Raw genomic sequence first — 115343 nt, 5'->3', positions numbered from 1 at the left:
GTCCGGGTCTCGTCGGCGTGATAGCCGTCGAGCAACGCGCCGAAATCGATCTTGAGCAGGTCGCCCGGCTGGACGGCCCGGTCGGTCGGCCGGTGGTGCGGGACGGCCGAGTTCGGACCAGCGGCCACGATGGTGTCGAACGACGGCCCGTCGGCCCCGCACTCGTTGAGCAACCACTCCAGCCGCCGCGCGATGGCCCGTTCGGTGAGGCCGGCACGAAGCTGCGGCAGCAGACGGCCGAGCGCCTCGTCGGTGATCCGGCACGCGTGCCGCAGTGCGGCGATCTCCTCGTAGTCCTTGACGATCCGCAGTTCTTCGACGACGTCGGTGGTGGGCACGAGGACCGGCCCGGTACGCGGCAGGGCGGCGTACCCGGCGACGGTGACATGCCCCGCCTCGAACGCGAGCCGCTCGACGCCCTGGTCGGTGGCCGCGGCGACCAGGGCCACCGGGCCGTCCCGCGTCACCAGCAGCGGTACCGCCGGGCACTGCTGCGAGGCCTGCACGACATAGCGGGAGTCGGTCGCCAGGGTGACGTCCGCCGCGGTGACCAGCAGGGAAGCGTTGCTGCCGGTGAACCCGGTGAGGTACCGGACGTTGACCGGCGAGGTGACCAGGAACGCGTCGGCTCCTTGCGCGTCGGTGGCGAGCCAGTCCCGCAGGCGCCGCAGCCGGGTCGGGAAAGCCGTGGTCATGGCCGCAGCGTACGGAGGCAGCTAGGCGCCGCGGGCACACCTGGCGTGCCGACGGTGCACCGGCAAACGCGCTCGCGCGGCGATGCGCTCAAGGGAGTGCCATGGCATGTCGACGCCAACGGCGTGCCACCGACCAGCCTGCCCAGTCAACTCTCGCGTACCTGGCACGGCCGAACCGGCGCCTGGTTCGGTGGCGCTTCGTTGTTCCGCGCCGTTGCGAAGGCCGCGGACCGCTGGCCGTGGCTCGTCGTGCTGCTCACCACCGTCACTGCTGCGCTGCTCAACTCGGACCTTGCTATGGGAGCAACGGACTGGAACATCTTCGCCGGTCCAGGGCGCGGCTTCTGGATCGGCGATGCGGGGGCGCTGCTCAGTGACCCAGTGGTGCAAGCCGGACCGCTGACGCTCATCGGAGTGGGCCTCATCGACATTCTCATCCAGGTCGATGAGCCGTGGCACAACGCCTTGAGCGTCATCGTGTGCTGCACGCTGTCCTGCGCGGGCCTGATCATTCTCGTGCGCGTTGTGACCCGCGGCGCGGGGGCGCTCCAACGCGGTGCCCTGGTTATCGGCGCCGTCGGCCTGGCGGTGACGTGGACCTTCTTGCGAGGCAACAACGGACATCCGACCCATGTCTTGCTCCCGATCCTGTGGTTCTTGGCGGCGCGCGCCCTGCAGCGTGGCATGGGTGGCCGCGCAGGCTGCTATCTCGGTATCGCCCTTGGCCTGGACACGTGGGGCATCTTCGGTGCTGGCCTGGTGCTGGCCAGCGACCGGCCACGCACCGGGCTGCGCGCCTGCGCTGCAGGCGTCGGCGTGGCGGCCCTGTGCTGGGTTCCCTTCGCGCTGTCCGGGCCAGTGCGTTCCTTCGACCTGGCATGGGCCGCGTCGCCCGGTTCGCTGCCGGGACTCCTCTTCGAGGATGTGACGGTCCCCTGGTCGTACCGGCTGTGGCAGGGTCTGCTGTGTGTCATCGTAGGAGCGCTAGCAGCGATCTGGCTCCGTCGATCTCCCGACCTATGCTGGGTGTTTCCCCTCGTCGTCGTCGGCGCACGGCTGGTGACTGATCCGATCTTCTTTGCCTACTATCGAACTCCGCTCCAGCTGATGGCGTTGGTAGGGACCTGCGCCCTGATCAGCAGGCGCGACAAGCGATGGATCTGGGCGGCACTCACGTGCTATCTGGCAGCGCTCACGATTCCTGCCGGACTGTTCATCTCCCAAGCGCCAGTGATGATCTGCATCGTCGTCCTCGCCTGGGTGCTGCGCAGCCAGCCGCCCCACGGGCCGGCTCAGGCCGCCGACACGATTCCGCCCGGCGTCGCCGGAACGTACCGACCGGTGGCACCCGGCGGCCTCAGTTCGCTGCGCTGACCTCGTCGTAGGCGGCAACCAGCAGGCTCGGATCGGGGCCTTCCAGCAGTGCCGGCGCGCCGATGCGGTCGAGCACGATGAACCGCAGCAGGTCACCGCGCGTCTTCTTGTCCACCTTCATCGCCTCAAGCAGGGCCGGCCAGCGGCCCGGCTGATAGCTGACCGGAAGACCCACGGCCGCAAGGACATCCCGGTGTCGGTCGACGTCGCGATCCGACAGCCGGCCGGCCAGCCGGGCGAGTTCGGCCACGTACACCATGCCCACCGCGACGGCGGCGCCGTGACGCCAGCGGTACCGCTCGACGCGTTCGATCGCATGACCGAACGTGTGGCCGTAGTTCAGGACCTCCCGGCCCGCGGCGCCGGCTCCGGTCTCCCGGAAGTCGCTCGCCACGACAGCGGCCTTCACCGCAATCGACCGCTCGATGAGTTCCCGGGTGTGCGGACCGTCCAGCCGGGTCGCACCACCGGGGTCGGCATCGACCAGGTCGAGGATCCGCGGATCGGCGATGAAGCCGCATTTGACGACCTCGGCGAGGCCGGACACGAAATCGTTGTGAGGCAGCGACTCCAGCGTGGCCAGGTCACAGATGACGCCGGCCGGTTCGTGGAACGAACCGACGAGATTCTTGCCCTCGGCGGTGTTGATGCCGGTCTTGCCGCCGACGGCGGCGTCGACCATGCCGAGCAGGGTGGTCGGCAACTGGACAACTCTTACGCCCCGAAGCCAGGTGGCCGCGACGAAGCCGGCGAGGTCGGTGGTGGCTCCCCCGCCGACACCGACGATCGCGTCACTGCGAGTGAAACCCGCCTGGCCGAGCACCCCCCAGCAGAACGCTGCGACCTCGGCGGTCTTGGCCTCCTCGGCGTCGGGGGTCTCGATCGCGATCGCCGCGTAGCCCGACGCGACCAGGTCCTCGCGGACCGCCTCACCGGTCGCCCGCAGCGCCCGGGGGTGCACGACGGCCACGCGATGTACTTTGTCGCCCAAGAGCTTTGGGAGCTCGCCGAGCAGGCCGGCGCCCACGAGCACGTCGTACGGCGCGGCACCGCGAACCGTGATCCGGGTCGTCGCGGTCATCGCCGTACCGCAGGGTCCAGGGCGGCAACGGCCGCGTCGACGACCTCGTCGGGCGTCCGGCCGTCGGTGTCGACGACGGCAGTGGCGACCTCGGCGTACCACGCCGAACGCTCAGCCAGCATCGAACCCAGTTGCGCGCGAACGTTTCCCAGCAGCAGGGGTCGTGCGGTGTTCATCCCCACCCGCGACGCAGCATCGGCCAACGACACCCGCAACCACAGCACCTGCTGGCCGGCCAGTTGCCGGCGAGTGTCCGGGTGCAGTACGGCGCCGCCGCCAAGCGCCAACACACCATCGTGGTCGGTCAATGCCGCGGCGACAGCCTGGTGCTCCAATTCCCGGAACGCCGGTTCGCCCTGCTGTACGAAGATTTCCGCGATCGTTCGGTGCGCCAACGCCTCCACGTCGGCGTCGGTGTCCCGGAAGCTCACCCCCCAGCGGTCGGCCAGGGCACGCCCGACGGTCGTCTTGCCGGCGCCGGGAGCCCCGACGAGGACGACCAGAGGTCTCATGACGGATCCGGCGGCGGTCAGCGGACCGTGAGGTGGTCGAGGTACGACGCGACGTTACGACGGGTCTCCGCCACCGAGTCGCCACCGAACTTCTCCGTCACTGCGTCGGCCAGCACCAACGCCACCATGGCCTCGGCGACCACGCCCGCAGCGGGAACGGCACACACGTCCGACCGCTGGTGGTGGGCCTGGGTCGGCTCGCCGGTCGCGACATCGACGGTGCGCAGGGCGCGCGGAATAGTGGATATCGGCTTCATCGCGGCACGGACCCGCAGCAGTTCGCCGGTGCTCATGCCTCCTTCGACCCCACCGCTGCGACCGGACGTCCGCCGCAGTCCGCCGTCACCCGGCACGATCTCGTCCTGGGCCTTCGAGCCACGGGTCCGGGCCAACTCGAACCCGTCGCCGAGTTCGACGCCCTTGATGGCTTGGATACCCATCAGCGCGCCGGCCAGCCGGGAGTCCAGGCGACGGTCCCAGTGCACGTGCGAACCCAGGCCGGGCGGCAGGCCGTGGACCACGACCTCGACAACTCCGCCGAGCGTGTCGCCCTCGTCGTGCGCGGCGTCGACTTCGGCCTGCATCGCCGCACTGGCCACCGGATCCAGACAGCGAACCGGGTCGGCGTCGAGCGTGGCGACGTCGGTTGCCAGCGGAATCCGTTCGGAGGCCGAGCGGACGGTGCCGAGCTCGACGACGTGGCTGACGACCTCGACGTCGGCCGCTTGCCGGAGGAAGGCCCGGGCCACCACTCCCAGCGCGACCCGAGCCGCTGTCTCACGAGCACTCGCGCGCTCCAGCACCGGCCGGGCCTCGTCGAAGCCGTACTTCTGCATGCCCGCCAAGTCAGCGTGTCCGGGGCGAGGACGGGTCAGCGCCGCGTTGCGGGCGAGGCCGGCCAGCACCTGCGGATCGACCGGGTCCGGAGCCATGACCTGCTCCCACTTCGGCCACTCGCTGTTGGCGACGCGCACCGCCACCGGGCCGCCCATTGTCAGACCGTGCCGGACGCCCCCGAGAAACTCGACCTCGTCGCGCTCGAACGCCATGCGCGCGCCACGGCCGGCGCCGAGCCGGCGGCGGGCGAGGTGTTCGGCCAGCTCGGCGGTCGTGACGGCAATACCCGCCGGCAGCCCCTCGACGATCCCGACGAGGGCCGGGCCGTGGGACTCCCCCGCGGTCAGCCAGCGCACCATGGGCGTCATCCTGTCACGGTCGCGGTGCGTCACCTGCCGAGGCGGCCGCCGGGTCGATCAGCCGACGACGGTGCTGCTCCCGGTGCACAGCGCGATGTTCTGATCGCCGTACAGGAACCCTGCGCACCCGCCCGGGAAGACGGCGTACATCTGGAAGGACTTGGCGAAGGTCTGACCGGCCTTGACGTCGTAGCGCTTGCCGTTGACCTTGGCGACGGCGGTCTGCTCCGCCTGGTTGGCAGACACCAGTTGCAGTGTCGTGGCCGTGGCCGCTGAGGCCGTCGGGGCCGCGGCTCCCGACGTGGTCGTCCCCGCGGTGGGAGCGGTCGTCGCGCCGGCCGTCGTCCCCGACGTCGGCGCCGCGGTCGTCGCGCGGGACGCACCCGGCAGCGGCCCGAACGGGTTCTTGTTCGTGACCTGCTGCAAGGTGGCGGTGGGCGTCGGCGCCGCCGTCGCGCTCGGCTTCGCCGACACGGTCGTGCGAGGCGCCGGTACCGGGCCCAGGTCCTCCTCACCGCCGCCGGAACTGGTGAGCAGGTACACCCCCAGCCCGGCCAGCACGACGACCGCGAGTAGGGCGACGACGAGCAGCGGGCGACGGTTCTTCGCTTCCTGCTGCGCGCCGGGCGGAAGAGTCTGTTGCGACATCGGTGCCCCTCAGGAGGCCGCGGCCGGAGCCGGGCTGGCCGTGGCAACGGACTGCAAGCCCGGCGCCATGAAGACGTTGCTGTCCAGCTGCAGGCTCAGTGAGCCGGAACCCGAACTCGCCGATCCTGTACTGGCCGATCCCGAGCCGGCCGAGTTGGAACCTCCCGAGCCGCCAGCGCAGGAGCCCTTTACGCCCAGCGTCATGCTGGTGATGAGCATGGCTCGCTGCATGGTCTCGAGCCGGCTCAGGAACAGCTTCGCGTTGGCGAAGGAACCAGTGGCGCACAGCGTGATCGGGATGGCCGACACGCTCGACGTGGCTGGCGCCGGCGCGCTCGCCGCGTTCGGCGTCGCGGCCGGGCTGGCGGTCGCGGCTGGATCGCTCGACGACGGTGCCGGGGCACCGGTGGCAGCGGCCGTCGGATTGGTGACCGGGATCGGCGGGCTGGGTGCGAGGGAGAGAATCTCCACCCCGGTCCCGGCCGCGAGATCGGAGAAGGTGCGAACCAGGCTGGGTAGGTCGGCGGTCGGCGGCATCTGCTGCCCCATGGTTGCCAGCTTCGCCTGCTGCGCAGGCAATCCTGCCTGCTGTGCCTTCAGCTGGGCGATCTGGGTTTGCAATGCGGCGTTGGCCTGGTCGACATCGGCAGCCTGCGCGGTCAGCTCGTCGGCAGAAGAACTCTGCGGCGCGACGACCACGAAGTAGCCGGCGATCAGGACGAGAACAGCCACGATGGCGCCCGCGGCAAGCCAGGTGCGAGGTCGGTTCAGCATGGTTCAGCTCCCCGTCTTCGTGCCGTCGTACCGGTGCGACAGCGCCGCCTCGGTCAGGTTCGCCGTCGACCCGTACTTCCAGACACTCAACCCGGACGCGGCGTCCGTAGTGAAGGCGGCCTGGGAGAAGAAGACATCCGACATCGTCGGGAGCTTGCCGAGCCCGTCCAGCCAGTCGGCGATCGTGTTCAACGTCGTGGCGTCCACCTGGAACGTCACCGCGCCGACCGACGGCACTGTGGGTGCCTGGTTGCCCGTAGCGGCCGGGGCAGCCGCCGTACCGACCGGCGGCTTCGCCAGCGTCGCGGTCATGCTGGTGATCGACGACGTCGGTGGCGTGACATAGGTCAGGTCGTTCAGGACGCTGGACCACCGCACGTCCTGGCCCATGGCCAAGGTGAGCTGCGCCTGCGCATCCGCCACGGCGGCGTACGTCGCGGGGACGGCGGCGTAGGTGCGGGCCTGGCTCTTCAGCTGACTGTTGGTCGCCTGGGAGGCGTCGAGGGTCGTCTGCGCGTCAGCCACCGCGCCGTTGCCCATCACGTAGCCGGCCCCGACGACCACGACCGCCAGCGCCACGGTGCCACCAGCGATCAGCTTGGCCCGCCGCAGATTGGTGCGGCGCTGATAGCCCGGCGGCAGCAGGTTGACCCTGGGATGCACGCCCGTCCGCACCCCGACTGCGGTCGAGGTCTCGGTGGCGCTCATGACGCCGCCCCGAGGGCCAGTCCGACCGGCACGACGGCCAGCGGCTCGACGAAGCCGAGCTGATCGGCGTCCAGGCCGGTCCGGCCGAGCTTGAGGTGGGCGAACAGTCCGGCCTGCTCGACCGGGGCATTCACGACCTGGGCGAGTGCCTCGCGCAGGCCCGGAAGCAGTGCGCCACCACCGCTGACCAGCACCCGGTCCAGCGGCCCGGAGCCCGTCGTGGCCAGGTAGTACGACAGCGAGCCGCGAATCTCGTCGATGAGCGAATGCGCTGCGGCAGACATAGTGCGCGACACCGCGACGGCGTCCAGATCGTCCGGAGGCGGCTCGGCGAGGCCGAGCGAGCGCTTCCATTGCTCACCGTCGGAGTAGCCCATGCCCATCCGTTCCACGAGCGCCTCGGTGACGTCGTCGCCGCCCATGAGCAGGATCCGCACGAACCGCGGCACACCGCCTTCGTGGATGACGATGTTGGTCACGTCGGCCCCGATGTCGACGATGACCTCCGGCCGGCTCTGCAGCCCGAGGTGGTCGGCACCGGACACCGCGCGCAGCACGGCGAAGGAGGTCAGGTCGACGCCGGTGGGCGACAGGCCGGCGGCGATCACCGCCTCGACGCTGGTGGCGACCATGTCGGCCGCGACCGCGACGAGCAGCCCGGTACGGATCCGCGCCCCGGCCTGGTCCGTCCCTTCGGCGAGCGTGACGAAGTCGAGGACCGCCTGGTCCACCGGCATCGGAACCAGATCGGCGACCAGCAGCGGCAGGGATTCCCGCAGTTCTGATTCGGCGAGCCAGGGCAACTCGACCTGACGGACCACGACGCGCTGGTTGGCCACGCCGAGCACGACTCGCTTGCTGCGGAAGCGCACCTTGCTCCACAACGAGCGCAGCGCCGCAGTGACCGCCGCGGGATCCATCACTTCGCCGTCGTGGACGGCGCCGGCCGGCAACGGCACCTGTCCGAACCGCTCGAGGGTGACCGAGCCGCGGCTGAGCGACACCTCGGCGGCGCGCACGCTCGTCGTCCCGATATCGAGACCGATCGCGGTGTGTCGGGGCACGGGGTACTCCTTGCGGTCGGGTCGGGCGCGTCGCGCCGGCTCTTGTCAGTCGTGGTGCAGTCAGGCGGGCTGTGGTCATCCGCCGTTCCGTGTGCTGGATCGGCACGCACCGTGGGCTTCTTGAGCCGTCAGAGTGGTTCGACCTCACCGCGCGTCAACGACGCAGTACGGCGCCAGCTCGGTCAGCGGTTCGACCCGCTGTCAGCGGCCGAGCACTCCCCCGACGTACCAGTCGGTGAGAACCGGCGCGATGAGGATCGCGACCAGAGCGCCCAGCAGCATGAACGGGCCGAACGGCAACGCAGATTTCCGTCCCGCCCGGCCGGTGACCATCAGCACGATTCCGACCACGCCGCCCAGCACGAAACCGAAGAAGGCCCCCACGACCAACTCAGCCCACCCCAGCCAGCCGAGGAACAGACCCAGCACACCGGCGAGTTTCACGTCGCCCCAGCCCATCCCGGCCGGGTAGATGAACGCGAGCGCGAAGTAGAAGCCGTAGAGGGCGGCGGCGCCCAACCAGGCACGCAGGTAGGCCGACCAGTCGCCGTCAGCGATCGCGGGCACCAGCAGCAGGAGTCCACCCACCAGGTACGACGGCAGCACGATCGCGTCCGGCAATCGCCGGACGTCGAGGTCGATGACCGCCAGCGCCGTCCCGGCCGCCGCCAGATAGAGGAATGCCGGCAATGCCCAGCTGGCGCCGAAGTGCCAGGCCAGCAACCCGAACAGCGCGCCGGTCCCCAACTCCACCAAGGGATACCGCCAGCCGATCACCGTCCCGCAGTCCCGGCACCGCCCACGTAGCAGCAGCCACGACACGACCGGAATGTTGTCCCGGCCCCGAACGCGATGCCCGCAACCGGGGCAGTGCGACCCCGGCCTGACCACGCTCTCGCCCCGCGGCACCCGCCAGATCACGACGTTGAGGAAGGAACCGACGAGCAGGCCCAGCAGCGTGCACGCGACGATCAGGCCCGGGTGCACGGGCGCAGACTAGTAGCCGCGCACCCGGGGAGTCGCGCCGATCAGCCCGTGGTCTCCCGGGTGTTGCGATTCGCCGCATCCACGAGGTTCGGCGGTGCGTTCCACTTCTGCGCCAGCGAGCCGTCGCAGGTGCCGACGCGGACCGTCGACCACTGACTGAGCGAGATGTTGGTGGTGTAGGCCGGATAGCCGCTCGGTCCGGTACCCAGGCAGCGGCCGTTGCTGTCGACGATGGTGTAGCTGGTGGCGTAGTTCCCCGTGTCGCCGTTCTTGGTCCACTGCTGACTGGCCTGCCCGTTGCAGGTCGGCGTGGTCACGAAGTAGTTGGCGGCATTGGTACTGGTCTGGACGCAGTAGTTCGTCCCACTGAGCGTGACATACATCGGCCCGCTTGAACCGGTGCTCGGCCACGTCAGGTACTGGTTCCAGGTGACCTGCGCCCCGGGGGTCGGATCCTGCTTACAGGGCCACACGATCATGAACTGTGAGCTTGTCGACTGGTTCGTCACGTCGAAGCAGCGACCGAACTCCTGGTAGTTGACCAGCTGGTGCGTGCCGTTGCCGGCTGCCGCCGTACCTACCTTCGCCTCGGGCTTCCAGGTGTTCTTGCGGTTGTACGTTGCACCGCAGACCTGGCTCATCACCAGAGGCGAGCCGGCACTGTTCTCGGTCTGCTCGTCGATGCAGTAGTTGGACAGCCCGGTCCGCGCCGCGTTCTCGGCACGGAACTGCGCCACGTCGTTGAAACTCCACTGGTACCGGCCGTCGGTCACGCTACCGAGTGGGCATGGCCGGAAGGTCACGTACTTCGGATCGCTGACGGTGTAGTCGCCGTACACGCACATGCCGCCGACACCACTGGTCGTCTGGGTTGTCGTCAACACCAGGGTGTAGTTGGTCTGGTAGGAGAACAACTGCGTGGCGGACCCCGGGGCGCACGCCTCGACGTAGAGCCTGGCCCCGTTCGCGGGGGCGTTCGAGTGGGCGTCGAAGCACAGGTCGATGCTTGACGCATTCCCGTCCGGGTACGAGTGGATCAGTCCGCCGGAGACGTTCTGGTTCGTCAGCCGGAAGTTGTAGATGGTCTCGAGACTACGGTCTCCCGCCGCGACCCCCTGGGCGCCGACGTTGGCGCCGTCGCCAGCGGACTCCAAGAGTGCGAACGAGGGCACGACCGGAGGACCGGCGCCGGGCGTGCATGACAGGGCGTTGGTCGTCCGCCAGGCTGCGGTCTGACCGGACGGGTCGTCGCTGTAGTAGCGGATCGTGACGGTGTAGGTGAGGTTCGCGCTTCCGGCGACGTTGCCGGTCAGTGGACCACACGGCAGATCCGCCCGGTCACCGACGAGCTTCGTCGCGTCGGCCGGGTCCACCATGCTGGCTGCCCGGATCTGGCCCATCGCGACGTCCAGCCCGGACTCGGCCGCCGCCAGCGTCTGTGTCGTCTTGCGATTCAGCTGGGTCGGCAGCGACTGGGCGAGCACCATCCCGAGCAGCAGCGTGCTCAGCGCCGCAGCAACGAGGATGCAGAACATCACCAGGATGAGGGCGGCGCCGTCGTCGTTCCGGCGATGCAGCCGTGCGGCCAGACGTGCGACAGAAAGTCGTGTCAGCGTTCGGTTGGTCGTCATGGGCGTCCCACCTGAGTACAGACCTGGTTGTCACTCACGCCGTTGCCATCGTTGTCGGCATTGGAACTCGTCGAGATCGAGGTGTTCCGAGCGACGAAGGTGCTCTTCAGTTGCGTGTCCTGGCTGCCCCGCCCGGACAGCAGCCACACCGTGAGGCGCTGCTTGGTGTACGTGGCGTCGGCGGGCAGCAGCACGAAGGGTGGCTGGGTCGCAGGGTCGTTGGTGATTCGCGAGGCGACGGTGGTCCAGGCGGTCGGAGTCACGGTCGCACCGCTGGTGTCGTTCACCCAGGTGCGGGTCTCGAGCAGATCGGTCGTCCCGCTGACGCGCCACTGGGTGCACGTGGGCTGCACACCGGGAGCGGTGGCATCGATGAGGTACTCCAGATACCACGTCTGCCCGCCGACCAGCACCGGCCGGTTCACTCCGGACGAATAGCGCAGTTGCCGGTCGAAGGCGTTCATCGCCCGCTGCAGCTCCGCGGTGGCGTTGACATCGTCCTGGACCGCCACAGTGTCCTTCGTCATCGTGACGACCGCGGCACCGAACACCGCGAGTAGCACACTGAAGATGCCCATCGCGACGATGAGCTCGACCAAGCTAAAGCCGGCGTCGGACTCGTGGCGCTTCCGCCGCCGGAGGTGGCGGATCACGTCGTCACCGAGATCGTGACGGTCGCGGTGTTGGACGTCCGGCCCCAGATGTCGGTGAGACGGTAGGTCACCGTCACGTTGCCCCTGAAGGTGCCCGACGAGGTGTACCGGATGACACCGCCACTCTGCACAGAGGCGGTGCCCTGTGAGGTGCTGGTGCCCTGGCGCACCGGGCCGCTGACGATCGTGACGGTAACGGCGGTGGCGTACGTGTCGTTGGTCAGCACGCTGACGTTGACGACGTTGCCGTTGCGCTTCACCGTCGCCGTGTCGTTGACCGCGGTCGGCACGGCCGGCTGAGCGACGTTGATCTGATCGGTCACCGTGCTGGAGGTCTGGCCGTACGGATCCGTCAGACGGTAGGCGAAGGTCGTCGAGCCGTAGAAGTTGGTCGCCGGGGTGAACGTCACGGTTCCGTTGGCGTTGAGCACGACGGTGCCCTGCGCCGCGGACGGCACCTGCGTCAGCGTCACCGTCAACGGCGTGGCGCCGGTGTCGTTGCCGAGGATGCTGAACGTGGACGGCGTGTTGAACGAGCCGGTGAGCGTCTCGGCCACGGCGACCGGCGGCCCGTAGACCGTGAACGTCACCGTCGCGGTGTTGGAAACCTGGCCGAACGGGTCGGTGACGCGGTACGTGAACGAACTGGTCCCCGTCCAGCTGTTCTTCGCGGTGAAGGTCGTGGTCCCGGTCCCGCTGCTCGCTGAGAGTGTGCCGTAGGCGCTGTTGGGCGCCGACACGATCGACCAGGTGAGTGGACCGGTCCCGGTGTCGTTGGACAGGAAGTCGACCGTGGTCGACCCGTTGCGGGCCAGCGAGATCGTGCTGTTGCCCGCTGTCGGCGCGGTCGGCAGCGTCACGGTGACCGACACGGTGGCCGTGTTGGACGTCTGGCCGAACGCATCCGTCACCCGGTAGGTGAAGCTCGCCGTGTAGGGGGCCACGTTCGTCGCCGGAGTGTAGGTAATGGAACCGCTGGCACCGACAACCGCGCTACCGCTCGCCGGTGGCGTGACGATGCTCGTCGTCAGCGTCCCGGTCCCCGAGTCGTTGCCCTGCACCGGGACGACGACCGAGGCATTGCCCGGCGTCGTCGCGGCGTCGTTCGCGGCCACCGGGGCCGGCGGGGGACTCACCGTGATCAGTACGGTCGCATCGTTCGAGCGGACACCGAGGGTGTTGCTGACGTTGTAGGTGAATGAGTCCGTGCCGACGTAATTGGTCGCCGGCGTGTAGTTGATCGTGCCGTCCGGTCGCACGCTGACCGTCCCGTGGGATGGAGACGTCGCGACGACCACGCTGGTGATATCCAGCGATCCGGTGTCGTTGCCGAGCACGTCGATGTTGACCAGCGTGTTGTACGGCGTCGTCGCCGCGTCGTCGGTGGCGACCGGCACGGCCTGGTTGGTGTTGAAGGTCTTGTCGCTGCTGGGGTCGATGAGCGACGACACGACGTACTGGCAGGGCCCACCCGAGCACGCCGTTGCAGTCCCCCAGGTGACCGAGACGATGACGCGGAACATGAGGACCGAGCCAGCTGGCGCTCCCGCGGTCGGCACACACGCGGTCGACGCAGTGCCGGCGGCTCGCATGCAGGTCCCGAGGTAGGTCTGCGCGGTGAACGTGGTCGTCCCGACGAGCACCGTGCTGGACAGCGGGACAGTCGGCGTGGAGCCGCTGGTGGCAGTCGGGTCCCAGACGTTGTCCGTCTGCCCCAATGGCGTAAGGAGGGCCGTACCCGTCGCGGCGTTCCACTGGGTAGTCACTGCGGTAGAGAACCGGCCGCGAACGATCGCGCTATTGCCTGCGGCTCCGCCGTCCGGAATTCGCGGCGAGACGGTCCGAGCATTCTCCAGTACCTGGTTGGCCACCGACGTCGCCGCCTGACGATCGGAGTTCCCGTCGGCGGTCGCCATAGCCCGGATGAACAACGTCAGCAGCGAGGTGGAGAGCAGGCTCAGAATGGCCAGGGCGACGATGACCTCGATGAGAGTGAAGCCCGCATCAGGGCGGACGCGGCGGCGTAGAACCATTCCGCCGACCAGCCGCCTGATTGCCACGGTGCTCCTCCCTCAAGGTCGAGTTCCATCTCGGCTCAAATGTGGGGTAGCTGAAGGTCCACCCCTGGGCGATTCCCGGCCGAAGGCCCGCCGACACCATTGGTCGACGGGCCCTCGTTCCGTGAGACAGCTGCCGCTAGACAGCTCAGCTGGTCGTCGAGTATCCGGACGGGCACGCCGTCGACGTCGACGCCTGCAAGCCACCGGCATCGCTCACCCAGACCCAGGCCTGAGTTGCGCCGGTGTTGCTGCCGACCGCGCAGAAGGCGGTGTGCGTGGCATTGGTCGTCACCGTGACGGAGTTGCCCGGCGACAGGGTGACAGCCTGGCCGATTGTGATGGTGCCGGTCGCAGCGGCGACAGGCAGGTAGGTGGCGTTCTTGTCGACGGCGTACGTCTCCTCCTGGTTGGCCACCGTCCGCAGGTCCGACTTGATCGAAGCGTCGACGCCCTTCTTCCGCTGGTTCAGGAAGACCGGGATCGCGATGGCGGCGAGGATGCCGATAATGATGATGACCACGAGGAGCTCGATGAGGGTAAAGCCCTCTTCGCGCTTCTCCATGGAGTTGCGCAGGCGGCGCATCATGTCTGGTGACCTCCGAGATGATGACGATGATCAGGCCGCCCCGTGTGGAACGAGCCTTCGTGCAAGGACAGTTCGGTTATCGGCCGAAGATCGCGGCACTTGAGGCGCCAAGCGAACCAACTGCGCCGTTCGGGCGAATCGCCCTCAGAAGCCGGCGCAATCGGTGACGGTCGCGGGTTGCAGCCCCCCAGCATTGGACTTGTAGACCTGTGGCTGCGTGGCAGACGGATTGGACCCGACGGCACAGAAGGCGCCCGAGTTGGCGCCCGAGCCCACCACAACAGTGACGCTGTTCCCCGGCGACAACCCCACCTGCGAGCCGATCGTGATGGCGGACCCCGACGACGTCTGCGCCAAGTACATCTTGTTGTCGATGAAGTAGCCCTCCTCCGCCTGGGCTACGCTGCGCAAGTCTGACTGCAGGGACGCATCGACGGACCGCTTGCGCTGGTTGAGGAAGACCGGGATCGCGATAGCAGCGAGAATCCCGAGGATCACGATCACGACGAGGATCTCGATCAGCGAGAATCCCGCATCGCGCCGGCTTGCCGAATGCGCCCTCTGCACCGGTACCTCCATCGTCGAGCGACGCGATGGCGTCACAGAGACAGTGATCGGCTACCGGCAGTGATTCCTTGAGCGTTCGGCCCCCTGCCAGCCGATCGCGGCCACGCTCAGTTGATGAGGTCGAAGATCTTGAAGATCGGCATGTAGAGCGCGATGATCATCGAACCGATGATGCCGCCGAGGACGGCGATCATCAGCGGTTCGATGAGCGAGGTCAGCGCCTCGGTGGTCGCCTCGACCTCCTGGTCGTAGAACTCCGAGATCTTGTACAGCATCGTGTCGAGGCTCCCGGTGTCCTCACCGACGGCCATCATCTGCACGATCATCGGGGGGAATACCGGGTGCCGGGACAGTGGCCGGGTCAACGACTCGCCCGACCGGACGCTCTCCTGCACCTCACGGACCGCCCGTGCGACCACGACGTTGCCGGAGGTGTCCGCCACGATGTCCAGCGACTGCAGGATCGGGACACCCGACCGCATCATCGTGCCGAGGTTGCGGGTGAAACGCGACAGCGCGATCTTCTGGAACAACGTGCCGAAGATCGGCAGCTTGAGCTTCAGCGGGTCGACCACGTTGCGGGCCCGGTCGGTGCGCTTGACCTTCTTCCAGACGATCACTCCGACGATGAGCAGCACGATGATCACCGGCAGGAGCAGTTTGAGCATGTCCGACAGGAAGACCAGGACTCGCGTCGGCGCCGGCAGTTCACCGCCGAGCGTCTTGAACATGTCGGCGAACGTCGGCACGATGAAGATCAACATGCCGACGACGGCGATGATCGCGATGACGAAGACGACGACCGGGTAGGTCATCGCGCTCTTCACCTTCCCGCGCAACCGGACGTCGGCCTCGAAGTTGGTGGCCAGCTGCAGCATGACGCCGTCGAGGAAGCCGCCGACCTCGCCGGCACGCACCATGTTGACCATGAGCGCCGGGAACACCTTGGGATGCTTGGCCAGGGCGGCCGACAGCGAGGTGCCGCCCTCGACCTCGCCGCGCACGACGCCCAGGACGCGGGCGAGTTCCTTGTTCGGGGTCTGGTCCTCCAGGATCGTCAGCGCGCGCAGCAGCGACAGGCCCGACGACAGCATCGTGGCGAACTGCCGCAGCATGACCGCGAGGTCCTTGAGCTTGACCCGCTTGCCCATCCCGGGGATGGACAACTCCATGTCCATCCCCTTGCCGGCCTCGGTGATCGACACCGGGGCGTAGCCCATGCTGCGCAGCTTCTGGGCGACTGCGGTGGGCGAGTCGGCGTCGATCTTGCCCTTGATGATGTGTCCGGTCCGGTCGCGGACGGCGTACTCGAACGTCGAGGTCGTGGCGGTGGCCATCTCGGTCGCTCCTTCAGGCTCGGCCGAGCAGGCGGTTGAAGTCCTCGAGGTGGTGACACTTCTCGACCCCGACCTCGTAGCTGATCCAGCCGGTCCGGACGAGTTCTGCCAGGTGCTGGTCGAGGGTGTGCATCCCGTGTTTCGCACCGGCCTGCATGGCCGAATAGATCTGGTGGGTCTTGCCTTCCCGGACCAGATTGCGAATCGCGGGCGTCGCGACCAGGACCTCGGTGGCCACCACTCGGCCCGAGCCGTCGGCGGTCTTGCACAACGTCTGGCAGACCACACCCTGCAGCGAGGCCGCCAGTTGCTGGCGTACCTGCGCCTGCTGGTGCGGCGGGAACACGTCGATGATCCGGTCGATGGTCTGCGCGGCATCCTGCGTGTGCAGCGTCGCATAGACCAGGTGGCCGGTCTCGGCCGCAGTCAGGGCGACCTGGATCGTCTCGAGGTCCCGCATCTCCCCGACGAGGATGATGTCGGGGTCCTGCCGCAGCACGTGCTTGAGCGCCTGGGCGAACGAGTGCGTGTCCTCGCCCACCTCCCGCTGGTTCACCAGGCACGCCTTGTGGCGATGCAGGAACTCGATCGGGTCCTCGACGGTCATGATGTGGTCGTGCCGGGTCCGGTTGGCCACGTCGAGAAGCGCCGCCAGCGTCGTCGACTTGCCCGACCCGGTCGGCCCGGTGACCAGGACGAAGCCGCGCGGCAGCGAGGCGAACGTCGACACCACCGGCGGTATGCCGAGCTCGTCCAACGTCTTGATCTCCGCCGGGATCAATCGGAACGCCGCACCGACGGACTCCCGCTGCAGGTACATGTTGACGCGAAACCGCGCCCGACCCGGCAGGGTGTACGAGAAGTCGAGTTCGCGTTCCTCCTCGAAGCGTTCCCGCTGGGACTGAGTCACCGCGGCATACATGAGGCGCTGCAGCACCGGTGAAGTGAGGACCGGGAATTCCTCCAGCGGGACCAGCGCGCCGTGGATCCGGACCGTGGGACGAGCGCCGTTGGTCAGGTGCAGGTCGGACGCCTTCGCCGCGATCATCCGCTCGAGCACGGTCGACAACGACAGGTCGTCGGCCCGCAGGACCTCCTCGGTCGTCGCCCGTCCGTAGTCGCCGGCCGCCGGCTGCGCCAAGCCGATCCCGGACGCCGCGGCAGCAGGTGCCGGGCCGGGCAGCGAGCCCCACGACTCGCCGGCCGGGGCGACCGGCGCCGCCGGCGACGGCACGAAACCACTGCTCTCCACGGTGACTCCTCGCTCGGTGTCCGGATCGGACGTCGAGGAGGTCATCGGCTGCCGCAGTGGGCCCCTTGAGCCCGGACCGCAGACCGTCGTGGCGGGGCGGCGGTCAGACGACGACGCGCAGGATTTCCTCCAGCGACGTCGTGCCAGCGAGAACCTTGGCGATCCCGTCGGCCCGCAGCGGCGTCATGCCCGCCGACCGGGCGGCGGCGCCGATGACCGTGGCCGCGGCACGGTCGACGGTGAGTCGCTCGATCTCCTCCGAGACCACCATGACCTCGTGCAGCGCGAGCCGGCCGCGATATCCGGTCCGGGCGCAGTGCTGACAGCCGACAGCGCGGTACAGGGTCGGCAGCGGCCGGCCGTCCTCCCAGGGAATCCGCGCCGACTGCAGGGTCTCCGGCAGCGGTTGGTAGGGCTCCTTGCACTTGCTGCACAGCCGGCGCGCAAGCCGTTGCGCCAGCACACAATCCAGTGCCGAGCCGACGAGGAACGGCTCGATGCCCATCTCGGTGAGTCGGGTGATGGCCGACGGAGCGTCGTTGGTGTGCAGCGTGGTGAGGACGAGGTGGCCGGTCAACGCAGCCTCGATAGCGATCTGCGCCGTCTCGTGGTCGCGGATCTCACCGATCAGCACGATGTCGGGATCGGATCGCAGGATCGAGCGCAACGCGGAGGCGAACGTGAGACCCGCTTTCACGTTGACCTGCACCTGGTTCACCCCGGGTAGCCGGTATTCGACCGGGTCCTCGACGGTGATGATGTTGACTTCGGGCCGGTTGATGATGTTGAGGGTGGCGTACAGCGTGGTGCTCTTCCCCGAACCGGTGGGCCCGGTCACCAGGATCATTCCGTACGGCTTCTGGAAACTCTCGGAATACCGGTCGTAGTTCTGGTCGGAGAAACCGAGGTCGGACAGATCCAGCCGCGCGGTGGTGTTGTCCAGGATCCGCATGACGACCTTCTCGCCCCACACGGTGGGCAGCGTCGCCACCCGCAGGTCGATCTTGCGTCCGTTCGTGGTCACCGACAGCCGGCCGTCCTGGGGTACCCGGCGCTCGGCGATGTTGATCTCGGCCATGATCTTCAGCCGGCTGATCACCCCGGACTGGATCGACTTCGGCGACCGCATGACCTCGTGCAGTACCCCGTCGATGCGATAGCGGACCGCGAGGTCGTCCTCGGCAGGCTCGAGGTGGATGTCCGAGGCGCCGTCCTGGATTGCCTGGGTGATCAACAGATTGACGAACCGGACGATCGGCGCGTCCTCGACGATCTCCTTGACCTGACTGAGGTCGTCGTCGGCCTCGGCGGTGTCGATCGCCGAGGTGAGGTCCTCGATCTCGGAGTCGGAACGGAAGACCCGATCGATCGCGGCCTGCACGTCGCTGCGGGTGGCCACGACGGGACGCACGTCCATCCCCGTCATCGAACGGAAGTCGTCGACGGCGAAGACGTTGGCCGGGTCGGCCATGGCCACGACGAGCTTGTCGTCCTCGATGGCGATCGGCAGCGCCAGGTGACGGCGGCAGACCACGCCGGACACCCGGGCCAGGGCGGCGTGGTCGATCATCGTCTCGGTGAGGTCGACGAAGCGCATCCCGATCTGCGCGGCCAGTGCCGCGACCAGCTGGGACTCCGTGAGGATGCCCCGCTCGACCAGCACCCGGCCCAGACTGCGCCCGACCCGCTGGTGCTCCTCGTAGGCGACGTCCAGCTGCGCCCGGTTGACCAGCCGGGCGTCGAGCAGGATGTCGCCGAGCTGCTTCATCCTTGCCGACCTCCCATCGCCCACCCGGTCCGCGGGCCTGACCGACCCTCACGGTGACGTCGGCACTGACGAGCGCCCGCTGTAGCGCGGGGCCGATCGCGCGTCAGCGCGGCGGCGTCGGATCGGTGGCGGCCAGCAGCCGGGCTGCGGCGGTCCGGATGTCCTCGGTGGACGGGTCCGTGTCCGGAAGCACGACCTGCGCGCCGTCGGCGAACACGAGGCCCACCCGATCCACGGGGGGTGGCTCGTCGGACACCGGCTGCTCGGCGGGCGGTGACTCAGGGGTAGGCGGCTCGGAGGTCCGACGCTCGGGGGCCGGCTCCTCGGAGATCGGCGGCTTCGGACTCGGCTGCTGGAGCGTCGGACGCTCGGAGATCGGTCGCTCGAGAGTCGGCGGCTCGGAGGTCGGTCGTGAGCCACTGGGCGCAGGAGGGGCGGGCGGCCCGGCCAGCGGATGGTCGGACGTCTGCGGGCGAACGAGCGCGGCGGCGGTACGCCGTACCGCATGCCGACCGCCGCGAGGACCGCGGCGACCGAAGGCGGCGGACAGCCGGGCCAGGACGGACCGCAGCACGGATCAGGCCCGGACTGCGGCGGTCTCGAGATCCTCCAGGACGGCGTACAGCAACGACAGCAGGACGCCCTTCACCGACTCCTTGTCGGTGGCGTCGCACGGAATCACCGCGATCTGCGGCCCGATGTCGAGGATGGCCCGGATCCGGGCGTCGGACGTCGCGTCCAGGTCGGTCGCGCGGTTGAGCGCGACGACGTACGGCACCGACGCCATCCGCCGGAACGAGTCCAGGATCGCCGCGGCCTCGCCGAGTGACTCCGGCCGCGCGGCGTCGACGAGGACGACGTACCCGAGCATGCCCTCGCCGAGGATCTCCCACATGAAGTCGAACCGTTGCTGGCCTGGCGTACCGAAGAGGTAGAGGACCAGATCGCGGTCGATCGTGATGCGACCGAAGTCCATCGCGACCGTGGTCTCCGCCTTCTCCGCGGTGGCGCCCTCGCTGAGGCTGCGTTCGGTCGACAGGACCGTGATCTCGCTGATGGTGCGGATGAGGGTGGTCTTGCCCGCGCCGAAGGGGCCCGTCACCACGACCTTGACGGCCTGGCCACCGTGTCGGCGGCGGGTGCGCGCGCTCACGTCACAACCCCCGGACCCCGGCGATGAGCCGCAGCAGGAGGCTGCGGTTGACGTTGGGATCGCGCCCGATGAGGGATTCCAGGGCGGGCGCGACCGCGGACGTGCCCACGATAGGTCCGGCACCGGCGACCCTGCGGTCATCGGACTCCGGCGTGTCGGTCCGCGCGGTCACCCGCGTCGCGGTGACGGGCTGACGCGCGGGAAGGTCCACGGCCGGCTGACGCGCGGGGACGTCCACGGCCGGCTCGCGGCTGGGGACGTGCGCGGCCGGCGACTCCGGCGGTACGACGCCGAGCCCGGGCCGCTCGCCCACCGGCTCGGTCAGGTCCGGGCGAGCCGGCTGCGGTCCGGCCACCTCCGACCGGGCCGCCGGCGACAGGGGCGTCTCCGGTGGGGCGACGTCAGGTGCCGCCGTCGGCCGAGCGGCGACCGCTGGTTGCCCCACCGGCAACCTCGGCGGCTCGGCAGCTGTGGCGGGTTCTTCCAACGGGCGCAGCAGTGCCATGCGCTGCTCGAGTTCGGCGACATGGTCGACTGCACCGGGCTCGCAGACCGCAACCAGCCCGCGGCGGACCAGGCCGGCCAGCACGCTGGCCATGGCGAACTGACCGGCGCCGGTGAGGTCGACCAGTTCGCGAACGCGCCGGCGGCCGTCGACCAACGCCAGGGCGGCCCATTCCTCCCGGCTGAGCGATGGATTCTCGGCCAGGGCCGGGACGACGGCGAGCACCGTGTCCGGGCCGGGAATGAGCGCGGCGGCCTCGGCCCACGCCGCCTCCCGCTCAGCAGCCCGGGCGAGCACGTCGGCACAGCCGAGCGTGAGTCCGACGTCGTCGACGTCAACGGCGTCGAGGTCGACGTCGAAACTGCCTGCCCGCCAACGGAGCAGCTCGAAGACCGCGTCGACGACCTGCTCGCCGGCGGTCGCCACCACGACGTCGGCACCGATGGCACCGGTCTCGACCAGGGTGCTGACCACACCTCGCCGCTGCGCCTGAGCCAACTCGACCGCCGCGGCCAGCGCCGCGGCGTCGATCTGCCCGGTGCCGACCAGGCGGCGCGCGAGGGCCTGCTGCCCCGCGTCGGAGGTCGCGCCGGTGATGCTGCCGTCGCGAAGCCGGACCAGCCCGTGGGTCGTCCGACCGCTGCGTGACCGCCGGTGCAGGTGCAGGGTGCCTGTCTTGCCGGTGCCCGCCAACAGCCCGAGGACGTCAGCGAGGCCGAAGGCGTCCAGGGATCCTTGCAACGTCACGGGGTGCTCCTCCTCTCGGGCCAGTCGGCTCGCTGGCGGTCAGTTCCTGGGCGTCGCGATAGCGGTCAGTTCCAGCTGTCCGCGGCGGAGTTGTACGACGGCCACGCCGGCGCGGGGGACGTCGGTTCGTCGGAGGTAGTCAGCCCGACCACCCAGGGGCTGGCGGTCAACGGGTCGGCGACCGGCCGACCCGTTGACGGGTCGCGCCGGTCATCGGCGGAGCCATGCTGCTCATCGTGGCGGTGCTGCTCAGCGGGGCTGTAGTCCCCGGCAGCGCTGCGGTGCTCGGCGGCGATGCCGGCGTCGGCGTCGGCGTCGGCGTCACGATCGGTGCTTCCGCCACCGTCGTCGGTTCTGCCGAGATCGGCGTGGCTCGGCGGTGCCGCAGGCACCACCGAGCCGTCGGCCGTGGACGACGGCCAGCCCGGCGGAAGGGTGATCTCCAGGTCAGACTCGGGCGGCTCCGGGGAGAGCCCACCGTGGCCGGGCCGGTCGGCCGTGTCCGGCTCCGCGCCGGCGTCGTCGACCACAGCTGCCAGTACCGCGTCGTCGGCCGATGCTGCGAGCAGGTCAGCCCCTGCCGGCTGCTCGGCCCCCGGCAGGTCGGCCGAGACGGGCGGGGCGGGCACGGCGTCGGCGGCGGGGGCACTGGGAGCGAAGATCGGGCCGGCCGTGTCGTCGCGGAGGATCACGGCGACCGCGGCGGCGGCCCGCCGTACCTCGTAGAGCATCAGGCCGGCCTTGGCACCGCGCGCAGCGACGGCGACCAGGACGGCCTCGTCCTCGGCGGAGACCAGGAAGACGGTTCCTTCCGCGCCTTCGATCCAGACCTGCGACAGGTCGCCGCGACCGAGGCCTTCGGCCGCTTTCTCTCCCAACGACAACAGCGCAGCGCTCATCGCTGCCAGCCGGGACTCGTCCAGTTGCGGCGGCAGGGCCGACGCCATGGCCAGGCCGTCGTACGAGACGACCGCGGCGGCCTCCAGTTCAGGAGCCTGTACCAGCAGGTCGGCCAAGGCGCGGTCGAGTCGGGCCGCGCGGCCCCCGGTGGTGGTCACGTCGGCCACGGTCGCATCAGGCGCCGTCGCGTCGGGCGCAGTCACGTCGGTCATCGGTCACCTTCGGCAGGGCACGGGGGTACGAGCCCCCAGTGCACCCCATCGGCCCCAGGTCAGTCCACCTTGAACGGCAAGGCAAGCGAACGGCAATGCCACCGAACCGCGCTGGTACACCCGACGGGCAGCGCCACCGACGAGCGCGCCATCGACGAGCCCGTCAGCCGCCGAGCGCGGCGTGCAAGGCAGCCCGCATCGCCTCGACCGGACCGGCGACGCCGGTCATCAGGCGCACCTGGTCGACGGCCTGCCACAGCAGCAGGTCGCCGCCCCCGGCGACAAGCCCGCCGTGGGTGTGCCAGGCGGCGGCGAGCGCCGTCGGCCACGGGTGGTAGACGACGTCGAGCAGTGACCCTGCCGCGGCCGGCACCGAGCCGGCGAGTTCGTCCGCCGCTCCGGCGGGGGTGGTCGCCACGACGACATCGGCCAGCAGGCCCTCGGCGGCGTGCTGCCATCGCGCCGCGGAGACCGTCAGGCCGACCGCGGCGCCGACCGCGACCAGCTCCTCGCCCGCCTCCGGCCGCCGGGTGTAGGCGACGACCTCGCCGCAGCCCAGTTGCGCCAGCGCCGCCACGGCGGACCGGGCGGTCGCGCCCCCGCCGAGCACCGCCGCAGTCCCCGGCCGGGCGGGCGCCCCCGCCTCGCGGAGTGCGGCGACGATGCCCGCGACGTCGGTGTTGTCGCCGCGGCGACGGCCGTCGTCCCAGGTGACGGTGTTGACCGACCGCACCGTCGCGGCGAGCTCGGAGATGTCGTCGAGTTCGGCGAGGACGGCCTCCTTCAGCGGCATCGTGAGCGACAGCCCCGCCCAGGAGGAATCCAGACCGGACAGGAACTGCGGCAACTGCTGCGGCGTGACCTCGATCGCGTCGTACCGCCAGGGCAGTCCGAGTTCGCGGTACGCGGCCCGGTGTAGCACCGGCGACAGGCTGTGGGCGATCGGCGAGCCGAGCACAGCCGCCCGCCGCGGCGGCGGCGCCGTCACGAGCCGGTGTTGGCGCGGTACTCCTGCTTGAACGCCAGGAACTCGTCGTAGTTGGCGGTGAACTTCGTCTCGCCGGTCTTCGGATCGACGGTGACGAAGTACAGCCAGTTGCCCTGGGCGGGTTCCAGCGCCGCCTCGATGGCCTCGGCACCCGGCGAGTTGATCGGGCCGGGTGGCAGGCCCCGGTGGACGTAGGTGTTGTACGGCGACGCGGTCCTCAACTGGTCCGCGGACAGCTGCAGGTCGGTGGTGCCCAGGGCGTAGTTCACCGTGGAGTCCAGCTGCAGCGGCATGCCCTTGGCCAGCCGGTTGTAGATGACACGGGCCACTTTCGGGTAGTCGCCGACGACCCCCTCGCCCTGCACCAGTGACGCCACGATCAGGGCCTCGTACGGCGTTACCCCGCGAGCAGCCGCGCCGGCGACGAGGCCGGTCTCGGCGGCGGCCTGGCCGAACCGGCGTACCAGCGTGGCGACCACAGCGGTTGCGTCGGCCCCGGGGGCCAGTTCGTACGTGGCGGGGAAGAGGAAGCCCTCCGGGTTGCTGCCGGCCCAGCTCGGCAGGCCGATCTTCGCCGGGTTCCGCAACGCCGCGGTGAGGTCGGACTCCGCCAGGCCGGTCGCCTTGGCCGCCGCGGTGACCGACTGGGACAGCCGCAGCCCCTCGGGCAGGACCAGCTTGTCGATGTCGCGCGAGGCCGGGTCGAGCATCGCCGCGACGGCCGCCGTGCCGGACATGCCGAGCCGCAGGTTGTACGCCCCCGGGGCGATCCCCCCCGACTTCGGTTCGGCGTCCGCGGCGTCCACGAAGGCGTCGGCCGTCTTGACCACACCGGCCGCCGCCAGGGCCTCGCCCATCTTCCGCAGCGAACTGCCCTTGGCGATCTCGACGGTGACCGGGCCATCGCCGTCACCGGTGAAGTCGCCGGAGGAGCCCCCCATCGCCCGGACCGCGACCACCGCCGCGACGACGATCACCACGACGACGACGATGCCGGCGACCAGGGTCGCGCGGCCGCCACCACGGCCGTTGCCTCGACCGCCGGACCGCTCGTCGGAGGTCATCGACAGCCCGAGCTGGCTCATCTCACCTCTGCAGGATCGTGCCGGGTGGCGCTCCGGTGGCGCGCTCGGCGTCCAGGGCGTGCTGCACGATGATGGCAGCCGCCGTCTGATCGACCAACGTACGGCGGCGACGGGAGTTCCGTCCGGCGGCGCGCAGGTCGCGGTGCGCCTGCGTCGTGGTGAACCGTTCGTCCACCAGCCGGACGGGGACGGGTGAGACCAGGACGGCGAGTTCCTCGGCGTACTGCCGCGCCAGCCCGGCCGCGGCCCCCTCCCGGCCATCGAGCCCGATAGGCAACCCGACCAGCACCTCGAGCGCGTCGCAGTCGGTGACCAGCGCGGCCAGCGCGGCCAGGTCGCCGCTCCCCCGCTGCAAGGTCGTCTCGGGTACGGCGAGCGTGCCGGCAGGGTCGCTGCGGGCCACCCCGACACGGACCGAGCCGACATCGACGCCGAGCCGCACGCCCGGGCGCACCTCAGCCTCCGGTGCGCTCGGTCACGAGGTCGACGGCGGCGCGCAGCGCCGCAGCAACACCGGCGGGGTCGGTGCCGCCGCCCTGGGCCACGTCGTCCTTGCCGCCGCCACGCCCGGCGACCGCGGGCAACGCCGCGGCCAGCAGCTCCCGGGCGGTGATCCCGGCGTCGCGGGCGCCCGGGTTCACTGCGGCCACCAGCGCGACCTTGCCGTCGGACACCGCAGCACCCAGGACCGCCGCCGGCTCGGCGCCGGCCTCGCCGCGGGCGCGCAGGACGAGGTCGCGCACGGTGCCGCCGTCGGTGCCCGCCGGCGCGGTGAACGCCCAGACGGTCACCTTCCCGGCCCGGACCCCCTCGCCGACGATCGACGCGAAGTCGGCGGCCAGTGCGTCCTGTCGCAGCCGTGTCACCTCCCGCTCGGCGTCGCGGAGCCGGGACATCATCCCCTCGATGCGGCCGGGCAGTTCCGCCGGCGGGACCTTGAGCAGATCGCTGAGCTGACCGACCAGGTCGCGCTCGCGTGCCAGGTACTCGTACGCCGGCAGTCCGACGACGGCTTCGATCCGGCGGACCCCCGAACCCACCGACGACTCCGCGGTCACTGCCAGCGGCCCGATCTGGCTGCTGGCGCTCACGTGCGTGCCACCGCACAGCTCGCGCGACCACGGGCCGCCGATCTCGACCACCCGCACGGTCTCGCCGTACGTCTCCCCGAACAGCGCCAGTGCGCCGAAGTCCTGGGCCTGCTGCAGGCTCATGTACGCCACCGATACCGGCAGGTCGTCGCGGACGGCCCGGTTCGACACGTGCTCGATGTCGCCGCGGGAGGTCTTGCTCAACGCCGACGTCCAGCTGAAGTCCAGCCGCAGGTAGCCGGGACGGTTGAACGACCCGGCCTGCAGCGCCTGCGGTCCGAGCACCTCGCGCAACGCGGCGTGCACGACGTGGGTGCCGGAGTGGGCCTGCCGGGCCCCGTGCCGCCACCGGGCGTCGACCTTCGCCTGGACCTGCTGACCGACGACCAGCTCGCCGCGGGTAACCCGGACCTGATGGGCGACCAGGCCGCGCACCGGCCGCTGTACGTCGAGGACCTCGACGGTGACGCCGTCTCCCACGATGGTCCCGGCGTCGGCGTGCTGCCCGCCGGACTCCGCGTAGAACGTCGTACGGTCCAGGAACGCCGTCCCGATCTCGCCGGCGCCCAGCGCCGGCACCGGCTGACCGGCCGACAGCAGCGCAACCACGCTGGCGTCGGTCTCCAGACCCTCGTAGGCCAGCCAGTCCGTCGTGCCGTGGGCGTCGAGGACGTCGCGATAGACGGTGGTGTCGGCCAGTCCGGCCTTGCGGGCCTGCGAGTCGGCCTTCGCCCGGGACCGCTGCTCGGTCATGAGCTGGCGGAAGCCCGCCTCGTCGACGCTGATGCCTTGCTCGGCAGCCATCTCCAGGGTGAGGTCGATCGGGAAGCCGTACGTGTCGTGCAGCGCGAAGGCCTTGTCCCCCGGCAGGACGGTCGCGCCGGAGCGCTTGACCTCGGTGACGGCGGTGTCGAAGATCGCCGTCCCGGTCCGCAGCGTGGCCAGGAACGCCTGCTCCTCGTTCTGGTACGCCGCGGTGATGCGGGCGGCGTCGGTCACCAGCTCCGGGTACTGCGGGCCCATCGCGGCGATCGCGGCGGCGGCGAGCTCCCCCATGGTCGGTTCGGTGGCGCCGAGCAGCCGCATCGTGCGGATCACCCGGCGCATCAGCCGGCGCAGCACGTAGCCGCGGCCCTCGTTGCCGGGCAGGACGCCGTCGGCGACCAGGAATGCGCACGTGCGGGAATGGTCGGCGACCACGCGCAGGCCGACGTCGGCGCGGCGGTCCACGCCGTACCGAGCGCCGCTCAGCTCCATCGCCCGATCGAGGATGACCCGGGTGGTGTCGATCTCGTACAGGTTGTCCACGCCCTGCAGCAGCGTGGCCATCCGCTCCAGGCCCATCCCGGTGTCGATGTTCTTCGCCGGCAGCTCGCCGTAGATCGGGTAGTCGTCCTTGCCGGTGCCGGCGCCGCGCTCGAACTGCATGAACACGAGGTTCCACACCTCGAGGTAGCGGTCCTCGTCGGCGACCGGACCACCGTCGCGGCCGTGTTCGGCGCCGCGGTCGTAGTAGATCTCCGAGCACGGGCCGCAGGGCCCGGGCACGCCCATCGACCAGAAGTTGTCGGCCTTGCCGCGGCGCTGGATCCGTTCTGCCGGTACGCCGATCACCCGCTGCCACAGGTCCGCGGCCTCGTCGTCGTCCTCGTACACCGTCGGCCACAGCCGGGCCTCCGGAAAGCCGAACCCGCCGTCGGCGACCGGGCGGGTGAGCAACTCCCACGCCAGCGGGATCGCCTGTTCCTTGAAGTAGTCGCCGAAGGAGAAGTTGCCGCACATCTGGAAGAACGACGCGTGGCGGGTGGTCTTGCCTACCTCGTCGATATCCAGGGTCCGTACGCATTTCTGGACGCTCGTGGCCCGCGGGCTGGGCGGTACGGCCTCGCCGAGGAAGTACGGCTTGAACGGCACCATGCCGGCGTTGACGAACAGCAACGTGGGGTCGTCGACGACCAGCGGTGCGGACGGCACCACCAGGTGGCCGCGCTCGGCGAAGAACGTCAAGAACCGCTGCCGGATCTCCGCGGAGTCCATCAGACCTCTTCCCGCTGACGCCCCGGTTGGCTCGTCCTGGCGACCACGACCGGGGCCGTCCCGCGAGGCGCGTCGGCCGGCGTACGCCACGACTCCAGCCGCCGCAGGCCGCGGTGCGCGCGGGTCGTCCAGGCACCGGCGGCGTCCGCGGCGACCGAGATGTTGCCGGCCAGGCCACGGTCCTTGGCGTGATGCATCGCCGTGGTGGCGCGACGGTAGGCGTAGATCCCGCCGGCCGCGCCCACGGCGACCCAGAACAGCCGGCGCACCCGGTCAGCTCCCCTCGCGTCCCTCATCCGGATCGGAGCGCTGCGACCCTATCCCAGCGTCGTCGGCCGCTTCGTCAACCGGCGGCACGGCACCGGGAGCACCGCTGGCGCCGGGAGCGCGCAGCTGCCGCAGCCGCTCGTCGATCTGCGCCCACCGGGCCTCTGCGCCGTGCTGGGTGGGCTGGTAGTACCGCCGGCCGCGCAGCGTCTCGGGCAGGTACTCCTGCCGGGCAACCCCCTGCGGCTGGTCGTGGGCGTAGAGGTACCCGGCACCAGCGCCTTCGGCGCGCGAAGCACTGCTGCTGCCGTCGCGCAGCGGCGCAGGAACCCACCCGGCCCGGCCGCGCCGGACATCGTCGATGGCGGCATCGACCGCCTTGTAGACGGCGTTGGACTTCGGCGCGAGCGCGAGATGGACAGTGGCCTGCGCCAGCGTGATCCGTGCCTCCGGCATCCCGACGAAGGCGACCGCCTGCAGTGCGGCCACAGCGGTCTGCAGCGCAGTGGGATCCGCCATCCCGATGTCCTCGCTGGCGAGGATGACCAACCGCCGGGCGACGAACCGGGGATCCTCGCCGGCCTCCAGCATCCGGGCGAGGTAGTGCAGGCCGGCATCGACGTCGCTGCCGCGGACGGACTTGATGAACGCGCTGATGACGTCGTAGTGCAGGTCGCCGTCCCGGTCGTACCGCACCGCCGCCTGCTGGACAGCGTGCTCGACGTCGGACAGCCCGACGAGCGCCCGGCCGTCGGCGCCGGCGGCATCGGCCGCGGCCTGCAGCGCGGTCAACGCCCGCCGCGCATCGCCACCGGATACCCGCACGAGGTGGTCGCGGGCGGCCGGATCCAGGCCGACCGCGCCTGCCAGGCCGCGCTCGTCCACCACGGCCCGGTCGACCACGGCACCGATGTCGTCGTTGGACAGCGGGCGCAGCGCAAGCACGAGGCTGCGCGACAGCAGCGGCGCGATGACGGCGAAGCCGGGGTTCTCCGTCGTGGCCGCCACGAGGGTGACCCAGCCGTTCTCGACCGCCGGCAGCAGCGCGTCCTGCTGGGTCTTGGAGAACCGGTGCACCTCGTCGACGAACAGGACGGTGCCGCGGCCGATTACCGTCAGCTCGTCCCGGGCGCGGTCGATCACCGCGCGCACGTCCTTGACGCCGGCGGTGACCGCGGACAACTCCACGAACCGGCGGTCGGTCGCGGCGGAGACCAACGCCGCCAGGGTGGTCTTGCCGGTCCCCGGCGGCCCCCACAACACGAGACTGACCGTCGCGCCCGCACCGGCGGTGGGACCGGAAGCAGTCCCGGGCCCGGACACCAGTCGATACAGCGGCGAGCCCGGCTCCAGCAGATGCTGCTGGCCGACCAACTCCGCCAGCGAGCGCGGACGGACCCGTGCAGCCAACGGCGCATCCGGCCGCGGCTGCCCGGTCCCGTCGAACAGGGTCGCCGTCTCCTCGGCCATGGACGCAGCGTAGGAGGCGACCGCAGCGGCGTGACATCGCGCGCGGCACAACCAACGGCTCAGCCCCGACTTGGTGCCGCGCCATGGACAACAGGTAAGGCTTGCCTTACCTTGCCTCTATGTCCGTCACACCTGCGCCGCTCCCGTCCGTGCCGCCGCCGGTGCCCCCGTCCGGGCCGTCAGCGCAGCCCTCCGCCGGTCGCCCGGCGCACCGCCCCGGTCCACCGGCCGGTGAGAGCCCGGTGACCGGGCGTCCCAGCGACGCCGAGGTCGCGCGAACCCTCGTCGACGGGCACCTGCTGGCCGAGGCGACCGTCCCCTGGCTCGGCTGCCCGATGGTCGTGCGGCACGCGCCGGACGACGACGGCCACCTGCTGCTCCTGCTCGACGCCAACCACCCGGTGGCCCGCGTCGGCATCGCCGGAGCCCGGAGTGCGGCGGTCGTCACCGTGTGGGACGTCGCGCCCTGGCCGGCCCCCGACCGGGTCCGCGGTCGGGTCCAGGTCGGCGGACAGCTCGCGTCGGTGGCACCGGAGCTTCGGCGTACGGCGGCCGAGGTCGTCGCTGCCCGGCACGGCGCGGCAGCCCGTCGACTGATCGACGGCCCGGCGTGGGTGCTGCGGCTGGAGGTGACGCAGGTGCGGCTGGAGCGCGACGGCCGCGCACGCCCGGTGACGCCGGAGGCGTACGCCGCGGCCCGTCCTGATCCGCTCGCCGGCCGCGAGGACGCCGTCCTGCGGCATGTCCTGCGCAGCCGGCCAGGCGTACTCGGCCGGCTGCTCCCCGACGCCGTGGCGGGCGAGCACATCACCGTGCGGCGACTGGACCGCTACGGGATGGACCTCGACGTCGACGGTGTCGAGGCCCGGATCGTGTTTCCGTGGCGACTGCGCTGCCGGCGCGACCTGGCCGCCGCACTGCGCGAGCTCGCGCCCGCCTAGGCACGCCGACGACGGCAGGGGCGCGCCGACAACCAAGACAAGACGACGGCGAAGGCCGCCGTGGTGGGACTACGCCGAGGTCGCCGGTGCCGGCGCGTCCACTCCCGCCTCACGGCGCTGAGCCGCGGTGATGGGGGCCGGCGCGCCGGTGAGCGGATCCTGGCCGCCGCCGGTCTTCGGGAACGCGATGACGTCCCGGATCGAGTCGGCACCGGACAGCAGGGCACAGATGCGGTCCCAGCCGAACGCGATGCCGCCGTGCGGCGGCGGTCCGAACGCGAACGCGTCGAGCAGGAAACCGAACTTCTCCTGCTGTTCGGGCGGCTCGATTCCCATGAGCGCGAACACCCGTTGCTGCACGGCACGGTCGTGGATACGGATCGATCCGCCGCCGATCTCGTTGCCGTTGCACACCAGGTCGTACGCGTAGGCCAGGGCGTGCTCCGGGTCGGCCTCGAACCGGTCGACCCACTCCGGCTTCGGGGACGTGAAGGCGTGGTGCACTGCGGTCCACGCGCCGCTGCCCACCGCGACGTCGCCGCTGGCCGTGGCCGCCGCCGCCGGTTCGAACAGTGGGGCGTCGACGATCCAGACGAACGACCAGGCGCCCTCGTCGATCAGGCCGCAGCGACGGCCGATCTCCAGCCGGGCGGCACCCAGCAGCGCCCGCGACGGCGCGGGCGGCCCGGCGGCGAAGAAGATGCAGTCCCCCGGCTGCGCGCCGACGTACGCCGGCAGACCGTCGCGCTCGGTGTCCGAGAGGTTCTTGGCGACCGGCCCGGACAACTCGCCGGTCTCGCCCACCAGGACGTACGCCAGGCCACGGGCACCGCGCTGCCGTGCCCAGTCCTGCCAGGCGTCAAGCACCTTGCGCGGTTGTGACGCGCCGCCCGGCATCACCACAGCACCGACGTACGGCGCCTGGAAGACCCGGAAAGCGGTGTCGGAGAAGTACTGCGTGCATTCGACGAGTTCCTGCCCGAACCGGAGGTCGGGCTTGTCGTTGCCGAACCGTGCCATCGACTCCGCGTACGCCAGCCTCGGGATGGGTGTGACCACGTCGTGGCCGATCAACCGCCACAACGCCGTGATCACGGCCTCGCCGACCTCGATGACGTCGTCCTGATCGACGAAACTCATCTCGATGTCGAGCTGGGTGAACTCCGGCTGCCGGTCGGCGCGGAAGTCCTCGTCACGGTAGCAACGCGCGATCTGGTAGTACCGCTCCATACCGGCCACCATCAGCAACTGCTTGAACAGTTGCGGACTCTGCGGCAGCGCGTACCAGCTGCCCGGCTGCAATCGGGCCGGTACCAGGAAGTCCCGGGCTCCCTCCGGCGTCGACCGGGTCAGCGTCGGCGTCTCGATCTCGATGAAACCCCGATCGTGCAGCACGTTGCGCGCGGTGTGGCTGACCCGGCTGCGCAGCCGGATGGCGGCGGCCGGCGCGGGCCGGCGCAGGTCGAGGTAGCGCCATCGCAACCGGACCTCGTCACCGACGTCCACCTGGTCGTCGATCGGGAACGGCAGTGGCGCCGCGGAACTCAGGACGGTCAGGTCGTCGGTGACGACCTCGACCGCACCGGTCGGCAGCTCGGGATTCTCGTTGCCCTCCGGGCGGATCCGCACGTCACCGACGACCCGAACGCAATACTCGTTGCGCAACTCGTGGGCCGTCTCGGCGTCGCGGACCACCACCTGCACCACGCCCGAGGCATCCCGCAGGTCGAGGAAGGCGACCCCACCGTGATCGCGGCGACGAGCGACCCAGCCGGCCAGAACCACCGTGTTGCCGGCATCGGTCGCGCGCAACGTCCCGGCCTCGTGCGTGCGGATCACGTGTTCGACTCCCGAGCGGTCGTGGTGCGGGCGAGGACGACGTCGTACACGTCGTCGAGCGGGACAGTCTCCTGGGCGCCGTCTCGCAGGTCCTTCAGCGACACGGTCCCGGCAGCCAGATCGCGGTCCCCGAGGATCAGCGCGTACGGCGCGCCACTGCGGTCGGCACCCTTGAGCGCGCCCTTCATTCCCCGGTCACCGTAGGCGATATCGACCCCGACGCCGGCCTGCCGCCACCGGCCGGCCAGCGCCACCAGCCGGCGCTTCGGCTCGCTACCCAGCGGGACCAGGTACACGTCGCATCGGCGGGCGCCGCCCACCGGCAGCGATTCGGCCCGGCACGCCAGCAGCGTGCGGTCGGTCCCCAGACCGAACCCGATGCCTGACAGCGGCTGGCCACCCAACGAGGCCATCAGGCCGTCGTAGCGGCCCCCACCACCGATGCCGGACTGCGCACCCAGGTCGGCGTGCGAGAACTCGAACGTGGTCCGGTTGTAGTAGTCCAGGCCGCGGACCAGTCGCGGCGCCTCCTGCCACTGCACCTGCAGGTCGGCCAGATGCATCCGGACCGTGTCGTAGTGCTCCTGGCACGACGCGCACAGGTGGTCGGCCATCAGCGGCGCGCCGGCCAGCTGCGACTGGACCTGCTCCCGCTTGTCGTCGAGCACCCGCAGCGGGTTCAGTTCGGCACGTTCCCGTGTCGCGTCGTCCAGGTCGATCCCGCGGAGAAACTGTTGCAGCAGAGCTCGATAGGGCGGCCGGCACGTGCTGCAGCCCAACGAGGTCAGGTTCAGCTGGTAGCGCCGCAGGCCCAGCGCGCGGAAGCCCTCGTCGGCGATCGCCACGACCTCGGCGTCCAGCGCGGGGTCGTCGCTGCCGATGGCCTCGACCCCGACCTGCTGCAGCTGCCGGTAGCGGCCCAGCTGCGGCCGTTCGGCGCGGAAGAACGCACCGGCGTACCAGAGTTTCACCGGCAGTTGCCCACGGTCGAGGCCGTGCTCGATCACAGCCCGGACGACACCGGCGGTGCCCTCCGGCCGCAGCGTCAGCGACCGGTCACCGCGGTCGGTGAAGGTGTACATCTCCTTGCTCACCACGTCGGTGGATTCGCCCACGCCACGGACGAACAGGCCGGTGTCTTCGAACACCGGCAGTTCGACGTAGCCGTAGCCGGCCCGCCGAGCCGGGCCCGCCAACGTCTGCCGCACGGCCAGGAAGGCCGCGGAATCCGGCGGCAGATACTCCGGGACTCCCTTGGGCGCGCTGAACTGACTGGTCACGACGACGGCGTCACAGTCCGCGCCGGACCGGCGGCACATCCGCGGCCACGTGCTGCAGGTACGGGTTGGCGGTGCGTTCCCGCCCGATCGAGGTGGTCGCGCCGTGGCCGGGCAGCACCACGGTCTGGTCCGGCAGCGGCAGGATCACCCGGGCGAGGCTCGCGAGCATGGCCTGGTGGTCACCGCCGGGCAGGTCGGTACGCCCGATCGAGCCTTCGAAGAGAACGTCGCCGGAGAACAGCAGCGGCGGGACGTCACCGGCCTGCTGCGTGCCGTAGACGACCGAGCCTTCGGTGTGCCCGGGCGCGTGGCTGACCTTCAGCTGCAGTCCGGCCAGCTGCAGCACCTCGCCATCGGCCAGCTCACGAACCTCGTCGGGTTCGACGAACTGGTGATGGCCACCGAGCATCGCCGCCATCGCGTCCGCCGCGTCGCGCCGGTCGGCCGCCCCCCGCCCTGCGAATCCCATGGGGTCCGCCAGCCGAGAACGGTCGGCGGGGTGGATGTACGCCGGCACCCGATGGCTGGCGCACACCGGCTGCACCGAGAACATGTGGTCGATGTGCCCGTGGGTGAGGATCACCGCGACCGGCTGCAGGCGGTGCTCCCGCACGAGGTCGTCGATCGGGGCCCCGGAATCCTTGCCCGGGTCGATGACGACGCACTCGGCCCCGGCAGCGGTGGCGACCACGAAGCAGTTCGTGGCCCACGGACCTGCAGGGAAGCCGGCGACCAGCACAGAGCGTCCTTCGCCTCGGGGAGCAACGGTGCACGAGGGTATCCGCCGCGGCGTCGACCTAGACTCCCGCGGGGTCTCGACGACGATCGCAACGGCGGCGTGGGACCGGTGACGGTCGGACGGAGGAGGGCCAGTGACCAGCAACCGGCGGGAACGTGAGCTCGCGCGCGCCAAGCAGCAACGGCAGCTGGAACGCCGTCGGACAGCCGCTCGCGCCCGGCGGCGCCGCAACCGGATCGCCGGAGTCGTCGTCGCCGTGGTCGCCATCGTCGGGCTCGGTACCTGGGCGGTGGCAGCCACTCGGAACGACAGCTCGACGGCCTCCCCGTCACCGTCACCGTCGTCGTCGTCGCCGTCCTGGACGCAGCCGCCCGCGATGACCATCGACACCACGACGCCGTACGTCATGACGCTGCAGACCAGCCAGGGCGCGATCACGATCCAGACCGACCCGGCCAAGGCGCCGCACACGGTCAACTCGATGATCTTCCTGGCCAGCCAGGACTTCTTCGACGGCACCAGTTGCCACCGGTTGGCCACCGCGTCGCCGTTCGTCCTGCAGTGCGGCGACCCGACCGGCGGCAAGGGCGGCGGACCGGGCTACACCGTCCCGGACGAGAACCTGCCGGCCGCCGGCACGAACAACTACCCCAGAGGCACCGTCGCCATGGCGAACCGGGGCGCCGGGACGGCCGGCAGCCAGTTCTTCCTGGTCTACCGCGATGCCACGCTCCCGCCGGCGTACACGATCTGGGGGAAGATCACCGCCGGCCTCGACGTCCTGGACAAGATCGCCGCGGCCGGCACCGCCGACGGCTCCCCCGACGGCCCGCCGAAGCTGCCGGTCACGATCGACGCGGTGACCGTCACACCGGCCGCGCCGTCCTTCTCCCCGCCGCCGTCGGGCTGACCGCCCGCCGAGCCGGGTACCGCAGTCGCCGTACGTCGCGGTCGCCGTACGCCGCGGTCGCTTGACACCGCAGCGACGGTGGCCAGCGCCGTCGTGCATGCCGTCGCGGTCGCCGTACGTCGCGGTCGCCGCACCACACGACCGCCGCGATGATGCGAGGATCGGCCGACGACGACACGGAAGGTGACCGCCGAGCATGAGCCAGCCCACGCCTACCGGCCCGTGGGGCCGCGTCGACGCGGACGGGACGGTGTACGTCGTGCTCCCCGACGGCGGCGAGCGAGCCGTCGGACAGTGGGCCGCCGGCGACCCGGCCGCCGGCCTGGCCTTCTTCAGCCGCAAGTACGACGACCTCGCCGTGGAGATCGACCTGGCGACCCGCCGGTTGCGCGACGGCAAGGCGACACCGGACCAGGCCGCAGCGGTGGCCGCGCGGATCCGCGCGGCGCTGGCCGAGCCGGCCGTGGTCGGCGACCTCGCCGGGCTGCTCGCCCGGATCGGGGAACTCGACGCGGCGGTGGCCGAACGCCGGCTGACGGTACGGGCGGAGCGGACGCGAGCACGCAACGAGGCGGTCGCGGTACGGGAGGGCCTCGTCGCCGAGGCCGAGCAGTTGGCGGAGTCGACCTCGTGGAAGGCCACCGGCGAGCGCTTCCGGGAGATGCTCGACCAGTGGCGCGCTGCGCCGCGCGCGGACCGTGCCAAGGAACAGGAACTGTGGAAGCGCTTCAGTCACGCGCGCTCCGGCTTCGACAAGCGCCGCCGCCAGCACTTCGCCGCGCTCGATGCCTCACGGAAAGAAGCGTTGGGCGCCAAGGAGAAGCTCGTGGCGACCGCCGAGTCCCTGGCGGAGTCGACGGACTGGAGCGCGACGTCGCAGGCCTATCGGGACCTCATGGCGCAGTGGAAGGCGGCGCCGCGCGGCAGCCGAGCCGACGAGGACCAGCTATGGACGAGGTTCCGGGCGGCGCAGGACACGTTCTTCGCGGCCCGATCGGCCAAGCTGGACGAACGGGACAGCGGTCTGCGGGACAACCTGCAGCGCCGTGAGGAGCTGCTCACCGAGGCCGAGGCACTGCTGCCGGTCACCGACATCCGGGGCGCGAAGGCAGCCCTACGGCGCATCCAGGAGCAGTGGGAGGCCGCGGGGCCGGTGCCCCGTGCCGACCGTGATCGGGTGGAGGCCCGACTGCGGACGGTCGAGCAGGCCGTCCGGCGGTCCGAAGCGCACGAATGGCGCCGTACCGACCCCGCAGCCCGGGCCCGCGCCGAGGACACCGTCGAGATGTTCCGCGGGTCAGTAGCCAAGCTCGAACGGGCGCTCGAGGCCGCGCAGGCGGCAGGAGACACCGGCGGGGCCGCCGACGCCGCTCGATCATTGACCTCGACCCAGGCGCTGCTGGCCGCCGCGCAACGAGCGCTCGACGAGTTCAGCGCCTGACCACCCGAGGGCCCGGGCGCTGCCCTGGCCAACGCTGCCCGCCCCATGGCTGTCCTGGCCATCACGCGGCCGCCGCGGTCGGCGGAGCTCAGACGCGGTAGACGTCGTACACGGCCTCGATGGACCGCACGGCCTTGAGCACGGACCCCAGGTGCTTCGGGTCGGCCATCTCGAAGGTGAAGCGGGACATCGCAATCCGGTCCCGCGACGTGGTCACGTTGGCGTTGAGGATGTTCACGTGCTGGTCGGACAGCGCCCGGGTGACGTCCGACAGCAATCTCGAGCGGTCCAGCGCCTCGACCTGGATGGTCACGAGGAAGACGCTGCTGGGCGTGGGGGCCCATTCCACGTCGACGAGGCGTTCCGCCTGAGCCTGCAGGCCGGGCACATTGACGCAGTCGGTGCGATGCACCGACACGCCGGAACCCCGGGTGACGAAGCCGAGGATCGTGTCGCCGGGCACCGGCGTACAGCATCGGGCGAGCTTGACCCAGACGTCGTCGACGCCCTTGACCACGACCCCGGCGTCGCCGACCGGCCTCGGTCGGCTCGAGATCCGGGTCGGGCTGGTCGCTTCGGCGGCATCATCGGCGGCGGCCTCCTCCCCGCCCATCCCGGCGACCAGCCGGCGCACGATGGTGGAGGCCGCGACGCGGCCCTCGCCGACCGCGGCATACAGCGCACTGATGTCGGCGATGTGCAGTTCGGCGGCGATCGGCGTCAGGCTCTGGTTGCTCAGCAGCCGCTGCAGCGGCAGCCCCTCCTTGCGCATCGCCCGAGTGATCGCGTCTTTGCCCTGCTCGATCGCCTCTTCGCGACGTTCCTTGGAAAACCAGCCCCGGATCTTGTTCCGGGCGCGGGGGCTGCGGACGAACGACAGCCAGTCCCGGCTCGGGCCGGCTCCTTCGGACTTCGACGTGAACACCTCGACGGTGTCGCCGTTCTCCAGTGCGGATTCGAGCGGGACGAGTTTGCCGTTGACCCGGGCGCCGACGCAGCGGTGTCCGACCTCGGTATGCACGGCGTAGGCGAAGTCGACCGGCGTGGAACCGGACGGCAGCGCGACGACGTCCCCCTTCGGGGTGAACACGAAGACCTCGCTGGACTGCAGGTCGTAGCGCAGGCCGTCGAGGAACTCGTCGGGATCTTCGGTCTCCCGCTGCCATTCCAGCAGTTGCCGCAGCCAGCCGTAGTCCTCCGGGCTCGCCTTTCCGCCGACCTCGGACTGCTTGTAGCGCCAGTGCGCAGCGATCCCGAACTCCGCGGCGCGATCCATGTCGTGGGTACGGATCTGCAACTCGACCGGCTTGCCCTCCGGCCCAATGACGGTGGTGTGCAACGACTGGTACATGGTGAACTTGGGCATCGCGATGTAGTCCTTGAAACGCCCCGGTACCGGGCTCCACCGCGAGTGCAGGATGCCGAGCACGGCATAGCAATCGCGCACGGACTCCACCAGGATCCGTACGCCGACCAGGTCGTAGATGTCCGCGAAGTCCCGGCCGCGCACGATCATCTTCTGGTACACCGAGTAGTAGTGCTTGGGGCGCCCGGTCACCACGGCGCGCAGTTTCGCCTCGCGCAGGTCGGAATTGATCTCCTCGATCAGTCCCTGCAGATACAGGTCGCGCGAGGGCGCCCGCTGTCCCACCAAGCGCACGATCTCGTCGTACATCTTCGGGTAGAGCGTGGCGAACGACAGATCCTCGAGTTCCCACTTGATCGTGTTCATCCCGAGCCGATGCGCCAGGGGCGCATAGATCTCCAGCGTTTCGCGGGCCTTCTTCTCCTGCTTGTCGACCGGCAGCCACCGCAGCGTTCGCATGTTGTGCAAGCGGTCGCACAGTTTGATGACGAGGACCCGGACGTCGCGGGCCATCGCCACGACCATCTTCCGTACTGTCTCGGCCGCTGACGACTCGCCGTACTTGACCTTGTCGAGCTTGGTCACGCCGTCGACGAGCCGGGCGATCTCGTCGCCGAAGTCCTCTCGCAGCGACTCCACCGAGTACGCGGTGTCCTCGACGGTGTCGTGCAACAGCGCCGCGGCGATCGTGGGGGTCGTCATGCCGAGTTCGGCGAGCACGGTGGCGACGGCCAGCGGGTGGGTGATGTACGGCTCGCCGGAACGCCGTCGCTGGTCGCGATGCAGGTACGACGCGGTCTCGTAGGCCCGTTCGAGGATCTTCAGGTCACTCTTGGGGTGAAACTGCCGGATCGTGCGGAACAGCGGCTCGAGCTCGGGGTACGCCGTACGCGATCCGCCCGCGATCCGAGACAGCCGGCCCCGCAACCTGCCCGACGACTCGCCCCGGTGGACGACCTCCGAGCGGGCTGCTGGCTCTGTCAGCTCAGGGGACGGGGCGTGGACATCGGGCGCGGGGGCCGCCGATCCGCCCCGCGCCGCCGAGGTCACCGCCTCCTGGGCCACCCAGCCTCCTGACCGTGCCGCAGCATGGGCCCGCGGCTGGCGCCATTCTAGGCCCCGGCTGTGCGCCGAGCCCGGCGCACAGCTGCGCCGTTACCGCTGGCCTCCGCCACCACGGCGGGAGCGGGACTGTTTGCGTGGCTGGTTGCGCTGCCCGGCGGGGCGCGCCGTACTGCCCGCCGCCGGCTGCCCGGCGGCAGCGGTCGGCGCCGATTCACCGCCGACCGCGACGGCCGAGGCGGGTCGATCGGGGCGGCTCGCCCCCCGTGCGGCGACTCGGCGGGCCTGCGCCTTCACTTCCGGCTGACGCTCCTTGAGCTGCACGAGCAACGGCGTAGCCACAAACAACGAGGAGTACGTACCGGCGGCCATGCCGACGAACAGCGCGAGCGACAGGTCCTTCAGGGTGCCGGCACCTAACAGACCGGCGCCCACGAACAGGATCGCCGCGACCGGCAGCAGGGCGATCACCGAGGTGTTGATCGACCTGACCAGCGTCTGGTTGACGGCGAGATTGGCCAGCTGTCCGTACGTCGCCCGGCTCTGCCCGGCAAAGCCCTTCGTGTTCTCCTTCACCTTGTCGAACACGACCACGGTGTCGTACAGCGAGAACCCGAGGATGGTCAGGACACCGATCACCGTCGCGGGCGTCACCTCGAACCCGACGAGGGCGTAGATGCCGATCGTGATCACGAGGTCGTGCGCCAAGGCCACCAACCCCGCGATCGCCATACGGAGCTCGAAATAGATCGTCATAAAGATCGCGACCAGGATCAGGAAGATCACCAGCCCCTGCAGGGCCTTGGCGGTGATCTGACTCCCCCAGGTCGGACCGATCAGCTGGACGGCGATGTCGGACGGTTGTAGCCCGCACGCGGCAGCCAGCGCGTCGCGGGTGGCGTTGGACTGCTCCGGCGTCAACGGTTGGGTCTGCACCCGAAGCCCGCCGCTGCCGACCTCGGTGACGATCGCCTGGCTGGCGCCGGCGCCTTCGGCGGTGTCGCGCGCCTGTTCGATGGAACAGGTCGCCGCCGGCGGCAGCTGGAACTGCGCGCCACCACGGAACTCGATTCCCAGGTTCAGACCGCCCCGCACGACCAGTCCCAGGATCGCGATCACCAGGATGACGCTGGACACGACGTACCAGGTCCGCCGCCGGCCGACGAAGTCGTACTCGATTTGTCCGGCGTACAAACGATGACCGAGCTCACGCAGCCGACTCACCGGTTCTCGTCCCCTTCGTCGGTCGCTCCGGCGGCGACAGCCGCGGCAGCCGTGGCCTCGTGCTGCTGGGCGTCGACGACCTGTGCCGCCGGACTACGACGGCTCCCGGGCGGCGACTTGGCGGCAACGCCGAGTCGCTGCGGGGACAGTCCGGTCCACGGGCCGCCGCGCTGCATCCAGCGGGACCGGGAGAACACCACCACCAACGGCCGGCTGAACAGGAAGGCCACGGCGATATCGATGAGGGTGGTGAGTCCGAGGGTGAAGGCGAAGCCGCGCACGCTGCCGACGGAGACGACGTACAGCACGACAGCCGCGAGCAGCGACACGAAGTCCGCCGCCAGGATCGTCCGCTTCGCCCGTTCCCAACCGGTATCGACTGCCTGTCGCAGGGTCCGGCCGTCGCGGATCTCGTCCCGGATGCGTTCGAAATAGACGACGAACGAGTCCGCCGTGATACCGATCGCGACGATGGCACCGGCGACGCCCGCCAGCGTGAGGGTGAAACCGACTGTCCGGCCGAGGATGACGAACAACACGTAGGTCAGCCAGGCAGCGACGACGAGGCTGAGCACCGCCACTGTGCCGAGCGCCCGGTAGTACAGCAGCAGGTACGCCGCGACCAGGATCAGGCCGAGGATCCCGGCGATGATCCCGCCCTTGAGCTGGTCGTCGCCGATCGTCGGCGTCACGTTCTCGACCGAGGCGACGTCGAGGGTGACCGGCAGGGCGCCGTACTTCAGGATCTGGGCGAGGTCCTGGGCCTCCTGGGCGGTGAAACTCCCCGTGATCTGCGCCTGTCCGCCGATGATCTGCGAACTGAAGTACGGCGCGGACTGCACCACCCCGTCCAGCACGATCGCGAACTGGTTCTGCGGCGACGGCAACCCGACGAGCTTGCCGGACACCTCGGCGAGTTTCGCCGCACCCTCGGAGTCGAACGACAGGTTCACCTGCCAGCCGGCGCCGCCTTGCGCGATCCCCGCGGAGGCGTCAGTGACGTTGGTGCCGCGGATGAACGCCGGCTGCAGGTTGAACTTCGCCGAGCCGTCCTTCATGCAGGTGCCCAGCCACAACGCGGGATCGTCGGGCGACCCCCCGGCGTAGACCCGCGGGTCGGTGCAGTTCAACTCGCCCAGTCGTTGCTGGAACGCGGCGTCGTTGCTCGCCGACTGCACGATGGTCGGAGCGTCGGAGCCGGCCGACGCCGAGGGACTCGGCGAAGCGGCCGGTGCCGGTGTGGTCGAGGCGGCCGGTGCCGGTGTCGTGGAAGCGGCCGGCGAGGGCGCCGGCGATGCCGTGGCGGCTGGGGCCGAGCCACTGGGCGTCGCCGAAGCGCTGGGTGAGGCCGACGCCGACACCGCGGCCGGGTCCAGGATGTCCTCGACTGGACGGAAGTCCAGCAGCGCCGTCCGGCCGACCAGCTCCACGATCCGGTCCTCGTTGACCCCCGGGATCGACACGACGATGGCCGCGTTGTTGCCGGAGCCCTGCAGGCTGACGTCCGACTCGGCCACGCCGAGGCCGTCCACCCGGGCACGGATGATGTTGACGGCCTGATTCAGCTGGTCGTCGGTGATCTGGGCGTCGGCCTGCACCGGGCGAGGCTGCAGGATCACCTGCGTACCGCCGCGCAGGTCCAGCCCCAGGCGAGGCGTGTGCTCCAGGCCGGGCCAGAACGCCCAGACGGTCAGGACCAGGGTCAGCAGACCCAGCACCAGCAGCGGGCGACTGGGCTGAGCACGGCGAGGAGGGGCCACGGGAGTCAGGATCTTCCGGCTGGGGAGCGGCCCGCCTCGATGCGGGACCGCAGGGAGTATCGCCGATGGCGACGGCGGTAGCTCAGCCGGCAGTCTCCGTGTCGGACGGATCGCCTGGTGTGCGCGCCCGCGTCGGTTCGGCGGCGTCCAGCTCGATCACGTCGTCCGGCTTGATCACCTCCGCGATCGCCCGCTTGAGGTAGGTCTGCCGCTGCCCTGGCGACGGCTCCAGCTCGACCCGGTCGTCGTGCACCGCGACCACGGTGGCGAACAGGCCGGCCGTCGTCATCACCTGGTCCCCCGGCTGCATCTGGTCGAGCACCTCGCGGGCCCGCTGCTGGCGGGCCTTCCCCGGCCGGATGATGAACGCGTAGAACACGACCGCGATGAGAAGCAGCGGCACGAACGTGACGAGGGAATCCACGGGAACCTCCGGGGGCATGACGCCGGTCAGCGGCGCCGGCTGGAGTGGCTGCTGCGGTTGAACGCTCCACCATAACTGGCCGCGCGCGATCCTGAGATTTCGCTGAGGGACGGTCCCGGCGCCGGTGGCGTGACCAGCCGTTCCGGGCGAGGCCTCAGGGTGCGCCGGTGGCGTGGTGTCCGCTCGGCGTCCCGCTCACAGCGGCAGCGCGGCCTGCCCGGACTCGGGCGGTGGACGCAGGCCGAGATGGGACCACGCGGCGGGGGTGGCCACCCGGCCCCGGGGCGTCCGGGCCAGCAGGCCGGCCCGGACCAGGAACGGCTCGCACACCGTCTCGATGGTCTCCGGCTCCTCGCCGACCGCGACCGCCAGGGTCGACAGGCCCACCGGACCACCGCCGAACATCCGTACCAGGGCGCCGAGTACGGCGCGATCCAGCCGGTCCAGGCCGTCGGCATCGACCTCGAACAGGTCCAGCGCCGCCTGCGCGGTGGACCGGTCCACCGCGCCGTCACCGTGGACCTGGGCGTAGTCGCGGACCCGCCGCAGCAGTCGGTTGGCGATGCGGGGCGTGCCGCGGGACCGACCCGCGATCTCCGCGGCGGCCGCCGGCTGCAGCGGTACGTCGAGTAACCGGGCCGACCGGTCGACGATCGTCTGCAGGTCGGCGGGGTCGTAGAAGTCCATGTGCGCGGTGAACCCGAACCGGTCGCGCAGCGGTCCGGGCAACAGGCCGGCCCGGGTCGTGGCCCCGACGAGGGTGAACGGCTCCAGTTCCAGCGGGATGGCCGTCGCGCCGGGCCCCTTCCCGATGATCACGTCGACCCGGAAGTCCTCCATCGCGAGGTACAGCAACTCCTCGGCCGGCCGGGCGGTCCGGTGGATCTCGTCGAGGAAGAGGATCTCGCCCGGTTGCAGGCTGGTCAGCACGGCGGCCAGATCGCCGGCGTGCTGCAGCGCCGGGCCGGACGTGATCCGCAGTGGTGCACCGAGTTCGGCCGCGATGATCGTGGCCAGCGTCGTCTTGCCGAGTCCGGGGGGCCCGGACAACAGCACGTGATCAGCGGCACGCCCGCGTTGCCGGGCAGCTTCGAGCACCAGGCCCAACTGGCTGCGTACCCGGTCCTGTCCGACGAACTCGCGCAGGGACGCCGGCCGCAGCGCCCCTTCGACTTCCCGTTCCTCGGCGTCGGCCTCGGGTCCCACCAGTCGATCCGGATCGCTGCGGGGGCCCGAGACGGTGCCGTCGGCGCTCGTCATGACCGGTCCATGCTGCGCAGCGCCAACCGCAGCAGTGTCGGCAGGTCGCTCGCGGTCTCCCCCGAGTCCACCACCGGGCGCAGCGCGGCGACGGCCTCGTCCGCCTCCCGTGTCGACCAGCCGAGACCGGTGAGCGCCGAATGCACCGCCGCTGACCACTCCCGTCCCGCGGCGGGCGGCGCGGCACTGCGCCCGGCCGCAGCCGCTGGCGCCGGAGCGCCCAGCCGGTCCTTCAGTTCCAGCACCAGGCGCTGGGCGCCCTTGCGGCCGATGCCCGGTACGCGGACCAGGGTCGCCAGATCCTCGGCAGCGACGGCCTGTCGCAGCTCGTCCGGCGACAACGTCGCCAGCAGCGCCTGGGCGAGCCGCGGCCCGACACCCGACACCGTCTGCGCGAGATCGAACACGACGCGTTCTTCTTCGTCGGCGAAACCGAACAGCGTCAACGAGTCCTCGCGGACCACCAAGGCCGTCGGCAGCTGCGCCTGCTGGCCGAGCCGGAGGGTGGCCAGCGTCGCGGGGGTGCACTGCACGGCGAAACCGACCCCGCCGACGTCGACGACGGCCTGCTCCGGGCCGATGGCCGCCACCGCGCCGCGAACGAACGCGATCACGAGCCGCTCCGCGGTGCCGTGGCCGGCTGCTCGCGCACCGCCGCCGTCCGGCGCGAGCCGGGCGGGGCGGGAGCCGCCGCAGTACGGCGCGGGATCCGCGGCGCCGTGGCCACCGGCGCGCGACGCGGGATCCGGGAGGCAGGAGCCGCCGCGGCAGCCGACCGCAGCCGATCACCGACGCCGCCTCGCCACAGCTGGCAGATCGCCAGCGCCAGCGCATCCGCGGCGTCGGCCGGAGTCGGATCGACCGGCAGTCGCAGCAGCCGGCGGACCATCGCGGTGACCTGGGCCTTGTCCGCCCGGCCGTACCCGGTCACCGCTGCCTTCACCTCGCTCGGGGTGTGCAGCACGACCGGCAGGCCGCGACGTGCCGCTGCGGCGATGACAACGCCGCCGGCCTGCGCCGTCCCCATCACCGTACGGACGTTGTGCTGGCTGAATACCCGTTCCACCGCAACCAGATCCGGCCGGTACTCATCCAGGACGCGCTCGATGCCGAGCACGATGCCACACAGTCGCGACGCTACGTCGTCGGACGGGGCGGTACGAAGGACGTCGACGTACACCAGCTGGACGTGCCGTCCGGCAGACCCCTCGACCACGCCCACCCCACACCGGGTCAGCCCGGGGTCGACGCCGAGCACACGCACTGCCCGCCCCTCTCCGCTGCCTGGCCGGCTACCGAACACGTGTTCGGGACAGTACCGCCGTCAGCGGTGCGGCCCGGCCGCGACACACCCACGGTGCCGCCTGCCCTCGACCCCGGCAGGTCGCCCAGCACGCGTCGCCTGCCTCGGTGGACTGCAGTAGGCCAGGCGGCGGGCGACGGACTCAGTCGTCGAGTTCGGCCAGGACGTCGTCGGAGACGTCGACGTTGGAGTAGACGTTCTGCACGTCGTCGCTGTCCTCGAGCGCTTCGACGAGGCGGAAGACCTTCCGGGCGCCGTCGGCGTCGACCGCCACGGTCACCGTCGGCAGGAACGTCGCCTCGGCCGACTCGTAGTCGATCCCCGCGGCCTGCAGTGCGGTGCGGACGGCGACGACATCGCCGGCCTCGCTGACGACCTCGAAGTCGTCGCCGAGGTCGTTGACCTCCTCGGCACCGGCATCGAGCACCGCCAGCAGGACGTCGTCTTCGGCCAATCCCGCCTTGGGGACCAGCACGACGCCCTTGCGGTGGAACAGGTACGACACGCTGCCCGGGTCGGCCATCGAGCCGCCGTTGCGGGACATGGCCGTCCGCACCTCGCTGGCGGCCCGGTTGCGGTTGTCCGTCAGGCACTCCACCAGCACCGCGACGCCGCCTGCCGCGTAGCCCTCGTACATGATCGTCTGCCAGTCGGCGCCACCGGCTTCGGCACCGGAACCGCGCTTGACCGCCCGGTCGATGTTGTCCAACGGGACCGAACTCTTGCGCGCCTTCTGCACGGCGTCGTACAGCGTCGGGTTGCCGGCCGGGTCACCGCCGCCCTGCCGCGCGGCCACCTCGATGTTCTTGATGAGCTTGGCGAACAACTTGCCGCGCCGCGCGTCGATCACGGCCTTCTTGTGTTTGGTGGTGGCCCACTTGGAATGGCCGCTCATGCGCGCCCTCTCACGATGTCGACGAAGTGGCGGTGCACCCGGACGTCGCCGGTGAGCTCCGGGTGGAACGACGTGGCGAGCAGTACTCCCTGGCGGACCGCGACGATCCTACCCGCGGCCGGGCCACCGGCCACGGTGGCAAGAACCGTGACGCCGGGACCTGCGCTGTCGACCCAGGGGGCGCGGATGAACACCGCATGCAACGGCCCGGCGCCGAACGACGGGGCGTCCAGGTCCGCCTCGAAGGAGTCGACCTGCCGGCCGAATGCGTTGCGCCGCACCACGATGTCCATCCCGCCGATGGTCTGCTGGTCCGGCCTGCCACCTTCCAGCCGATCCGCCAGCATGATCATCCCGGCACAGCTGCCGTACGCCGGCATTCCCGCGGCGACCCGTTCCCGTAGCGGACCGAACAGGTCGAAGACCTCGCACAGCCGGGACATCGTCGTCGATTCCCCGCCCGGAACCACCAGGGCATCCACGGCCGCCAGATCGGCCGGCCCACGGACCCGGCGGGTCGCCGCACCGCAGGCCTGCAGTGCCGCCTCGTGTTCGGCGACGTCACCTTGCAGGGCGAGGATCCCGACGGTCGGCGTCACCAACCCCGGCTGGCCAGGCGGTGGTCGACGGGCAACTGCTCGACGTTGATCCCGACCATGGCCTCGCCGAGGCCGCGCGACACCTTCGCGATGACGTCCGGGTTGTCGAAATGCGCTGTGGCAGCGACCACTGCGGCCGCGCGGCGGGCCGGATCGCCGGACTTGAAGATGCCGGATCCGACGAACACCCCGTCGGCTCCCAACTGCATCATCATCGCGGCGTCCGCGGGGGTGGCGATCCCGCCTGCGGTGAACAGGACGACCGGCAGCCGCCCGGCCTGGGCGACCTCGGCGACGAGGTCGTACGGCGCCTGCAGTTCCTTGGCCGCGACGTAGAGCTCGTCGGCGGACATCGACGACAGCCGGCTGATCTCAGCCCGGATGGACCGCATGTGGGTCGTGGCGTTGGACACGTCGCCGGTGCCGGCCTCGCCCTTCGAGCGGATCATCGCCGCGCCTTCGGTGAGCCGCCGCAACGCCTCGCCGAGGTTGGTTGCCCCGCAGACGAAGGGGACCGTGAACGCCCATTTGTCGATGTGGTGGGTGTAGTCGGCCGGGGTGAGCACCTCGGACTCGTCGATGTAGTCGACGCCCAGCGCCTGCAGCACCTGGGCTTCCACGAAATGCCCGATGCGCGCCTTGGCCATCACGGGGATGGACACCGCGGCCTTGATCCCCTCGATCATGTCCGGGTCGCTCATCCGGGAGACGCCGCCCTGGGCGCGGATGTCGGCCGGCACGCGCTCGAGGGCCATGACGGCGACCGCGCCGGCGTCCTCGGCGATCCGCGCCTGGTCGGGGGTGACCACATCCATGATCACCCCGCCCTTGAGCATCTCCGCCATCCCGCGCTTGACGCGCGAGGTGCCGGTGACAGCAGTGGTGGGGTCGGCGGTCGACACGAAGGGCCTCTTCTCGGGACGGACGGGTGCGACCCCATGGTACGGCGGGCCACCCGCCGCTCAGGAGATCGTGACCTTGTAGCCCTTCTTCACCAGCAGCACCCAGGTCTGGCCGATCGCGAACGGCAGCGGCGCTCCGTTCGCCGCCGTGTACGTGGTGCCGGACGCCTCGTCCGGACGCGACCAGGTCACCGGGAACGCCTGACCGTCGCGAAGCACGACGCCGGTGCCGGTCCCCACCGTCTTGGCCAGCGGCGTCTTGCCGCCGTACCGGTCTCCGAAACCGGAGTCGCCCTGCTTGACGTACTGGATGACCACGGTCGACGCGGCCTGCTGACCACCCTCGGCCGCCCGGGCGGGACGGCCGTTCAGCGACACGGCGTACGTCTTGGTGGTGGCGTTCCAGTCGAAACCGGCGGACGACGCCGGCCAGGGCACGCGCGCCTTCGTCCCCGGTGTGCCGCCGGCCGGCACTGCCGCGGCGAAGGTGAACCCGACGGACTTCGCCGTCGTCGCCTTCGGGGCACGGGCCAGCAGCTTCGCCGGGTCGGCGAACAGGTTGTACGGCGCCCGCCGGCCGCTGACCCGGGCGTAACCGGCGATGCCGTGATCGGCGGCGACGTCGTAGAACGAGCCACGTCGCAGCGCGGGGAACAACTTGCGCTGCGCCCCGGAGTAGGCGAATGCGGGCTTGCCGTACTGCGGGATCAGCTCGATATCGGTGATCCTGGCGCTGCGGACCGGGCCGACGCTCGCCGGAAGGTGCGAGGAGAACACCGCGGCGATACGCGTCAGCCCCCACTCGACCTCTTCGACGTACACGACGTCGGCGTCGCGCAGGCCGGCGTGCGGCTGCGCCGCGGTGGTGTTGTCCAGCTTGACCACGATCACCGGGCCGCCGGTGCCACCGGGACGCCCGGTGAACGGGGAGACGTCGGCGGCGGCAGCCGCCGGTGCCGACACCGGGGCGGCCGCCGCACCGGTGTCGGCCGGTGACGCCGACGGCGCGGCGCTGGACTCGGTGGCCACCGGCGCGGTCCCGCCACCTGAACACGCCGCCAGCACGATCGCCAGCCCGGCGGCCGGGACGAGCAGGACACAGCGGCGGTGCAGGCGCGTGGCGGTCACCGGCGCAACGGTACGGCGAACGGGCTCAGCGACCGCTGAGCCCCCCGGGCAGCGTGTCGTCCATCTCGAACGTGTCGGGCCACGGCGTACGGCCGGCCAGGTGGAACAACCGCACCAGCCACTGGCCCCGCACGGCGCGGCAGGCCCGTACGCCGTCGTTGAGGAACCGCCGCGACAGTTCGACCCGGCGGGCCGCGGCAGTCAGTTCCTCGACGTACGCCCGCCCGGCAGCGGTCTCGCCGAGCACCTCCACGTCGTCGGGGTCCCCGAATACGGCTCCCAGCGCACCCGTGAGGTCGCTTTCGGCCAGCCCCCGGGCCCGGCTGTCATCCTCCGGCGCGGTCCGCGCGGCATGGGCCGCGTCGGCCAGCAGCGCCGAGGACACCGGATCCAGCAGGCCGGCGCCCGCGATCTCCGCGGCCATGGCGGACCGGCGAACCAGCTGGGCATCCAGCGCGAGCGTCGCGGTGTCGATCCGGCGATGAAGCCGGTCGAGCCGGCTCGCTGTCATGTTGAGGTAGAGGGTGAACAACATCGCCAGGACGACCAGAATCGTCAGCAGTGGCCAGTTCACGGCCGGCTCGCGCCCCGGCCGCGACCCACCTGCAGTCGCCCGCCGAGCTGGCCCCGCAGGTCTTCGCGCACCTTGTCGCCGGAGACTGTCACGCTCTCGTAGACGTCGATGACATCGCCGGAGATGCGGTCCCAGTCGAAGTCCGCGGCCCGGCGATGGCCGGCGGCGACCAAACCCGAGCGTCGGTCGTCGTCGTCCAGCAGGCTGCCGAGCTGTGCTGCCAGATCGTCGGCGTCGTTGCGGCGGAAGGTGGCCCCGGCGGTCCCGTCATCCAGCACTCGCCGGAAGGCCTCCAGGTCGCTGGCCAGCACGGCGGTACCGCTGGCCATCGCCTCCAGCAGCACGATGCCGAACGACTCGCCGCCGGTGTTGGGCGCCACGTAGACGTCGACCGAGTGCAACGCGGCGACCTTCTCCTGCTCGCTGACCAGCCCGAGCTGCACGATTCGCGACCGGACCTGCGGGGACATCCCACCAGTCGCCGTCGAGATGTCCCCCGGCCCGGCGATGAGCAGTCGGGTCTGCGGCCGCCGCTCGAGCAACTGCGGCAGCGCGGCCAACAAGGTGGGCAGCCCCTTGCGCGGCTCGTCGACCCGGCCGAGGAAGAGGACCGCGCCCTGTCCCCGACCCCATCCCGGCAGCGGTGCCGCGTCGGCGAAGTCGGCACAGGCGACACCGTTGGGGATGAGGACGGCGTCGCCGCCGAGGTGGTCCACCAGCGTGCGGCGCGCCGCCTCGCTGACCGCGATCCGTCCGCTGATCTTCTCCATGGCGGTCTGGGCCAGGTAGAACGTGGCGTTGAGCGCTCGGGACCGTTCGACCGAGGCGTGCCACGTCGCGACCATCGGGCCGGTGGCGGCCCAGCACGCGATGACCGACACGCTGGGCGACACCGGCTCGTGGATGTGCAGCACATCGAAGTCGCCGTCGCGGATCCACCGGCGCACCCGGCGCGTCGAGCGTACGCCGAGATTCAGTCGTGCCACGGATCCGTTGTACGGCACCGGGATCGGTCGGCCGGCTGAGGTGACCCAGGGGGGCAGCTCCGACTCGTCTTCGGCCGGCGCCAGGACCGCGACCTCCAGGCCACGGCGCCGTAGCGCTGCGGCGAGGTCGCGGATGTGGGTCTGCACTCCGCCCGGGACGTCCCAGGCGTACGGACACACGATGCCGACTCTCATCGCCGGCCGGCCCACGTCACGTCGCAGTCCGAGACGCGAGGTCGTGCTGCCACAACGGTTGCATCATGTGCCAGTCGGCAGGGTGGGCGCTGATCCCCGCAGCGAACCGATCGGCCAGGTCCTGGGTCATCGCCGCCACTCGTGCCTGGCGGTCCGTCGCCGCCGGTACGGGCAGCCGATCCACGGCCAGGTGCAGCCGGGGGCCGTCGTACCACAGGTCCACGGAGTACAGCGGCGCGCCGGTCAGCCCGGCCAGGACGGCGGGACCCGCGGGCATCGTCGCTGCCTGCCCGAAGAACGTCACCGGCACGCCGTGACCGCCCAGATCGCGGTCGGCCAGCAGACACACCACGCCGCCGGCCTTCAGGTAGCCGGTCATGGCGCGGATCGTCGTCGGATCCCCCAGCGGCAGCGCGGTCATGCCGAGGGATCGCCGGTACGCCACGAACCTGTCGAACACGCGCTGCGGCCGCAACACCTCCGCCACCGTCATGAGACCGCCCCGCGACAAGCACAGCCACGCGCCCGCGAGGTCCCAGTTCGCCATGTGCGGCAATGCAAGCAGCGCGCCCTCACCGGAGTCGCGGAGGCGGTCCAGTTCTGCTGCCGTCGCGGGATCGGCGACGACGTGGTCGAGGATCTCCGCGGGCGTCCACGCCGGTAGCGCGAACGCCTGATACCAGTAACGCAGGTACGACCGCAGTCCGGCGCGGGACAACTCCCGCAGCTGCGCCGGCCCGGCAGTCGGCACGACGCGGGCCAGGTTCGCCTCGAGTTGGCCGACTGCGGGGCGACGCATCGCCCACGTCGCGTCGGCGATCCGATCGGCCACCCGATAGCCGGCGGTCTCGGGCAAGCGGCGTACCGCGCCCCAGCCCAGCGCGAAGCCGGCATCGGTCAACGCGTCCGCAGCCTGGCCCAGCACGCCCCGCACGGCGTCGGCGGTCGGTTGCCTCACGGATCGGCCGTCCCGTTGTCGCGGCCGACGAGCTGCCGCCGGACGACCACCATCCGCTGCGCGATCGTGATCACGGTGAGCACGGCGAGCACGTCCAGCGCCGCCGGCAACACATAGGGCACGCCGAGGCCGGCCAGGCCGGCTGCGACCAGCGCGACGATCAGCCGCTCCGCGCGTTCGGCAATGCCGACATCGGCTCGGGCGCCGACACTTTCGGCTCTCGCCTTCGCGTAGGGCACGACGGCTCCGCCGATCAGGCAGACCAGGGCGGCCGCGGTGGTCCACCAGTCCTGTTCCCGCACGAACCACACCAGCAGGCCGCCGAAGATGGCGCCGTCGCCGACACGGTCGAGGGTCGAATCCAGGAAGTTGCCCCACGGGCCGCTGCGTCCGGCCAGTCGCGCCATCGTGCCGTCGAGCAGGTCGGAGAAGACGAACACGCAGATCACCACGACACCGGGGAAGAACCTGCCCTGCGGGAAGAAGTACAGCGCCGCTGCCGCCGTACCGACCGTGCCCACCACGGTGACGGCGTCCGGCGAGACACGCAGCCGAAGCAGCCCCCGGGCGGCCGGCTCGATGACCCGCCCGACGACCCGGCGAGCCACGGGGTTGTTGAGCATCGGGTCCTCGTCGCAGCTGGTAGGACCGCGATCGTATCGACGCGTGGCGAGCGACCTGGGGATCTACGACGCCACCGGCGCGCGAGCCTTGCCGAAGCTGGCCGGCGGGAGCAAGGTGGTCCGACGGTGGCGGGCCGGCGGATCGCGGGAGGCACGATGGCCGACAAGGGTGTGGATCGCAGCGCCGGTGGCCGGGCAGCACCGGATCAGGCGCTGGTCCCGGACACTCCCGCCGCGATCCGCAACGTCGTCCTCGTCGGGCCCTCGGGTGCCGGCAAGACCACCCTGGTCGACCAGCTCCTGGTCGCCGCCGGCGTGCTGGGGCGGCCGGGTCGGGTCGAGGACGGGACGACGGTGAGTGACGCCGACCCGGCCGAGGTACGGCAGCGCCGCTCGGTGTCGCTGTCGCTGGTCCCGCTGCCGTACGCCGGGATCAAGGTCAACGTCCTCGACACTCCGGGGTACGCGGACTTCGTCGGCGATCTGCGCGCCGGACTACGGGCCGCCGATGCGGCACTGTTCGTCATCTCGGCCGTCGACGGCGTCGACGCGGCCACCCAGGTGCTGTGGGAGGAGTGCGCGGCCGTCGGGATGCCGCGCGCGGTCGTGGTCACCAAGGTGGATCGCGAGCGGGGCGACTTCGACGAGCTGGTCGCGATCTGCCAGCGGGTATTCGGGGCCGGCGTCGCTCCCCTCTACCTGCCGCTGCACGGCGACGACGGCGCAGTGGCCGGCCTCGTCGGCCTCCTGAGCCGGCAGGTGTACGACTACTCCGGCGCCGGCCGCGTCGTCCGCGATGCCGATCCCGAGCACGTCGCCCTCATCGACGGCCTGCGCAGCAGCCTGATCGAGGGAATCATCACCGAGTCCGAGGACGAGACCCTCATGGACCGGTTCCTGGCCGGCGAGGACGTCGAGGTCGACACCCTGGTGGCCGACCTGGAGAAGGCGGTGGCTCGCGGGCATTTCTTCCCGGTCCTGCCCAGTGCGATCACGCCGGCCGGATTCGGCGCGCTCGAGCTGCTCGAGGTGATCGTCCGCGGCTTTCCCACGCCGTTGGAGCATCCCCTGCCGGCCGTCACCACTCCGGCTGGTGATCCCGCGGAGCCGTTGTCCTGCGATCCCGACGGGCCGTTGTGTGCCGAAGTGGTGAAGACGACGTCGGATCCGTACGTCGGGCGGCTGTCGTTGGTGCGGGTGTTCAGCGGCAGCCTGCGGCCCGACGCCACCGTGCACGTCTCCGGTCACGGCGTCGCCGAGCGGATCCACGACGTGGACGAACGGGTCGGCGGGCTGAGCGTGCCGGTCGGCCGGAACTCGGCCACCGTGCCGGTCGCGATCGCCGGCGATGTCGTCGCGGTCGCCAGACTGACGCACGCGGAGACCGCGGACACCCTGTCGGACAAGGGATCACCGCTGCTCGTCGAGCCCTGGCTGCTCCCCGAGCCGTTGTTGCCGGTGGCGATCGTGGCGCATTCGAAGTCCGACGACGACAAGCTCGGGACAGCGCTGGGCCGACTTGTCGCGGAAGATCCGACGCTGCAGCTGCAGCGCAACTCCGAGACCGGCCAACTGGTGCTGTGGTGCCTCGGCGAGGCACACGTCGACGTCGTCCTGGACCGGTTGCGCAGCCGGTACGGCGTCGCGGTCGACTCCGTACCGTTGCGAGTCGCACTGCGGGAGACGTTCGCCGGTCCCGGCAAAGGCCATGGGCGGCTGGTGAAGCAGTCCGGTGGGCACGGCCAGTACGCCGTATGTGACATCGAAGTCGAGCCGTTGCCTCCGGGCAGCGGCTTCGAGTTCGTCGACCGGGTCGTGGGTGGCGCCGTACCACGGCAGTTCATCCCCAGCGTCGAGAAGGGGGTACGAAGCCAACTGCAGCACGGCGTCGTCGCCGGGTATCCGGTGGTGGACATCCGGGTCACCCTGGTCGACGGCAAGGCGCACTCGGTCGATTCGTCGGACATGGCCTTCCAGACGGCGGGAGCCCTGGCACTGAAGGACGCCGCCGCCACGTCACAGGTCTGCCTGCTGGAGCCCGTCGACGCAGTTCACATCGTCGTGGCCGACGAATATCTCGGTTCGGTGATGAGTGATCTGTCGAGCCGGCGCGGGAAGGTAGCCGGTACCGAACCCGCGGGCAGTGGCCGGACGCAGGTGCGAGCCGAGGTGCCGGAACTGGAACTCACCCGGTATCCGATCGACCTGCGGTCGTTGTCGCACGGCACGGCGACGTTCACCCGGCATTACCTCGGCCACGAGCCGCTGCCGCCCAGCCTCGCGGCCAAACTCACCGCCCCCCACTGACCCCGTCCCGGCAGTACCCCTCTCCCGCAAGACCTCTCCGCGCGGCGCACCGTCGTACCGGCGATGCCACCGCAAGGGGTCGCTAACGGTCCGACGTTGTGGACCTGTGCGGTGGCACGGCGGTCGCCGGCCACGCCTCGGCCAGCAGGGATCGGGTCTCGCTCAACACCTGCGCCATGACCTTCGTCCGGCCGATGATCGGCATGAAGTTCCCGTCACCGGCGTATCGCGGTACGACGTGCTGATGCAGGTGGCCGGCGATTCCGGCGCCGGCGATGCTGCCCTGGTTCATGCCGATGTTGAAGCCCGCGACACCGGCGACCTCACCAAGCACGCGCATGGCCGTCTGGGTCAGCCCCCCGATCTCGAGCACCTCGTCGTCGGTCAGGTCCGGATAGAGCCCGACGTGCCGGTAGGGACAGACCAGCAGGTGTCCGGAGTTGTACGGGAACAGGTTCAACAGGACGTAGGCCGACTCCCCCCGGGCGACGATCAGACCGTCGGCGTCGGGCCCGGGCACCACCCGGCAGAACGGGCACTCGTCGCCCTCGCCGTCGTGCCGGGGCCGGCTCTCGCCACGCAGGTACGGCATCCGGTGCGGCGTCCAGAGCCGCTCCCAGCGGTCCCGCAGCGGACCCATCCCCCGGGCGTCGATCGGCTCGTCCTCGATCGCCCGGGGTTCGGCCGGGTCGCCCGACACGGTGGGGTCTGCCACGTCAGACCTGGATGCGCCGGGCGATCGCGTCGGCGATCACACCGATCGCCTCGTCGACGGGGACACCGTTGCGTTGTTCGCCGGAGCGGAACCGGAAGGACACCGCACCGGCCGCGATGTCGTCGTCGCCGGCCAGCAGCATGAATGGGACCTTCTGCTGCTGCGCGGTCCGGATCTTCTTCTGCATCCGGTCGTCCCCGGCATCGACCTCGACCCGGACGCCCGCGGCGCGCAACCGGGCCGCGACGTCGAGCAGATACGAGGTGTGCGCGTCGGAGATCGGAATGCCGACGACCTGCACCGGAGCCAGCCAGGGCGGGAACGCGCCGGCATAGTGTTCGAGCAGGACCCCGAAGAAACGTTCGATCGACCCGAACAGGGCGCGGTGGATCATCACCGGCTGCTGCCGGGTGCCGTCGGCAGCCTGATACTCCAGGTCGAATCGGCCAGGCTCCATCAAGTCGACCTGGATCGTGGACATCTGCCAGGTCCGGCCGATGGCGTCGCGCGCCTGCACCGAGATCTTGGGCGCGTAGAACGCGGCCCCACCCTCGTCGAGGACGAGTTCGAGATTCTGCTTCTCCGCCGCGCGGCGCAGCGCGGCGGTCGCCTCCGCCCAGTCGGAGTCCGAGCCGATGCTCTTGTCCGGGTCGCGCGTGGACAGTTCCAGGTAGAAGTCGTCCAGACCGTAGTCGCGCAACAGATCCAGCACGAACGACAGCAGCGAGTCCAGCTCGTCGGCCATCTGGTCACGGGTGCAGTAGATGTGCGAGTCGTCCTGGGTGAAGCCGCGCGCCCTCGTCAGGCCTTGGACCACACCGGACTTCTCGTACCGGTACACCGTGCCGAACTCGAACAGCCGTAGCGGAAGTTCGCGGTACGAGCGACCGCGGGAGGCGTAGATGAGGTTGTGCATCGGGCAGTTCATGGGCTTCAGGTAGTACTGCTGGGCTGCCCGACGTACCGTCCCGTCGCTGTGGTGCTCTGCGTCCAGTTCCATCGGCGGGTACATCCCGTCGGCGTACCAGTCGAGGTGCCCCGACGTCTGGAACAGCGCCGCCTTGGTCACATGGGGGGTGTAGACGAACTCGTATCCGGCGGCCTCGTGTCGGGCGCGGGAGTAGTCCTCCATTGCCCGCCGTACGACGCCGCCGCGGGGATGGAACACCGGCAACCCCGAGCCGATCTCGTCGGGAAAACTGAAGAGATCGAGTTCCGCGCCGAGCCGCCGGTGGTCGCGGCGCGCCGCCTCGGCAAGGAACGTCAGGTAGTCCTTGAGGTCGTCCTTGCTCGCCCAGGCCGTGCCGTAGATCCGCTGCAGCTGCGGATTCTTCTCGTCACCGCGCCAGTACGCCGCTGCGGTCCGCATGAGCTTGAACGCGTTCTGCGGGATGGCCCGAGTCGTGGGCACGTGCGGGCCGCGGCACAGGTCGCACCACACCCGGTCACCGGACCGGGCATCGAGGTTGTCGTAGATGGTCAACTCCGCGCCGCCCACCTCCATGATGTCCTCGCCGACCGACCCACTCTTGAGCCCGACCAGTTCCAGCTTGAAGGGCTCGGCGGCGAGCTCGGCACGGGCCTCGTCCTCCGTCACGACCCGCCGGGCGAAGCGCTGACCGCTCTTGATGATCTCGATCATGCGCTTCTCGAGCGTCACGAGGTCGTCGGCGGTGAACGGGTCGTCGACGGCGAAGTCGTAGTAGAAGCCGTTCTCCACCGGCGGGCCGATACCGAGCCGGGCAGCGGGGAAGACGTCCTGCACCGCCTGCGCGAGGACGTGCGCCGTCGAGTGACGCAGCACCATGAGGCCGAGCGGCGAGGACGCGGTCACCGGCTCGACGACAGCACCGTCGGACAGCACCTGGTCGAGGTCACGCAACTGCCCGTCCACCAGGGCAACGACGACCGATTTGTCGCCGCCGAGTACGTCGGCCGCTGTCGTCCCCTCGGCCACCGTCCGCTGTTCGCCGCCGTCGGCCGGACCCACGGTGATCGTCAGCTCGGCCACGCCACGCTCCTGTCGCACCAGTCGTCACCGGGCGTCGGCCCGGTCCGTCGGATGCTATCGAGCGGCTCCCGACGGGCCCGCGCCGTTGTCGGTCCGCGCCGTTGTCGGTCCGCACTGTCCTCGGGTGCTGCGCCGTCGTCGGCCCTGCGCCCGTTCTCGGCGTTCCTATGCCGTTGCAGCCCGGAGGCTCGGCTGCCCGCGTTGGCTGGCCGCGTGGCTGGTCGCCTCAGCCGGTCGTGAAGCCCACCGACATCAGTCGTCCGTCGTACGTCACCGCCACCAGCTCCCCGGTCTCGGTCTGGCCGAACGCCGTGACACCCGGGGTCGACGCGCTGGTGGCGCTCGTGCCGTCTCGGACCAGCAACGCCGTTCCGGTGGCCCAGTCCACCGAGACGTAGGTACCCGCGGCGACCGCCGCATACGCCGCGCCCCAGTAGACGTACCCGCCGGTCAGCGATTGTCCGCCTGTGCTCCTGGTACAGCCGGCAACGGCACCCGGGTGACATAGCGTCGCCACCGGAGCGAGGCTGGCCACGCCCGGCCGGCAATGGCCCGCGTCGTACGCCGCGTCACCTTCCCGACACGACCAGCCCAGGTCGGCACCACCCTGCGACGGGCGGACGCGATCGACTTCCTCCCAACGGTTCTGGCCCACGTCGGCGATCCACAGATCGCCGGTGGTGGCGTCGAAGGAGAACCGCCACGGGTTTCGCAACCCGGTCAACCAGATCTGCTTCTTCATTCCCGGTCGCCCGAGGAAGGGATTCGACGGCGGAATGCAGTAGGCCTTGCGGTGGCAGGAGTGCGTGACGTCGAGCCGAAGCAGCTTGCCCGACAGCGATCGGGGGTTCTGGGCGTTGTTGCGCGGATCCCCGGCGCCGCCTCCGTCGCCGGTACCGAGGTAGAGGTATCCGTCCGGACCGAACGCGAGGTCGCCCCCGTTGTGGTTGTCATACGCCGGATGTTTGACCACGAGCACCACCGTCAGGCTTGACCGTCGCGGCAGTGCCCGGTACGACGTCGCACGTACCCGGGCCAGTACCAGGGCGCCGTCGCCGCGGGTGTAGGTGACCCATAGCCGGGGCTTGCGCGAGAACTGCGGATCCACCGCCAGGCCGAGCAGACCCTGCTCGTTGCCGGCCGCATTCACGACCCGACGCAGGTCCAGATAGGGGCGGGAACGCAATTTGCCGTGGCGGATCAGCCGCACCGTGCCGCGTCGCTCAGCGACCAACAGCCGCCCGGTCCCGTCCGCGGTCGCCACGACATCGGTCGGCTGCCGTAACCCACCTCGCACCGGAGTGAAGGTGAGTCGCAGATCGGCGACGGGGAGGACGGCGGGGGCCGCCAGGGCACGCGCCGCGGCAGCGGCCACCGGCTCCGCCCCGGGTACGGCGTCCGTCGTCGCTGCCCTGGCCGTCGTCGCTGCCGTGACCGTCGTCGCCGTAGTGCCTGTTGTGGGTGCAGCGGCTGCGGTCATGGCGGCGGCGGTCGCCGATGCGGTCGGCGCCGGCGAGAGCCCGGTGAGAAGAATCGTCGCGCCGGTCACTGCCAGGACGATGCGTGAGCTGGCCGCCGTCATGCGCCTATTGTCGGCACAACTGCCGCCGTCGCAGCTCGGAGCAACCGTTGACCGACGACCCGGACGATCTGCAGCGATTCCTGCGGGCGCAAGACGCCGACGCGACCTACGTCCGTGCGCTCGCGGAACTACGCAGTGGACGCAAGCGCAGTCATTGGATGTGGTTCGTGCTGCCACAACTCGCCGGGCTCGGCCGTAGTCCTACGGCTGTCGCCTACGGCATCGGGTCGCTGAGCCAGGCGCGCGCGTACGCCGATCATCCCGTCCTCGGGAATCGGCTGCGCGAGTGTGCGACTGCCTTGCTCGACCTGGACACCGACGACGCCGAGGCCGTGCTCGGGCCGGTCGACGCGCTGAAACTGCGTTCGTCGATGACCCTGTTCGCCCGGGCTGTACCGACGGATCACACGTTCGACTCGGTGCTGCGCAAGTACTTCGGCGGCGTACCGGACCCGGCGACCGACCGACTGCTGGCCGCAGGCCGTTGAGCCGTAGGAACCTCCCCCACCGTCACCATCGCATCGAGCTGTTCCGCTCCGAATCCCGCTGAATCAGGGCGCGGTGCGTCACGGCGGCGGCGCTTCGAGGGCCCTCTTGACGAGTGCGTCGACCATCCACTGCTGGAGGGCACTGACCCGTGCGGGCGGGAGTCCGGCGATGTCGGTCAGCCAGACGCGGGTCTCGATGCCACACGCGGCGCGCAGTGCCAACGCAAGCCGGTGGACGCCGTCCTCGCCGATCGACTCTGTCATGGGCGCCAGCGCCTCGACGAACCAGGGAATGACGCGGCCCTGGCGCAGCGGCAGTTCGTGCGGCGTCTCTCCCAACGAGAGGCGCAGCATCGCCCGCTGCTGGGGTTCCGTGTCCTGCACGAGATCGATGACGAACCTGGCAACGGCGGCCACGCGTTCGTCCAGGGCCGCCGGCGGCGGGTCGGGAAGGACTGACGCTGCCCCTGTCTCCGGGAAGGCCGCGACGAGAAGTTCGGCCCGTGACGCGAAGTAGCGGTAGGCGGTGGGGCGAGAGATCCCGGCGGCCTCGGCGACCTCCTCGACAGTGGGCGTGTCGCCCGCATTGATCAGCTCTCGCGCCGCAGCGAGCAGTTGGTCGCGGGTGCGCTGCTTCTGTCGCTTGCGACCCGACTCGAGGTAGTCCGTTGACATGGGGTTCATGATATGTCAGTCTCGTCGTGAGATGTTAGTCTCATGGGAGACTGGAGTTGTCAGATGACTGAAACGACACTTGCCCCGGTGATCCAACGGTCAGGCGAGGGCGAGAAGCGATGGTTCTTCGGCGGCGGAGTCTTCACGTGGAAACTCAGCCGCGCCAACAACGACATCAGCCTGATCGAAATCGACATGGTCGAGGGAAAGTCGACCCCGATTCACACCCACCCGGTCTCGGAGTCGATGTGGGTGCTCGACGGACGAATTCAGTACCGCATCAACGACGACGAACACGAGCTCGGCACCGGCGACTTCGTCATGGTTCCCGCGGGGGTGCCTCACGCCTTCACCGTCAAGAGCGCAACGGCCAAGGTGCTCGGCATCCAGCCAACCTGCGAGTGCGAGACCTTCTACCGCGGCGCCAGCGAGCCATTCGAAGGTTCGACCTGCATCGTGGACTTCGCCAGGATCGCACTCAGCGCTCAGCAAAACGGTGGCATCACCCTGGTCGGACCCCCACCCTTCTAGGAAGGGTTGCCGTCCGCCAGCCGATCCTGGCCAAGCTCATCCATGGCTGGGGCGTCCGGGCCGGTTATATGAACCGCGGCACGCTGCTCGGCGCCGGATCACGTTCTCTGGTAGGCGATATGGGTTTGAGTCAGTATGCGCAGGTCCATGGCGCTACTACACGAGATCACAGAACTCTCAGGTCGAGTGGCGGCGTCAGGCACCAGTGGCGCCTGACAGATAAGACCAGTCTTGCCAGATGAAGTCTGTCTAATTCCCGCGGCAGCGCAACTAGCGGGAACGCTGGAGCGTAAGCGTCCCTGAACCTGCCGGACGCTACAAACACTGATGGCGCTGCTCGCTGCCTGGTGTCCGCTGCGGTTCGGTGGGCTCGCCGAGCTGCCTTGCTTCTTCCCCTCCCGCCGGGGGGCGGACATAGCGCCTCGACCCCCATGGATGTCCCACCTGGCCGTGCCGAGGCCAGCCGCGACGACCCGCGCTGGCACGACCTTCGCCACCGGCGCGGCCCCCGCGGCCCAGACAGGCGCGACGCTTGCAGAGCCCATGGACCGACTGGGCAACACCCGGGTGGAGCCATGCGCCACCAGCGCGCCGCTGCCGACTGCGATACCGAGATTGGCAAGCGGCTCTCGGCGCCGGTGTCGGAGGTCGATGGGAAGGTCGACCCGTGACCGAGCCCGGGGCTTGGACGGCGGAGTTCTACGAGGACGACGCAGGACGTCGTCCGGTCGAGCTCTGGATGGACTCGCTGACGCCGGCCGAGTTTGCGGCGCTCGGAGCTGGCATCGTCCGGTTTCTGGAGATTCATGGAATCGAGCTGGGATCGACCCCGTGGCTGAAGGCTCTTGGTGAGGGCCTTCACGAGTTCAGAGTGAGACACGACGCGGCCACCATCAAGAGGCTCGCTGGCCATGAACGGGATGAGGGGCTGCCGACGCAGAAGAAGATCCTGCTGCGACTCTTCGTCCACTTCTACGGAGACAGGGCGATCTTGCTTCTGCACGGCTACGACAAAGGTGGAGACGACAGCCAGCGCCAGCAGAACAGAGAGATCCGGGAAGCTCGGAAGCGCTTGACGGCCTGGAGGGCCGCCGAGGCGAATCGTGCGAAGCGCCAGAAAGGTTAGCAAGTTGTCTGTATGTGGCTTTCCACATATGCTGTCGGAGTCGACCTTGAGACGAGGAGCGATGGCCAAGACATTCAGCGAGTACGCGCGGGCGCGCGAAGCGGCTCTGACGCCGGCCGAACAGGACATCGTGCGTGCCTTCGACCAGGCCGCAGCATTCGGCTCGGTGATCCTCGGCGCGCGCAAGGCGCGTGGGCTCCGTCAGTCGGACCTGGCTGAACTCTCGGGAGTGACGCAGGCTGACATCAGCCGGATCGAGCGTGGTCAGGTAGCCCCGACCACGCAGACCCTGCTGAAGCTCACGACAGCACTGAGCGTGGAGATCCAGTTCGTGCTGACCGAGGACAGTGGCGCCCCGGCCGAGTCGATCAGTCTCCACGTTCCAGTTGCTGGCTAACAAACATGAGCGACCGCCATTGCTGAGGTCGGGTCCGCTCCGCTTTCTCACGCGGGGACGTCAAGCGGCAACCTGGGACGTCACGTGGAATCCCCGGCATATCCCGCACTCGTACGATCGGACAGCGCCGTGTGAGGTGTCGACTCCGTCGACGTCTGCTCGAGCGCGGGCGGTTGACGCGAAGCGGAGGAAGCGCACGGCATCCTCGTGGTCCTTGAACCGCACCTTCTTGGTCACGCAGTCACGCTTGCGACGACCTCGCCCAGCACTCATCACGACCCCGCTCACTCAAACTCGCCCCGGCTCGCTGCCATCTCGTGGAGGCTGCCACGGACGTCCGACACCTTCCGGCCTCGGCAGTCGCGGAACGAGGCTGACCGCCCGCGGTCGGACCGCGATGAGGGTCGAGGGCGGCCGACCGAGTCGAGGCCGTCGAAGGGCCCGCTGATCTACGGCTTTCTGGTGGGCGATACTGGGTTTGAACCAGTGACCCCTCGCGTGTGAAGCGAGTGCTCTACCACTGAGCTAATCGCCCGAGGGCTCCCCGCCCGCGGCGCGCGAGCCTACCGCATCGGCGACGTCGGCCGCCGGGGCCTCACGGGGGCGTTCGATTCGCAGGCGTCGCTGCCGGAGCAGGTCGTCGCCCGGGCTCGGCGCGGTGACCACGAGCATTCCCTGCCGGTCCTGCTCCTGGCGGTAGCGGGCCAGCCCGGGGTCGAACAGTTCGAAACCGGCCAACGCACCGGACATCGCCGACCCGCCCGCGCCGGCTGACAGGCGCAGCAGGAAGGTCCCGCGGGGCGACGGCGCATCCGGCGCGGCCTCGTCGATCCCGGGGTCGTGCGCGTCGGAGCCGTCCAGACCTGTCCGCTCCGGCTCGGTCCGGTTGCGCTTGCCCCGCATCGCGCCAGGTTACGGCCCCTCAGCCGATTCGGTGAGGAGTCGGCGCGGCCTCCCGGAGCGGTTCGCTCAGGAGGCGGCGTCGCCAGCCGACGCCTGGTCCGTCAGGGGTCTGTGCAAGGAATGCCGACACCTGGTGCGTCAGGGATCCGCGTCGGCGGCCGATCGCACCGCGAACAGCTCGGCCACGGCCGCGGTGACCGGCCCGGGCGCGCGCAATGGTCGGCCATCGACGACGTGAACGGGCTGGACATCCCGCGTGCTCGAGGTGAGGAAGACCTCGTCGGCCTCGCCCAACGCCGCCAGCGGCAGATCGGCCTCCTCGACCTCCGCCCACTCGACCACCAGGGCGCGAGTGATCCCGGCCAGCGCTCCGCTGGCGAGGGTCGGCGTCAGAAGCCGGCCGCCGGAGACCACGAACACGTTCGATCCGGTCCCCTCGCACAGCTGCCCCTGAGTGTTGGCCAGGAGCGCTTCGCTGGCGCCCTGCGCCTGCGCGCGGGCCAGCGCGACGACGTTCTCGGCGTACGACGTGGCCTTGAGCCCGGCGAGTGCGCCGCGCTCGTTGCGGGTCCACGGCACCGTCACCACCGCAGCAGTCGGGGGCCAGGGCTGCAGCGGAGCGGTCGCGACGACGAGCGTCGGTGCCCACCCGCCCCGCTCCGAACCCAGCGGTCCGGCGCCGGCGGTCCACGTGATCCGCAACCTGCCCAGCGCACCCAGGGCGGCAACGTTGGCCTGCACGGTCATGGCGACCGCGTCGCGGATGATCGACTCCGGCGGCGGCGGCAGGTCCAGGCCCCGGGCCGAATGCCCGAGCCGGGCGAGGTGCCGGGTGAGTGCGAAAGGCGTGCCGGAGACCACCTTCAGGGTCTCGAAGACCCCGTCCGCCACGGTGAACCCGTGGTCCAGGACGGACACGCGCGCCTCGGCGTCGTCGAGGAGACGGTCGCCGACCCAGATCTTCACTGGCCCACCCTGTCATCGCACCCGACGCCATCGCTCACGACGTCATCGCTGACGACGCCTCGCTGCGGACGCCCGCCGTTCAGCACGGCGCCGCGCCGGCGGAGGCCAGTCGCACCAGCCGCTCGGCCTTCAGCTTCGTCTCGTCCCACTCGCGACCCGGGTCGCTCGCCCAGGTGATGCCGGCCCCGGTCCCGAACCGGACAGTTCCGTCGGCGAGCCAGAAGGTCCTGATCCCGACAGCCAGTTCGGCGGTACGCCGATCGGCGTCGACCCAGCCGAGCGCACCGCAGTACGGGCCTCGCCGGCTCGGTTCCAGTTCGGCGATCAGCTGCAGCGCAGTCGACTTGGGCGCACCACTGACCGAGCCCGGCGGGAAGGTGGCGGCGAAGATCTCCGGCCAGCCGATGCCGTCGGCGAGTTCGCCGCGCACGGTCGACACGAGGTGGACCAGCCCGGGATGCTGCTCGGTGCGCAGGAACGCTGGCACACTCACCGAACCGGTGACGCTGACTCGGGACAGGTCGTTGCGGACCAGGTCAACGATCATCAGGTTCTCGGCTTCGTCCTTCGCCGTGAGGTCGGCCGCCGTCCGGCCCGTGCCCTTGATCGGGCCCGACTCGACGACGTCACGCTGACGCCGGAGGAACAGTTCCGGCGACGCGCTCGCGACATGCACCCCCGCGGCCGGCAGCCGCAACATTCCGGAGAAGGGAGCGGGGTTGCCGGCTGTCAGGATCGCATGCAGCGCAGCGACATCGGCTTGCGCCGGATCGGGCAGGGCTGCCTCGACGACCCGGCAGACGTTGACCTGGTACACCACCCCGGCCGCGATCCGGTCGCGCACCGTGGCGACGGCAGCCCGGAAACCGGTCTCCCCCAGCGAGCTGCGCCAGCTTTCCCGGTCCGGTCCACGCCAGCCGGCCGCCACTGCGGCTGCTGGGGACGCCGGACGCCAATCAGCGAAACGAGCGCAGACGACGTCGCCCTCGAAGGTGACCAGGACCGCCCAGCGCCCAGTGCCGTCGAGGACGGACAGGTCGGTCGCCACGTCGACCAAGCCGGTGCCGAGCAGGCCGCTGAGGTACGCCACCGGCGGCAGCTCGGCGTACGGCGGACCGCCGACGATGCCCGTCATCACCCTCCCGCCCGGTCGATCCTGCTGCCTGCCGTCGCGGTGGATTCTGCCGGTGCCGGACGGGCCGCCGGGGGGCGCTGCGCTCCCTGGGCGCTTTGGATCGAGATCGCCCCGTGGGCTAGGGTGTCGCTTCGCACCGGACCTGGTGCGTGCGCGGACGTGGCTCAGCTGGTAGAGCATCACCTTGCCAAGGTGAGGGTCGCGGGTTCGAATCCCGTCGTCCGCTCGGATGGAGGCCCTCTGGGGCACCCGGTGGAGTGGCCGAGAGGCGAGGCAACGGCCTGCAAAGCCGTCTACACGGGTTCGAATCCCGTCTCCACCTCGGCTGCACGATGCCACGGGCGATTGGCGCAGGGGCTAGCGCGCTTCCTTGACACGGAAGAGGTCACAGGTTCAAATCCTGTATCGCCCACCACAAGGCTGCCGGCACGACGCCAGCAGCGCTTGACGCGGCCGGCCGCGACGAGCGATCCGGTGCTGCAGCTCGCACCCCGGCAGACTCGGGCGAACCGCGGATCGCCGTAGCGGCCCCGACCGGCACGCGGTTCGACTCCACTTCCAGTGCTGCGCGACCGCCCCGGCGCACCGCCCGGGTCGCTGACGAACACCGACGGTTGACGCGTTCGTCAGCGCGGTCCTACAGTAATAGTAAAGCTCGTTGAACTACCTCTCCACCGCAGCGGACGACCCGTTGGTGCGCTACCGCGCAGGGCCTCGCCCGCCGTGCCGACCCGTCGAGCCGATCGTGGGGGCCTGCATGCGAGCCGAGCCGATCACCGAGCCGATCACCGCGTTCGGCGAGAGCCCCGTGTGGGACGACGCCTGGGGTGGCTTGCGCTGGGTGGACATGTTCCGTGGCGACATCCTCTCCCTCGCTGCCGACGGCGCCGTACGGCGTCACCACGTCGACTCCCACGTCTCCACGCTGCGGCCGCGCCAAGGCGGCGGCACCGTCGTTGCCTGCGGGCGACGCCTGATGCTGCTGGACGCCACGGAAGGCACGCAGTTCAGCGAGACGTTGCCTGGCAACGAGGCGATGCTCCTCAACGACGGCGCGTGCGACCCGGAGGGCCGGTTCTACTGCGGTTCCTGGGTCAGTGGGCGGCGCGAGGCAGGGCACCTGTACCGCCTCGATCCCGATCGCTCGGTGCACGTCGTCCTGGAGAAGATCACCTCGTCCAACGGCCTCGACTGGAGTCCGGACGGCTCGCGCGCCTACTACGTCGACACCGGTACCCAGCGGGTCGACGTGTTCGACTACGACGCCGAGGGCGGGCTGCAGAACCGGCGCCCCTTCGTCACCATCGACCCGGGGCCGGATCGCATCGCCCCCGACGGGTTGTGCGTCGACGCCGAGGGCGGGGTGTGGGTGGCACTGATCCGCGGCGGTCGAGTGCAACGCCATACGCCCCGGGGCGACCTCGACGAGATCGTGGAGGTCGCCACGCCCCACGTCACGGCCTGCACGTTCGGCGGACCGCGGTTGGACCAGCTGTTCATCACCACGTATCGCCCGGCCGGCGCGGACGACCCGGGACCTGCCGGCGCCGTCTTCCAGGCTCCCGCCGGAGTGGCCGGGCAGCCGGTCCGGCCCTTTGCCGGCTAACGCGGGCCGCGCCGGCCGGCACCGAGACCACAGCGACACCAATGGATCCCGTCACTGCACCCGAGGGAATGAGAACTGGATATGAGATACCGCACTTTCGGCACCAGCGGCCTACGAGTTTCGGAACTGTTCCTCGGCGCGATGACGTTCGGCGAGAGCTGGGGCTGGGGTTCGCCGATCGAAGAGTGTCGGAAGGTCCTGGAGGTCTACCGGGAGGCCGGCGGCAACGTCATCGACACCGCCAACAAGTACACCAACGGCGAGAGCGAGCGGATCGTCGGCGAACTGCTCAGTGGCCAGCGCGACCAGCTCGTCGTGGCCACCAAGTACACGCTGTCCATCGACGGCGCCGACCCGAATGCGTCCGGAAACCATCGCAAGAGCCTGCGAACCTCCTTGGAACAGAGCCTTCGCCGCCTCAACACCGACTACGTCGACCTGCTGTGGGTGCACGTCTGGGATCCGCACACCCCGATCCACGAGACGATGCGCGCGCTCGACGACGCGGTCGCGGCCGGCAAGGTCCTGTACGTCGGCGTCTCGGACACTCCCGCCTGGGCCATCTCCCGTGCCAACACCATGGCCGAACTCCGCGGCTGGAGCCCGTTCGTGGCCGCACAGCTGCCATACAGCCTGGCGCAGCGCGACATCGAACGTGAGTTGCTGCCGATGGCCGAAGAACTCGGCCTGTCGGTCGCGGCCTGGTCCCCACTGGCGCGGGGCCTGCTGACCGGAAAGTTCACGCAGCACACGGCGACCGAACCCACCCGGATCGATCCGGCCCAGATCAGCGAGCGCGACCTCACGATCGCGCGGGCCCTCGACGCGGTCGCCGCCGAGCTGGGCGCCACGCCGTCCCAGGTGGCGCTGGCCTGGATCATGGCCCGCAAGCCGTTCATCCACCCGATTCTCGGCAGCCGCAGCGTCAGCCAACTCACCGACAACCTCGCTGCGGCCGAACTCCGGCTGCCCGCCGACGCCATGCGCCGGCTGGACGACGCGAGCGCGATTCCCCTGGGGTTCCCGCTGGAGTTCTTCGAGGCCACCCGAGAGTTCGCGTACGGGCCAGTGGTGCACCAGTTCGACTCCCGGCGTCCCGGCTGACCTCCGCACGAGCCTGCGCCCCCACTCGTCACCGCCACCGGTAACCCGGTAGCGTGGCCACGCGCCCCCGGTCGTGCCTCCCCCGTCGCGGCCGGGGGCGCCTTCACGCCGCCACGCTCCGGTGCCCCGCTAGCCCACCGATCCAGGGCCAGGGATGCGGCCGGTCGGCGCACTTGCGGCACTGTCACTCTGCCGGGCCAGGGCAACCAGCCGGGAGATCGCGCGGAAGTACTTCTTGCGATAGCCCCCGGCCAGCAGGTCCGGGGCGAAGACCTGATCGAGCGGCACACCGGACGTCACCACCGGAATGTCGCGGTCGTACAGCCGGTCGGCCAGCACGACCAGGCGCAGCGCGCGGGCCTGGTCGTGCACCGCGGACACCTCCAGCAGATGAGTCGCGGATACGCCCGCCACCAGGTGGCCGTACAGCGACGGGTGCACCCGTGCCAGGTGATCCAGCAAGTCGTCGAATCCATCCAACGACGCCGCCGGTCCCGCGGTCGCCCGTACGTCGGCGTCCGAGCTCGGCACCGGCGCCTGCGGCAGGCCCCGGTTGCGGTAGTCCGTCCCGTCCACGCGCACCGTGGTGAACCTCGCCGCCAGCCCCTGGATCTCGCGCAGGAAGTCCTCGGCAGCGAACCGGCCCTCGCCCAACCGATCGGGCAGCGTGTTCGAGGTGGCGGCCAGGCTGACGCCACGCTCGGCGAGCCGGGTGAGCAGCGTCGAGACCAGCACCGTGTCGCCGGGATCGTCCAGTTCGAACTCGTCGATACACAGCAGGCGGTACTGCGAGAACGCCTCGACCGCCTGGGCGAAGCCCATGCGCCCCACCAGGTTCGTCCAGCCGACGAAGGTGCCGAACGCCTTCGGGGCTGGCGCCTCACGCCACAACGCCGCGAGCAGGTGGGTCTTGCCGACACCGAAGCCGCCGTCCAGATAGACCCCCGAACTGGTCGGTGCAGCCTTGCCGCGGCCGCGCCACGATCGTCGGGGTATCGCAGCGGTGTGCAGCGTGGAAGCGAAGGAACGAAGGTGTTCCAGCGCCGCGGCTTGTGACGGGTAGGCAGCATCGGGCAGGTAGCTGTCGAAGGTCACCTCGCCGAACCGCGGCGGCGGGACCATTCCCCCGACCAGTTCGACCGTGGGGACCACCGGGTCGCGGTCGACGAGTCGCACAGGCACCCCGACAGGCTACGGCTGCCATGATCGGCCGGTGAGGATGCTGCTGCCCGCGCCGGCCGAGGACCTGGCCGACGCGGCAGTGGACGCGGTGTACGCCTGGCCCGCGGATCGACCGTGGCTGCGGGCGAACATGGTGGCCACCGTCGACGGTGCCGCGCGCGCCCCGGGCGGGCTGTCGCGCGGGATCTCCAGCAGGGCGGACAAGCGCCTCTTCGGGGCGCTGCGGGGACTGGCCGACGTCATCCTGGTCGGCGCGGGAACCGCGCGCGCCGAGTCGTACGGCGCGCCGTCGGTGCGGGAGCGGTACGCCGCAGCCCGGACGGCCGCCGGCCAGTCGGCCAGTCCCGCGTTGGCCGTGGTGAGCCGGTCGCTGGACTTCGACCCGGACGCACCGATGTTCACCGCTGCCGGGACTCGGACGATCGTGCTGACGGTGGCCGCCGCGGACCGGGCCCGCCAGCGTGCCCTGGCCGAGGTCGCCACGGTGATCGTGGCCGGCGACCGGACGGTCGACCTCGCGACTGGTCTGACCGCGCTCCACGAGCGGGGCCTGCGGCGGGTGCACTGCGAGGGCGGCCCGTGTCTGCTGGCCGAACTGGTCGCGGACGACCTGCTGGACGAGTTGTGCCTGTCGGTCTCACCGCTGCTGGCCGGCGGCGGGTACGCGGGTGGAGTCTCGACCGAGCGCATCCTCACCGGCTCGCCGCTGCCGGTCGCCCCGGCACCGTTGTCGCTGCGCTCCGTGCTGGAAGAAGACGGTTCCCTGTTCCTGCGCTACGGAAGGGCCTCGTGATGGAACTCCCCGTCATGCCGCCGATCGACCCGATGCTGGCCAAGCCCGCTGGCGACGAGGTGCCGGCTCCCGACGCGGTGGAGGGCGGCCTTGCGTACGAACCGAAATGGGATGGTTTCCGGGCCCTGATCTACCGCGACGGCGACGAGGTCCAGATCTGGGGCCGGGGCGGGAAGGATCTCACCTACTGCTTCCCGGAGGTCGTCGCGGCCGCCCTGGCGAACCTGCCGGAACGGGCAGTACTGGACGGCGAACTCGTGGTCGCCCACGACGGCCGGTTGTGGTTCGAGGAGTTGACCAATCGCATCCGGCCGCGGTCGGAGGCCGGCAAGTGGAAGATCGCGGAACTGGCCGAGCAATCACCGTGCGCCTACGTCGCCTTCGACGCGCTGGCCGTCGGCGAGCAAGCGCTGCTGGCCGAGCCCTACCGCACCCGGCGGGCAGCCCTGGAGCGTGCGCTGGCCGCCGCCCAGCCGCCGTTCTTCGTCACCCCGGTCACCGACGACCAATCCCTTGCCCGGGAATGGTTCTCCCACTTCGAGGGCGCGGGACTCGACGGCCTGGTGTGCAAGCCGTGGCAGTCGCCGTACACGCCGGGCAAGCGAACCCTGCTCAAGGTGAAGCACGCCCGCACCACCGACGTCGTCGTAGCGGGCTGGCGGGCACACAAGGAGCCGGACGCTGACGGTCAGCGTGTCGTCGGCTCGTTGCTACTCGGCCTGTACGACGAGCGCGGCACGCTGCACCACGTCGGCGTCGCCTCCTCGTTCAGCGCGGCGCGGCGAGCGGCGCTGCTGACGGAACTGGCGCCGTACGCCGTCGGCGACGCCGGGCTCGCCGGCCATCCGTGGGCCTCCTGGGCTGAGCAGGCGGCCCACCTGGGCAGCCGGCTCCCTGGCGGCGTGTCCCGCTGGACCGGGACGAAGGACTTGTCGTGGATCCCGCTGCGCGCCGAACTGGTGGCCGAAGTCGCCTACGACCACATGGAAGGTGACCGCTTCCGGCATGTGGCGCAGTTGGTCCGATGGCGACCCGACCGCGACCCGCAGTCGTGCACCTACGACCAACTCGACCGGCCGGTGCGGTTCGACCTCGGCGATGTCCTGCCCGGAGTACGCCGCTAGCCGAACGGATACCGAGCCGGCCGGATGCCTAGCCAGCCGGATGCGACCGCGAGCCAGCCGGATGCGACCGCGAGCCAGCCGGGGACGGGGCCGGCTCGCTGGCCGAGCCGCCGGCCGGGTCGGAACCGGCGTCGGCTACCAGGCGTTCGAGCACCCAGGTCGGGGCGTGGCCCAGGCTGACCTCGGCCGCTTCGAGTTCCTCCCAACTGAGCACGAACCGGTCGCCGGGGCTGACCTGCGACCAGAGCACCAGCCACGAGCCGATCGCCACCGTCCGCGTCATGCCCGAGGCGTCAGAGCACATCGCGGTGACCGCGCCGTCGACGGCGTGCACCTCGATCGTCCTCATCGTGACTCCCTGGGCTGCGGCTGGGCCGACCATGGCCATGGCACTACCGACAGTAACCCGCGAGCGGCCGTGGTCGCCCATCAGGCACGCAGCCGGATGATCACATCATTCAGCCGAACCTGAACGGCGCAATCCCGCCCGCGTCCGGCCGGCCGCGGCGCCTGACCCGTTGCCGGCCGCAGAACCGAGCGGCGCCGTATCTGTCCCGAGACTCGACCGGTCCGCCGTCGGCTGCGGCGATGCCGCCGCAGCGTCGCGCGACAGCGGCCGCGGTGACGTACGGTCTTTGGTCGTGGGCGGACTCGAACACTGGATCTTGGATCTGGCCTCGTCGCCCTGGGTCTACGTCATCCTGTTTCTGCTGGCGACGATCGACGGCTTCTTCCCGCCGTTGCCCAGCGAGTCGGTGATCATCGCGCTGGTCACGCTGTCGGTCTCGACCGGGGAACCCAAACTCGGCTACATCGGCATCGCCGCGGCCCTGGGCGCGTTCACCGGCGATCAGATCGCCTACACGATCGGGCACCGGATACAACCGCGCCGGCTTCGATTGTTCCGCAAGGGCAAGGGCAAGGCCGCGCTCGACTGGGCCGAGGACTCCGTCACCCGACGCGGCCCGGTCTTCATCATCGCCGCGCGCTACGTCCCGGTGGGACGGGTCGCGGTCAACATGACGGCGGGATCGATCCCGTATCCGCGACGTCGTTTCTCACTCCTGGTGGCGATCGCCGCGACCAGCTGGGCGGGATACTCGATGCTGCTCGGCATCGGCGCCGGCCGCTGGCTCGGGGACTATCCACTGATCGCCATCGTCGTCGGGGTCGCCGCGGGCCTCGTGCTGGGTTTGCTGATCGACCGGATCCTGCGCGCCGTCGGCGTCGACGGCCGCACCCGCGAACCTGCGGGCTCGACAGGCGGGACCGGCGATTCGGGGTCACAGTTGGCCGCGCAGCGCCACCCGGCCGCTGAGGACGAGGAGGAGGCGGACATGGATGGACGTGACGGCGACGCCGAGGGGCCCCGGACCGCGAGCGAGGAGCAGGACCTCGTCGGCGACGGCGGCGACCCCCAGGTCATCCCGACGACCACGCGCACCAATGAGGGCGAGACCGGCAAGGACGAGGTCGAACACGGCATCCAGGCGCCGCTGTCCCACCGCGGCGAGGACGGCCACGACCGTTAGGCGCCACCGCGGCTGAGGCGGCCCGCGGCAGCCGAGGCCATCGTCAGGCTCGACCCAGCAGCCGCTCCACGGTGGCGGGATTCGCTGGCCACGCCGCGACCAGGGTCGGGCGCGGTATGGCGCGAGCGGCGTACCGCAGGAGCAGGACGACCGCCACGACGTCGTCGAGCGGGCCGATCACCGGCAGGAACTCCGGGATCAGGTCGATCGGTGACAGCACCCACACGACCGCCAGCAACAACGCCACTCGGGCTCGCCGTGGGACAGCCGGGTCCCGCCGCAACCGGCGTGCGGTGGTGACGCAGGCCGGCAGGAACTCCGCCATGTCCCGCAGCAGACCGGCCGGCAGCCGGGTGGCAGACCATGCCAGCACCAGACAACTGACGGCCCACAGCAGGAACCCGGCAACGACCAGCCACAGCCACGTCGGCATGCCGACAACGGTAGGCGCAACCGGAGCGCACCGATCCTCGCGGGTGTTGTCGCCGCCGGCCTCGTCGCCGACAATGTCACGGCTGCTACCAGCAATGCCGAACCAGCCGGGATTTGCCAGGCAGTGCCAAGCAGTCAGCACCCGGTCAATCAGGCCGGGGAGTCCTTGTCACGCAACGTGTCCCGGCTCGGCTGCACGCGCTTCGGTTCGCCGGGCATCTTCGGATACTCGGGTGGATACGGCATATCTCCCAGGCCGTGGTCGCGTTCGTCCCGCTCGTACCACGCCAGCAGCGGACTCAGGTCGTGCTCGACATCGTCGATGGCAGCGTGCAGGTCGCCGACCTCCGCGAGCCGGCCGGGCACGGTGACGACGGTGAAGTCCCGCGGGTCGACTGCCGGCAGTTCCTCCCAGCGCAACGGCGTCGACACCGGTGCGTGCGGTTTCGCCCGGACGGAGAACGCCGACGCGATGGTGCGATCTCGCGCGTTCTGGTTGTAGTCGACGAACACCCGCGAGCCGCGCTGCTCCTTCCACCACAACGTGGTGACCTCCTGCGGCATCCGCCGTTCCAGTTCACGGCCGAACGCGATCGCGGCATGGCGTACGTCGGTGAACGTCCATCGCGGTTGCAGCCGGACGTAGACGTGCACGCCTCGCCCGCCGGAGGTCTTGGGGAACCCGATCCAGCCCAGGTCGTCCAGCACGGCCTTGGCCTCCTGGGCCACCCGCACCGCATCGCGGAAGTCGGTACCGGGCTGCGGATCGAAGTCCAGCCGCAACTCGTCGGGGTGATCGACGTCGGCTCGGCGTACCGGCCAGGGATGGAAGGTAATCGTGCCCAGATTCGCCGCCCACGCGATCACGGCCGGCTCGGTCGGACAGATCTCGTCGGCCGTCCGTCCCGAAGGAAACGCGATCGTCGCGGTCTGGACGTACGACGGCGCGCCCTGCGGAACGCGCTTCTGGTAGAAGGCATCCCCCTTCGTCCCGTCGCGTTGGGTCAAGGTGACGCCCTCGAGCACCCCGGTGGGCCACCGTTCGAGAGTCGTCGGACGCTCCCGCAAGCTGCGCAGCATGATCGGGGCGACGCCGGCGTAGTACTGCACGACGTCGACCTTGCTCAAGCCGACCTCGGGGAAGTACGGCCGGTCCGGGTTGGTCACCCGTACCGTGCGCCCGGCGACGTCCAACTCGACCGGAGCGCCCCACTTCGCGGTGGCCACGCCGTCACCGTACCCAACTCGCGAGGGCTACTGCCGTCAGGCGCTCAGTCGACCGTTTCGTGCCGCAGCGCGACCGAGTTGATGCAGTAGCGCTGGTCTGTCGGGGTGTCGTAGCCCTCACCGGAGAACACATGTCCCAGATGCGACCCGCACGCGGCGCAACGCACCTCCACCCGGAGCATTCCCATGCTGCGATCCTCGAGTTCCACCACCGCGTCACCGGCCAATGGCGAGAAGAACGACGGCCAACCACAGTGGGAGTCGAACTTCGTCTCACTGGTGAACAGGTGCGCCCCGCAGGCCCGACAGCTGTAGACACCACGGGTCTTCGTCGACACGTACTCGCCCGACCACGCAGGTTCGGTGCCGGCCTGGCGCAGCACCCGGTACTCGAACGGTGTCAGATCGGCCTTCCACTCCGCCTCGCTGCGGGACACTCGATAGGGCGTTCCGGTCGGCGCGGTGTCGGGCACGGTCTCGGGATCCATGGCGCAGACGGTACGTCGCTGCCCGCCGCGGCGCACCTGGATCCAGCCGCTCACGGCAGGTCGGCCACCAGGTCGGCCACCGGACGACGCCGGCCGGTGTAGAACGGCAACTCCTCGCGGACGTGCAGTCGAGCGCGCGACGCGCGCAGATGGCGCATCAGATCCACGATGCGATGCAGCTCGTCGGCTTCGAACGCGAGGACCCATTCGTAGTCGCCCAATGCGAATGCCGCGACGGTGTTGGCGCGGACGTCCGGATACTCCCGGCCGAGCTGACCGTGCTCGGCGAGCATCGCGCGGCGCTCCTCGTCCGGCAGGACATACCACTCCAACGACCGCACGAACGGATACACGCAGACGTAGTCGCGAGGACGCTCGTCGGCGAGGAACGCCGGGATGTGCGACTTGTTGAACTCGGCCGGCCGGTGCAGTGCCATCACCGACCACACCGGCGCCAGGTGACGCCCCAAGGCGGTGCGGCGCAGCCGTTGGTACGCCGCCTGCAGGTCGTCGGACGACTCGGCGTGCCACCACACCAGCAGGTCGGCATCGGCGCGCAGGCCCGAGACGTCGTAGGTGCCGCGGACGACTACGTCCTTGGCCGCCAACTGGTCGAACAGATCCGACACCTCGGCCGACAGCCCGGACCGATCGTCCGGCAGCGGCAGGTCAGCTCGGAAGACCGACCACATCGTGTAGCGGACGACCTGGTTGAGATCACGAGCCTTCGGGCGCGGCGAATCAGTGGCAGCCATGCGCCCATCATCGGTCAGGCCGGGCGACTCCCGCCGAAGGGGTCGTCGTCGCGCCATACCTCGTGGGCGACAAGAGCGTCCTGCTGCTCGCCGGGTTCCGCCGGCCACTCCGCGAGGTCACGTGCCGGCTGGTCGGCCACGACGTAGCGGTCCCGGCCGTCCTCCTTCGCCTGGTACAGGGCCCGGTCGGCGATCTGCAGTGCCTCGCTGAGGTCCAGACCGTCGGCACGCGCGACACCGAAACTTGCAGTGAACACCGGCGACTGAGCAGTCAAAGCTTCGGCCAGCCGCGTCCGGATCCGCTCCACGACCACGACGGCCTGCTTGACGTCGCTGTCCATGATCAGCAGCGCGAACTCCTCACCGCCGAATCGGGAACACAGATCGCTGCCGCGCAGGCTGTCGCGCAGCACCCCGGCGAACCGTCGCAGCGCTCGATCGCCGGCATCGTGACCGTGAGCGTCGTTGAGCAGCTTGAAGCAGTCCAGGTCGGCCATGACGATCGCGGCCGGTCGCGCGGTCCGCAGCAGCGACCGGGCCCGGGTCTCGAACGCGCGCCGGTTGAGCAGGCCGGTCAGCCCGTCCGTGGTCGCCTGCAGTGCAGTGCGGTTGAAGGCCCGGACCGTCCCTACCCGAGCACCCACGTGGGTCGCCAGCCCGGTCAGCTGGTCGACCTGGTCGGCAGACAGCCGCTCCCCGTCGGGCCCTGTCACGTGCAGGACGCCGAGCGCCTGACCCATGAAGGACAACGGCACGCACGTGGCGGAGACCGGACCGCTCGGCCGCCCGTGCAGCTTCTGGCACGCGTTGATCGCCGAACTCGACGGGAACACCTGGGTCGAGCCGCGTCGGACCGCCGGGCAGGCGTACGGCGAATCGACCCCGCAGCCCGGCGCCGGCAACGCCTCGTTGATCGCTTCGACGCTCAGGTGTGCCCGGCTGGAATCGGAGAGCAGCAGTTCGGCAGGCGACGTGGCGAAGCCGTCACGAAGCACTCGCGCGACGACCTCCTTCACCTCGTCCTCGGTATCGACGAGCTCGAGCGCCTCGGTGATCTCGCGGCCCATTCGGGCCTTCTCGGCCTCGTCCTGCAACCGCCGGCTCAACCGCTGTTGCGACTCGGCGGCACGATTGACCGCTCGGGCGAGCCGGGCGAAATCGTCACTGCCGCTGTCGGGCAAGCGCTCGGCCAGGTCACCGTCGGTGAGCTTCTCCGCTCCTTCGATCATCCGGACCACCCGGCGCCGCAGGATCGTCATCACGACCGCGATGTAGCCCAGCAACCCCATCAGCCCGATGGCCAGTACCGAGTAGAAGATCCGCCGGTTGGCCGAGGTGACCTCGGCCGCAGCGGCGACCGCGGTTCCGGCATCGGCAGCGGCCGTAGTGCTCAGCGCATCGACCGCGGCTTCGGCCGCCCGCCGGTCGGCCTGGACCTCGCTTCGAGCCGCCGCATCGGCCGGCGGTGACGCCGCCGCGGCCGTCTGCAGTGTCGACAGCGCGTCGTCGACGACCTGCAGATTCGCCGCGGTCGCGGGGACACCGGTGTCCAACGTCGTTCTCGCCTCGGCCAGGGCGGCCTTCGCCGCCTCTTCTCGCACCGCAAGTTCGGCGATCGCGACCGTGCGCTGCGGGGACGCTGCCGGCAGGGACACGGCTTCCAGGGCCACCGACTCCAGTCGGGAGAACGACGAGGACAGGCGCGCGACGGCCTCCGCATCGGCGTGCGCGCTGGTCACCCGGGCCTCGGCTGCCCCGGCAAGCCGGACGTTGCGGACGCCGAGGCCCGCAACGACGGCACCCAGCAGCAGCGCCAGGGCGAAGAAGCCCGCCGCGGCGCTGACAATGCTCAGGTCGCGCCCGGGTCGCGAGGACGTCTTGATCACCGGCGGTGAGAGCTCGGCCACGACTGGCCTATCGGCAGTCGGTCGTCGTCCCTTGAGGGACAACCGATCACATTCGCCCGGACGGCTCGACCGACCCGCGCACCTGCCGCGCCGCGAGGTGCGCCGAGGCGATCACCGCGGGAATCCCTACCCCGTCGTACGTCGCGCCACACACCGCGAGACCCGGCTGGGTAGCGACCGCCGCCCTGATCCGGGCGACCCGCGCGACGTGGCCAACGGCGTACTGCGGCAGGGCCCCACCCCAGCGGGTCACGCTGGCCGCCAGCGGCGGCGCGACGACGCCGAGGAAACGACGGAGCTCGGCCACAACCAACTCGACGAGGTCGTCGTCGTCGCGTTGCAGCAGCCCGGCGTCGCCCCAGCGTCCGACCGACGCCCGGACCACCCGCCGTTGCCGATCCTGGTCGGCCACCCACCCCCACTTGGCGGACAGCAGCGTGACCGCCTTGACCGCCGAGCCCTCGACCGCGGGCACGAGGAACCCCGAGCCGTCCGGCCAGGATGCGGCGTCGTGCGGGAACGCCATGGCGATCAGCGCGACGCTGGCAAGCTCCACGTCGGCAAGGTCGGCAGCAGCCGTCGGTACGACGGCCTGCAACAGCCGCGACGCCGCGGGAGCCGGAACCGCCAGGACGACCGCGTCAGCCTCCACCGTCGGGCCGAGCTCCAGGCCCCCGCGGACCGACAACCGCCACCGGTCACCGACACGGGCGAGGCCCACGACAGTGGTCGCGGTACGGATCTGCCCGCCGGCGAGCCGGACCCGCTCCGCGGTGGACTGAGCTAGGCGGCTGACGCCACCGGCGATGCCGGCGAACACCGGCCCCGAACGCTGCCCGGTTGTCACCTTCGACGCGGCTCCCAGCAGCGACCTGTCCTGCCGGACACCGGCAAACAGCGCCGGCATGGTCGCCTGCAGTGACAGGTTGTCCGCGCTGCCGGCGTAGACCCCGCCCAGCAGCGGATCGACCAGACGGTCCACGACCTGCCGGCCGAGGCGTGCGGCAACGTACGAACCGACCGCGACGTCAGCCGTCGGCGCCGAGCCGGGAAGGCACCGGTCGAGCGGGACGCGAAGCAGGCCGGGCAGCGACAGGATGCCGGCGTCGGCAAGCGCCCGCAGGTCGGCCGGCACTCCCAGCACGGTGCGCCGCGGGAGCGGTCGCAGCCTGCCCCGCGACCAAATCGACGCCGTCGTCGTGCGCGGAGTCACCAGGTCTGCGCCCAGGCCGACCCGCTCGGCCAGCTCCGCCGCCTCCGGCCGGGTCACCAGCAGCGACTCCGCGCCGGCGTCGTGGCCGAGGTCGTCCAGCGCGCCCGCCCGCAGCTTGCCGCCCACCGCGTCGGCCTGCTCCAGCACCGTGACGATGGGAGCGTCCGGTTGGTCGAGCAGGTCGAGGGCGGCGACGAGGCCGGCGATACCGCCGCCGACGACGACCACCCGGCGGCTATCCCCCACGCCGTCCCCGCCCCTGCGGACGGCGCTGGGACTGCGGACGGCACGGCCGCCGCGAATGGCGCTGGGACTGCGGACGGCACGGCCGCCGCGAATGGCGCTGGGACTGCGGACGGCACGGCCGCCGCGAATGGCGCTGGGACTGCGGACGGCACGGCCGCCGCGAATGGCGCTGGGGCTGCGGACGGCGCCTCGCGGTGACCATCAGCCGGGAAGACCCGCGTGGACGAGGTCGACGACGCGAGCCAGCTGGTCCGGATCCGTGTCGGGCAGGACGCCGTGGCCGAGGTTGAACACATGTCCCGGCAGCGATCGGGCCTGGCGCAGCACCTCGTGCACCGCGGTATCCACCGCGGCCGGCGGCGCGAACAGGACGGCTGGGTCGAGGTTGCCCTGCAACGGCATCGGGCGGCCCACGCGTTGCGCGGCGACGTCGAGAGGAACCCGGAAGTCCACGCCCATCACGTCGGATCCGGCGCCGGCCATGAGGCCCAGCAGTTCGCCGGTACCGACGCCGAAATGGATCCGCGGCACACCGAGATCGGCGACGGCGGCCAGCGCGGCCGTCGAGTGGGGCAGCACGTACCGCTCGTAATCGGCAGCACCGAGTGCACCGGCCCACGAGTCGAACAGCTGGACCGCGCTGGCGCCGTGCAGCACCTGCTGGCGCAGGAAGGATCCAGCGATCCGGGCGAGCCGGGCGCACAACTCGTGCCACACCTCGGGAGCGCCGAGCATCAGCGCCTTGGTGCGGGCGTGATCGCGGCTAGGGCCGCCTTCGACCAGGTACGAGGCGAGGGTGAACGGCGCCCCGGCGAAACCGATCAGCGGTATCGAGCCGAGATCGGCAGCCAGCGCCGACACCGCCTGCAGCACACCGGCGATGTCGTCCGGTTCGAGGTCCCGCAGCTGCTCGAGGTCGGCTGCGGTCCGAACCGGCCGGCCCAGCATGGGGCCGACGCCCGGCTTGATGTCGACGTCCACGCCGATGGCCTTCAGCGGGACGACGATGTCGCTGAAGAAGATCGCCGCGTCGACGCCGTACCGACGGACCGGCTGCATGGTGATCTCGTGGACGAGTTCGGGGGTGAAGCAGGACTGCAGCATCGGGACGCCCTGCCGGACGCGGCGGTACTCCGGCAGCGAGCGGCCCGCCTGCCGCATGAACCACACCGGCGTGACGTCGGGCCGGTCGGCGCGGCAGGCTCGGATCAGTCCGCTGGTCGCCGTACGGCCGTCGACGAGCGGGTGGGCTGCCGGCAACCGGGCAGCCGACGTCGCAGCAGTCGCAGGGGTCATCGCACCAGATCGTCGCACGGTCAGCCGAGGACGTCGCCAGCAGCGATCAGCACGATGCCCGCCACGACGGAGCCGACCCCGGCGTACTGCACCGCGCGGAGCCGCTCACCGTGGAACCACCAGGCCAGCACCACGGTGACGACCGGGTACATGGAGCCCAGCACCGACACGATCGACAGCAGGCCCTCGGTGGACGCCAGGCCGTACGCCAGGTTGGCGAGGACGTCGAGCAGTCCGGTGGTGGCCAGCAACGGCAGGTCCACCGGCCGCAGCCCCCCGACGTTGCGGACCGCCAGCAGTACGGCGAGGAAGAACACGAACGTGGTGATGCGCATCCCGGTCATCGTCATGATCGCCGAGGTCTCGCTGCCGTGGGCGAGGGCGAGCAGGGACAGCCCGAACAGGGCAGCGGCCGCCGACGCGAGCAGGATCGGCCGCCGCGGGGCACCGCCGGACAGTTCCGGGCCGGAGGCGAGGACGACGCCGGCGACCGCCAGCACGATCCCCAGAACCGCCGGCCCGCCCGGCGCCTCGCCGCGCAGCAAGCCGGCGGCCAGCGGGACCAGGACGCCCAGGGCGGCGATCGGCGCGACGATGCCCATCGTCCCGGCCGCGAGCGCCGGGTAGAAACACAACAGACCGCCGACGCCGGTCACGCTCGCCAGAATCGCCCAGCCCACGTAGCCACGGTCGGTGGACCAGGATCCCGACGTCGACGCGATGAGCAGCATGAACGCCAGACCGAACGCCTGGGAGCCGCCGACCACGGCCAGCGCGGCGCGGCGACGACTGAGGGTGCCGCCGAGGAAATCCGAGGTGCCCCAGGACAGGCTGCACAGCAACGCCAGGACGATGGGCACGGCCGCTCACCCTAGGGGGCGCGACACGTTTCCCCGCCGCGCCGTGCACGGTCCTGACTGCCTGTGCGCCGTACCGTGGCGGCGTGACGTACCCGCAGGGCCCGGACGCTCGCCCGTCGGCCGACCCCGACGCTCCGCTGAGCTTCCGCACCGCGTTGGCGTCGCTGGGCACGGTGCGGTACCGCGACGAGATCGACGTCCACGAGGCCCCGGCGCCGCATCGGCTCGCGCCGTACGCCGTCGCCCTCGTGGCCGAGATCGTCGACGACGACGAGGAGGTGGCCAGCGGCCGCCTGGTCGTGCTGCACGATCCGGCCGGTCACGAGGCATGGGACGGCACCTTCCGCGTCGTGGCCTTCGTGCGGGCCCGCCTCGAGCCGGAAATGGCCTCCGATCCGCTGCTGCCGGACGTCGGCTGGACCTGGGTCCGGGAGTCGCTGGACAGCGCAGTCGCCGACGAGCGCGTCCTGGGCGGCACGGTCACCCGAACCAGCTCGGTGTCCTTCGGCGCGATGGCCGAGCGTCCGGTCGAAGGACAGATCGAGATCCGGGCGTCCTGGACCCCGGCCGGACCCGACCTTGCCCCCCACGCCCAGGCGTGGGCCGACCTGCTCGCGACCGCCGCCGGCCTGCCCCCGGTCCCGCAAGGCGTCGCGTCCCTGCCGGGGCCACGGCGCCGCTGAGAACCCGCTGCCGCTGACAGGCCGGTGCCGGTGGGAGGCCGGTGCCGGTGGGAGGCCGGTGCCGGTGGGAGGCCGGTGCCGGTGGGAGGCCGGCTGGACAGCGCGGCACGGCTGCAAGTCCGGTGCGGCTCAAGGCCCGGCGGCGTCGCCCCTTGCGCTCCGTCACCGTCGGTACTGCCCGGATCGCCCGGACGGCCGGTTCAAGCATCCCCAGCCGCAGGCCGATGACTGTGGTGTCGCCGCCGCCCGGGCGGTCCACAGCGAGGAGGTCCGGTGGTCGCCGTCGTCGAACGCCCGGGTGGACCGCTTACGGCCATGTCCCGCCACCGCTTCACCGCGATGGTGGTCAGTTCCTCGCCGCAACGACGGGTCGCGATGGTCGCCCGGTTGCGTGGCCTCGGTGCCCGCGAGGTCGTCGAGGCGGCCAGTGCGGCCGAGGCACGGGTGCGGGGCCGCACCGAAGGCGCCCACGATCTGTGCGTCGTCGACGCATCACTGCCGGACTCCCCCGTCCTGCCGCTGCTGCAGGATCTGCGCCAGGTGGGCTGGAAGCGGATCGTGGTGCTCACCGGCCGGGACGACCCCTACGCGGTACGCGCCGCGCTGGCCGCCGGGGTCCGGGGCTACGTCGTGATCCCGGAGAGCACCGGCCCGGCCGGCGCCACAGCCGTCGTCCCGCGCAGCCGGCAGCGCACGGGCACGCCGGACGAGTTGTCGGCCCGCGAAGTCGAAGTGCTCCAACTGGTTTCGGATGGTCGCAGCAACAAGCAGGTCGGCGAGGAACTCGGCCTGTCCGCTCTGACGGTCAAGAGCCACCTCGCCCGGATCGCCCGGAAGCTGGGGACCGGGGACCGGGCCGAGATGGTGGCGTTGGCGATGCGATCCGGTCTGGTTCGCTGACAGCTGCCACGACCCGCAGCGGCTGGGGCCTGCCGCGAAGCTGTCGCGACAGGCCGCGGCGCTACATTGGCCCGGATGAGTGACGTGGCGGTAGCCGGCGACGAACCGCCCACCCCACCGCACTCCCCCGCCACAGCTCCGACAGCCGTTCCGCTGCTGGCACCGCGTGACGGTGTCCCGCCGGTGGTGTGCGATCCGGAAGACCTGCAGCTCGCCGTACGACGCTTGGCCGCCGGCAGCGGCCCGGTGGCGGTCGATGCCGAGCGGGCGTCGGGTTACCGCTACGGGCAGCGGGCGTACCTCGTCCAGCTGCGCCGGGCAGGCGCCGGCACGGTGCTCATCGACCCCGTGCCACTGCGGGACCTCTCGGCGGTCGGCGCGGCCCTCGCCACCACGGAGTGGGTGGTCCACGCCGCCTCGCAGGACCTGCCGTGCCTGGCCGAACTGGGGATGCGGCCGTCCAGCGTGTTCGACACCGAGCTGGCCGGCCGGCTGCTCGGCCACTCGCGGGTGGGGCTCGGCGCGCTCGTGGAATCCGAACTCGGTCTGCTCCTGGAGAAGGGTCACGCGGCGGCTGACTGGTCGACCCGGCCGCTGCCCGAACCCTGGCTGCGGTATGCCGCACTCGATGTCGAGGTTCTGGTCGAACTGCGCGACGTCCTGGCGACCCAACTGGCCGAGCAAGGGAAGACCGGCTGGGCCGAACAGGAGTTCGCCGCGATCGTGGCCGCTGGACCGCCGCCGCCCCGGGTGGATCCGTGGCGACGGACGTCCGGCCTCCACCGGATCCGGAGCCGGCGCCAGCTCGCGGTGGCCCGGTCGCTGTGGGAGGCCCGCGACCGCGCCGGCCAGGCACGCGACATCAGCCCCGGCCGCGTGCTGCCCGACCTCGCGATCGTCGCTGCCGCACTGGCGATGCCGTCCTCCGAAGCGGCCCTCGTCGCGCTGCCCGAGTTCGCCGGACGGGGCCAGCGGCGGCACAGCCGGCTGTGGTGGGAGGCCGTCGAACGCGCGCTCGCCGAACCCGAGGCCGCCTTGCCGGCGAACAGCCGGGTCCCGGTCGGTCCGCCGCCGGCGCGCGCGTGGCCTGATCGCGACCCCGCGGCCGCCGGCCGGCTGGCGGCGTGCCGGGCGGCCATGGCGGAACTGTCGGAGCGGTGGGCCACCCCGGTCGAGAACCTGCTCGCGCCCGACACCCTGCGCCGGCTGTGCTGGACCCCGCCGGACCCCATCGACGCCGGCACGGTCGCGGACCACTTCCGTCAGCACGGCGCGCGGCCGTGGCAGGTCGAGCTGATCACCGGCCCGGTCGTGGCCGCCTTGACCGCCGCCGCGCAACCACCTGACTGACGCGGCCGCCTGCGGACCCGGCTCCTGCCGAAGCGTTCTGTCGACGCCCCGACCAGCGCGGCGGCCCACCGGTCCGGCCCGACGCCCTGCCCGTAGGCAGTCCGCGCCCCAAAGTAGGTATGCCTTACCGTAGGCCCACGCACTGGAGGGCGTCCCATGACCTACGCGTACCCGAACTTCCTCATCGGGCTCCGGGAAGGGCTCGAAGCCTCGCTGGTGGTGGGCATCCTCGTGGCCTACCTGGTACGTACCGGCAACCGCCGCAAGCTGCCGTGGGTCTGGGCCGGGATCGGGCTGGCCCTGGTCCTGTCGCTGTCGTTCGGTGCCCTGCTGACCTTCACCTCCCGCTCGCTGACGTTCGAGGCGCAGGAGGCGTTCGGCGGCGTCCTGTCGATCATCGCGGTCGGATTCGTGACCTGGATGGTCTTCTGGATGCGGCGCGCGTCACGCCAACTCAAGGGCGAGTTGCAGGGACAGCTGGCCGCGGCCCTCGACGCCGGCGCGTTCGCCCTCGCGCTGGTCGCCTTCCTCGCCGTCGGCCGTGAGGGACTCGAAACGGCTCTGTTCCTCTGGACGAACACTCAGGCGGCCGGGACGTCTTCTGGCACAGGGCCGATCATCGGCGCGATCCTCGGTCTGCTGGTCGCCGTCGTCCTGGGCTGGCTGATCTACCGCGGGGCGCTGAAGCTCAACCTCGCCGTGTTCTTCCGCTGGACCGGCGCGCTGCTCATCCTCATCGCCGCGGGGGTCCTGTCGTACGGCGTACACGACCTGCAGGAGGCGGGGATCCTGCCGGGGCTGAACTCGCTCGCGTTCGACGTCAGCAGCGCCGTTCCGCCGTCGAGCTGGTACGGCACGCTGCTCAAGGGAATCTTCAACTTCTCGCCGGCCACCACGTGGCTCGAACTGGTGGCCTGGGTCGGCTACCTAGTCCCGGTCATGGTGCTGTACTTCCGGCCGTACCGTCCCGCCGCACCCGCCACACCGAACCCCCGGGCCGAGTCGCACTCCCCTGCTTCGGCTTGAACCGCAAGCAGACTCGGCGCTCCGCCTGACGTGATCGGGTACTGACACACAGCGACCTCGGTCACCCCGCAGGCGGTCGATTCCGAACCGGCCGCGTTCCTATCGTGCTGGCATGACCGGCGACGGGCAGGTGACGGCGCTGCGCCGGGCCGTGCTGGCGGCCGCCGTCCTGCACGACGTCGAGGTGACGCCAGCCGATGACGGCGTCGACGTGGCCATCGAAGGCACGACGTGGCAGTTGGCATGGCAGGACGTCGGCGCGCTGCTGTCGGCGGCGTACGGCGAGCCCCGCGCCGGCGCCGAACGGTTCCGCGCCGCGGTTGCCCTACGCCAGCTGGCGTTGGCGGCGCCCGATGCGCTGCTCGACCGGGTCAGGCCGGTGGCACTCCCCCGCGGGCACGTCCTGCACCCCGGACCGGGCTGGCCGCACCGCAGCGTCCTGGGCGGCTGCCTCGACGTGGGAGTCGGCCTTGTGCCGCAACCGAATCCGCTCGACGACGGCGGCGTGATCGACCTGCGCGATCCGCCGCCGAACACCGTCCAACCACTCCTGGAACCGGTGGTACGGGGCACGGCCTGGGACGCGTTCGCCGCTGCCGACCGGGCCGAGTACCACCTGGCCCGGCTCGGCGCGCTCGCCGCCGAGCGGCACCGCCGCAACCCCGACACCCCGCTGCGGCCGGTCGGCGAGGTCGACGTGGTGACCCTGCTGGCGTCCGCGACATTCCGCCGGGCGATCGTCGCCGACGATCCGGCCCGGATGCGGCCGGCCGCCGTTCCGGCGCGCCACCGCGGCTGGCTGGACCTGCGCCGGCTCGACCCGGCGTTCGCCCTGGCAGCCGCCGCCCTCACCGAGCCGCACGAGCGCGGTTTCGACCGTCCCATCCTGATCACCGCGGACGAGATCGTGCAGGTGCGGTACGGCGGCGACCCGCGGACGCCGGCCGTCGCCGATCCGGTGATCGGCGACTACGTCCAGCCGCCGCAGCGGTGGCCGGCGGGCTGACCGGTCAGCCGTCGGCCGGGTGGCCTTCGTCGGCGAGGGCGCCGAGCGGACCGGCCGGAGCGGCGCGGTACTCGTCCAGATGCGCGACCTCTTCGACGACCGCGCGGGCGATGTCCTGGGCCGTCAAACCGTTGTCGGCGAGCACCTCGGCCCGGCTGCCCTGAGCCAGGAACGACGCAGGCAGGCCGAAGCAACGGACCGGTGTCCCGACCCCGGCGTCCTGCAGGGCCAGGGCGACGGCGCTGCCGACCCCACCCATCCGCACACCGTCCTCGACGGTCACCACGAGCCGGTGGTGGGCCGCTCGGGCCGTCACCTCGGCCGGCACCGGCAGCACCCAGCGGGGGTCGAGGACGGTGACCGAGACGCCGTGGTCGGCCAGCCGGTCGGCCACGGCGAGGCACAGCCCGGCCAGGCCGCCCACGCTCACCACCAGCACGTCGGCCGGGGTGTCCGACGTCGCCGGCAGCCGGAGGAGATCACAGCCGCCCGTACGCTGCAGGCTCGGCTGGGCAGGCGGCACCGCCCCTTTCGGGAACCGGACGACGGTCGGGCCGTCGTCGACACCGACCGCCTCACGCAGCAGCGCCGCCAACTCGTCCCCGTCACGGGGCGCGGCGACTCGCAAGCCGGGAACGGCCGACAGCAGGGCCAGGTCCCAGACGCCGTTGTGGCTGGGCCCGTCTTCGCCGGTCACGCCGGCGCGGTCGAGGGCGAACGTCACCGGAGCGCGGTGCAGCGCCACGTCCAGCAGCACCTGGTCGTACGCCCGGTTGAGGAAGGTCGCGTAGACCGCGACGACCGGGTGCAGGCCGGTGAACGCCAGCCCGGCGGCCGAGGTCACGGCGTGCTGCTCGGCGATCCCGACGTCGTAGCAGCGACCCGGGAACGCCCGCCCGAAGACGTCCAGACCGGTCGGACCCGGCATCGCTGCGGTGATCGCCACGATGTCGTCGCGCTCCCGCCCCAGCTCGACCAGGGTGGCGGCGAACACGGCGGTCCAGCTGGTGGCGCCGCCGGCCGGCGGCAGACCGGTGTCCGGGTCGCAGGCCGCCACCGAGTGGAACCGGTCGGCCTCGTCCTCGACCGCAGGACGGTACCCGTGGCCCTTCTCGGTGATCGCGTGCACGATCACGGGACCGGCGTAACCCTTGGCCCGGCGCAGCGCGTGTTCGAGTGCCGCGACGTCGTGCCCATCGACCGGACCGACGTACTTCAGGCCCAGGTCCTCGAACATTCCCTGCGGCGCGACGACGTCCTTGATGCCCTTCTTCACCCCGTGCAGCGTCTCGTAGACCGGCGGCCCGACGACCGGCGTACGGCGCAGGAAACGCTTGCCCCACAGCAGGAACCGCTCGTACCCGCGGGTCGTGCGCAGGGTGGCCAGGTGGTGGGCCAGGCCGCCGATCGTGGTGGAGTAGGACCGCTCGTTGTCGTTCACCACGATGACCACGGGCCGGTCCTTGGCCGCGGCGATGTTGTTCAGCGCCTCCCACGCCATCCCGCCGGTCAGCGCGCCGTCGCCGATCACGGCGACGACGTGCCGCTGACCGAGTTCGCCGCTGCGCTGCCAGCCCTTGGCGATCCCGTCGGCGTAGGCCAGCGAGGTCGACGCGTGAGAGTTCTCGATCACGTCGTGCGGGCTCTCCGCCCGTGACGGGTAGCCGGACAGCCCGCCCTGCTTGCGGAGCCGGCCGAATCCGGTCTGCCGGCCGGTCAGCATCTTGTGCACGTACGCCTGGTGGCCGGTGTCGAACAGAATCGCGTCACCCGGGGAGCGGAACACCCGATGCAGCGCGATGGTCAACTCGACGACGCCGAGGTTGGGCCCCAGGTGCCCGCCGGATCGAGTGACCTGGTCGACCAGGACTGCCCGGATCTCGTCGGCGAGCGCGGGCATCGCCTCCGGTGCCAGCCGGCGCAGGTCCTCCGGTGAGCCGATGCCGTCGAGCAGGCCCACGCGGGTCCCCTTCCGTCCCTGATCGGTGCCGCCCCGAGTGTACGGCGGCCCCCCGGCGACCGCGGGGCATCCGGCGGCCGGTCAGCCGGGGCCCAGCCGTGGCCGCCACGTCTGGCCGCGCAAGGCACGTTCGACCAGGTCCACCTCGCGCTGCAGCGCCACCAGCCGCGTCCCCTCGGCCTCGACGGCCACGAGGACGGCGGCCACCGCCTCCGGGGGCAGCAGCTCGCCGAGTTCGCGCCGGACACCGGCGTAGGTCTGCCGGGCGCCGTCCAGGCAGGCCTCGACGTGGTGGGCCACGACGCGGGCGAGCGCCACCGGGTGGGCGCGCAGCACGGCGTACCCGCGCAGTTCCGGCGGGCCCTGGTCCAGCAGCCACGCCACGGCCCGGGCAGGCAGCTGAGCGTGCCCGGGTGCCGGCAGTGCCGGCGGCCAGCCCGGCGGCGTCACGCTCATCGACGTCGTCCGTGACGGGTGCGGTCGCTCAGCCGCGCGGTGCGGCGACCGCAGCTGTCACAGCAGGGACCGCAGGACGTACTGCAGGATCCCGCCGTGGCGGTAGTAGTCCGCCTCACCGGGGGTGTCGATCCGCAGCGTGGCGGTGAACTCGGTGACCGTGCCGTCCTCCTTGACCGCCTCCACCGCAACCTGCCGGGGAATGCGGCCCTCGTTGAGTTCGACCACACCGCTGACCGCGAACGTCTCCTCGCCGGTCAGTCCCAGCACGGCAGCATCCTGACCCGGCAGGTACTGCAGCGGCAGGACGCCCATCCCGATCAGGTTGGAGCGGTGGATCCGCTCGTAGGACTCGGCGATCACCGCTTTCACGCCCAGCAGTGCGGTGCCCTTCGCCGCCCAGTCACGCGACGAGCCGGACCCGTACTCCTTGCCTGCCAGGATCACCAGCGGCACTCCGGCGGCGGCGTATGACTGCGCAGCGTCGTAGATGAAGACCTGCGGCTTGGCCGGGTCGAGCAGGTCGACGGTGTAGCCGCCCTCGACGCCGTCCAGCAACTGGTTGCGCAACCGGATGTTGGCGAACGTGCCCCGGATCATCACCTCGTGGTTGCCTCGCCGGGAGCCGTAGGAGTTGAAGTCCGATTTCGCGACGCCGTGTTCCTGCAGGTACCGCCCGGCCGGCGAGTCGGCTTTGATGGAGCCCGCCGGCGAGATGTGGTCCGTGGTGACCGAGTCGCCCAGCTTGGCCAGCACCCGGGCACCGGTGAGGTCGGACACCGGTTGGGGCTGCAGCGGCATGCCCTCGAAGTACGGCGGCTTCCGGATGTACGTGGAGTCACCGTTCCAGTCGAACGTGTTCCCCCGCGGGGTCGGCAGTTCCTGCCACCGGCTGTCACCGGCGAACACGTCGGCGTACTTGCTGGAGAACATCTCCGCGTCGATACACGAATCGATGACCGCCTGCACCTGCTGCGCGGTCGGCCAGACGTCGGTGAGGTACACCGGCTTGCCGGCGGGGTCGGTACCCAGCGGCTCGGTGGTGATGTCGATGTCCATGGAACCGGCCAGCGCGTACGCGACGACCAGCGGCGGCGAGGCCAGGTAGTTCATCTTCACGTCGGGATTGATCCGGCCCTCGAAGTTCCGGTTGCCCGACAACACACTGACCACGGCGAGGTCGCTGGCGTTGACCGCGGCGCTGACCTCGTCCGGCAGCGGGCCGGAGTTGCCGATGCAGGTCGTGCAGCCGTACCCGACGACGTTGAACCCGAGCTTGTCCAGGTACGGCGTCAGGCCCGCCTTGTCGTAGTAGTCCGTGACGACCTTGGATCCGGGGCCGAGCGTGGTCTTGACCCACGGTTTGGTCACCAGGCCGCGCTCGACGGCGTTCTTCGCCAGCAGGCCCGCACCGATCATCACCTCGGGGTTGGAGGTGTTGGTGCACGACGTGATGGCCGCGATCACGACCGCGCCGTGGTCGATCACGCAGCTGCGGCCGTCGGCGAACTGGACCTGCGTCGGCCGGGACGGACGACCGTTCGAGCCGTGCGCCGCGGAGTGGACCACCGGCGCCGGCTCGGCGACGTCGACCGCCACCGGGTCGCTGGCCGGGAACGTCTCGGCCACGCCCTCGTCGAGGGCGGTCTGCACGCCGTCGCCGGTGTAGTTGGTGAGGGCCTCGCGGAAGCTGGTGCGAGCAGCCGCCAACGCCACGCGGTCCTGCGGACGCTTCGGTCCGGCCAACGACGGGACGACCTGCCCGAGATCCAGTTCCAGGTACTCCGAGTACACCGGTTCGTGGGCCGAGTCGTGCCACAGGCCCTGCGCCTTGGCGTACGCCTCGATCAACGCGACCTGGGCCTCGTCGCGGCCGGTGAGCCGCAGGTACGCCAGCGTCTCGTCGTCGACCGGGAAGATCGCGGCGGTCGAGCCGTACTCCGGGCTCATGTTTCCGATGGTCGCGCGGTTGGCCAGGGAGACGGCGGCGACACCGGAACCGTAGAACTCCACGAACTTCCCGACGACCCCGTGCTGTCGCAGCATCTCGGTGATGGTGAGCACGAGGTCGGTCGCCGTCGCGCCGGCCGGCAGTTCTCCGCTGAGTTTGAAACCCACGACGCGCGGGATGAGCATCGACACCGGCTGCCCGAGCATGGCGGCCTCGGCCTCAATACCGCCCACGCCCCAACCGAGGACGCCCAGCCCGTTGACCATCGTGGTGTGCGAGTCGGTCCCGACGCAGCTGTCCGGGTACGCCTGGCCGTTGCGGACCATCACCACGCGGGCCAGGTGTTCGATGTTGACCTGGTGCACGATGCCGGTGCCGGGTGGCACGACCTTGAACTCGTCGAACGCCGTCTGCCCCCAGCGCAGGAACTGATACCGCTCGCGGTTGCGCTCGTATTCGAGGCTGACGTTGAGGTCGAGGGCCTGCGGGGTGCCGAAGTGGTCGGCGATGACGGAGTGGTCGATCACCAGCTCGGCCGGGGCCAGCGGGTTGATGCGCGCCGGATCGCCGCCGAGGTCACGCACCGCTTCCCGCATGGTGGCGAGGTCGACCACACACGGCACGCCGGTGAAGTCCTGCATGATCACCCGGGCCGGCGAGAACTGGATCTCCTCGGTCGGCTCCGACGTCGGGTCCCACGACCCGAGCGAGGAGATCTGCGCGGCGGTGACGTTGGCACCGTCCTCGGTGCGCAACAGGTTCTCCAGCAACACCTTGTGAGTGAAGGGCAGCCGCTGCGAGCCGTCGACCGCAGCGATCCGGAAGATCTCGTACGACGTCCCGCCGGATTCGAGTGTGCCCCGGGCACCGAAGCTGTCCTTGCTCGCCATCGTCGACCTCGTCCTCCTGCGCCCGGCGGCGCACTCGCGCACAATCTCTTGACATCAAGATACCTGGCTGCCCGGGCGCGGAACCGGGCGGGCCGCCAGGCCGGACCGCGGCCACCGTAGCGCCGCCGGGAGCCGTCGAGCCGACCGGGCCACCGGCGTCGACCGCGCCTCCGAGCCACCTTCCACAGGTGCCTCGCGAACCAGCTGCCATCGCGCTGGGCGGCGTGCCGACGACACGTGACGAGGCCCAAGGGCGTGTCGCCACCGGCGATTTCGACCTCGGCGCCATACACCGATGTGCGTCACCGCAGGTCGGAGCCGGTCTTCGTGAGCAAGGCGACGCACTCCAGGTGGTGAGTGTTCGGGAAGGCGTCGAAGGCTCGGACCGCCTGCAGGACATACCCGAAGCTGCCCATCGTCCGGACGTCGCGAGCCAGCGCGGCGGGGTCGCACGCGACGTACGCGACGGCCCGCGGACGGCGGCGTACCAGGCCGCGCAGCACGGCCTCACCCGCGCCGCTACGCGGTGGGTCGAGGACGACCAGGTCGCAGCGCTTCGGGGCAGCGCGCGACGTCCACCACCGTTCGACGCGGTCGTGGTGCAGCCGGACGGTCGGCAGGTCGTGCAGATTGCGTCGCGCGTCGGCGCACGCCTGCCCGTCCGCCTCGACCGCGTCGACCCGCCCGCCCGGCCCCAGTGATGCCGCCAGCGCACCGGCGAAAAGCCCGACGCCGCAATAGAGATCGAGCAGATGCTCGCCGGGACGCGGTTGCAGGTACGCCGCGACAGCAGCAACGAACGCGTCGGCGGCACCGGGATGGGCCTGCCAGAAGCCGGTGGCGCTCACCCGCCAGGTCCGTCCGGCGGCGCGCTCGCGCACCCGAGGCGCCGGCCCGCCGGTGTGCACGACGACATCGCCGGACAAGGCCGGTTGCGGTGACCCCGCGGGAGTAGCCGTGACCACCCGGTCGCCCACCGCCGACGCCACGACGTGCACCTCCTGCGCCGCGGGCCAGCGGGTACGGCTTGCCCCCGTCCGGTCGACTCCGGCGGTCACCAGCGGACAGTGCTCGATCACCTCGAGGTCGTGCGAACGGTGGCGTCGAAGCCCCGGCCTGCCGTCCTCGTCCACACCCCAGCGCACCCGCGAGCGCCAGCCGAGACCGCCGTCGTCACCGGCGACAGGTTCGACCTGGATCGCATCGACCAGCGGGCCGTGAACGCCACCGAGGCGCTCCAACTGTTCACGGACGACGGCGGCCTTGAGGTCGCGCTGCAGTTCGGGCACCGCGTGCTGCCAGTCGCAGCCGCCGCAGCGCCCTGGTCCGGCGTGCGGGCAGGGCGGCGTACGGCGCCCGGCCGCGCCGGCGAGCACGGCGACGGCGTCGGCTCGCAGGTAACGGCCGCGGGCCCCGACGCCGGTGACCACCACCCGGACCCGCTCCCCCGGCAGCGCGTGCCGGACGAAGACCACCTGACCGTCGTGCCGCGCCACACAGTGACCGCCGTGCGCCACCGGTCCGACCTCGACGACGAACTCGGCACCGGGTTGCAGCCCACCGTCCCCCGGCGGAGAGGTCACGCGTCGCGGCCGGGCGGGGTCCGGTACTCGGCCTCCACGACGCGGTCGGCGGCCGCCGCCGTCGGCGAACCGCGCCGTACCGCCCCGGGACCCTCCGGCTCAGGGCGCCGCGCCACACGTTCGGAAGACGCCAGCTGCCAGGGCACGCTGACGACCATGACCCCCGGGGTGAACAACAGCCGCCCCTTCAGCCGCAGCGCAGACTGGTTGTGCAGCAACTGTTCCCACCAGCGTCCGACGACGTACTCCGGGATGTACACCGTCACCAGGTCGCGTGGGCTGTCGCGGCGCAACGAGCGGACGTACTCCACGATCGGCCGGGTGATCTCGCGGAACGGCGAGTCCAGCACCTTCAGCGGCACCGGGATGTCGCGGCGGTCCCATTCGACGGCGAGCCGAGCGGTCTCCTCGGAGTCGACGTTCACCGTGATGGCCTCCAGGACCGTCGGGCGGGTGGCCCGCGCGTACGCCAGTGCCCGCAGAGCCGGCTTGTGAATCTTGGAGACCAGCACCAGCGCGATGACCCGCGACGGCAGCACGACCTTCTCGTCGTCGTCCGGCACGAGCTCCATCGCGACGCGGTCGTAGTGCCGGCGGACCGCCTGCATCAGCACGTACAGCAACGGCATCGCGATACAGACGATCCAGGCGCCCCGGGTGAACTTCGTCAGCAGCACGATGACCAGGACCGTGCCGGTCATCGACAACCCGAAGGCGTTGATCGCGCGGGAGCGCTTCATCTGCCGACGGACCCGCGCATCGGTCTCGGTGCGCAGATGACGGGTCCAGTGCCGCACCATCCCGGTCTGGCTCAACGTGAACGAGACGAAGACCCCCACGATGTACAGCTGGATCAGCGAACTGACCTCGGCCTGGTAGACGATCACCAGGACGATGGCGAGCAACGAGAGCATGAGGATGCCGTTGCTGTAGGCCAGCCGGTCGCCCCGGGTGTGCAACTGCCGGGGCAGGTAGCCGTCGCGAGCCAGGATCGAGCCGAGCACGGGGAAGCCGTTGAAGGCGGTGTTGGCTGCCAGCGCGAGGATCAGCGCGGTCATCAGCGACACCACGATGACGCCGACTCCGAAGGAGCCGAAGACCGCCTGCGCGACTTGGACGATCACGGTCTTCTGTTCCTGCCCGGCGGGCAGTCCGATGAGGTCCTGGTCGAACTCGGTCACCTTGACCCCGGTCAGCATCGCCAGCCAGGTGATGCCGACGAACATCGCCATCGAGATGACCCCGAGCAGCAGCAACGTGGTCGCGGCGTTGCGTGACTTCGGCTTGCGGAACGCCGGAACGCCGTTGGCGATCGCCTCGATGCCGGTGAGAGCCGTTGTGCCGGAGGAGAACGAACGAGCGACCAGGAACAGCAGGGCGAGACCGGCGTAGGTGCCCTCCGGCCGGATGTCCCAGCCTGCGCTCTCGGCTGACAGCGTGGCTCCACTGGCCACCCGCCCGATCGCGACGGCGACCATCACGAAGATGCTGATCATGAAGCCGTACGTGGGGATCGCGAACGCCGTCCCGGACTCCCGCACGCCGCGCAGGTTCATGAAGGCGAGCACGGCGATGATGCCGACGGCCCACCAGACGGTGTGCGCGTCGAAGAAGGGGAAGGCCGACGAGAGGTTGGCCACCGCGGAGGAGATCGAGACCGCGACGGTCAGCACGTAGTCGACCAGCAGCGCGCTGGCCACGAAGACGCCGGCACGTGGCCCCAGGTTGGTCGACACGACCTCGTAGTCGCCACCGCCGCTGGGATACGCGTGGACGTTCTGGCGGTACGACGCGACCACCGTGAAATAGATGAGCACCACCGCGGCGGCGACCCATGGCCCGTACGAGTAGTACGACAGTCCGCCGAGCGAGAGCACCATGAGGATCTCTTGCGTGGCGTAGGCGTTCGACGACAGCGCGTCCGAGGCGAACACCGGCAGGGCGATGCGCTTGGGCAGCAGCGTCTCGCCGAGGCGGTCACTGCGCAGAGCCCGGCCCACGAGCAGACGCTTGAACACGTCGGTGACCGCCACGCCTGCGAACGATAGGGCCCCGGTGACGCAGCCGCCGCGTCGGTGACGTGTAGCGTGCTGAGCGGCCCCCGGCGGAGCGGGGCAGCACGACCCCGTCCTGCGAGAGAGCGCCGTGCACATCGTCATCATGGGTTGCGGCCGCGTCGGTTCGACGCTGGCCCATACCGTCGAAGGCATGGGCCATTCGGTCGCCGTGGTCGACCAGGAGCCGGCCGCTTTCCGGCGGCTGGGCCCGCACTTCGCCGGACTGACGGTCGCCGGCGTCGGCTTCGACCGCGAGACGCTGCGGGCCGCGGGGATCGAACGGGCCCACGCCTTCGCTGCGGTCTCCAGCGGAGACAACTCCAACATCCTCGCCGCGCGCGTCGCGCGCGAGACGTACGGCGTGGAGAACGTCGTCGCGCGCATCTACGACCCCAAGCGGGCCGAGGTGTACGAACGGCTCGGCATCCCGACCGTCGCGACGGTCTCCTGGACCGCGGTGCAGATGATGCGGCGGCTCCTCCCGCTGGGAGCGCTGGAGGAATGGCGCGATCCCAGCGGCACCCTGGTGGTCGCGGAGGTCCACGTCCACACCGCCTGGGTCGGGACGAAGATCAAGCATCTGCAGCAGCTCGCCGGATGCCGGGTGGCGTTCGTCACCCGCTACGGCGAGGCCATGCTGCCCGACGGTGACACCGTGGTGCAGGAGGGCGACCTGATCCACGTGCTGTTCGGCCACGACGACCGCGACCGGGTCGAGAAGGTCCTGGGCGCACCCCCGATGGTGAACTGATGCGCATCGCCATCGCCGGCGCGGGCAAGGTCGGCCGCTCGATCGCCCGCGAACTCGTCGGGAACGGTCACGACGTCCTCATGATCGACCGGGACCCGACCAAGGCGCGACCCGGGGTGGTCGCCGGGGTCCAGATCCTGCAGGCCGATGCCTGCGAGATCGCGTCGCTGGACGAGGCGGACCTGCCGCACTGCCAGGTCGTCGTCGCCGCCACGGGCGACGACAAGGTCAACCTCGTGCTGTCGCTGCTGGCCAAGACCGAGTACGGCGTCCCCCGCGTGGTGGCCCGGGTGAACCATCCGGAGAACGAGTGGATGTTCGACGAGTCCTGGGGCGTGGACGTGGCGGTGTCCACGCCACGCATGCTGTCCGCGCTGGTCGAAGAGGCCGTCACCGTCGGAGATCTGGTGCGACTGTTCAGCTTCCGTCGCGGCGAAGCGAATCTGGTCGAGATGACGCTCGGCAACCAGGCCCACGTCGTCGGCGGCCGGGTCGGCGACGTCCCGTGGCCACCGGATACCGCCCTGGTCGCGATCGTCCGCGGTCCCCGGGTCATCACGCCGAGCGCGGACGACCCGCTGGAGGTCGGCGACGAGCTGATCTTCGTCGCCGCTGCCGACCAGGAAGCCGCGCTGGCAGAACTGCTGTCGGCTCACTGAGCGGCACGTCACCCTGGCGCATGAGCCGCCGCCGTAAGGCGCGCTCCGCGTGGGGTCAGCGCGACTCGGACTCGGTGTCAGCGGCCGGTGGCGTCCCGGCGGCTTCGGCGACCGCCTGCCGCCGGCGGGCCAACGTCGGGCGCATCAGCAGGTAGGTGATCCACAGCGTGGCCAGGTACACCGGCCAGCCCAGAACGATCTTGGCCGCGCCGAGGGCGGCCACCATGCCCGCGGCGTACAGCGGCCACTGCACCGCTACCCGCAGCAGGAACGAGCCGATCCAGACCAGCGTCGCGAGTTGGGCGGCCCGGTATGCCCGGCGGTCAGCCCGCCAGCCGGCGACGTCACCGGTCAGGCCGCCGACGACGACACCCACCAGCGGCCACCGCACCACCAGTGACACCACGAACACCGCGGCGTACCCGAGGTTGATCAGCAGGCCAGGCAGGAAGAAGTCCTCCGCCTTGCCGGTCCGCGACGCGAAGTACGCCGACACCGCGATGCCGATCACGCCACCGACGATCTGGCGCAGCGGCTGCCGGCGCCAGAGCCGAATGACGGCCACCAGGAATGCCGCCCCGAGTGATGCCCACAACGACGGCGTGAGTTCGCTGGTCGCGACGTAGCAGATGACGAACACCAGCGGCGGGGCAGCCGAGTCGAGCAGGCCGCGCCAGCCTCCCAGGGCCTCGGTCAGCAGCGCCTCGTCCGTCGCCGGCCGCCCCGGCGTCACTCCGCGCCCGTGGCCAGCAGGGTGTAGCGCGGGTTGTACAGCGTCAGTTCGCCGGGTACGCCGGTCACCCGGCCGACGGCCTTCAACGACCGGCCCGGCTCGATCCCGGCGATGCGCCGACGGCCGATCCAGACCAGCGTGACCCGTCCGGAACCGTCGTACAGCTCGGCTTCGAGGGCGGGCGAACCGGCCCGTGGCTGCAAGGTGACCGCCCGCAGCGTGCCGCTCACGGTCATGATGCCGCCCGGCTGACAGCGGGCGATCGCCGTACAGCCCAGGCCCCGGCTGCCTTCCTGCAACTCGTCGGCCTCGGCATCTTCCGCGGTCGCGGTGAGGCGGCCGACGAGTCGCCGCCACGGGCCCTGCCGGCCGGCGAATCGGTCGTCCTGCTCGGTAGCCACCGGTTGTGACGTCACGCGACAAGCGTAGTCCCGCTGTGCCGGCCACCGCCCCGCGGCGGGCGCCGTACCGCACGTCGGCGACAGCGCGGCAATCAGCCGAGGGCGCGCCCAGCCGGCTACCGGATCTCGGTGATCTCCGGGCCGCGCTCGTACGGGTTCAGGTCGCCGGCACCGGCCGGGCCGTCGCCGTCGGCGGATCCGTCGGCGACGGCGTCGGTGGGCAGCCGAAGCGGCAACGGCTCCCCCGGCGGCATGGCCTCGCCGCCGCGGACGACGACGACGTCGCGCACCAGCTGTTCCAGTTCGGCGGCCGCCGCCGGGTCGAGCGCCGCCTGACCGAGGAAGACCGCGCGCAGGAACCAGCGGGGGCCGTCGACGCCGACGAAGCGGGCCGGCTGCACAGCCGGCGACCCGTCCGGCAACTGCGCGGGAACCTGGGTCCGTACCTCCGGTCCGAACGGGCCGGTGACCTCGTCCACGGTGCCGCCGCTGGAGCTGACCTGGCCCCTGATCTCCCGCCGCGCCTCGTCCCAGATCCCCGCGGTGCGAGGGGCCGCGAACGGTTGCAGTTGAACGGCGGAGTCGGCGAGCACCACGGTGACCGCTGTCACCGCGCCGGTCTGCTGGTCGACCTCGACCCGGATCTCGGCACCGGGCACCGCCGGAAGCCGCAGCGCGCCGAGGTCCAGCCGCTCGCGCTGTGGCGCAGCCTCGTCCTCGTCGTACGGACCGGCGCTGCGGTCCGCCGGCCGCGGCGCGGTCGGGCCGGTGCCCGCAGCCTGCGTCACCGCGTCCGGTTCGCCGTCCACGTGATCGTCGTCGAGCTGATCGGGGTCGACGTGATCAGGGTCGATCGGCTCAGCGCCGTCCTGGTGGCGGCGGCGTCGGAACACGGTGAGCTCCTCGTGGGGTTGCCGGGCGTCGGTCGGCCGGCGAGGGCGGGGGGTGACGGGATCGGGCAGCCGGTCCGGGGCAACCGGACTCGGGCGAACCTCCGGCGCGCCGGGCGGTCACACGCTACTCGCGTGGCCTCCGGTGGAGCCGAAGCCTGCCGCGCCACGTTCGGATGCGGACAGCGACTCGACTTCCGTGAAGTGGGCGTGCTCGACCCGCTGCACCACCAGCTGGGCGATGCGGTCACCCCGGTGCAGGTGCACCGTGCTGCGGGGATCGAGATTGACGATGCTCACCTGGATCTCGCCGCGGTACCCGCTGTCGATGGTGCCCGGAGCGTTCACCAGGCTCACGCCGTGGCGTGCCGCCAGGCCACTGCGCGGATGGACGAAGCCGGCGTACCCCGCCGGGATCGCCACGGCCACCCCCGTCGGCACGAGCGCCCGCTCCCCCGGCGGCAGGACGACGTCGATCGTGGTCATGAGGTCCGCACCGGCGTCACCGTCGCGGGCGTACGCCGGCGGCGGCAGCCCGGGATCGAGCCGAAGCAGCGGCACGTCGACCGCCGAAACCGGAAGCTCGCCCATCACCGGTGCACCCTAGCCAGTGGTCCGGCGGCCCGCCCCGAGGTCGACCTGGCAGGCTGCCGGTCATGGCCGGGTCGGGAGCGCAACGCGCCACGGGCGCCGCGCGCGACGACGTCGACGGCCGGGACGTCGACGGCCGGGACATCGACGGCCGGGACATCGACGACCGGGACGCCGAGGGCCGGGACGGCGTCGAGGTCCTCTACGCCGAGCGACTCGTTCCGGCCTGGTGGCTCTGGCCGATCACCTTCGGCCTCGCCGCAGTCCTGGCCGTGGCATACGGCTACGCGTACGGCGTGGCCGTCGGCGTCGTGATCGTCGTCGCCGTGCAAGCCGCGTTGGTCGCCGCGATCCTGGCGACCGCGGTCGTCGTACGGGTCGACGATCGGGTCTTCCGGGCGGGCCGGGCGCGACTGCCGCTGCGGTACGTCGGCCGCGTGCGGGCCCTGGATCCGCAGGCAGCCGCGCTCGCACGGGGGCGCGGCGCGGACGTCTCGGCGTACTTCGTGCTGCGGACCTGGTCCACCTCGACCGCTGTCGAGGTGGAGATCACGGATCCGGCCGACCCGCACCGCAGCTGGCTGGTGTCGACGCGGCATCCGCACGCGGTCGTGGCGGCCCTGACCGCCGCCCGGCACGCCGCGATCGGGCCGCGCCCGGACTCCGACGGCTCCGACGATCCGTCGACCGGGGAAGCCGCGCTGCCGGACGCGGGATCCGTGCCGGTGCGGCAGGATGGCGGCGACAGCCCAGACGACGCCCTGCCGGCGTCCGGCAACGCGGGCGAGCGCGACGACACCGAGGGCTGAGACCACCCGACACGCGGTACCGCCGGTCAGCCGGGGCCGCCCAGGAAGGACGACGCGATGGCGGACAAGCGGGACCTGATCAAGATCGCGGCACCGATCGCGGCGATCGCGGCGACGTGGGGCGCACGACAGGCTCTCGGCGCTGGCTACCGCAAGGCCACCGGTACACCGCCGCCGCGCAACGAGGACATCGAGGTGCCGCTGCGCAAGGTCCTGATCTTCGCCGTACTCAGCGCGGTGGCCGCCAGCGTCGCCAACGTCCTGATCACGCGCGCCGTCACTCGGGCCACCGCCACGGCCACGTCCAGCCACAACCCGGCCGCCCAGAGCTCGTAGCAGCAGCGCTCACAGCAGCAGAGCTGTTGGTAGAGCAGTCCACGTAGCTGCGCCCGCTGCCGCCGAAGCCGGACCGGCAGCGGCCGTCAGTCGGTGCCTCGCCGGCCGCCGCGAGCCAGGCAACTGCGGGCTGCAGCGTCAGCGCCGATCGCTGCTGGTCAGGCGGCGCACTCGCGGCAGATCAGTTCGCTGCCGCGCTCCTGGGCCAGCTGGCTGCGGTGATGCACCAGGAAGCAGCGCGAGCACGTGAACTCGTCGGCCTGGCGTGGCAGGACGCGCACGGTCAGGCTCTCGTCGGACAGGTCGGCGCCGGGAAGTTCCAGTGACTCCGCAAGCTCGGCCTCGTCGACATCGACAACTGCCGAGGACTTGTCCACCCGGCGAGCCTTCAGCTCCTCGAGGCTGTCCTCAGCCAACTCGTCGTCGGTCTTGCGTGGTGCGTCGTAGTCGGTGGCCATCGCCGGGCTGCTCCCAGATCGGGTCGTTCGAGTCGTTCGGTGCGAGCGGTCAACGCCCGGCCTGGCGGATTCATGCCCTACCGGGGCCCGCATTGTGCACCACGATCCGGGCCACCGGCGGCAGGACCGCAACCGCCACGCCCACGCGTCGAGTATGGGTTGGCCGCAGCGGTCATCGGCGGGGGACGTACCGCCGGTTCGGCGGCCACCGATGGGATGCTGCAGCGCGGCCCGCCGGGCCGCGTCAGGAAGGAGCGGAGCGCCGGTGCCCGTGTACGCGCTGGGGGACAGCGTCCCCGCCATCCATCCGGAGGCCTGGGTCCATCCCGATGCGGTCGTCATCGGAGCTGTGACCATCGGACCGGAGTCCACGGTGTGGCCCGGGGCGGTGCTGCGCGGTGACGCCGGCACCATCCGGATCGGCGCCCAGACCTCGGTGCAGGACGGCACCGTCGTGCACTGCACGAGTGAGCTGCCGACCGTGGTCGGCGACCGCTGCGTGGTCGGCCACCGGGTCCATCTCGAAGGGTGCACGATCGAGGACGACTGCCTGATCGGGTCGGGTTCGGTCGTCCTGCACCGGGTCGTCGTACGGGCCAACGCCCTGGTCGGCGCGCAGGCCCTCGTCCCCAATGGCACCGAAGTCCCCAGCCGCGCGATGGCGCTGGGCGTACCGGCCCGGATCCGGCCGGACGCCGTGGCGGTCGGCGCGTTCCGTGACGGTGCAGCGCACTACGTGGAACGCGGCCACCTCTACCGGGCGCAGCTGCGGCGGCTGGACACCTGACGCCTCAGTCCTCGTCCGCGCCGAGGTCGCACAGCAGGTCGTGCAGCGGCCCGGCCAGGCCGGGCGCCGCCGCCAGCACCAGCTCCTCACCGGCCGGCATCCCCCGCAGGCCCATCACCTGCGCTCCGGCAGCCGTCGCCACCACCTGACCGGCGGCGAGGTCCCACGGCTTCAAGCCCTTCTCCCAGTAGGCGTCCAACCGGCCGTCGGCGACCCAGCAGAGGTCGACCGAGGCAGCGCCCACCCGACGCACGTCACGGACGCGCGGCAGTACGGCGCCGATCACCCGACCCTGCGACTGCCGCCGCTGCTCGGTGTAGCCGAAGCCGGTACCGACGAGGGCCGCGGCCAGCTCCGGCGGCCGGCCGACCTGCAGGGCGCGCCGGCCGTCCCCCGCCAGCCGCCACGCACCGCGACCCCGGACGCCGACGTACGTCTCTGCCACCGCCGGACAGTGCACCACGCCGACCGCCGGCTGCCCGTCGACCTCGGCCGCGACCGACACGGCCCACACCGGGTGTCCGTACAGATAGTTGACGGTGCCGTCCAGCGGGTCGACCACCCACCGCACGCCGGACGTGCCGAGCCGCTGCCCGCCCTCCTCCCCGAGCAGGCCATCGTCCGGGCGGGCCCCCAGCAGCCGGCTGACCAGCAGCTCCTCGCTGCGGCGGTCCATCGCGGTCACCACGTCGGTCGGCGAGGACTTCGTATCCACCGGGAGGTGGTCGGGCCGGGCCAGCAACAGCTCGCCGGCGGCACGGGCCGCCTCGAGGGCCAGCGCGGACAACTCGTCGAGTAGGCCGTCGCCGGCGCCCTGAATCACCCGGACAGTGTGGCCGGTCCGGCCTCGCCGACGGCCGGCAGTCGCCCGGCCGGGTTGGGGCAGCACGACGCCGGGCACCGGTCCGGTGCCGGGCCCCCGGGGCTGAGGGCCCGCCGGGCGCCGCCGGCGGTGCGTTCGAGGACCAGCTCGCGCACCATGCCGGCGAAGCGCGCATCGGTGCCCGGTGTGCTGGCGCGAGCGAAGGCCATGCCGGCCGCGCGGCACCGCTGCGCGGCGACCGTGTCGAGGTCCCAGACGACCTCCATGTGGTCGCTGACGAAACCGATCGGTACGACGACCACCGCGTCCGTGCCGGTCTGCGCCAAGGCATCGATGCGGTCGTTCACGTCCGGCTCCAGCCACGGCACGCGGGGCGGCCCGGACCGGGACTGGAACACCAGCTCCCAGCCGTAGTCCATCCCGGTCTCGGCGTTGACCCGGCGCGCGACCAGGGCCGCGACAGCCTGGTGCTGGGCGACGTACGCCCCGCCCGCCGGGCCACAGACCGCGGCGGCGGCCACCGGCAGCGAGTGCGTGGCGAACAGCAGCCGGACCTGGCTGGATCCGCTTGGCAGCCCGGCCAGGGCGGCGAGGGTCGAGTCGACGAACGGCTCGACGAAGCCCGGGTGGTCGAAGTACTGCCGCAACCGGTCGACCGTGGGCGGCTGCAGCCCCGCGGCCCGCACGACGCCGAGCGCGGCGGCGAGTTCCTCGCGGTACTGCCGGCAGCCGGAGTACGACGAATAGGCACTGGTGACGAACGCCAGCACCCGGCGCGAACCGGCCGTCGCCAACGCGGTCAGCGTGTCGGCAAGGAACGGCTCGGCGTGCCGGTTCCCCCAGGCCACCGCCAGGCCCAGGTCGCTGACCTTGGCCTGGATCGCTGCCAGCAGCCGCCGGTTCGCCGCGTTGAGCGGCGAGACGCCGCCGACTGCCTCGTACTGGGCAGCCACCGCCGCCAGGCGCTCCGGCGGGACGTCGCGGCCGTGCGTCACGTGGCGCAGGAACGGCAGGACGTCGGCCATCCGCTCCGGTCCCCCGAACGACACCAGCAGCAACGTGTCGTACGGCTCGGCCGGCAGCTGCGTCATGGCCCGATCATCGGCGTCGCGCGGGGCGCCGGTGCGGGCGGGTCCGCGGTCGCCGTCGTACGGTCGAGCCGTCGCCGGTCGCGCCCGCACGGTGCGGCCGCCGTACCAGGTTCGGTCCGCCGAACCACCGCCGGTCCGCGGATCCAGCGGCCAACGCGCCCGGGGACCGGGGGTTGCTGGATTCCGCCCCGGCGACGGGCAAGACTGGCGCCTGATCGCCGTCCGGATACGCCGGACGTCCCCCGTCCCGGGCGCCCGGAAGGAGTCGGCATGCGGGAACTCACCTACGTGCGGCTGACCGACGACGGTGCCGGGCTACTCCTGACCGCGGCCGACGGCGACGGTCAGGAGTATCGCGTCGCCCTCGACGAGCGGCTGTCCGCGACGCTGCGCCGCGACCGGAACCGTGCTGCGCAACCGGTCACCGAACCGCTGCGTCCCCGCGACATCCAGGCGCGCATCCGCGCCGGTGCGACCGCGGAGGAGGTCGCGGAGCTGGCCGGCTTGCCGGTGGAGCGGGTCCGGCGTTACGAAGGGCCGGTCCTGGCCGAGCGCGAATGGGTCGCCGGCCAGGCTCGCAGCTGCGTGCTGCGGCGCCCGGAAGGCGCGGTAGCGCTGGAGGACGTCGTCACCGCGCGGCTGCAGCAGCGCGGCGTCGATCCGGAGGACGTGCGCTGGGACGCCTGGCGGCGGGACGACGGGTTGTGGACCGTCCTGGTCGCCTACCCGGCCGCCCAGGGCGACCGGGTCGCGACCTGGGTGTACGACACCGCCGGACGGACCCTGGTCGCCGAAGACGACGATGGCCGCTGGCTGACCGAGGACCCGGCGGCCGACGAGGACCGTCGGCACCTCGTCGCGGTGCCCGCTGCCACCGATGAGCCGCCGTTGCTCGACCCCGACCTGCTCGCGCCGTGGACGTCCCCGATCACCGAGGCGCCGCCGGAGCAGGCGGCCGAGACCGGGGCGGCGTACGACGTGCCGGCCGATCCGGCCGAGGCCGGTGCGACGCACGACACGGTGCCGGTCGCCCGGCGGCGAGCGGCCCGCAAGGCCAAGCGCAGCAGCGTCCCGACCTGGGACGAGATCCTCTTCGGATCGGGCCGCCCGGACGAGTGACCGGCCAGGCAGCCAGGGTCAAAGGCCCCGGCAGCCGGGGTCACGCTCCCCAGCGGCCCCGAAGCGCACGGGCCCAGGCGGACCAGGGTCACGGGCCCCACAGCAGCAGGGGTACGGCGTACTCCGCTTCGCTCAGCGCGCCGTGCTGGCCCCGAAGCCCGGAGATGACCGGATCGGTCCGCGGGCTGGCCAGCACGACCTGCCCGCGGGCGATGGCGATGACGTCGCCGATGCGGTCGACGAGGCCGGGTTCCACCTCGCCGAACAGTCCCCGGGCGACCGCGTCGTCGCGGCTGAGGACATCGGCCAAGCCCGCCAGCCGTTCCTGCCACGCGGCGACCAGGTCGGCTGCCGCACCGGGCCGCGCATAGCCGTAGCGCGCCCGCGGCTCGCCCGCCAACACCGCCAGACCCTCGTTGAGCGCCGGGTCGGCGTCCAGATCCACCCGCTCGGAGTCCGGGCAGTCGACCATGCCGTGGTCGGCGGTCAGCACGATACGGGTCGCCGGACCGACTGCGGCACAGAGCAGTTCAACGAACCGGTCGACCAGGGCGAGCTCGGTGCGCCAGTGCTCGGAGTCCTGGCCGTGGACGTGACCGGTCTTGTCCAGGTCCCCCAGGTAGACGTACACCAGTGACCGGCCCGGCGCCGCCAGCGCCGCACACACCTCGCCCACCCGTTCACCCAGGCCGTCCGCGCCGCGGTACCGCGCACCGCGCAACGCGGCGCGGGTCAGTCCGGACTGTTCGAACGATCGCGGCGATACCGTCGTCACCGCCACTCCGGCCGCGGCGACTCGTTCCAGCACAGTGGGTTCCGGCTGCGTGGCGATGGGGTTGGGATCGTCGCGCCAGCCCAGCGGCGACAGCGTGCGGTCAGCTTCAGGCAGCCAGAAGACGGTGCCGACCAGGCCGTGCGCGCCGGGCGGCAGGCCGGTGCCGAGCGACCCGAGCGACACCGTCGTGGTCGACGGGAAGCCGGTCGACAGGCCCGAAGCCCATGAGGTCAGCCCGGACAGCACCGGGGTGATCGCCGTATGACGCTGCAAGGCGACGCGGCCGAGCCCGTCGACCAGGATCACCACCACGCGGTCCGCGTCGCCGAGGCCCAGCACGTCGGCGTACCCGCGCACCCCCAGCCCGGCGGCGACCGACGGCAGGAGTTCGGCGATGGTGCCGGCGCCGTACGGCGGGAGCCGCAGGTCGGTCACGCCAGCCGACGGCCGGTGGCAGCCGACAGGGCCGCGGCGAACAGCAGCGCCTGCGCCACCACGTCACTGCCGTCGGCCGCGTCGGAGACCCGCAGCGACAGATCATCGTTGCTGGCGGTCCCGGTGTAGCCGTGGTCGGCCTCGCAGTCCGGGTCGCCGCACGACGCCGGTTCCAGGTCGATCCGGCTGACCGCGCCCCAGCCGATGGTCAGCACCAACTCCCGCAACGGCCCGCCGGCGCGGAACCCCGCCGGTTCGGCGACCACCCGGGTCACCACCACCGAGTCGACCCGGTCCAGCCGGACCGCCTCCGTGGAGGCGGTGGCATACGGGACCGGCGAGGAGTCGTCGGCCGGGTGTTCGTCGGTGTGCCCCACGATGAGCCGGGTCGGGGTCAGCGCCAGGACCGTCACGTGGCGGCGCAGCTCGTCGTGGTCGAACGTGGCCTCGTGGTGGACGACGTACGACGTCACCGGTTCCTGCGCGAGCGCGGTCCCCAAGGAGTCCGAGACCAGGTCGGGGTAGTAGCCGCTGCGCTCGATATCGGTCCGCAGCTGCTCGCCGAGCGCGGTGAGTTCGGTCATGCCGCGATCCTCCCACCGTGCCCGCCCGATGCCGAACGGTGCACAACCGCGCTTCAGCCGTCGCGACGCCACCGGGCCCCGGCAGCGCCTCGCCGGTTGCCTGATCAGCCGGTTGTCGTGATCAGCCGGTTACCGTGACCACATGGACGATGAGCGAGCGTGCCGCGGATCCCGCCGGTGAACCCCGCCTTCGTGGTCGTCGGCGACGTCATGAGCGACATCGTCGTCCTGCTCGAGGACGCGCCCGATTCCGGCAGCACCCGCGACGCTCGTATCCGCACCCGCGGCGGCGGGTCCGGCGCGAACACCGCGGCCTGGCTCTCGCACGAAGGCCACGCGACCGCCTACGTCGGCAAGGTCGGTGACGACGGCCTCGGGCAGCACGCCAAGCGCGACCTCGCTGCCTGCGGAGTGGACGTCCACATCGCGGTGGATCCGTTGGAGCACACCGGAACCTGCGTGGTGCTGGTCGGTCCGGACGGCGAGCGCACGATGCTGCCGGACGCCGGCGCGAACGGCTCGCTGACCCCGGCAGACCTGCCGGAGCCGTTGTTCGTCGGTGGCGCGCACCTGCACCTGTCCGGCTACACGCTGCTGCACGAGGGATCCCGGATGGCGGGGCTCGCTGCGCTCGACCAGGCCCGCCGCCGCGGCATGACCGCCAGCGTGGACCCCTCCTCGTTCGGGCCGCTGCGCGACATCGGCGTGGCGCGCTTCCTGTCGTGGGTGGACGGCGTCGACCTCCTGCTGGCCAACCGGGAAGAGGCCTGCGCGCTGGCCGGCGAGCCGGATCCGGAGACTGCCGGCCGGTCCCTCGCCGAGTCGTTCGGGACCGTCGTGGTGACGCTCGGCCCTGACGGAGCGCTGTGGCTGACCCGGGGCGCCGCGACGGTCAGCGCGCCGACGCTGGCGGTCGACGTGGTCGACACCACCGGGGCCGGCGACGCCTTCACCGCTGGTCTGCTGCCGGCCTGGGTGGACGGCGCCGAGCCTGCGCTGGCCCTCGCGATGGGCAACCGGCTGGCCAGCCGTGCGGTGTCGACCGTGGGCGCGCGGCCCTGAGCGCGGCACGCCGGGATATCCCCAGCTGACCGCGCGGCCGGAGACGTCGGGGACAATCGGCGCACGGTGGCGCTACGGCGACTGCCAACCTGCCCCGAGCCGAGGAGGCCGCAACCGATGGCCCGCCGGACCACCCCCCCACCGGCCGACGTCCCCGAGCGGATCGTCGACGTGGACGTCGCCGACGAGATGCGCGGGTCGTTCCTGGAGTACGCCTACTCCGTCATCTACTCCCGGGCGCTGCCGGACGCGCGCGACGGGCTGAAGCCGGTGCAGCGCCGCATCCTGTTCCAGATGGCCGAGATGGGCCTGCGACCCGACCGTGGCCACGTCAAGAGCGCCCGCGTCGTCGGCGAGGTCATGGGCCGGTTGCACCCGCACGGCGACAGCGCCATCTACGACGCGCTGGTCCGCATGGCGCAGGGATTCTCGCTGCGCCTGCCGCTGATCGATCCGCACGGCAACTTCGGTACGCCCGACGACGGTCCGGCGGCCATGCGCTACACCGAGTGCCGGCTCGCCGAACCGGCGACGGCGATGACCGTCGGCCTCGACGAGGACGTCGTCGACTTCGTACCCAACTACGACGGCCAGGAGCGGGAGCCGGTCGTGCTCCCCGCGGCGATCCCGAACCTGCTGGTCAACGGTGCCTCGGGGATTGCCGTCGGCATGGCCACCACGATGCCGCCGCACAACCTCGGCGAGGTCGTGGCAGCAGCGCGCTACCTGCTCACACACCCCCGGGCCGGCCTGGACGACCTGCTCCGCTTCATCCCCGGCCCGGACCTTCCCACCGGCGGCATCGTGACCGGACTCGACGGCATCCGGGAGGCCTACGCGACCGGGCGGGGCGCGTTCCGGATCCGGGCGCGCGCCCGGGTCGAGCAGGTCAGCGCTCGCCGCCGCGGCATCGTCATCACGGAACTGCCGTACACGGTCGGCCCGGAGAAGGTCATCGAGAAGATCACCGAGCTGGTCCGCAGCAAGAAGCTGCAGGGCATCGCCGACATCACCGACCTCACCGACGGCGAGCACGGCCTGCACCTGGTGGTCGAGGTGAAGAACGGTTTCCATCCCGAAGCCGTGCTCGAGCAGCTGTACCGGTTGACGCCGCTGGAGGACTCGTTCTCGATCAACAACGTGGCCCTGGTCGACGGGCAGCCGCGCACGTTGTCGTTGCCACAGCTGCTGCAGGTCTTCCTGGACCATCGCAGCGACGTCGTACGGCGCCGCACCGTGTACCGCCGAGCCCGCGCCAGCGACCGGCTGCACCTGGTCGAGGGGCTGCTGGTCGCCATCCTCGACATCGACGAGGTGATCGCGGTGATCCGCTCCAGCGACGACACGGCCGCCGCGCGGGAGCGGTTGCGACAGGTCTTCGACCTCAGCGAGGTGCAGGCGACGTACATCCTGGACATGCCACTGCGGCGGCTGACCCGCTTCTCCCGGATCGAGCTCGAGCAGGAGCAGGAGCAGTTGCGGACGACGATCGCCACGCTGACGGAAATCCTCGACGACGACCGCCGGCTGCGGAAGGTCGTGTCCGACGAACTGGCCGAGGTCAGCAAGGCCTACGCCACCCCACGCCGGACCGTGCTGCTGGAGTCCGTCGGGGCCGTGGCGAGCCCGGCGACCCCGCTGGAGGTCACCGACGATCCGTGCTGGGTGCTGCTGTCCTCGACGGGGCTGCTGGCACGGACCACCACCGCCGAGCCGATCCCGGCCACTGGGGCGCGCACCGCGCACGACGTGACGGTGTCCGCGGTCCGAACCACGGCGCGAGGCCACGTCGGAGTGGTGACGACTGCCGGCCGGGTGCTGCGGCTGCCGGTGCTCGAACTGCCGGCGCTGCCGCCCACCGCCGACCGTCCCGCGCTGTCCGGGGGCGCACCGCTCGGCGCGCTGCTGGACCTGCCGGCCGGTGAACAGGGCATCGCGCTGACCTCGCTGGCTGAGCAGTCGGCCGGTCTCGCGCTGGGGACGCGGTCCGGGATCGTCAAGCGCGTCGTGCCCGACGTACCGGCCAACAAGGACGACTGGCCGGTGATCCGGCTCGACGCCGGGGACGCCGTCGTGGGCGCGGTCGAACTGGACAGCGGCGAGGAGGACCTCGTCTTCGTGAGCTCGGACGCGCAACTGCTGCGCTTCAGCGCCGCCACAGTCCGGCCACAAGGCCGGTCGGCGGGCGGGGTCGCCGGGATCAAGCTGGCCGCGGGGGCGGTGGCCGTGCACTTCACCGCGGTACGACCAGCCGACGCGGCCGTCGTGGTCACGCTCGCCGGTTCGGCGGCGGCGCTGCCGGGCACCGATCTGGGGTCGGTCAAGGTCACGCCGTACGCCGTCTACCCGCCGAAGGGCCGGGCCACCGGAGGGGTGCGGTGCCATCGGTTGCTGCGCGGACAGGACGGTCTGGTCCTGGCCTGGGTCGGCATCGGTCCCCCGCTGGCGGCAACCGCCGCCGGCCGGCCGGTCGACCTGCCGGAACCGGATTCGCGACGAGACGGATCAGGGACGGCGCCGGCGCAGCCGGTGGCCGCGGTCGGAGGACAGCTGTGAGTATCGCCACGATGGCCGGCGCGACGACGAACGTGCCGGCGCAAGGGCAGCCGCCGTCCTGCAGCGCTGCGGCCGCGTTGCTCGACGAGCCGCTGGTCGCCACCGCACCGGTGGCCAGCGCCTGGGTCGTCCTCGAGCAGGCCGGTCCGTGGGGGCGGCAGGCGTTGCAGAGCAGCCACCTGGACGCCGAACTCGGCGAGGCGCTGGCCAAGGCCAGCGACGGCACCGGGACCACGATCCTGCTGGCACGCCGGCCGGGCCGGCACGCCGACGACCACAGCCCAGACCACACCACTGACCGGGACGCCGCTGTCGCTGCGGACCCCGGTACCGACCGTGCAGTCAGCCGTGCTGGCGGCGGCACCGACCGCGAAGGCCCGGGTGTCGGGCGGTCCACGGCCGGCGCGCGCCGGGTGTGGGTCGCCCACACCGCCCCCGGCGGGATGCGGATGCGGGAGGCGATGATCACCGACCCCGCCGAGCTGCTCGGATGGGACTTCGCCGCCATCGCCCGCGGTGAACTGCCCCCGGTGGGGCGGCGTACCACCGAGCCGGTGATGTTCGTGTGTACCAACGCCCGGCGCGACGTGTGCTGCGCCCTGGCCGGGTTGCCGCTGGCTCGCGACCTGGCGGCCGATCCGCTGCTGGCGGAACGGATCTGGGAGGCGTCGCACATCGGCGGCCACCGGTTCGCACCGACCGTGCTCGTCCTGCCGCACGGCACCGTGCACGGCCGGCTGGACAGTGCGTCCGCCCGGGCCCTGCTGAGCGCGGTCGACTCCGGCGAGCTGCCGCTGGAGCACTACCGCGGCCGGTCGTCGTTCCGTCGCCCGCTGCAGGCCGCTGAGTTCGCCGTACGCCGGGCGCATCCGCGGACACGTATCGACGACCTGGACGTGCTGCTGGTACGTCCGACCGGGGTGGTCTCCTCGGCGCCGGCAGGGCCGGCGCCCGGGCCGACGCCACCGTTGTGCCGCACCGAGGTCCGGCACCGCGACGGCCGTGCCTGGCGGGTCGACGTCGTCCGCACCGTCGCCGCGCCGCCACGGCCGGAGTCGTGCGGCAAGGCCGACGTCATGCCGGAGGTGTTCGTCGCGGCCACGCCGCGACGGATCCCCGACTGGTGCTGAGCTGCCGGCCTCGCCGGATCCCCGATCGGGGCTGAGCCATCGGGATCGTGCCGCGTCACGATCGCGCCAGGGTGCGCTCAGGCCGGCGGTGTCCCGCGGCTGATCTTCAGCATCGTGTCGCGGTCGTGGTGGGTGGTCCGGGGCCGCCCGTACAACGCGCCGAGTTCCTGCTCGGCGACGTCGATCGCCTGCCAGCCCGGCAGGTCCACCACGGCCACGCCGCGCTCGGCCAGTAGCGCATCGATGGCGGCCGGCTCCGGCGACGCCGGCCGCGGCAGACCGGCAGCATCGGCCAGCAAGGAGGCGACAGAGGCCGCGGCATCCTTCTTGTTGGTGCCGATGATCCCGGTGGGCCCTCGCTTGATCCAGCCGGCGACGTACTCGCCCGTCACCACCGCGCCATCGCGCAGCACCCGGCCGTCCTCACTGGGCACGACGTTGCGGTCCGCGTCGAACGGCAGGCCGGCCAACGGGATCCCCCGGTAGCCGACGGAGCGGACCACCAGCTGGGCGGGCACCGTCTCGATCACCCCGGTACCGCGGACCGCGCCGTTCTCGTCCAGCTCGGTGCGTTCCACCACGACGCCCTCGACGCGGTCCACGCCCACGATCTCCACCGGCCGCGACCAGAACCGGGCGTGGATACGGCGGGGCCGCCCGGCCGGAGCACGAGCCGACCATTCGGCCAGGACGTCGACGTTGCGCACCGCGACCCGGTTGGCGGCCAACGCCGCCCGGGACGCGTCGTCCAGTTGCAGATCGTGTTCCAGCACGACCGGGTCCGCCTCGACCAGTTCGCCGAGTTCCCGCAGTTCCTTGGTGGTGAAGGTGGCGTGCACCGGCCCGCGGCGGCCCAGCAGATACACGTCGGTGATCGTGCTGCGGGCCAGCTGGTCCAAGACGTGCTGCGGCATGTCGGTGTGATCGAGTTCGGGGACCGTCTTGGCGAGCACCCGGGTCACGTCGACCGCCACATTGCCGACCCCGACGACGACGGCCGCGTTGGCGTGCGCGAGGGCATCCTCGATCAGCTCTCGCGGGGCCTCCGGATGGCCGCAGTACCAGGCCACCAGATCGGTGGCGGCGATGCTGCCCACGAGATCCTCACCAGGGATGCCGAGCCGTCGGTCGCGAGCCGCGCCGTAGGTGAAGACGATCGCGTCGTAGTGGTCGTGCAGCTCCGCGACGGTGACGTCGCGGCCCACCTCGACGTTGCCGAGGAACCGCACCGTCGGGTGGTCGAAGACCTTCTCCAGCGTGCCCCGCACCGACCGGATACTCAGGTGGTCCGGAGCGACGCCGTACCGCACCAGGCCGAACGGGGCGGGCAGGCGATCGAAGATGTCGACGCTGTGGGCGCCGTCGGCGGTCAGCGCATCGGCTGCATAGATGCCGGACGGGCCGGCTCCGACGATGGCCACACGGAGAGCACGGTCTGCCACGGGGCTCCTCACGGGACGGGATTGCCGCCGCCGCTCGGGGCGGCGGGGCCGTCCCCGGGCCGGTGGTGGCCCAGCCGGGCGAGCGTAGCGGCAGGCCGGTGCGACCGGCCGTCGTGGCCAGCTGTGGCCCGGCTAGCCTGTCGGCCCATGGTCACCTCCCCTGCATCGGCCAACGGCGACACGGCCTTTCCGCGCGATGCCTTCGCCGACGTCCTGGCCGCCAACGAGACCTACGCCGCCCGGTTCGGCGGCACCGGCCTGACCGGGCGGGCGGCCCGCGGACTCGCCGTCGTCACCTGCATGGACTCCCGGATCGACCCGCTGGGGATCCTCGGCATGTCCGCGGGCGACGTGAAGATCCTGCGCAACGCCGGCGCGCGGGTGACCGATGACGTGCTGCGCACGCTGGTCCTGGCCAGCTACCTGCTCGGGGTCGAGCGGGTGCTGGTCATGCCGCACACGGACTGCAAGATGGCCAGCGCAAGCGAGGCGGAGATCCACGCGACCATTGCGCAGCAGTACGGCGTGGACACCCGCAGCCTGGAGATCCGTACTGTCAGCGACCAGCAGGCGACGTTGGCCGGTGACCTGCAACGGATCCGCAGCTACCCGTTCCTGCCCCAACAGCTGGTCGTCGCCGGTGCGGTGTACGACGTGGCGACCGGCGCGCTGCGGCCCGCAGACCTGTAGCCGCCGCGCCACGCGCCAACGAGGTCGGCCGGGCGGGCCCCGTCCACGTCAGGCGCTAGAGGTCGAGTCGGGACCGGTCCATCGTCGCGGCCCCCGCCACGATGAACTCCTTGCGGGGGGCCACCTCGCTGCCCATGAGCAGGCTGAAGACCTCACCGGCGGCGTCGGCGTCGGCCGCGGTGATCCGCCGCAGCGTGCGGGATCCGGGGCTCATCGTCGTCTCGCGTAGCTGGGCGGCGTCCATCTCCCCCAGGCCCTTGTAGCGCTGCACCGGATCCTTGACGCGCCGGCCCTGGCTGCCCGCCTCGGCGAGGACCCGCTGCAGTTCGTTGTCGCTGTAGGTGTATCGGACCTCGTTGCGTTTGCCTCCGCCGCCGACGATCTCGACACGATGCAGCGGCGGGACCGCCGCGAAGACTCGCCCGGCTTCCAGCAGCGGCTGCAGGTACCGGTGCATGAGGGTGAGCAACAGGCACCGGATGTGGGAGCCGTCGACGTCGGCGTCGGCCATCAGGATCACCTTCTGGTAGCGGGCCGACTCCAGGTCGAAACTACGGCCCGAGCCGGCACCGACGACCTGGATGATCGACGCGCATTCGGCGTTCTTCAGCATGTCGCCGACCGACGACTTCTGGACGTTCAGGATCTTCCCCCGGATCGGTAGCAGCGCCTGGAACTCGCTGTCCCGCGCCATCTTCGCCGTGCCCAGCGCGCTGTCTCCCTCGACGATGAACAGCTCGGTGCGTTCGACGTCGTCGCTGCGGCAATCGACCAGCTTCGCCGGCATGGCCGAGGACTCCAGGGCGGTCTTGCGGCGCTGCACGTCGCGGTGGGCCCGCGCGGCGACGCGCGCGCGCATCGCGCCGACCACCTTGTCGAGAGTGGCCCGCACGATCGCCTTGTCGCCGCGAGGCGGCGTGGCGATCCAGGCCCCGAGTTCCCTGGTGACGACGTGGGAGACGATGCGGCTGGCCGCCGGCGTACCGAGGATCTCCTTGGTCTGCCCTTCGAACTGCGGTTCGGCGAGCCGGACCGTCACCACAGCGGTGAGCCCCTCGGTGACGTCGTCCTTGGACAGCCGTTCCTCGCCGTTGCGCACCAGTTTCGAGTTCTTGACCGCGTCGTTGAGTACGCCGACCAACGCCCGTTCGAAGCCCGCGACGTGGGTGCCGCCCTTGGGCGTGGCCACGACGTTGACGAAGGACCGGATGTCCGCGTCGTAGCCGGTCGACCACTGCAGCGCGACATCGACGCCGAGTTCGCGCTCCACCGCTTGGGAGACAAGGTGACCGGCACGGTCGAGCACCGGCACGGTCTCGTGGAAGTGCCCGGTCCCGGTCAGTCGCAGCACGCCGGTGACCGGCTCTCCGTCGGCGAGGGCGACGACGAAGTCCGACAGCCCGCCGTCGTGCCGGTGTTCCTCGACCACGGGGTCGCCCGGGCCGCGTTCGTCGCGCAGCGCGATGGTGAGACCGGGCACCAGGAACGTCGTCTGCCGCACCCGTTCCCGGACGCCGTCGAGGTCGTAGCGGGCGTCGCCGGTGAAGATCTGCGGGTCGCGCCACCAGCGCACGCGGGTCCCGGTCGGGTGCCCGGTCCGCCGGCGCGGCACGGTGCCGATCACCCGCAGCCCGCTGCGCCGGGTGAACTCCGCGTCGGGCCCGTCGCCGTCGAAGACGCCCGGGACGCCCCGGCGGAAGGAGATCGCGTGGGTCTTGCCGTCCCGGTCGACCTCGACGTCGAGCCGCGCGGACAACGCGTTGACCACCGACGCCCCGACGCCGTGCAGTCCCCCGGAGGCGCCGTACGAACCGCCGCCGAACTTGCCGCCCGCGTGCAGCTTCGTCATCACCACTTCGACGCCGCTGAGCCGGGTCTTCGGCTCGACGTCGACCGGGATGCCGCGACCGTCGTCACGTACCTCGACCGATCCGTCGGCGGCCAGCACGACCTCGACTGCGTGGCAGTGCCCGGCGAGGGCCTCGTCGACGGAGTTGTCCAGGATCTCCCACAGGCAGTGCATGAGCCCACGGCCGTCGGTCGACCCGATGTACATGCCCGGCCGCTTGCGCACCGCCTCGAGACCTTCGAGGACGGACAAGTGCTTGGCGGAGTACGCCGAGCCCCCGCGCGCGGCGGCACGCCGCCGCGGCTTCTCCACCGGGTCGGCCGACTCCACACTCACGCGGGTCAGGCTAGCCGCGGCACCGACACGTCCCGACCCGCCGCGCGCACCGCTGCGGTGATCTCCCGCACTGCCGGCCCGGCGCAGCACCGGCACCGGCATCCGCGACCGGGCCAGATCCAGGGACACGCCCGACGGGTGAGGTGACTCACACCGCGTCGAGCTGGTTACAGGAGAGTAAAGGCGCTGGTCATGGGAAGGACCGCACCGGATGCTGCTGTCAGCCGACGGCGAACCTGGCCGAATGGGAGACCCGGGAACGAATCCGGGGTGTCACTATGTTGACTCGGGTGCAGGACCTGCCGGGCGTGGTGCCCGCCGGTCCGTGAGGAGGAGCTCATGACGCAGACGCTGGCCCCCACGACATCGACGCTGTCGGCCCTGGACCGCTGCGACCGCTGCGGAGCACAGGCCTACGTGCGCGTGGCGCTCACGGCCGGTGGAGAGCTGCTCTTCTGCTCGCACCACTACGCCGAGCACGGCGCGGCACTGAAGGACAAGGCCGCCTCCATCCTCGATGAGACCCACCGGCTCACCGACGTGGTCAAGACCGTGGAGGACTGAGCAGCACCCCCGACCTGACGAAAGGCCCCGGACAGCTGTCCGGGGCCTTTCTCCTTGCTTCACCCGATTCTCGTCGCCTCAGCCGAGGCCCGCGAACCGCTGCATCGCAGCCAGCCCGGTCGATCGTGCGGCGCCGTGCCATGATCGCCCCGCCACGCGATCTCCACGTCACCCAGGAGGGCGCCATGCGGGTCGGTGCCACCGGCGCACTCGCCTGTGGGCTGGCCCTGACGATCACTGCCTGCGGCGGGG

At 71.2% G+C, this 115343-nt stretch carries 106 protein-coding genes, 4 tRNA genes and 3 pseudogenes (2 of these 113 cut by a window edge); 35 read left to right on the top strand and 78 right to left on the bottom strand.

The features are described from left to right. A protein-coding gene (locus tag EPO13_06725) for an aminopeptidase P family protein (protein ID TAK69561.1) crosses the window boundary here: on the bottom strand, positions 1-695 show its 5' portion. It extends 388 nt beyond the left edge of the window; the window shows 695 of its 1083 coding nt (coding positions 1-695); the start codon lies at positions 693-695; its stop codon lies off the left edge, out of view. 54 nt (positions 696-749) lie between these two features. On the opposite strand from EPO13_06725, the gene EPO13_06720 reads away from it, so the two are divergent. Next, positions 750-2069 carry a hypothetical protein gene (locus tag EPO13_06720; GenBank protein TAK69560.1) on the top strand — a complete coding sequence of 440 codons (1320 nt, stop codon included), beginning with the start codon at positions 750-752 and terminating at the stop codon, positions 2067-2069. On the opposite strand, the gene EPO13_06715 is transcribed toward EPO13_06720, so the two are convergent. The 25 genes and pseudogenes from EPO13_06715 to EPO13_06595 form a co-directional block, all read right to left on the bottom strand. After that, positions 2053-3150, bottom strand: a complete 1098-nt coding sequence (locus EPO13_06715; GenBank protein TAK69559.1) for a 3-dehydroquinate synthase — start codon at positions 3148-3150, stop codon at positions 2053-2055. The two genes, EPO13_06720 and EPO13_06715, sit on opposite strands and share 17 nt — an antisense overlap. After that, positions 3147-3662 carry a shikimate kinase gene (locus tag EPO13_06710; GenBank protein ID TAK69558.1) on the bottom strand — a complete coding sequence of 172 codons (516 nt, stop codon included), beginning with the start codon at positions 3660-3662 and terminating at the stop codon, positions 3147-3149. Before EPO13_06710 ends, EPO13_06715 begins: the two co-directional genes overlap by 4 nt. Positions 3663-3679: 17 nt before the next feature. Beyond that, entirely contained in the window at positions 3680-4858 is a 1179-nt protein-coding gene (gene aroC, locus EPO13_06705) for a chorismate synthase (protein TAK69755.1), read from the bottom strand. A gap of 57 nt (positions 4859-4915) precedes the next feature. Beyond that, complete coding sequence (locus EPO13_06700; GenBank protein TAK69557.1) at positions 4916-5506, bottom strand: hypothetical protein; 591 nt, start codon at positions 5504-5506, stop codon at positions 4916-4918. A gap of 9 nt (positions 5507-5515) precedes the next feature. Continuing rightward, a complete protein-coding gene (locus EPO13_06695) occupies positions 5516-6280 on the bottom strand; it encodes a hypothetical protein (protein TAK69556.1) in 765 nt (254 codons plus the stop codon). A 3-nt stretch (positions 6281-6283) separates the two neighbouring features. Further along, positions 6284-6988 carry a hypothetical protein gene (locus EPO13_06690; protein ID TAK69555.1) on the bottom strand — a complete coding sequence of 235 codons (705 nt, stop codon included), beginning with the start codon at positions 6986-6988 and terminating at the stop codon, positions 6284-6286. Next, complete coding sequence (gene pilM, locus EPO13_06685) at positions 6985-8052, bottom strand: type IV pilus assembly protein PilM (GenBank protein ID TAK69554.1); 1068 nt, start codon at positions 8050-8052, stop codon at positions 6985-6987. Before pilM ends, EPO13_06690 begins: the two co-directional genes overlap by 4 nt. A 201-nt stretch (positions 8053-8253) precedes the next feature. Next, entirely contained in the window at positions 8254-9039 is a 786-nt protein-coding gene (locus tag EPO13_06680) for a prepilin peptidase (GenBank protein ID TAK69553.1), read from the bottom strand. 41 nt (positions 9040-9080) lie between these two features. Beyond that, entirely contained in the window at positions 9081-10670 is a 1590-nt protein-coding gene (locus tag EPO13_06675) for a hypothetical protein (protein TAK69552.1), read from the bottom strand. Then, the gene (locus EPO13_06670; GenBank protein TAK69551.1) at positions 10667-11371 is read right to left on the bottom strand and encodes a prepilin-type N-terminal cleavage/methylation domain-containing protein; all 705 of its coding nucleotides are present in this window, start codon (positions 11369-11371) and stop codon (positions 10667-10669) included. The genes EPO13_06675 and EPO13_06670 overlap by 4 nt, the downstream gene beginning before the upstream one ends. After that, on the bottom strand, positions 11320-13383 hold the full coding sequence (locus tag EPO13_06665; GenBank protein ID TAK69550.1) for a type II secretion system protein: 2064 nt from the start codon (positions 13381-13383) through the stop codon (positions 11320-11322). Before EPO13_06665 ends, EPO13_06670 begins: the two co-directional genes overlap by 52 nt. Positions 13384-13528: 145 nt before the next feature. Further along, complete coding sequence (locus EPO13_06660; GenBank protein TAK69549.1) at positions 13529-13969, bottom strand: prepilin-type N-terminal cleavage/methylation domain-containing protein; 441 nt, start codon at positions 13967-13969, stop codon at positions 13529-13531. A 144-nt stretch (positions 13970-14113) separates the two neighbouring features. Then, the gene (locus tag EPO13_06655) at positions 14114-14548 is read right to left on the bottom strand and encodes a prepilin-type N-terminal cleavage/methylation domain-containing protein (GenBank protein ID TAK69548.1); all 435 of its coding nucleotides are present in this window, start codon (positions 14546-14548) and stop codon (positions 14114-14116) included. 95 nt (positions 14549-14643) lie between these two features. Next, positions 14644-15873 carry a type II secretion system F family protein gene (locus EPO13_06650; GenBank protein TAK69547.1) on the bottom strand — a complete coding sequence of 410 codons (1230 nt, stop codon included), beginning with the start codon at positions 15871-15873 and terminating at the stop codon, positions 14644-14646. A gap of 13 nt (positions 15874-15886) precedes the next feature. Continuing rightward, a complete protein-coding gene (locus EPO13_06645) occupies positions 15887-17170 on the bottom strand; it encodes a type IV pilus twitching motility protein PilT (protein TAK69546.1) in 1284 nt (427 codons plus the stop codon). 58 nt (positions 17171-17228) lie between these two features. Further along, on the bottom strand, positions 17229-18893 hold the full coding sequence (locus EPO13_06640; protein TAK69545.1) for a type II secretion system protein GspE: 1665 nt from the start codon (positions 18891-18893) through the stop codon (positions 17229-17231). Between the two features lie 577 nt (positions 18894-19470). Next, positions 19471-20187 (bottom strand): GTP-binding protein, encoded by a 717-nt coding sequence (locus tag EPO13_06635; GenBank protein TAK69544.1) that lies wholly within the window; start codon positions 20185-20187, stop codon positions 19471-19473. After that, on the bottom strand, positions 20048-21322 hold the full coding sequence (locus tag EPO13_06630) for a DUF4388 domain-containing protein (protein ID TAK69543.1): 1275 nt from the start codon (positions 21320-21322) through the stop codon (positions 20048-20050). Before EPO13_06630 ends, EPO13_06635 begins: the two co-directional genes overlap by 140 nt. A gap of 680 nt (positions 21323-22002) precedes the next feature. Next, positions 22003-22410 (bottom strand): annotated as a pseudogene (locus EPO13_06625) (hypothetical protein). A gap of 163 nt (positions 22411-22573) precedes the next feature. Next, positions 22574-23398 carry a shikimate dehydrogenase gene (locus tag EPO13_06620; GenBank protein ID TAK69542.1) on the bottom strand — a complete coding sequence of 275 codons (825 nt, stop codon included), beginning with the start codon at positions 23396-23398 and terminating at the stop codon, positions 22574-22576. Continuing rightward, the gene (mltG, locus tag EPO13_06615) at positions 23395-24483 is read right to left on the bottom strand and encodes an endolytic transglycosylase MltG (GenBank protein ID TAK69541.1); all 1089 of its coding nucleotides are present in this window, start codon (positions 24481-24483) and stop codon (positions 23395-23397) included. The genes EPO13_06620 and mltG overlap by 4 nt, the downstream gene beginning before the upstream one ends. 1 nt (position 24484) lies before the next feature. Continuing rightward, the gene (gene ruvX, locus EPO13_06610) at positions 24485-24937 is read right to left on the bottom strand and encodes a Holliday junction resolvase RuvX (protein TAK69540.1); all 453 of its coding nucleotides are present in this window, start codon (positions 24935-24937) and stop codon (positions 24485-24487) included. 1 nt (position 24938) lies between these two features. Further along, on the bottom strand, positions 24939-27611 hold the full coding sequence (gene alaS, locus EPO13_06605) for an alanine--tRNA ligase (protein TAK69539.1): 2673 nt from the start codon (positions 27609-27611) through the stop codon (positions 24939-24941). Next, positions 27611-27880: a hypothetical protein gene (locus tag EPO13_06600; GenBank protein TAK69538.1), complete on the bottom strand. Its 270-nt coding sequence runs from the start codon at positions 27878-27880 to the stop codon at positions 27611-27613. Before EPO13_06600 ends, alaS begins: the two co-directional genes overlap by 1 nt. A 4-nt stretch (positions 27881-27884) precedes the next feature. Continuing rightward, positions 27885-29348, bottom strand: coding sequence for a replication-associated recombination protein A (locus tag EPO13_06595; protein ID TAK69537.1), 1464 nt, complete (start codon positions 29346-29348; stop codon positions 27885-27887). 242 nt (positions 29349-29590) lie between these two features. Here EPO13_06595 and EPO13_06590 point away from each other — a divergent pair, with 242 nt between their 5' ends. After that, positions 29591-30289 carry a hypothetical protein gene (locus EPO13_06590; protein TAK69536.1) on the top strand — a complete coding sequence of 233 codons (699 nt, stop codon included), beginning with the start codon at positions 29591-29593 and terminating at the stop codon, positions 30287-30289. Positions 30290-30358: 69 nt separating this feature from the next. Here the strand turns inward: EPO13_06590 and aspS are convergent, their stop codons facing one another. Genes aspS through EPO13_06575 form a run of 3 tightly spaced genes read right to left on the bottom strand, consistent with a single transcriptional unit; the run spans position 30359 to position 34147 of the window. Next, a complete protein-coding gene (gene aspS, locus EPO13_06585; GenBank protein TAK69535.1) occupies positions 30359-32128 on the bottom strand; it encodes an aspartate--tRNA ligase in 1770 nt (589 codons plus the stop codon). Then, positions 32125-33447: a histidine--tRNA ligase gene (locus tag EPO13_06580; protein ID TAK69534.1), complete on the bottom strand. Its 1323-nt coding sequence runs from the start codon at positions 33445-33447 to the stop codon at positions 32125-32127. The genes aspS and EPO13_06580 overlap by 4 nt, the downstream gene beginning before the upstream one ends. After that, a complete protein-coding gene (locus EPO13_06575; GenBank protein TAK69533.1) occupies positions 33419-34147 on the bottom strand; it encodes an MBL fold metallo-hydrolase in 729 nt (242 codons plus the stop codon). The genes EPO13_06580 and EPO13_06575 overlap by 29 nt, the downstream gene beginning before the upstream one ends. Positions 34148-34280: 133 nt before the next feature. On the opposite strand from EPO13_06575, the gene EPO13_06570 reads away from it, so the two are divergent. Both EPO13_06570 and EPO13_06565 read left to right on the top strand, forming a co-directional pair. Beyond that, the gene (locus EPO13_06570; GenBank protein TAK69532.1) at positions 34281-35057 is read left to right on the top strand and encodes a peptidylprolyl isomerase; all 777 of its coding nucleotides are present in this window, start codon (positions 34281-34283) and stop codon (positions 35055-35057) included. Between the two features lie 196 nt (positions 35058-35253). After that, positions 35254-36498: a DUF349 domain-containing protein gene (locus EPO13_06565; protein ID TAK69531.1), complete on the top strand. Its 1245-nt coding sequence runs from the start codon at positions 35254-35256 to the stop codon at positions 36496-36498. Between the two features lie 88 nt (positions 36499-36586). Here EPO13_06565 and EPO13_06560 read toward each other — a convergent pair whose 3' ends face one another. The 15 genes from EPO13_06560 to EPO13_06490 all read right to left on the bottom strand — a co-directional run bounded on the left by EPO13_06560 (position 36587) and on the right by EPO13_06490 (position 51757). Beyond that, complete coding sequence (locus EPO13_06560; GenBank protein ID TAK69530.1) at positions 36587-38929, bottom strand: bifunctional (p)ppGpp synthetase/guanosine-3',5'-bis(diphosphate) 3'-pyrophosphohydrolase; 2343 nt, start codon at positions 38927-38929, stop codon at positions 36587-36589. Between the two features lie 90 nt (positions 38930-39019). Continuing rightward, on the bottom strand, positions 39020-40150 hold the full coding sequence (gene secF / locus EPO13_06555) for a protein translocase subunit SecF (GenBank protein ID TAK69529.1): 1131 nt from the start codon (positions 40148-40150) through the stop codon (positions 39020-39022). After that, positions 40147-41910: a protein translocase subunit SecD gene (gene secD, locus EPO13_06550; protein ID TAK69528.1), complete on the bottom strand. Its 1764-nt coding sequence runs from the start codon at positions 41908-41910 to the stop codon at positions 40147-40149. The genes secF and secD overlap by 4 nt, the downstream gene beginning before the upstream one ends. Positions 41911-41992: 82 nt before the next feature. Then, positions 41993-42352, bottom strand: coding sequence for a preprotein translocase subunit YajC (gene yajC / locus EPO13_06545; protein TAK69527.1), 360 nt, complete (start codon positions 42350-42352; stop codon positions 41993-41995). A gap of 177 nt (positions 42353-42529) precedes the next feature. Then, positions 42530-43594: a Holliday junction branch migration DNA helicase RuvB gene (gene ruvB / locus EPO13_06540; GenBank protein TAK69526.1), complete on the bottom strand. Its 1065-nt coding sequence runs from the start codon at positions 43592-43594 to the stop codon at positions 42530-42532. After that, the gene (gene ruvA, locus EPO13_06535; protein TAK69525.1) at positions 43591-44208 is read right to left on the bottom strand and encodes a Holliday junction branch migration protein RuvA; all 618 of its coding nucleotides are present in this window, start codon (positions 44206-44208) and stop codon (positions 43591-43593) included. Before ruvA ends, ruvB begins: the two co-directional genes overlap by 4 nt. Continuing rightward, entirely contained in the window at positions 44205-44858 is a 654-nt protein-coding gene (gene ruvC / locus EPO13_06530) for a crossover junction endodeoxyribonuclease RuvC (GenBank protein TAK69524.1), read from the bottom strand. The genes ruvA and ruvC overlap by 4 nt, the downstream gene beginning before the upstream one ends. 181 nt (positions 44859-45039) lie before the next feature. Next, positions 45040-45792 carry a YebC/PmpR family DNA-binding transcriptional regulator gene (locus EPO13_06525; protein ID TAK69523.1) on the bottom strand — a complete coding sequence of 251 codons (753 nt, stop codon included), beginning with the start codon at positions 45790-45792 and terminating at the stop codon, positions 45040-45042. Next, positions 45789-46391 (bottom strand): pyridoxal 5'-phosphate synthase glutaminase subunit PdxT, encoded by a 603-nt coding sequence (gene pdxT / locus EPO13_06520; GenBank protein TAK69522.1) that lies wholly within the window; start codon positions 46389-46391, stop codon positions 45789-45791. Before pdxT ends, EPO13_06525 begins: the two co-directional genes overlap by 4 nt. Next, the gene (gene pdxS / locus EPO13_06515) at positions 46388-47293 is read right to left on the bottom strand and encodes a pyridoxal 5'-phosphate synthase lyase subunit PdxS (protein TAK69521.1); all 906 of its coding nucleotides are present in this window, start codon (positions 47291-47293) and stop codon (positions 46388-46390) included. Before pdxS ends, pdxT begins: the two co-directional genes overlap by 4 nt. 60 nt (positions 47294-47353) lie before the next feature. After that, positions 47354-48421: a DUF3048 domain-containing protein gene (locus tag EPO13_06510; GenBank protein ID TAK69520.1), complete on the bottom strand. Its 1068-nt coding sequence runs from the start codon at positions 48419-48421 to the stop codon at positions 47354-47356. Positions 48422-48446: 25 nt separating this feature from the next. Next, a complete protein-coding gene (locus EPO13_06505) occupies positions 48447-48995 on the bottom strand; it encodes a hypothetical protein (GenBank protein ID TAK69519.1) in 549 nt (182 codons plus the stop codon). Beyond that, positions 48992-50176 carry a glycosyltransferase family 1 protein gene (locus EPO13_06500; protein ID TAK69518.1) on the bottom strand — a complete coding sequence of 395 codons (1185 nt, stop codon included), beginning with the start codon at positions 50174-50176 and terminating at the stop codon, positions 48992-48994. The genes EPO13_06505 and EPO13_06500 overlap by 4 nt, the downstream gene beginning before the upstream one ends. Positions 50177-50192: 16 nt before the next feature. Further along, positions 50193-51098, bottom strand: a complete 906-nt coding sequence (locus tag EPO13_06495; GenBank protein ID TAK69754.1) for a phosphatidylinositol mannoside acyltransferase — start codon at positions 51096-51098, stop codon at positions 50193-50195. 32 nt (positions 51099-51130) lie between these two features. Beyond that, on the bottom strand, positions 51131-51757 hold the full coding sequence (locus tag EPO13_06490; protein ID TAK69517.1) for a CDP-alcohol phosphatidyltransferase family protein: 627 nt from the start codon (positions 51755-51757) through the stop codon (positions 51131-51133). A gap of 156 nt (positions 51758-51913) precedes the next feature. Here EPO13_06490 and EPO13_06485 point away from each other — a divergent pair, with 156 nt between their 5' ends. Continuing rightward, the gene (locus tag EPO13_06485; GenBank protein ID TAK69516.1) at positions 51914-54064 is read left to right on the top strand and encodes an elongation factor G-like protein EF-G2; all 2151 of its coding nucleotides are present in this window, start codon (positions 51914-51916) and stop codon (positions 54062-54064) included. Between the two features lie 82 nt (positions 54065-54146). Here the strand turns inward: EPO13_06485 and EPO13_06480 are convergent, their stop codons facing one another. The 3 genes from EPO13_06480 to EPO13_06470 all read right to left on the bottom strand — a co-directional run bounded on the left by EPO13_06480 (position 54147) and on the right by EPO13_06470 (position 58372). Next, complete coding sequence (locus EPO13_06480) at positions 54147-54704, bottom strand: HIT domain-containing protein (protein TAK69753.1); 558 nt, start codon at positions 54702-54704, stop codon at positions 54147-54149. Between the two features lie 76 nt (positions 54705-54780). After that, complete coding sequence (locus EPO13_06475; protein ID TAK69515.1) at positions 54781-56790, bottom strand: threonine--tRNA ligase; 2010 nt, start codon at positions 56788-56790, stop codon at positions 54781-54783. 226 nt (positions 56791-57016) lie between these two features. Continuing rightward, positions 57017-58372 carry a glucose/sorbosone dehydrogenase-like protein gene (locus tag EPO13_06470; protein TAK69514.1) on the bottom strand — a complete coding sequence of 452 codons (1356 nt, stop codon included), beginning with the start codon at positions 58370-58372 and terminating at the stop codon, positions 57017-57019. 47 nt (positions 58373-58419) lie between these two features. Between EPO13_06470 and EPO13_06465 the strand changes: the two genes are divergently transcribed. Further along, a complete protein-coding gene (locus EPO13_06465; protein ID TAK69513.1) occupies positions 58420-58860 on the top strand; it encodes a DUF1810 domain-containing protein in 441 nt (146 codons plus the stop codon). 78 nt (positions 58861-58938) lie between these two features. Here the strand turns inward: EPO13_06465 and EPO13_06460 are convergent, their stop codons facing one another. Further along, entirely contained in the window at positions 58939-59544 is a 606-nt protein-coding gene (locus EPO13_06460) for a TetR/AcrR family transcriptional regulator (protein TAK69512.1), read from the bottom strand. Between the two features lie 33 nt (positions 59545-59577). Here EPO13_06460 and EPO13_06455 point away from each other — a divergent pair, with 33 nt between their 5' ends. From EPO13_06455 to EPO13_06440, 4 genes and pseudogenes are all read left to right on the top strand, one after another. Further along, positions 59578-60066, top strand: coding sequence for a cupin domain-containing protein (locus EPO13_06455; protein ID TAK69511.1), 489 nt, complete (start codon positions 59578-59580; stop codon positions 60064-60066). 449 nt (positions 60067-60515) lie between these two features. Then, positions 60516-60627, top strand: a pseudogene (locus EPO13_06450) (site-specific integrase). 178 nt (positions 60628-60805) lie between these two features. Next, entirely contained in the window at positions 60806-61192 is a 387-nt protein-coding gene (locus tag EPO13_06445; GenBank protein TAK69510.1) for a hypothetical protein, read from the top strand. A 28-nt stretch (positions 61193-61220) separates the two neighbouring features. After that, a complete protein-coding gene (locus tag EPO13_06440) occupies positions 61221-61589 on the top strand; it encodes an XRE family transcriptional regulator (GenBank protein ID TAK69509.1) in 369 nt (122 codons plus the stop codon). Positions 61590-62049: 460 nt separating this feature from the next. Here EPO13_06440 and EPO13_06435 read toward each other — a convergent pair. From EPO13_06435 to EPO13_06420, 4 genes are all read right to left on the bottom strand, one after another. Next, positions 62050-62124, bottom strand: a tRNA-Val gene (locus EPO13_06435). Beyond that, positions 62115-62492, bottom strand: a complete 378-nt coding sequence (locus tag EPO13_06430) for a hypothetical protein (protein ID TAK69508.1) — start codon at positions 62490-62492, stop codon at positions 62115-62117. Before EPO13_06430 ends, EPO13_06435 begins: the two co-directional genes overlap by 10 nt. Before the next feature lie 138 nt (positions 62493-62630). Continuing rightward, entirely contained in the window at positions 62631-63458 is an 828-nt protein-coding gene (locus tag EPO13_06425; GenBank protein ID TAK69507.1) for a 4-amino-4-deoxychorismate lyase, read from the bottom strand. A 79-nt stretch (positions 63459-63537) separates the two neighbouring features. Further along, positions 63538-64773 carry an anthranilate synthase component I family protein gene (locus EPO13_06420; protein TAK69506.1) on the bottom strand — a complete coding sequence of 412 codons (1236 nt, stop codon included), beginning with the start codon at positions 64771-64773 and terminating at the stop codon, positions 63538-63540. Here EPO13_06420 and EPO13_06415 point away from each other — a divergent pair. From EPO13_06415 to EPO13_06395, 5 genes are all read left to right on the top strand, one after another. Beyond that, positions 64747-64819, top strand: a tRNA-Gly gene (locus tag EPO13_06415). The two genes, EPO13_06420 and EPO13_06415, sit on opposite strands and share 27 nt — an antisense overlap. A 25-nt stretch (positions 64820-64844) precedes the next feature. Next, positions 64845-64915: transfer RNA gene (locus EPO13_06410), tRNA-Cys, on the top strand. Positions 64916-64932: 17 nt separating this feature from the next. Next, positions 64933-65008 (top strand) — tRNA-Val (locus EPO13_06405). A gap of 342 nt (positions 65009-65350) precedes the next feature. Next, positions 65351-66199 (top strand): SMP-30/gluconolactonase/LRE family protein, encoded by an 849-nt coding sequence (locus tag EPO13_06400; GenBank protein TAK69505.1) that lies wholly within the window; start codon positions 65351-65353, stop codon positions 66197-66199. 81 nt (positions 66200-66280) lie between these two features. Then, a complete protein-coding gene (locus tag EPO13_06395) occupies positions 66281-67303 on the top strand; it encodes an aldo/keto reductase (protein ID TAK69504.1) in 1023 nt (340 codons plus the stop codon). 129 nt (positions 67304-67432) lie between these two features. Here EPO13_06395 and zapE read toward each other — a convergent pair whose 3' ends face one another. Further along, complete coding sequence (gene zapE, locus EPO13_06390; GenBank protein TAK69752.1) at positions 67433-68425, bottom strand: cell division protein ZapE; 993 nt, start codon at positions 68423-68425, stop codon at positions 67433-67435. 91 nt (positions 68426-68516) lie between these two features. On the opposite strand from zapE, the gene EPO13_06385 reads away from it, so the two are divergent. Beyond that, the gene (locus tag EPO13_06385; protein ID TAK69503.1) at positions 68517-69278 is read left to right on the top strand and encodes a pyrimidine reductase family protein; all 762 of its coding nucleotides are present in this window, start codon (positions 68517-68519) and stop codon (positions 69276-69278) included. Further along, the gene (locus EPO13_06380; protein ID TAK69502.1) at positions 69278-70402 is read left to right on the top strand and encodes an ATP-dependent DNA ligase; all 1125 of its coding nucleotides are present in this window, start codon (positions 69278-69280) and stop codon (positions 70400-70402) included. The genes EPO13_06385 and EPO13_06380 overlap by 1 nt, the downstream gene beginning before the upstream one ends. A 28-nt stretch (positions 70403-70430) precedes the next feature. Here the strand turns inward: EPO13_06380 and EPO13_06375 are convergent, their stop codons facing one another. Then, entirely contained in the window at positions 70431-70751 is a 321-nt protein-coding gene (locus EPO13_06375) for a hypothetical protein (GenBank protein ID TAK69501.1), read from the bottom strand. Positions 70752-71043: 292 nt separating this feature from the next. Here EPO13_06375 and EPO13_06370 point away from each other — a divergent pair. Next, positions 71044-71640, top strand: a pseudogene (locus EPO13_06370) (DedA family protein). 337 nt (positions 71641-71977) lie between these two features. Here EPO13_06370 and EPO13_06365 read toward each other — a convergent pair. The 8 genes from EPO13_06365 to EPO13_06330 form a co-directional block, all read right to left on the bottom strand. Continuing rightward, positions 71978-72367, bottom strand: coding sequence for a DUF1232 domain-containing protein (locus tag EPO13_06365; protein ID TAK69500.1), 390 nt, complete (start codon positions 72365-72367; stop codon positions 71978-71980). 149 nt (positions 72368-72516) lie between these two features. Beyond that, positions 72517-73593 carry an ATP-dependent DNA ligase gene (locus tag EPO13_06360; GenBank protein ID TAK69499.1) on the bottom strand — a complete coding sequence of 359 codons (1077 nt, stop codon included), beginning with the start codon at positions 73591-73593 and terminating at the stop codon, positions 72517-72519. Between the two features lie 44 nt (positions 73594-73637). Beyond that, a complete protein-coding gene (msrB, locus tag EPO13_06355) occupies positions 73638-74081 on the bottom strand; it encodes a peptide-methionine (R)-S-oxide reductase (protein TAK69498.1) in 444 nt (147 codons plus the stop codon). Positions 74082-74131: 50 nt separating this feature from the next. Further along, positions 74132-74836: a hypothetical protein gene (locus tag EPO13_06350; GenBank protein ID TAK69497.1), complete on the bottom strand. Its 705-nt coding sequence runs from the start codon at positions 74834-74836 to the stop codon at positions 74132-74134. Positions 74837-74850: 14 nt separating this feature from the next. Continuing rightward, the gene (locus tag EPO13_06345) at positions 74851-76743 is read right to left on the bottom strand and encodes a diguanylate cyclase (protein TAK69496.1); all 1893 of its coding nucleotides are present in this window, start codon (positions 76741-76743) and stop codon (positions 74851-74853) included. A 46-nt stretch (positions 76744-76789) separates the two neighbouring features. Further along, entirely contained in the window at positions 76790-78184 is a 1395-nt protein-coding gene (gene hemG, locus EPO13_06340; protein ID TAK69751.1) for a protoporphyrinogen oxidase, read from the bottom strand. Between the two features lie 219 nt (positions 78185-78403). Beyond that, the gene (gene hemE, locus EPO13_06335; protein TAK69495.1) at positions 78404-79498 is read right to left on the bottom strand and encodes a uroporphyrinogen decarboxylase; all 1095 of its coding nucleotides are present in this window, start codon (positions 79496-79498) and stop codon (positions 78404-78406) included. Between the two features lie 20 nt (positions 79499-79518). Continuing rightward, positions 79519-80358, bottom strand: a complete 840-nt coding sequence (locus EPO13_06330) for a DMT family transporter (protein ID TAK69494.1) — start codon at positions 80356-80358, stop codon at positions 79519-79521. Positions 80359-80441: 83 nt separating this feature from the next. Between EPO13_06330 and EPO13_06325 the strand changes: the two genes are divergently transcribed. The 5 genes from EPO13_06325 to EPO13_06305 all read left to right on the top strand — a co-directional run bounded on the left by EPO13_06325 (position 80442) and on the right by EPO13_06305 (position 85323). Continuing rightward, a complete protein-coding gene (locus EPO13_06325) occupies positions 80442-81041 on the top strand; it encodes a DUF3000 domain-containing protein (protein ID TAK69493.1) in 600 nt (199 codons plus the stop codon). Positions 81042-81356: 315 nt separating this feature from the next. Continuing rightward, a complete protein-coding gene (locus EPO13_06320) occupies positions 81357-81941 on the top strand; it encodes a response regulator transcription factor (GenBank protein ID TAK69750.1) in 585 nt (194 codons plus the stop codon). A 75-nt stretch (positions 81942-82016) separates the two neighbouring features. Further along, entirely contained in the window at positions 82017-83291 is a 1275-nt protein-coding gene (locus EPO13_06315) for a ribonuclease D (GenBank protein ID TAK69492.1), read from the top strand. 156 nt (positions 83292-83447) lie between these two features. Next, positions 83448-84317, top strand: coding sequence for an FTR1 family protein (locus EPO13_06310; GenBank protein TAK69491.1), 870 nt, complete (start codon positions 83448-83450; stop codon positions 84315-84317). A gap of 112 nt (positions 84318-84429) precedes the next feature. Then, on the top strand, positions 84430-85323 hold the full coding sequence (locus EPO13_06305) for a hypothetical protein (protein ID TAK69490.1): 894 nt from the start codon (positions 84430-84432) through the stop codon (positions 85321-85323). 4 nt (positions 85324-85327) lie between these two features. Here EPO13_06305 and dxs read toward each other — a convergent pair whose 3' ends face one another. The 5 genes from dxs to EPO13_06280 all read right to left on the bottom strand — a co-directional run bounded on the left by dxs (position 85328) and on the right by EPO13_06280 (position 94316). Beyond that, a complete protein-coding gene (gene dxs / locus EPO13_06300; protein ID TAK69489.1) occupies positions 85328-87283 on the bottom strand; it encodes a 1-deoxy-D-xylulose-5-phosphate synthase in 1956 nt (651 codons plus the stop codon). An 81-nt stretch (positions 87284-87364) separates the two neighbouring features. Then, positions 87365-87739 carry a hypothetical protein gene (locus EPO13_06295; protein ID TAK69488.1) on the bottom strand — a complete coding sequence of 125 codons (375 nt, stop codon included), beginning with the start codon at positions 87737-87739 and terminating at the stop codon, positions 87365-87367. A 57-nt stretch (positions 87740-87796) separates the two neighbouring features. After that, positions 87797-90580 carry an aconitate hydratase AcnA gene (acnA, locus tag EPO13_06290; protein TAK69487.1) on the bottom strand — a complete coding sequence of 928 codons (2784 nt, stop codon included), beginning with the start codon at positions 90578-90580 and terminating at the stop codon, positions 87797-87799. A gap of 302 nt (positions 90581-90882) precedes the next feature. Beyond that, complete coding sequence (locus EPO13_06285) at positions 90883-92136, bottom strand: class I SAM-dependent RNA methyltransferase (protein TAK69749.1); 1254 nt, start codon at positions 92134-92136, stop codon at positions 90883-90885. Positions 92137-92159: 23 nt separating this feature from the next. After that, positions 92160-94316: an APC family permease gene (locus EPO13_06280; GenBank protein TAK69486.1), complete on the bottom strand. Its 2157-nt coding sequence runs from the start codon at positions 94314-94316 to the stop codon at positions 92160-92162. Between EPO13_06280 and EPO13_06275 the strand changes: the two genes are divergently transcribed. Then, positions 94309-94971, top strand: a complete 663-nt coding sequence (locus EPO13_06275) for a TrkA family potassium uptake protein (GenBank protein ID TAK69485.1) — start codon at positions 94309-94311, stop codon at positions 94969-94971. The two genes, EPO13_06280 and EPO13_06275, sit on opposite strands and share 8 nt — an antisense overlap. Beyond that, positions 94971-95630 carry a TrkA family potassium uptake protein gene (locus EPO13_06270; protein TAK69484.1) on the top strand — a complete coding sequence of 220 codons (660 nt, stop codon included), beginning with the start codon at positions 94971-94973 and terminating at the stop codon, positions 95628-95630. The genes EPO13_06275 and EPO13_06270 overlap by 1 nt, the downstream gene beginning before the upstream one ends. Positions 95631-95685: 55 nt before the next feature. On the opposite strand, the gene EPO13_06265 is transcribed toward EPO13_06270, so the two are convergent. From EPO13_06265 to EPO13_06250, 4 genes are all read right to left on the bottom strand, one after another. Continuing rightward, positions 95686-96363: a DUF3159 domain-containing protein gene (locus tag EPO13_06265; GenBank protein TAK69483.1), complete on the bottom strand. Its 678-nt coding sequence runs from the start codon at positions 96361-96363 to the stop codon at positions 95686-95688. Further along, positions 96360-96764, bottom strand: coding sequence for a DNA-binding protein (locus EPO13_06260; protein TAK69748.1), 405 nt, complete (start codon positions 96762-96764; stop codon positions 96360-96362). The genes EPO13_06265 and EPO13_06260 overlap by 4 nt, the downstream gene beginning before the upstream one ends. A 116-nt stretch (positions 96765-96880) precedes the next feature. Next, positions 96881-97657: a DUF3710 domain-containing protein gene (locus EPO13_06255; protein ID TAK69482.1), complete on the bottom strand. Its 777-nt coding sequence runs from the start codon at positions 97655-97657 to the stop codon at positions 96881-96883. A gap of 117 nt (positions 97658-97774) precedes the next feature. Further along, positions 97775-98245, bottom strand: a complete 471-nt coding sequence (locus EPO13_06250; protein TAK69481.1) for a dUTP diphosphatase — start codon at positions 98243-98245, stop codon at positions 97775-97777. 65 nt (positions 98246-98310) lie between these two features. On the opposite strand from EPO13_06250, the gene EPO13_06245 reads away from it, so the two are divergent. Together EPO13_06245 and EPO13_06240 are read left to right on the top strand one after the other, a co-directional pair. Beyond that, positions 98311-99054 carry a DUF3093 domain-containing protein gene (locus EPO13_06245; GenBank protein ID TAK69480.1) on the top strand — a complete coding sequence of 248 codons (744 nt, stop codon included), beginning with the start codon at positions 98311-98313 and terminating at the stop codon, positions 99052-99054. Between the two features lie 57 nt (positions 99055-99111). Beyond that, positions 99112-99390, top strand: a complete 279-nt coding sequence (locus tag EPO13_06240; protein ID TAK69479.1) for a DUF4235 domain-containing protein — start codon at positions 99112-99114, stop codon at positions 99388-99390. 158 nt (positions 99391-99548) lie between these two features. On the opposite strand, the gene EPO13_06235 is transcribed toward EPO13_06240, so the two are convergent. Then, entirely contained in the window at positions 99549-99848 is a 300-nt protein-coding gene (locus tag EPO13_06235; GenBank protein TAK69478.1) for a DUF4193 domain-containing protein, read from the bottom strand. Between the two features lie 211 nt (positions 99849-100059). On the opposite strand from EPO13_06235, the gene EPO13_06230 reads away from it, so the two are divergent. After that, positions 100060-100635, top strand: coding sequence for a gamma carbonic anhydrase family protein (locus EPO13_06230; GenBank protein ID TAK69477.1), 576 nt, complete (start codon positions 100060-100062; stop codon positions 100633-100635). A 4-nt stretch (positions 100636-100639) separates the two neighbouring features. Here the strand turns inward: EPO13_06230 and EPO13_06225 are convergent, their stop codons facing one another. Both EPO13_06225 and EPO13_06220 read right to left on the bottom strand, forming a co-directional pair. Further along, on the bottom strand, positions 100640-101536 hold the full coding sequence (locus EPO13_06225) for an inositol monophosphatase (GenBank protein TAK69476.1): 897 nt from the start codon (positions 101534-101536) through the stop codon (positions 100640-100642). Further along, positions 101455-102549 carry a ferrochelatase gene (locus tag EPO13_06220; GenBank protein ID TAK69475.1) on the bottom strand — a complete coding sequence of 365 codons (1095 nt, stop codon included), beginning with the start codon at positions 102547-102549 and terminating at the stop codon, positions 101455-101457. The genes EPO13_06225 and EPO13_06220 overlap by 82 nt, the downstream gene beginning before the upstream one ends. A 270-nt stretch (positions 102550-102819) precedes the next feature. On the opposite strand from EPO13_06220, the gene EPO13_06215 reads away from it, so the two are divergent. Next, complete coding sequence (locus tag EPO13_06215) at positions 102820-103668, top strand: DUF3071 domain-containing protein (protein ID TAK69474.1); 849 nt, start codon at positions 102820-102822, stop codon at positions 103666-103668. An 88-nt stretch (positions 103669-103756) separates the two neighbouring features. Here EPO13_06215 and EPO13_06210 read toward each other — a convergent pair whose 3' ends face one another. Next, positions 103757-104878: an alkaline phosphatase family protein gene (locus EPO13_06210; GenBank protein ID TAK69473.1), complete on the bottom strand. Its 1122-nt coding sequence runs from the start codon at positions 104876-104878 to the stop codon at positions 103757-103759. Next, positions 104875-105462 carry a phosphodiesterase gene (locus EPO13_06205; protein TAK69472.1) on the bottom strand — a complete coding sequence of 196 codons (588 nt, stop codon included), beginning with the start codon at positions 105460-105462 and terminating at the stop codon, positions 104875-104877. Before EPO13_06205 ends, EPO13_06210 begins: the two co-directional genes overlap by 4 nt. A 210-nt stretch (positions 105463-105672) precedes the next feature. Here EPO13_06205 and EPO13_06200 point away from each other — a divergent pair, with 210 nt between their 5' ends. The 3 genes from EPO13_06200 (at position 105673) to EPO13_06190 (ending at position 110210) form a co-directional block, all read left to right on the top strand. Continuing rightward, positions 105673-106524: a sugar kinase gene (locus EPO13_06200; GenBank protein ID TAK69747.1), complete on the top strand. Its 852-nt coding sequence runs from the start codon at positions 105673-105675 to the stop codon at positions 106522-106524. Between the two features lie 117 nt (positions 106525-106641). Continuing rightward, entirely contained in the window at positions 106642-109080 is a 2439-nt protein-coding gene (locus EPO13_06195) for a DNA topoisomerase IV subunit A (GenBank protein TAK69471.1), read from the top strand. An 11-nt stretch (positions 109081-109091) separates the two neighbouring features. Beyond that, on the top strand, positions 109092-110210 hold the full coding sequence (locus EPO13_06190; GenBank protein TAK69746.1) for a sucrase ferredoxin: 1119 nt from the start codon (positions 109092-109094) through the stop codon (positions 110208-110210). A 77-nt stretch (positions 110211-110287) separates the two neighbouring features. Here the strand turns inward: EPO13_06190 and EPO13_06185 are convergent, their stop codons facing one another. Beyond that, positions 110288-111664: an NADP oxidoreductase gene (locus EPO13_06185; protein TAK69470.1), complete on the bottom strand. Its 1377-nt coding sequence runs from the start codon at positions 111662-111664 to the stop codon at positions 110288-110290. 135 nt (positions 111665-111799) lie between these two features. Here EPO13_06185 and EPO13_06180 point away from each other — a divergent pair, with 135 nt between their 5' ends. Continuing rightward, a complete protein-coding gene (locus tag EPO13_06180; GenBank protein TAK69469.1) occupies positions 111800-112342 on the top strand; it encodes a carbonic anhydrase in 543 nt (180 codons plus the stop codon). A gap of 55 nt (positions 112343-112397) precedes the next feature. Here the strand turns inward: EPO13_06180 and EPO13_06175 are convergent, their stop codons facing one another. Further along, positions 112398-114629, bottom strand: a complete 2232-nt coding sequence (locus EPO13_06175; GenBank protein TAK69745.1) for a type IIA DNA topoisomerase subunit B — start codon at positions 114627-114629, stop codon at positions 112398-112400. A 237-nt stretch (positions 114630-114866) separates the two neighbouring features. Between EPO13_06175 and EPO13_06170 the strand changes: the two genes are divergently transcribed. Beyond that, entirely contained in the window at positions 114867-115091 is a 225-nt protein-coding gene (locus EPO13_06170; protein ID TAK69468.1) for a hypothetical protein, read from the top strand. Positions 115092-115231: 140 nt separating this feature from the next. Beyond that, positions 115232-115343, top strand: the 5' end (the start) of a protein-coding gene (locus tag EPO13_06165; protein ID TAK69467.1) for a hypothetical protein. The gene runs 635 nt beyond the window's last position; only the first 112 of its 747 coding nucleotides appear in the window; it begins with the start codon at positions 115232-115234; its stop codon lies beyond the right edge, outside the window.

It is taken from the genome of Actinomycetota bacterium (genome assembly GCA_004297305.1).
Taxonomy (GTDB): domain Bacteria; phylum Actinomycetota; class Actinomycetes; order S36-B12; family FW305-bin1; genus FW305-bin1.
The sequence above is the reverse complement of the archived record's forward strand: the minus strand, read 5'-3'. Positions and strand labels throughout refer to the sequence as shown.

Coding starts and splice junctions, on each gene's coding strand:
- EPO13_06715 (TAK69559.1), bottom strand. CDS start 3,150: ATGACCGCGACGACCCGGATCACGGTTCGCGGTGCCGCGCCGTACGAC.
- EPO13_06710 (TAK69558.1), bottom strand. CDS start 3,662: ATGAGACCTCTGGTCGTCCTCGTCGGGGCTCCCGGCGCCGGCAAGACG.
- aroC (TAK69755.1), bottom strand. CDS start 4,858: ATGGTGCGCTGGCTGACCGCGGGGGAGTCCCACGGCCCGGCCCTCGTC.
- EPO13_06700 (TAK69557.1), bottom strand. CDS start 5,506: ATGTCGCAACAGACTCTTCCGCCCGGCGCGCAGCAGGAAGCGAAGAAC.
- EPO13_06695 (TAK69556.1), bottom strand. CDS start 6,280: ATGCTGAACCGACCTCGCACCTGGCTTGCCGCGGGCGCCATCGTGGCT.
- EPO13_06690 (TAK69555.1), bottom strand. CDS start 6,988: ATGAGCGCCACCGAGACCTCGACCGCAGTCGGGGTGCGGACGGGCGTG.
- EPO13_06675 (TAK69552.1), bottom strand. CDS start 10,670: ATGACGACCAACCGAACGCTGACACGACTTTCTGTCGCACGTCTGGCC.
- EPO13_06660 (TAK69549.1), bottom strand. CDS start 13,969: ATGATGCGCCGCCTGCGCAACTCCATGGAGAAGCGCGAAGAGGGCTTT.
- EPO13_06655 (TAK69548.1), bottom strand. CDS start 14,548: ATGGAGGTACCGGTGCAGAGGGCGCATTCGGCAAGCCGGCGCGATGCG.
- EPO13_06650 (TAK69547.1), bottom strand. CDS start 15,873: ATGGCCACCGCCACGACCTCGACGTTCGAGTACGCCGTCCGCGACCGG.
- EPO13_06645 (TAK69546.1), bottom strand. CDS start 17,170: ATGACCTCCTCGACGTCCGATCCGGACACCGAGCGAGGAGTCACCGTG.
- EPO13_06640 (TAK69545.1), bottom strand. CDS start 18,893: ATGAAGCAGCTCGGCGACATCCTGCTCGACGCCCGGCTGGTCAACCGG.
- EPO13_06635 (TAK69544.1), bottom strand. CDS start 20,187: ATGACCGCAGGGTCGCCGGTGCCGGACCTATCGTGGGCACGTCCGCGG.
- mltG (TAK69541.1), bottom strand. CDS start 24,483: ATGAGCCAGCTCGGGCTGTCGATGACCTCCGACGAGCGGTCCGGCGGT.
- alaS (TAK69539.1), bottom strand. CDS start 27,611: ATGGACTCCGCGGAGATCCGGCAGCGGTTCTTGACGTTCTTCGCCGAG.
- EPO13_06595 (TAK69537.1), bottom strand. CDS start 29,348: ATGGCCGAGGAGACGGCGACCCTGTTCGACGGGACCGGGCAGCCGCGG.
- EPO13_06580 (TAK69534.1), bottom strand. CDS start 33,447: ATGTGCCGCCGGTCCGGCGCGGACTGTGACGCCGTCGTCGTGACCAGT.
- EPO13_06565 (TAK69531.1), top strand. CDS start 35,254: ATGAGCCAGCCCACGCCTACCGGCCCGTGGGGCCGCGTCGACGCGGAC.
- yajC (TAK69527.1), bottom strand. CDS start 42,352: ATGCCCCCGGAGGTTCCCGTGGATTCCCTCGTCACGTTCGTGCCGCTG.
- ruvB (TAK69526.1), bottom strand. CDS start 43,594: ATGACGAGCGCCGACGGCACCGTCTCGGGCCCCCGCAGCGATCCGGAT.
- EPO13_06525 (TAK69523.1), bottom strand. CDS start 45,792: ATGAGCGGCCATTCCAAGTGGGCCACCACCAAACACAAGAAGGCCGTG.
- EPO13_06500 (TAK69518.1), bottom strand. CDS start 50,176: ATGAGAGTCGGCATCGTGTGTCCGTACGCCTGGGACGTCCCGGGCGGA.
- EPO13_06490 (TAK69517.1), bottom strand. CDS start 51,757: ATGCTCAACAACCCCGTGGCTCGCCGGGTCGTCGGGCGGGTCATCGAG.
- EPO13_06485 (TAK69516.1), top strand. CDS start 51,914: ATGGCCGACAAGGGTGTGGATCGCAGCGCCGGTGGCCGGGCAGCACCG.
- EPO13_06480 (TAK69753.1), bottom strand. CDS start 54,704: ATGGGTCCGCTGCGGGACCGCTGGGAGCGGCTCTGGACGCCGCACCGG.
- EPO13_06470 (TAK69514.1), bottom strand. CDS start 58,372: ATGACGGCGGCCAGCTCACGCATCGTCCTGGCAGTGACCGGCGCGACG.
- EPO13_06460 (TAK69512.1), bottom strand. CDS start 59,544: ATGAACCCCATGTCAACGGACTACCTCGAGTCGGGTCGCAAGCGACAG.
- EPO13_06455 (TAK69511.1), top strand. CDS start 59,578: ATGGGAGACTGGAGTTGTCAGATGACTGAAACGACACTTGCCCCGGTG.
- EPO13_06445 (TAK69510.1), top strand. CDS start 60,806: ATGGACTCGCTGACGCCGGCCGAGTTTGCGGCGCTCGGAGCTGGCATC.
- EPO13_06440 (TAK69509.1), top strand. CDS start 61,221: ATGCTGTCGGAGTCGACCTTGAGACGAGGAGCGATGGCCAAGACATTC.
- EPO13_06430 (TAK69508.1), bottom strand. CDS start 62,492: ATGCGGGGCAAGCGCAACCGGACCGAGCCGGAGCGGACAGGTCTGGAC.
- EPO13_06420 (TAK69506.1), bottom strand. CDS start 64,773: ATGCTCTACCAGCTGAGCCACGTCCGCGCACGCACCAGGTCCGGTGCG.
- EPO13_06400 (TAK69505.1), top strand. CDS start 65,351: ATGCGAGCCGAGCCGATCACCGAGCCGATCACCGCGTTCGGCGAGAGC.
- EPO13_06395 (TAK69504.1), top strand. CDS start 66,281: ATGAGATACCGCACTTTCGGCACCAGCGGCCTACGAGTTTCGGAACTG.
- zapE (TAK69752.1), bottom strand. CDS start 68,425: ATGGTCCCGCCGCCGCGGTTCGGCGAGGTGACCTTCGACAGCTACCTG.
- EPO13_06380 (TAK69502.1), top strand. CDS start 69,278: ATGGAACTCCCCGTCATGCCGCCGATCGACCCGATGCTGGCCAAGCCC.
- EPO13_06375 (TAK69501.1), bottom strand. CDS start 70,751: ATGAGGACGATCGAGGTGCACGCCGTCGACGGCGCGGTCACCGCGATG.
- EPO13_06365 (TAK69500.1), bottom strand. CDS start 72,367: ATGCCGACGTGGCTGTGGCTGGTCGTTGCCGGGTTCCTGCTGTGGGCC.
- msrB (TAK69498.1), bottom strand. CDS start 74,081: ATGGATCCCGAGACCGTGCCCGACACCGCGCCGACCGGAACGCCCTAT.
- EPO13_06350 (TAK69497.1), bottom strand. CDS start 74,836: ATGGCTGCCACTGATTCGCCGCGCCCGAAGGCTCGTGATCTCAACCAG.
- hemE (TAK69495.1), bottom strand. CDS start 79,498: ATGACCCCTGCGACTGCTGCGACGTCGGCTGCCCGGTTGCCGGCAGCC.
- EPO13_06320 (TAK69750.1), top strand. CDS start 81,357: ATGTCCCGCCACCGCTTCACCGCGATGGTGGTCAGTTCCTCGCCGCAA.
- EPO13_06315 (TAK69492.1), top strand. CDS start 82,017: ATGAGTGACGTGGCGGTAGCCGGCGACGAACCGCCCACCCCACCGCAC.
- EPO13_06310 (TAK69491.1), top strand. CDS start 83,448: ATGACCTACGCGTACCCGAACTTCCTCATCGGGCTCCGGGAAGGGCTC.
- EPO13_06305 (TAK69490.1), top strand. CDS start 84,430: ATGACCGGCGACGGGCAGGTGACGGCGCTGCGCCGGGCCGTGCTGGCG.
- EPO13_06295 (TAK69488.1), bottom strand. CDS start 87,739: ATGAGCGTGACGCCGCCGGGCTGGCCGCCGGCACTGCCGGCACCCGGG.
- acnA (TAK69487.1), bottom strand. CDS start 90,580: ATGGCGAGCAAGGACAGCTTCGGTGCCCGGGGCACACTCGAATCCGGC.
- EPO13_06280 (TAK69486.1), bottom strand. CDS start 94,316: ATGTGCACGGCGCTCTCTCGCAGGACGGGGTCGTGCTGCCCCGCTCCG.
- EPO13_06270 (TAK69484.1), top strand. CDS start 94,971: ATGCGCATCGCCATCGCCGGCGCGGGCAAGGTCGGCCGCTCGATCGCC.
- EPO13_06250 (TAK69481.1), bottom strand. CDS start 98,245: ATGGGCGAGCTTCCGGTTTCGGCGGTCGACGTGCCGCTGCTTCGGCTC.
- EPO13_06245 (TAK69480.1), top strand. CDS start 98,311: ATGGCCGGGTCGGGAGCGCAACGCGCCACGGGCGCCGCGCGCGACGAC.
- EPO13_06240 (TAK69479.1), top strand. CDS start 99,112: ATGGCGGACAAGCGGGACCTGATCAAGATCGCGGCACCGATCGCGGCG.
- EPO13_06235 (TAK69478.1), bottom strand. CDS start 99,848: ATGGCCACCGACTACGACGCACCACGCAAGACCGACGACGAGTTGGCT.
- EPO13_06230 (TAK69477.1), top strand. CDS start 100,060: ATGGGATGCTGCAGCGCGGCCCGCCGGGCCGCGTCAGGAAGGAGCGGA.
- EPO13_06220 (TAK69475.1), bottom strand. CDS start 102,549: ATGACGCAGCTGCCGGCCGAGCCGTACGACACGTTGCTGCTGGTGTCG.
- EPO13_06215 (TAK69474.1), top strand. CDS start 102,820: ATGCGGGAACTCACCTACGTGCGGCTGACCGACGACGGTGCCGGGCTA.
- EPO13_06205 (TAK69472.1), bottom strand. CDS start 105,462: ATGACCGAACTCACCGCGCTCGGCGAGCAGCTGCGGACCGATATCGAG.
- EPO13_06200 (TAK69747.1), top strand. CDS start 105,673: ATGAGCGACATCGTCGTCCTGCTCGAGGACGCGCCCGATTCCGGCAGC.
- EPO13_06195 (TAK69471.1), top strand. CDS start 106,642: ATGGCCCGCCGGACCACCCCCCCACCGGCCGACGTCCCCGAGCGGATC.
- EPO13_06190 (TAK69746.1), top strand. CDS start 109,092: ATGGCCGGCGCGACGACGAACGTGCCGGCGCAAGGGCAGCCGCCGTCC.
- EPO13_06180 (TAK69469.1), top strand. CDS start 111,800: ATGGTCACCTCCCCTGCATCGGCCAACGGCGACACGGCCTTTCCGCGC.
- EPO13_06175 (TAK69745.1), bottom strand. CDS start 114,629: ATGCCGGTGCCGGTGCTGCGCCGGGCCGGCAGTGCGGGAGATCACCGC.
- EPO13_06170 (TAK69468.1), top strand. CDS start 114,867: ATGACGCAGACGCTGGCCCCCACGACATCGACGCTGTCGGCCCTGGAC.